Here is a 115343-nt window from a genome sequence, read left to right as displayed (position 1 = left end):
GTCGCGAAGATAGGTTCGATGGCTGCAATAGGAGCCGGCAAGATAGCTGCTGAACTCGGCAAGGTCGGTGGACACCATCGCGACCCGCGAAGAAAGGGGCAATTGCGTGGAAATCATGCGGTTCCTCCTTTCCCTTTCCAGTTCGATGAGCGAGCGTGTAGTGAAAAGCTCAACTGTTCAAGTCTAAAATATCACCCTTGCCGACTAGAACAGATGCCACGGCTTCAACTGTTCGTAGCCTTTCAAATAACGCTCCGCCATCCTCTTGTATCGGGACGCTTTTTGTCGATCGGGCGTGAACTCCCGCTCGATCCTGACCAGCGCAATCGAGCCGTCCGCAATCGAGGCATAGCGGCCGACGCCCAGCCCGGCGACGATCGCTGCGCCCACCGCGCCGGTGTCGAGGCATTCGACGCGGTTCAGCGTCACGCCGAGGACGTCGGCGCGAATCTGTGCCCAGAGGTCGGATCGATTGCCAGCACCGCCGATGAACAGCGACGGCGGGCGAACCCCGGCCGCTTCCACCGCGCCTTCGAAGATCAGCCTCGCCGACAGCGCGACCCCCTCCAGCGCCGCCAGCGCGAGCTGCGGCGCGCCGTCATGCGAACTCATGCCCAGGAAAGCGCCACGAGCATGCGCATCCCACAAGGGCGCGCGCTCCCCTTCGAGATGGGGGAGGAACAGCACGCCATCCCCTGCCCCGCCCCGATCCGCCTGCGCGGCCCGGTCGAGGACACCCTGATGATCGGTGCCCAGCAGCTGGGCCATCCATCGCAGCGTGTCGCCGCCGCTCTGGGTCGGCCCGGCCTGCACATACCAGTCCTCGATCGGCGGAAAGCTGACGATACCCGGCCGACCGCCCGGCCGACCGCCGATCAGTGCCACGATCTCGCTCGTTCCGCTGATATAGCAGCCTTCGCCAGCGCCGGCCGCGCCCGAACCGAACAGACAGGCAAAGGCATCCATCGTGCCGTTGACGATCCGCGCCGAGCAGTCGGGCCAATGCGCGTGGCGGAATGGGCCGACCACGTCGCGGAAGGATCGCAGCGGGGCAACCCGCTCGGCGGCGCCCGGCACCATGGCGAGATATTCGTCGATATAGGACCCCGACGCATCGACCGCGTCGAAACAGGCGAACGGATCGGCCGTCCACAGGCCGGTCAGCTGGCGCAGCAGGAAATCCTTGGGCGACAGCAGCTTGGCCGTACGCTTCCAGATGTCCGGTCGATGGCGTGCGACATGGGCCATTTGCGGCACCATGTGGCTGGCGCTTATCGCCATGCCCGACGGCCACCAGCCCAAGCGGCGTTCCTCGCCGACCATCTGGTTGAGCCGCTCGGCTTCCTCCTCGGCACGGACGTCCTGCCAGACGACGGCCGGCGCGAGCGGCGTGCCTTCCGCGTCGACGCAGACATAGGTGTTGACCTGGCTGCAGATCGCGATCGCGGAGAGGTCGGCCGGGGACCGCCCGTCCATCAGCTGGTCGGCGACCTTCCACAGCGCGATCATCCAGTCCCAGGCGTCCTGTTCGACGCGCCCCTCGGCGGGTCTGTAGGTCGGGTAGGTCGTGCCGCAGGTTCCCAGCAATTCGCCGTCGCGGTCGTAGAGCACGCCCTTGAGCGACGTGGTGCCGAGATCGATCCCGAGAATATAGCCGCCGTCAGGCATCGAGCGCGCTCCTGACGTCGCGGAGGAACTGGCGGATCGCGGCGGTGCCCTGCCGGACGCTGCGGACGCACATCGATCCGATCACGACGCCGTCGGCCCCCGCATCGATCGCTTGCCGCGCCTGCGCCGGCGTGCCGATGCCGAAACCTGCCAGGATCGGCCGGACGATCCCGGCTTCCCTGGCGGCGGCGATGGTCTCGGCGAGCCTCGGGTCGAGTGCTTCACGCGGGCCGGTCTTGCCGTCGGCGGACTGGACCATGACATAGCCGTCCCAGCTTCGGGCATCATGGATGTCCCAGAGCGTCCGATCGAGCGGCAGCAGACCGCAACGCGGCGCGCCCGGCACATCGATCGCCGGACCGTTGCCGCCGATGATGAGCGCCCCATCGAGCGGGATATTCGCCAACCGCCGGAGATCGAGGTCGGCATAGGCCATGCACACCCCGGCCGGTGCGGACGGCCGCGACGCGAACCATTCGGCCAGTTCTGCCATACGCGCATAGCCGTCGTCGCCATCGGCGATCACCCGCGCCATCGCCGCCGATATGTCCGTGCCGTCCAGATAAGGATCGGCCGAGGGGATGCCGAGTTCGAAGATATCGACCCCCTCCTCCACATAGAGGTCGCGCATGGCATCGTCGAATTGCGCGTCCCCCAGGACGAAATAGCAGGCGAGGATCGGCCGGCCGCGTGCGGCCAGCCGATCGAGTTTGGCGGTCCCGTTCAAGGATGGCCTTTCTTGAAGGTTCGAGAGCATGTCCAGCATCGGCGACGGTTGCGGGTGGCCGTTGCCGATCAGAAGGACCTGCGGACCGACAGGCTCCATTCGCGCGGCCGGGCAAACACGCCCTCGACATAACCGAAGCCGCCGAACTCGTTGTTGCCGGTCAGCAAATAGCGCTTGTCGGTGATGTTGCGGATGCCGGCGGCGACCTGCCACAGCTTGTCGGGCGTGTCGTAGAGCAGCGTCGCGTTGAACAGATGATAGCCGCTCTGGGCGATATTCTCGCTGTTCGCGGCATCGCTGTAGGTCTTCGAGCGATAACTCCAGTCGCCCCGCACCGTCAGGTCGCCAACCTCGCCGAGCGGCACGACATAGCTGGCCGAACCGGCGAGCGACCATTTGGGCGAATTGACGAAGCGGTCGCCCTTGTCGATCCCCTGCGACGGATCGAAATCGGCGGCGAATTTGGTGTAGCCCGTATCGAGATAGCCGGCCGAGAATTGCAGCGTCAGCGGCTTGACCGGGCGCAGGGTCAGTTCCGCCTCGGCGCCATAGACGCGCCCGGCAGCGGCGTTACCGGTCCCCGGTGCGATCACGTCGAGCACGCGCACCTGGATATCACGGTAGCGGGTATAGAAGCCGGCGAGATCGAACCGCACCGTGCCCGCAGCGTTCGACGTCTTCAGACCCGCCTCATAAACGTCGGCGGTTTCGGGTTCGAACGAGCCGGGAACCGCACGCGGCGGGAAGACGCGCTGGTTGAACCCGCCCGACTTGAAACCCTGCGAGAAGGACACATAGGTCATCAGGCGATCGGTCCACTGATAGTCGGCACCGAGCAGCATCGAGAAATCGTTGAACTTCCGCTTGGACTGGACCTTGGGCAGGATCCGCTGGCCATCGGTGAAGCCCGCCCCGCCGAACAGCGACTGGGTATAGTCGTAGAAGATGACCTGCTGATCCGGCGTGAAGCGCTTGGTTTCGTCGGTGTAGCGCGCGCCGGCGGTCAGGCGTAACTTATCGGTTGCCTTGAAGGTGAGATGGGCGAAGCTGGCGAGGCTGTCATTCTTCACCGCACCACCGCTCTTGATCAGGATGACCGAGGTATAGACGTTGTTGAGGTTGTCGCCCTTCTCGGTGAAATAATAGCCGCCGACGAGCCAGTCGAGGCGGTCGTCGATCAGCGAGCCGTAAAGCTGGAGCTCCTGGCTGAACTGCTGCTGGCTGATGTCGTCATAGGTTTCGACGATGGTGAAAGGCGAATTGTCGGTATCGCGCCCGAACTGGCTGTCGAACTTGCGGAAGGCGGTGATCGACTTGAGCGTCACGTCGCCCATGTCATAGGCGACGGTGCCGCCGACGCCCCACAGGTCGAGGTCGGAGATCGCGTTCGGATTGCGACCCTGGAAGGTCTGGTAAGGGCCCCCCGCGGTGAAACGCGCGTCGAACTGCGGCAGGCCGAGCGCCGGGGCGATCACGCCATTAAAGGGTCCGAAGGTCGGCGCGCCGGCATTGGGGTTGAAGTCGAGCAGCTTCTGCGCCTGCGCCTGCTCGCGCCGACGCGTACCGTCGGCCGCAAGGTCGATCGTCAGCGCATCGGTCGGCGTCCACCGCAGCGCGATGCGGCCGAGCAGCGCCTTGGTGTTGCCCAGCTTGGGTCCGCCGACATTCTTGACGAAACCATCCTGATTGAGTGTCGCCGCCGAGACGCGCAGCGCCAGCGTGTCGTTCACCGGAAGGTCGACCACCGCCTTGCCGTCGATACGGTTCCGGCTGCCGGTGCGCAGCTCGACCGTGCCGCCGAACTCATCCCTGGGAGGCTGCGAGGTGATGTTGATCGCGCCGCCGATCGTGTTCTTGCCGAACAGCGTGCCCTGAGGGCCGCGCAGCACCTCGACCCGCTGCACGTCGACCAGGTCGAGCACGCCACCGACCGAGCGGGCGATGTAGACGCCGTCGAGATAGAGGCCGACGCCCGGATCGGTGACGAGGGTGAAGTCGGTCTGGCCGATGCCACGGATATAGATCGACGCGGCGGTGTTGCTGCCTGAGATCGGCGCAGACGAGTTGAAGACGAGGTTGGGCGTCGACTGCGCGATCTGAGAGACATTGTCGACCTGGCGTGCCTGGAGATCGGCGGCGGTGAAGGCGGTGATCGACACCGGCACCTTCTGTAGCGTTTCCTCGCGGCGGCGGGCGGTGACGACGATGTCGCCGATCTCGGTCGCCTCGCTGACGCCGGCGGCGCCTTCGGTCTGACCCGCGAACAGCGGCGCGCCGGTGGCCAGGGCGCTGGCCGAGAGCAAGGTCGTGATGAGGCTTTTGCCAAGGTTGGACGACATCGATTTCCCCTTTTCGTCTCTTTCTACCGATTGACGGCGAATAAGAGGTCGGGGTGCGCTTTCCGTCTATCCAACCTTGGCGGTGTTTATCCGCTTATTGACTGGCGCTCTCCATATCAGTGCGTCGTCGGCTGCGGCAGAAAGCCCTGCAGTTGGTCCTTGACCGCCAGGCGCAGCTTCTTGAGCCTCGACAGACGGACATCGTCGGGCACCGCCTTCTGCATTTCGCGGCTGATCTCCTTCTCCAGCCGACGATGGGCGAGCGACAAACGGTAGATCAAGGCGTGCATGACCACTCTCTCCTTTTGACTATGCTGAGGGTTGGATGGGCCTGCAGGCCATTGGTCTGACGACGCGCCGCCGCTTCGGCAACAGGGAGACAGGGCGGCGCGTCGTCAGTGACCGTCGGATCGGTGGGGTTGCTTGGGGGAAACCGACCCGACGGCAATCTGGAAACCTCTGGCTAGAGGCAGTACTGGTCCAACTTCTCGGCGGTCCGGGGAGGCTTGGACGGTCGATCGAACGAAACTTTTCGCCCCGCTTACCGTCTTATGGCCTCCCGGCCCGTGACCGAAGAGATGCCGATAAGGCCGCTCAAAAGCCAATTGAAAGGACAGCCAAAAAACGATAGAAAAAATCTATCGGCCTTCTTCATCCTTTTTTAAGATTTATGCCGCCGCACAAGACAGGGCTTCAGTCTGCGGACAGGATTGCCCGGGCTGTCAGCTGAATGCGGCGCGCTATGGATCGATAGCTGTCCTCATTCGCGGCGCGCGCGCGCCAGGCCGCTGCGATCGAACGGGTGCTGGTCCAGTCCACCGGCTCGACCCGCCGCACCAGCGCATCGCCGCCGACCTCGGACCGCAGGTAAAGCTCGGGCAGGACGGCGAGGCCGATGCCCGAGCCGACCATCTGCTGGATGCTGTCCAGGCTGGTGCCTTCATAATCGCGCAGGATGACCGCTCGCAGTTCGTCGCAGATGCGCTCCACCATCCTATGATAATGATGGCGGGGGTCGAGCGAGAGAAAGCGCTCACCCGCCAGATCTTCGCGCTTCACTACCTCTCGGCTGGCAAGCGGATGATTGGGTGGTACCACGATTATCATCCGTTCGCGGAACAGCGGTTCAAGTTCGATCCCCTCGGCGCTGAGCGGCAACGGCCCGACCATCATGTCGAGGCGCCCGCGTGACAGCTCCAGCGCCTGCTCCGAGGGAATGCCCTCGCGGATGTAGAGGCGCAGATCGGGCTCCTCCCGGTTCAGCGCTCCGACGATGGAGGGCATCAGATAAGGACCCAGCGTCGGCGTCACGCCGAAGCGGATAATGCCGACCATGTTCTCGCGAGCGCGCCGCGCAACGCTGCGGATCTCGCCGACCTCGACGAGCACGCGCCGCGCCCGTTCGACGATCTGGCGCCCCAGCGGGGTCAGCTCGACCGTCCAGCCGCTGCGTTCGACCAACCTGCCGCCCAGCCGCTTCTCGAGCGCGGTCAGCTGATGGCTGAGGGTCGGCTGCGACACGCCGCACTGGTCCGCCGCCTTGCCGAAGTGCAGCAGATCGGCGACGGCGACGAGATATTCGAGCTGACGAACGGTGGGCATGACACGGATGATAGAGATTATCTATCGATAGGGCGAGCTTATTTCGATTGGATCGGAAGCGTAACACCGGGCACAAGGGCGATGCGCATCGGCGGCGGCATGGCAAGGCCCCCCTCCACCGAAGCGCGACCCGCCCCCCACCCCGCTGGCAAGCCCGGGGGGCAGAAGAGGTCGGCGGCGCGCCCAGCCCCCCTTACTCGGCGCGCCGCACACCTCATAGTCCGGCTGTCAGTCGAGCATGGCCTTGCGCAGCCCGACAATATCGGCCTCGGTAAAGCCCAGCACCTTGCGCATATAGGCTTCCGACCCGCCATATTCGGCATCGATATAAGTGAAGAACTGAGCGAGGTGGGATGCGCCGCTCTTGGTGTAGAGCGGCTCCGGCACGGCCCGCACCTTTTCATCCTTGCCGAAATAATAGCTGAGCAATGGGTTGTTCGGATAATCGGCGGGATTGACCTGCGGCATTTCATAGGCCGGGCGCCGCAGCGCCGTCGACATATGATAGTCCTTCAGGATCACCGCGCGATCGACGCCGAGCATGTCGTAGAGCAGCGCGGTGGCTATGCCGGTCCGATCCTGGCCCGCCGAGCAATGATAGACGACCGCGCCCTTGTCTGAGGCGAGGTGGCGGTAGAGCGACCGGAACTGCGGCGCGAGCAGCTTCTCCATGCCCCGATAGACATTCTCGCCATTCGCCTGGGAAAAGCCCGCCATGAGCGGCTTCAGCGAATAGTCGTTCGAGATGAACTCCGCGCCGGTGCGATCATCGAGCTGGTCGGGCGCCACTTCGCGCTCCTCGATCGACCGCAGATCGACGACCGTCGCGATCATCAACTGACCGGCCAGCGCATAGTCCGCCTCGGTCAGCAGCGGCATCGCTCCCGAGCGGAAGGCCCGGCCCCAGCGGACCGACCGGCCGTCCTTGGTAATATAGCCGCCGACATCGCGAAAATTGCTGCCTTTCTCCATCGGCAGCACGCGCTCGGCCAGCGTCGTCACCGCGCCCCTCTCGTCCCGGATCAGCAGGTAGCGCCGCTCCGTCGCCGGCACATCCAGCGTCAAGCGTCCGGTGGTGCGCACCGCCTCGATCCCGGACGCAGGGACGCGGCTGTCGCTGTCGTCGATCGCCTGGTCGGCGCTTATCCAGACGCCCGACGGAGCCGCGCCGCTCCAGACGAGTTCGACCGTGCGGGGATCGATGCGGTTGAGGCTCGGCAGATCTGCCGCCGATGCGGAGGCTACGAAGGACAGGGCCAGTAGCGCAGCCAGCGAAGCTTTTTCGATAGACATGGTCATCCTCTCAGAAAGCGAAGCGGACGCCAAACATGTAGCGCGCACCGATCTGCTCGACCTCGGTCGGCGTCGCGGGCGTGCCCTGATAGGCGATGTATTTCTCGTCGGTCAGGTTTGCGAGATCGGCGAACAGGGTCAGATTCTCGTTGAGCGCGTAGCGCAGCGAGACGTCGAGATTTTCGTAGCCCTTGCGAAATTCGCCGCTACCGAAGCCGCCGAGCGTGTCGAGCCAGGACGAACGCCACTGATAGCTGACGCGTGCCGATACTCCGTATTTCTCGAAGAACAGCGAGGCGTTGGCGATCCTCTTCGACATGCCCTGGAAGGCGATGTTCTTCTCCGTGGGCGTGTCGAAATCGCCATCGAGCAACGTGACATTGCCCTGGAACCCGAAGCCGCCCAGCGCGCCGGGCAGAAAGTCAAACTGCTTGAGCAGGTTGAACTCGACGCCGTAGAGCTTGCCGCTCTGGCCGTTATAGGTACCGCTGAGCAGATAGGACGAGCGGTCGACGCCGCCGAAATCATAGAAGTCGCTGCCGACGACGGCCTGGCTCTGGTAGAGGACATCCTCTACCCAACGGTGGAAGCCCGCGACCGAGATCATGCCGTTGCCGGGCAGATAATATTCAACGCTGGCATCGAGGCCCCAGGTATATTCGGGACGCAGCGCCGGGTTGCCGCCGGTGATCCGGCCTGGGCTCGCCGTGTCGTCGATGGACGCGCCGACGCGGATCGCGCCATAGGCCGGTCGCGACACGCTGCGCTGCCCGGCGAGCCGGAGCGCGACACGCTCGCTGACCGCATATTTCAGGTTCAGGCTCGGGAAGAAATCGGTCTTGCTCGACTCGAGACCCAGCGGGGTGCCCACCCCGCCCGCTACGACCGTGCCGCTGTTGTTCATCAGATAGCGTTCGACGCGCACGCCGCCGACCGCCGTCAGCGGGCCGGTCTCGACCTTTGCCATGACATAAGCGGCGAGGATCTGCTCCTGCTGCGCGTAGCGATCGGCCGCCGGAATATCGAGCGCCGGATTGTAGCGACCTGCTGCCTGAAGCCGTCCGAGCAGCGAATCGATGTCGCGCCGCATGGCGACATTGTCGACATAGTTGAGCGTGACGCCGAGCGGGAAGCCAGTGTCCCACGGCCGGTCGGTGACATAGCTGTTGATGTTGAAAGGCTGGCCGACCAACGCGCCGAGCGCCCCTACGGCGGCGATGTTCGCTGTGGAGAAGTTGTTGCCGCTGATGTCGCGGTCCGAATAGAGCCCGCCGGCCGAGAGCGTCAGATCGCCGATCGTCTTAGCCAGATCGAGCTTGACGGTGTAGGTGTCCGACACGGTCTTCTGGCGGGCTGCGATCATGATCGCGCTGCCCGCCGCCAGGGTCGCCTGATTGAAGGTGCCGGCAACCGACACGATCGGGAAGTTCGGATTGCTGTTGTCGTAGCTCAGCGACAGATTGTTCGCGCCGCTGGTCGAGGCCTGGACGAGCGGCAGGTAGCTGCTGTTCTCCGTCCGCGCATAGTTGAACTTGAACGAGGCGGCCAAGCCGTCGTCCGTCTCGTAGTCGCCCCCCACCGTGCCGAGATAGTTGCGGTTGCGATACTCGCCGAAGTTGAAGGTGCCGCGCAGCGGAACGCCGGTCAGATTGCCGCTTGCCAGGCTGCGCGTGCCGCCCGTCGCGCGGTCGAGGCGGAACTCGTACTGGTTGCGCTGCTCATTGTCGTTGAACTCGCTGAAGATCGCCTTGGCATAGATGCGCTGACCATCCTCGGGGCTGAACTCGAGGCCACCGAACAGCCCGTTGTTCCAGCGTTCGAGCTTGTACTGGCGAACATCGAACTCGGTCGGGCCTTTCGCGTCATAGGCACCCACTTCGCGATTGTCGGTCAGCTGCTTGCGGCGATAATGCGATCCGCCGACGACGAAGCCGACGACGTCGTTCGACCAGGACAGGCGCAGCGATCCCTGCCGCTGCTCGCCGCCACCAAGGCCCATATAGCCATAACCGAGGTCGCCCGAGACATGCAGCCCCTTGCGCTCCATCGGCGAATAGGTGCGCAGGTCGATCGTGGCGACCACGGCGTCGGCCTGCAGATCGCTGGTGAGCGACTTGTTGATCACCATCTGCGACAGCAGCACCGCCGGGATCGCGTCGAACCGGAAAGCGCGCGTGTCGCCGCCCTCGTCCACACCCACCATCGGGATGCCGTCGATGCTCACCGAGGTCCAGCGGTTGGGGGCGCCCCGGACCTGGATATAGCGCTCCTGCCCCTGATCGCGCTGCACCGCGACTGCCGGCAGACGCGACAGCGCCGCCGCCGCATTCTGATCGGGGAAGCGGCCGACGGCATCGGAAGCGGCGACATCGGTAAGGTTGACCGCGACGCGCTTCAGTTCGATCGAATCTTCCTGCGCCGAGAGGATCGAACCCGACACCACGATCTCCGCCTCTTCGGCCTCCTCGGCGGCGGGGATCGGCGCCGACTGCGCGAGGGCGACGCCCGGCAGGGCAAAAAGGAGCGCACCACCCAGGGCTGTCGTACGCAAGAGCTTCGCGGCAGAAATGGTCATGTCGGTACCTCCCATGTTCATCTGCAGCGGGCAGCTAGAACACCTGTATGTACCTTATATGACGATTCTGCGTGAGATTAAGGAAAGGCTAACGCCAGTTTCCGCCTCGCCTTGGACTGTGTATCTTGCTAGCCTCACCTCAACGGCAACACAGAAGACAAAGTCCCGAATGTCGGAAATTCTAGAAAAATCGTCCTTCGACAGATTGATAACGGCTGTGATGGACAGCTGGATGGATCAGGGGGGTGAAGCGATATCGGCACGGCAGATCTGCGGCAGAGCTGGAACGCCTGTATCGTCGCTCTACCATCACTTCGGCTCTCTGGAACGGTTGTTGGCCTGTTCGCACGAAGCAGCGCAGGCGCAGACCCGGCTATGGTGCGGGCGGTGGATCGAAGAACTGAGCGGCTTCGACGCTCCCCCCTCCGCGCTGGGCCCCTTCTTCGCCGCCGTGGTGGACGACTGGACCAATGTCCAGCGCCGCCACGCCTTCGCCTGGCGGGAGGGGCAGCTGTGGCGCACCGAATCGGACGTTGCTGCGGGCGTACGCGACGGATGGCGCACGATATGGACCGACTTCTGGAAGGCGGCCTGTGCCCGCTTCGGCCTCGGCGAGCGCGCCTGGCTGATCGAGCGTTTTCACGACGCGGAATCCTTCAATCACATGATCCGCTGGCGCCGCCCGATCGACCGCGCGGGACTGGACGAGTTCGCGCGAGGCGCTGCCGCCTGGGCCGCCGGGGAAAGGCCGCCCGCCTCCCCCTGGCGCGACCTCGCGCGCAACGAGGCGGTCGCCAATGCACCCGTTTCGCCGGAACTCGACGGAACGACAATGCGCGTGGCCGCAGCGGCCGCCGCGTTGATCGAAGAATCCGGCCCGGCGGCGATCACGCATCGCGCGGTGGCCGAGCACGCCGGCCTCACTCTCGGTGTCGTGTCCCACAAGCTGCGGACAAAGGCCGAATTGCTGCAGGCGGGCTTCGAGTCGATCTATCTCGATGCGGTTGCGCGGTTTCGCGAACGGCAACCCTCGATCCCCACCGGCAACAGGGGGGCAGCGCTCGATGCCATCGCTGACCTGCTGGCGGCCTCGCTCGGCGGGCGCGGCATGGATGCTCTATGTCTCGCAGTGGCGCGCGACCCCGCACTGGAAGCGTTCGGCCTGCAGTTGCGCTACATGCGCGGCACGACTTCCCGCGGTCTGCTTGCGCTGCTCCGGCCGGAACTGCCGACGCCATCGCATCTTGAGGCTGCGCTGCTCTCGGCCTTTCTGACCGCCGTCAGCCGCCGGCTCGCATATGCCAGCCCCGAAGATGCAGCCCCCGCAATCAGGCTGGAGGTGGAAGCGCTGATCGATCTGCTCCCCTGCTAGGGCGGCGGTCATCACGGCGTAATCCCCCGGCGCTAGGCACCTCCCCATGCGCGGAACGGATCTCAACTATGGTCGGACCCGGCCCTATGGCCCGGGCCAAAGGGTATCGCGCACCGCGCTGGCGGCGTTCACCCTGCCGGTCGTGACCTTCCAGGCCATCGAGATGACCTGGCGATCCTATCTGCCGCGATTCCTCGAGCAGGATGTCGGTATCGCCCTCGGTTCGATCGCGGCGCTGATGTTGTGCGTACGCCTGTTCGACGCGGCGGCGGACCCCCTGATCGGTTGGATGAGCGACAGCTGCCGAACGCGGTTCGGGCGACGAAAACCCTGGATGATCTCGGGCGCTTTACTCGTGTCGCTGGCGGTGCTTCCGCTCTATCTCGCGCCCTCCGGGGCCGGCATGGCATGGATTGTGGGGGCCAGCCTGCTCTTCCACCTCGGCTACTCGCTGATCATCACGCCGCATGGCGGATGGGGCCTCGAGCTGTCCGTGGACAGCCACCAGCGGACGCGCATCATGGGCGCCAAGGTCTGGTTCGCGATCGCCGGGTCGCTCGCCCTGCTGGCTTTTCTCTCGATCCTCGAACGCCGGTTCGCAACACCCCTGCGCGTCGAAATGGCGCTGTTCGGATGGGCGATCGCCCTGCTCGCGCCGCTGACGGTGATCGTTCCGATCCTGCTGTTCGCAGAGCCCGAGCCCGAGCGGATACCGACCGTCGGCCGGGCGGGGCTGCTCGAACAGTTCCGCGACATAATCGGCAACCGTACACTCGCGCTCGTGCTGTTGCTCTACACGCTGACCGGCATCGCCGATGCTGCGGCGATGACCTGTTTTCTGTTCCTTGCGGAGGACGTGTTCGGCCTGGATCGATGGGGCGCCTCGCTGCTCCTGATCCAGCCGGTCGCTGCCCTGCTCGCCCTGCCGTTCTGGAGCCGCCTGAGCGCGCGCCTCGGCAGACCCGCGACGTTGGTCCTGTCCTATAGCTGGCAGGCCGCCGCCTGCTGCGCGCTTCTGCTGGTACCCGCAGGGGCGCCATTCCTGCTGGGCGCCGTGCTGACCGCCAAGGGGCTTGGCTGGGGCGTCGATTACATGCTCCTGCGGGCGATGGTCGCCGACATCGCTAGCGACTGCCGATTCCCCAGCGCGGGGGCCGCCAGCCATTATGCCGTCAGCAGCATCACCCTGAAGATCGCGATGGGCCTGGGCAGCGGCGGCGCGCTATGGGCCATCAGCCTCGGCAGCGGGGCCGAGCGTCTCGCGCTGATCCAGGCCGCCTTCGTCCTTCCCTCCGTGCTTGCGGCCGCAGCCGCATGGTCGCTCCTCTGTCGGCGTGCACCTATCGGACGTATGGCTGTCTTGGCCTGATATCAGAGACGCCAGATTATCGCGTCCCTCCGTCAGTCGGCAGTGACGACCGGGTGGCGCGTGCGGATATCGTCGAGCAAGCGCTCGATCTTGGCGTTCTGGCCTGCGCTGCCCGAGGGAGCGACGCTCCAATTGCAATGCGGGTGGGTCTCGATGTCGTGGAGGCGAAGGGCACCGAGCGCACTGCGCCAGCGCCTGCGTTCGCCGCCATGCTGGCGAACGAGGGTGTCGAGCAGCAGATCCTGGAGTTGATAGGCCTTCATGTCCGGCCTTTTGACGGGTTTCGCAGCGCCTTGCCAGAGTCCCGATGGGGCTGGATCGCCGGGAGAGCCTTCTACCGCTCTCCCGGCGATCGCTCCGATCAGTCGATCGCGGCGGTCGCCTCGATCTCGATCAGGAAGTCCGGCAAAGCGAGCGCCTGGACACCCAGAAAGGTGTTGGGCGGGGGCGTGACGTCGCCGAAGAAGGCGCCCACCTCGGGCAGCACCACGCCGAGCTTGTCGGGCGAATGATTGACGACGTAGATGCGCAGGCGGACGATGTCGGCGATGGTGCCGCCGGCCGCCTCGACAACGGTCTTGATATTGGCCAGCGTCTGACGGGTCTGCGCCGCCAGATCGTCGCCGCCGACGATGGCGCAGTCCTTGTCCCAGGCGACCTGCCCCGCGAGATGGACGGTCTTGCCACTGGTCTGAACGGCCGCGTGCGAGAAGCCGTAGACGAGCGAATTATACATCGAGTCCGGATTGATACGGTTGTTCGCCATGCTGTGTCTCCCGCTCTGGCTTTAGTCGACGATTTCGAGGCTGTGACCGAAGGGGTCGGTCATATAGACATTCTTCTTGCCCGCCAGCGGGCCGTCGGTGATGTGGATGATCTCCATCGCCGTGCAGCCATGGGCGACGAGATAGGCGATCGCCTTGTCGACATCGTCGACCTTCAGGCCCAGATGATGGCCGCCCCGATCGCAGTTGCGCGGCAGCTCCTGCCGACGGTCGTCGGGCTTGTCATATTGAACGAGCTGGAAGTTCATATTGTCGGTGAGCTTCATCATGACGAGGGTCAGCCGAGCGCCCGGCACGTTGACGTGGGTCGCCATCCAGTCGCGGCCCTGATCGTCGAGCGGAATGTCGGCGGCGTCGAGCGGCCCCAGGCGGAACAACTCCTCCGCGCCGATGACGTCGCGATAGAAGGCGACCGCCGCCTCCAGATCGGGAACCGTCCAGGAAATATGATCGACCGAGAGGAATTGCGGCTTTTCGGGCGTCGCGCTCATTGATGGTCTCCGGCTAATAGTGCGACCGAATGTGTCGTGCCGGGGACCGCTCGGCAATCGGGGAAAAGCGCTTCGATCGTTGCTCTAGTCGCAACGAAGCGGCGGTGCGGCCAGATCGGCGATCGTCACGGGACGCGCCGGGAAGCGCGCGGCGAAACCGGGCTCGTCCGAATTGCCGATGAGACGGAGCAAGGTCGGCTCGCAATTGCGGCCCTGGCAGGCGCCCATGCCGCAGCGCGTGGAAAGCTTGATCGCATTGGCCGAGCGTCCGTCCAGCAGCGGTGCGATCCGACCGAGCGGGACATCCTCGCACCGGCAGACCAGCGTATCGGCCTCCAACGCTGGAAAATAGGGGCGCGGATCGGCGATGCGGTCGAGCAGCGCGGCGAACCGCAGCAATTCCTCGCGGCGCGAGCGCGCGGCCGATGCCATGCGGTCGGCGCCGGCCTCGTCGAGCCCCCCCAGATCGAGCGCGATGCCCGCACCGGCGACCTCGCCCGCTGCCATCGCAGCCGGGGCGCCGGCCACGCCGGTCGTCTCGCCCGCGACGAACAGCCCCGGCACGGTAGAGCGCATCCAGCGATCATGCTGCGCCGCCCAGCCCCCCGCCGGACCTGCCGGACGCATCCGCGCGCCGATCATGCGCGGCAGCGCCGACTGCGGCACGAAGCCGAAGCAGAGACCGACCGCATCGCACGTCCAATGCCGACCACCAGCCTCGACGGCTTCGACGCTGCGCTCGCCCAGGATGTGCTGGATCGGCACGCCATAATGGACGGGAACACCATGCCGCCGCAGCGTGCGCATGGCGCCTGCCGCCGCAAGGAGATTACCGAGATGGGCAGCGGCGGTGAACGGAGCGCCCGCCACCGCCCTGACCATCGACAGCTGCGGTTGGGCGAACAGCACCGCCTCCACGCTGCCGCCGGCCTCGACCACCTGCGCCGCGATCACCATCTGCAACGGGTGGGTGCCTGCGAACAGCAGCCGCTCGCCCGGGATCAGGCGTTGGCTCTTGAGAAAGGCCTGCACGCCGCCCGCCGCATAGACACCCGGCAGGGTCCAGCCGGGCAAAGGCACGGCCAGATCCTGACAACCGACGGCCACGAGCACGCGGCCCGCCTCGATCGTCTCGACCCCGGCTGCGGACGACAGGGTGATCGAGAAATCCTCCACCCCGCTCCGCGCAATGCCCAGAACCGATCGCCCGCCGCGCCAGTCAACCCCGTCCAGCGCCTCGAAGCGCGCCAGCTGGCGGCGGAGATCGGCATAGAGCCCGCCGTCCATCCAGTTGGAGACGCGAAAGGCCTTGGGCGGCTGGCGCAATATCTGCCCACCGGGACGAAGCTGCTCGTCGATCACGGTCGCGGCGATGCCCAGGTCCGCGAGAGTCAGCGCTGCCGCCTGACCCGCCGGACCACCGCCGATGATCGCGACGTCGACACGATCAGCCATCGGTCCGCACCTCCATGCCGTCGCTCACGGGCGTGACGCAGGCGCGGGCGCGCCGTCCCGACGGGAGCAGCGTGACCATGCATTCGGAACAGCTGCCCATATTGCAGAACAGGCTGCGATCCATCCCGCGCGTGTCCCGTCGGAAAGCTACACCGTTCTGGAGCATCGCAGCCGCCAGCGTCTCGCCGTCGAAGGCGGTCAGGCTGTGCCCGTCTACGGTCAGGGTCAGCGGGCGTCCCCGCTCGGTGTCGCGTTCGATCCGCATCCCTACCCCATGAAGCTGTTCAAATGCTCGAACCGCGCCGGCGAAACGAAGTCGAGTTCGGGCGTCTGGGTTCCACCGATGGCCTGGGCGACGAGCCGCGCGAAGGTCGGTCCCAACGTGAAGGCCGATCCGCCACCCGCGATCCAGAAGCCGGGCATGCGCGGCACCTCGCCCACCACCGGAAGCTGGTCGGCGCTGACAGCGGTGACGCCGGTCCAGCTGCGGATCAGGTTGAGCCCTGCGACGGCGGGGACGGTGTCGATCGCCGCGCGCAGATTGCCGGCGAGCGAGTCCGCGATCAGTTCGGGCCGTGCGCCGGGGTCGAAACCGCCATCCCCGGTTCGCGCCAGGCGCGAGGGCCAGCCGCCGCCGATCAGGATATTGCCCGCGCCGGTCTGCTTCATCGACAGGCGGCGGCCGACATGCTGCACCAGATGCGGCACTTCGAGCGTGCGGCTGCGCTCGGTCACGTTCATCAGCAGCGCGACCGGGTAGAGCGGCGCATGGAGATTGGCGAGCGCGCAGATCTGGGGCGTCCAGGCCCCGGCGGCGGCCAGAACCTGACCCGCATGGATCGACAGATCGCCCGCGCCTGCCTCGAAGCCGCCTGCAACGCGCTGGAGACGGTCGAGCCGCGTGCGGCTGATTAGCCTGGCCCCCGCGCGCCGTGCCGCAGCGGCATAGGCCGGGACGATCGCGCGCGAGTCCGCATGGCCTTCGTCGGGGGCATAGCCGGCCGCCAGGATCGACCGCGACAGATAGGGCGCGATCGCGCGCGCCTCGTCGCCGTCGAGCAGGCGCATCCGCAACCCCTCGCGCATCTCGCGCTCGACCTTGCGTTCGAGCATGGCGACCTGTTCGGGGGTTTCGGCGACCATGAAGCCGCCGTCCATCACGACATGGAGGTCCGCGTCGAGCGCAGCTTCGAGCCCCTTCCAGTCTTCGATCGCCATGCGGCTGAGGGCTATGGTCTGTTCGGCCTGCCGGGCGAGCGCATCACCCTGTTCGAGGAAGCGGCGCTCGATCTGGAAGTGGAGCGATCCGGCATTCTGCCCGGATGCGCCCAGCCCGAAATCCGCCGCGTCGACCACCGTGACGCTCGCACCGGCGACGGCGAGATGCCATGCGGCGGCGCAGCCGACGAGGCCGCCTCCCACCACCAGGACATCGCACCGCTCCATCGGCTAGAGCCGCCCGGCGGCGACCAGAGTCTCCCGGATCGTGGCGATATGCTCTTCGGCGACATCGCGCAGAGGACGCCGGACAAAACCGCCCGGCAGACCCTGCACGTTGAGCCCCGCCTTGAGCACGGCAGGACCGGAGCCGAAGCGGCCGACCAGTTCGCGGGTATACCAGTGATCGAGGATCATGCGGTCCTTTACGCCGCAAGCGCGGGCCGCGTCTATCTCCCCTGCCCAAAGGTGATTGTAGAAGTCCGGATGAACGCGGCCGAGAACCGCGCCGGCCCCCATCGTCCCGTCGCCGCCGCGTGCCTGCAGCAGCGCCAGGCCGTGTTCGTCCATCGAATGGCCGAACACACGAACCTTGTCGTTCAGCGCGAAGAATGTGTCGGTAAAACTCCGCAAACTGCTGGTCGACTGCTTGATGGCCACGACATTCTCGATGTCCGCAAGCCGCTCCAGCAATTCGACCGGCATGTCGATCGCGGTGCCCGGCGGCCAGTTGTACACGCAGATCGGCAGCGGCGTATGCTTGGAAATCTCGCTGTAGAAGTCGACGATCTCGTCGGCGTTCGGGCGCAGATAAGGCGGCGGCGTCACCAGCACGCCCTCGAAATGATGCGCGGCGGCAGCTTCGGCGAAGTCGATGACCTCGGGCGCGGTGAAGGCGCTGCACCCGGCGATCAGCGGCAGCCGCTTGCCCATCTGGTCGCCGGCAGCCGCGAACAGCTGCTTGCGCTCGGCCGGTCTCAGGCTGGTCCACTCACCGGTGGTCCCGGCAAGGACGAGGCCATGCATGCCCTCTGCCTCGAGCCACTCGAGCAGCCGCCCCAGACCGGCCAGGTCGAGCTGCCGATCGGCGTCGAAAGGTGTCGTGATCGCAGGGATATAGCCCCGCCAGTTGACGCGAGATCGCTTGCTCAAACCATGGCCCCCTTTGGCGCTCGTAACGGCTTTGCCAAACCGTCTCTAGCTGTTGCGACGAAGCCGCCTTCGCAGCAATAGCAATGAATCCCCACATTCGTTGCGCTACGTGCAAAGTTTTCAGTTGCGTTACGCGCCGCTTTCCTGTTGCATCGCGTCACAAAAAACGGAGCGGGGACATGTGGGACAACGCTTTCCATTATTTTTATGAGGCCGCGTCGCTCGGATCGATGCGCCTCGCGAGCGAGAAGATCGGCGTCGCGGTATCGTCGATCAGCCGCCAGATCAGCCAGCTGGAAAGCGCGATGGGGGTGTCCCTGATCGAGCGAGGCCGGCGCTCCATCCGGCTGACCGACGCAGGCCGGCTGGTGTTCGACTTTCACCGTGAACAGCTGGCCGACCGCGAGGGGCTGATGAACCGGCTCCAGGAGCTGCGCGAGGTGAAGGCCGGGCATATCGTGCTGGCGATCGGCGAGGGCTTCATCGGCAACGCCTTTGCCAAGACGATCGACCAGTTCCAGCGCCGCAACCCCGGCATCGCCATAACCGTCCACAGCTGCGCCAGTTCAGAAATCGTCCGCATGGTGCTCGAGGACGAGGTTCATATCGGCATGATCCTGCACGTGCCCGACGAACCCAAGATCCGGACGCGCCTGTCGGTCAGCCAGCCGCTGACTGTCCTGTGTGCCCCCAGCCATCCGGCCGCAGCGCTGAGCGCGATCACGCTCGAGGATCTGAACCGCTTCGACCTGTGCCTGCCGCCCAAGGGCTTCCGCATCCGATCCAGCCTGCTCCACGCCGAACGACGCGCACGGATCATGCTCGAACCGATGCTGGTGACGACCTCGATCCAGATGATGCGCGACGTCGCCAAGGCCGGGCGCGCGGTGACGGTCCTGCCGCGCATCTCGGCACTGACCGAACTGGCCGAGGGCAGCCTGGTCGCGCGGCCGCTGCTCGACCCCGAGCTCGAACATAGCTCGGTCAGTCTGATCCACCGGCTCGGTCGCCAGCTCGACGGCGCTCCGGCCCGGCTGCTGTCGCAGCTGGAGAACAGCCTTAAGAACTGGGCGCCGGCGCAGGCGATGACGCCCCATGCCGAGAATGACCTAGTCCCGGCGACGTGACGGGACCGCGATCGAGACCAGCGCCGCCACGGCGGCGTTGACGATCATCGCGACCAGGCCGGTATCCCAATGCGGCAGCAGGCCGTTCCAGAAGGGCTGCATCTGCGACAGAAGCGCCGCATAGCCGACGACGATGCCAGCCATGATGCCGACCGCATTGGCCCGCTTCCAGGTGAAGGCGAAATAGACGCCGGGCGCGAGCATGCCGATTGCGGCATAGGCCGACAGGCCGATCTCGACCAGCGAGCGCGACGCGCCGAGCGTCAGCCATACCGCCGTGCCGGCGAACAGCAGCATCGACAGGCGCGACGCGAGCAGCGCAGCGCGATCGGTCATCGAGGGCAGCATCGGCTTCAGGACGTTGCGGCTGAACAGCGATCCCGCCGTCAGCAACAGCACCGATCCGGGTACGAGTGCCAGCAGGCAGGCCGTCCCCGCGAACAGGCCCACGGCCCAGGGCGGGTAATGGCCCGCGACGAAGGTGATCAGCGCCGCATTGCTGTCGCCTTCGGGCGGCTGGGTGCCCGCCAGCAACGCCGCGAAACCGAGCAGGATGATGAAGAAATAGGACAGCGAATAGATCGGCTGGAGCACTGCGTTGCGCCGGATCGTCTTGCGGCTGCCGGCCGAAAAGCACAGCTGAAACAGATGCGGCAGGATCCAGTTGCCGATCGCGACATTGAGCGCCGAGGTCATCAGCCAGACGCTGTCGAGCCCAGCTTCGGGCTTCAGACCGGGGAAACTGCCGACGGCGGGAAAGCTGTCCTGCACCCGGGTGTAGATGTCGAGCATCGACGACGCCCCGACCGCCGTCGCCGCGCTGCCGCACAGCACCACGACCACGACGAGCATCAGGATGTCCTTCACACCCGCCGCAAAGGCCGCCGAGCGCAGCCCGGCCAGAAAGACGAAGGCGACCATCACGACCGCCGCAAGGCTCGCCGCCAGCGCGGGCGACACATCCTGCCCCAGGGTCAGGCGCAGGATCAGGCCCAGCGCGGTAATCTGGATCTGCACATAGACGATCAGCGCGGCGATGCCGGCCAGGCCGACCACGACGCCGAGCCAGGTCGCGCAATAATGGGCGGCGAAGAAATCGGCCTGGGTGACCAGATTGTCCTTGTGGCCCGCCGCCCAGATGCGCGGCATGAGCCAATAGCCGATCACCGCCGCCAGCGAGACCGACGTCAGCGCGAGATAGGCGGGCGCACCATAGGCCCAGGCGAAGCCGGAGATGCCGAGCACCGCGAAGGTGGTGTAGATCTCGCCCGCGTTCAGAAACCAGAAGATGAGGATGCCGAAGCGCCGCCCGCCGACGGCCCATTCGGCCATCGTCTTCGCACGCGCCTGCCGGCGGCTGTAGAGAACCGCACCGATCACGGTGCCCAGCACGATCGCCAGAGTGAGCGCGAGGATCATGCGTGATGGTCCCCGCCCTCAAGCCCTTCGCCGTCAGCCCCCTCCTCGTCGCCGTCGATACGCTCGTCGAGACGGAAGACGATGGCGATGATGATCGTCGTCAGGACGATGCCGACCATCTGCCACGCCATCGGAAAGGGCAGCGACAGCGGCCGCCACGCGACGTCGTTGACCAGCGGGACTGCCGCGACCTGCCAGAGGAAAGGGATCAGGAACAGCCAGCGGTGCCCATAGCGTCCGGTCGTCATGCCTTCGTCTTTCCCCCGCCCGCGGCGATCCAGCCATCGACCTTCGCTTCGAGCACATCCATGGGCAGGCTGCCCGTCTCCAGCGCCTGCTGGTGATAGTCGCGGATATCGAAGCGGCTGCCAAGCTTGGCGGTCGCGCGGTTGCGCAGCTCGCGGAACTTGAGTTCACCGATCTTGTAGGCGCAGGCCTGGCCCGGATAGGCGATGTAGCGATCGATCTCGACCGCGACGTCACGTGGCGCCATCGAGGTGTTGTCGAGCATATAGTCGATCGCCTTCTGCCGATCCCAGCGCCTGGCGTGGATTCCGGTATCGACCACGAGCCGCACGGCGCGCAGCATCTCCATGTCGAGATGCCCGAACAGCTGCATCGGATCGCCGAACATGCCGAGTTCCGGCCCGAGCGATTCCGCATAGAGCCCCCAGCCCTCGCTATAGGCGGTCGAGGAGCCATAGCGGAGCAGCGGCGGCAAGGCCTCGTTCTCGCGCACCAGGGTGATCTGGAAATGGTGGCCCGGGATGCCCTCGTGCAGCGTCAGCGTCTCCAGCGTCGGGATCGGCCGGGTGTTGAGCATCGACATGTTGAAGAACAATATGCCGGGGCTCTTCCCGTCCGGCGGGCCCGGCCGATAATAGCCGGTGCCGCGCTGATCGCCGAGTGCGGGCAGCGGCGCAACCTTGAACGGCGCCTTGGGGCGGCTGTGGAACAGCTCCGGAATGCGCAGCCAGATGCGGTCCTCGATCGCCTTGAAACGGCCAAGCAGTTCGTCGGGCGTCTTGCAGTAGAATTTAGGATCCGTCCGAACATATTCGAAGAATGCCTTGAGATCGCCGGAAAACCCGACCGTCTCGCGGACGCGGTCCATCTCGGCACGGATGCGCGCCACCTCGGACAGGCCGAGGGCGTGGATCTCGTCGGGCGTCCGGCGCGTCGTCGTGTGGCGGGCGAGCTCCCAGGCATAGAGGCGGTCGCCGTCCTTCATCGCCCAGCGCCCCGGCTCGGGCGTCGCGACCGGAAGATAGGTGTCGCGCAGGAAGCTCTGCCACAGACGATAGCCCGGATAGACCTTCTCCTCGATCGCCTTGCGATAGGCGGCGGCAAGGCGCGCCTTGTCTGCTGCCGGGAAGCCGGCGGGGAGACGATCGATCGCCGACCAGAAGGGGCTCTTTTCGACCGGCGTCGCGAGCATCGCGTCGACCTGCTTCAGCAGATTGTCGACGACGATGCGGGGCTGCTTATACCCCTCGGCGAGGCCGCGCTTCGCCTGGGCGACCGAATTGCCGAGATAGCCGACGAAGCCATCGAGCCGCTCGAGCCCGGCTTCATAATCCTGCACCGTCGCGAAGGGCGCCGGGCCGCCGGACACGAAGTCGGGAAACTCGACCTGCAAGCCGAAGGACGGATTGAACGGCGCCTTGCGCTGCACCTCGAACAGGCCGCTCTCGAACAGATCGAGAGTCTGGCGCGTCTTGTAAGCGAACACGTCATAGGCGATGCGGTCAACCGGCGAGAGCGCGGCGCGCTCGATCGCCTGCAGTTCCTGCCATTCGGCCAGCTTGTTCGCCTTCGTCTTCGTTGCAAAAAAATCGCCCAGCGGGTCGACGAAGACCGGCCCGGTGATTGCCTTGGCCTTGCGCGATTCCGAAATGGGGTCGAGCTGCGCTTCCGCTTCGTCGCTCTGTTCGAGCAGCGCGCGCAACCGGCGTACGGCATCGTTCTCGCCAGCAGCCCAACCAGGCATTGCTGCAATGGCAGCGCCCGCGCCAAGCAGGCCGAGCACTCCCCGGCGCGACGCTTCTATTGTCTCGAAAGCGGTCATTTTCTTCCCCCCGTGCAGGATGCGGTCGGAACCCTGCGCGCAGAATGCAAATCCCCGCCAGCACGGCAAGCGGCGGGCCCGTCTGCCCGATGACCGAAATATGCCGGATTTCCTTGTCTTCCGTGGCATTGCGGCATGCAATTTGCGGATACCGCAACGAACAATCGCAGTTCGATGCATTGTTTGCACAGTTACATCACGCATGCTGCCAGCGGGTGGAGGCGGCTCCCGGATGGCGCCTCCGGAACAGAGGGAAGCAAGACCGATGAAGCCACGCATGGGAGCGATCTGCCTTATCGCCAGCCTCGGGCTCGCCACGCCCGCTATCGCAGAGACGGTCGCGCTGACCGGTGCCAATGTCGTCGACCTCGACGGCAAGCCGGCGGTCCGCAACGCCGTGGTGCTGATCGACGGCGAGCGGATCAAGGCGATCGGGCCCGCCGTGACGACGCCCGTTCCAGCCGGAGCACGCACCATTCCGCTGGATGGCAAATGGCTGATCCCCGGCCTGATGAACATGCATGTCCACCTGGCGCTCAATCTGCCGGGGGCCGCACGCATCCATAATGAGGGCAAGGATTCGATCGCGCTCCGGATGCTCGACAATGCGCAGAAGTCGCTGCGCTCGGGCGTGACCACGATCCGCCTGACGGGTGCGCAGGATGGCGTCGACTTCACCGTCAAGAATATGATCGACGGCGGCACCTTCGACGGTCCCCGCATTCACACCGCCGGCTCGTCGATCGTCGCCACCGGCGGACATGGCTCGACCGAGGTCAATGGCCCGGCCGAATTCTCGCGCGCGGTGCGCGAGCAGGTCAAGCGGGGCGCGACCTGGATCAAGCTCGGCATTTCGGGCGGCATCTCCGACACCCATGGCGACATCGCAGCCTCCCCGTTCACCGACGACGAACTCAAGACCGCGATCGAGGTTGCCCATCGCAACGGGGTTAAGGTCACCGGCCATAATGGTTCGCCTCTGGCGGCCGAGGCGGCGATCGACGCCGGGATCGACGGTTTCGAGCATGGCTATTTCCTGACGCCGCCCGTGCTGACGAAGATGAAGCAGAAGGGCGTCTGGCTGGTCCCCACCATTGTCGTGAGCCAGCAGGGCGCCAAGGAATTCTACCGCAAGATCGGTTCGCCCGACTGGTATCTGGCGCGCGTGGATTCGGTCGGCAAGGCGCACTGGGAAACGCTGCGCAACGCGATCCGGATCGGCACGCCGATCGCGCTCGGCAGCGATCAATATCCGTGGGAACCGAACGAAGGCACCACGGCGACGATCCGAGAGGCCGAGCTTTATGTCGATGCCGGCATGACCCCGCTGCAGTCGCTCCGCGCCGCGACGATCGAACCCGCGCGCATGCTCGGCATCGACAAGGAGGTCGGCGTGCTCAAGCCAGGCTATCTTGCCGATATCGTTGCGGTCGACAGCGATCCGACCGGCGATATTCGCGCGCTGCGAACGATCAGTTTCGTGATGAAGGGCGGCAAGCCGGTGACTGGAGTGTCCGCAAAGGATTGAGAATGTCTAATTTGCACCTGCCGCAACAAACGAGCCTATTCGGTGCCATTGCAACAACTTTGTAACTGACGGACAACTCAACCAGCAGGTCGGTCAGGTATCGGCTGCCGAAGGGGGAAACAGGTGAAGAGCAGGACGATCCTCGGATCTCTGACGGCACTGCTGGTCGCCGCTGCTACGCCGCTCGCGGCAGCGGCTCCGACGACCGACAAGCTGTCTCAGATGTTCGTCTGGTGGAATCAGGCCTTCACCACGCCCGGCGCCTACACTGCCGAAAACTTCGCCCGCTACTTCACGATCGACGCCACCCTGACGCTGAACGGCGAAACGGTGATCCACGGCCTCGACGACTGGGCAAAGCATTTCCAGGCGATCCAGGCGAGCGGTGCGCTGGTCGAGATCGTCGTGCCGTTCAAGGACGCGTTCGAGAAAGACGGGCGGATCTACACCTATCATGTCATCCGCTCGCGCCGGAACGGCAAGGTCGGCTGCATGCTCGCAGCCGGACATGCCGACCTGCGCGGGGACAAGATCGCCGCCATCACCTTGGTGCGCGTACCGGTCGACACGACGAAGCCATCGGTCGACCCGCAATGCTGGACGAGTTGAACTGAGCTTTAGCCGGGCGTGGGGCCCGGTCAGAGGGGATTTCTACCAAGGATCGGAGCACCGTAGATCAAAGATCGCGGGCTCATCAAAAAGGGGTAAGATGATGGACGCTTCTTTCTACTCGAAGATCAATCGACGCATTTGCGGCTGCACCGCTTTGGTGTCGGTCGCCATGGCGATGGGTGCCGCACCGGCCTATGCGCAGGCCGCCGCGGACGCTGCTGCGTCCGAAGGCGACATCATCGTGACGGCGCAGCGTCGCGCGGAATCGATCCAGAGCGTTCCGATCTCGATCACCGCCGTCACCGCCGAGCAGCTGAAGAGTCAGAATGTCCAGGGCGTCGAAGATTTCTTCGCGATGACCCCGAACGTCTCCTTCCAGAGCAACGGTTCGCGCGACCGCAAGGACCTCTCGATCCGCGGCATCTCGAACCAGCTCAATCCCTATGCCGACGTTCGCCAGTCGAGCTACGCCTTCTACATCGACGATTTCAACGTCGTCGCCGGCACCAGCAACCCGCAGATCGTCGACCTTGAGCGCATCGAAGTGCTGCGCGGTCCGCAGGGCACCTATTTCGGTCGCAACGCCGTGGGCGGCGCCATCAACGTCACCACCAAGAAGCCGGTCGACCGCTGGGAAGGCGAAGTGGAGGTCGGCTATTCGAGCTTCGACACCAAGCGCGCGCAGGCCGTGATCAACGTGCCGATCTCGCCGGGTCTGTTCGCGATCCGCGCCGCCGGCCAGTATGAGAAGTCGGACGGCTATATCAAGAATATCAACCCGATCGGCGGCGGCAACGACAGCAAATATTATACCGGTCGTATCCAGGGCCGCTTCACGCCCAGCGAGAACTTCACCTGGGACCTGATGTACAGCTATTCGAACGAGGCGACCGGCATGCGCAACGGCGTGCCGACCGGCTTCGTCACGCGCACCTGGGCATCGGTCTATTATCGCACGACCGCAGGCGTCATCGGCAATCCGGATGGCGTCGGCTTCTACCCGAACAACATCAACCGCGTGAACTTCAACCGTCCGCAGAAGGTCGGCACCAAGTTCGACTATATCAGCTCGCGCGCGGTTTGGGACATGGGCCCGGTTTCGCTGACCAGCGTCCTCGGCCACCTCAAGTCGTCGCTGTTCAACTATGGCGATGTCGACGGCGGCAGCCCCGACTTCTTCTACGAAGACCTGAAGGTTACCCGCAAGTCGACCAGCGGCGAGCTTCGCCTCGCCTCGAACGGCAAGCAGGCACTCGAGTGGAGCGTCGGCACCGTTGTCGGCAAGGATACGGGTCTCAGCGACCAGTCGACCTTCCACGGCGCTCAGAGCCCGCTCTGCCCGGCCTCGACCGGTGGCCGCTGCAACGGCCTCGAAGTAACGGGTGCCGACGGCTACAGCACGTCCAAATATTTCGCGCTGTTCGCCCAGGGCACCTGGAACATCTCTGACCAGTGGGCCGCGACCGCCGGCGTCCGCTATTCGAAAGAGAAGGTCACCAACGACTCGCAAACCCGCTCGAACACCATCCTGACCGGCATCAACGACCGCTCGGCCAGCTTCGACGACGTCTCGCCGAAGTTCACGATCAGCTACAAGCCGCAGACCGACTGGATGATCTTCGCGACCGCCTCGCGCGGCTTCAAGGCGGGTGGCACGCAAACGGCAAATACGGCGCAGCTGCGCAACGAGTTCGATCCGGAAACGCTGTGGAACTATGAACTCGGCACCAAATTCGACCTGTTCGACAAGCGCGTCCGTGTCGACATCACCGGTTTCTACATGGACTGGAAAAAGATCCAGCAGACGATCCGTTTCCAGTTCATCGATCCGGTCACCGGGCTGCTCCGGGGCGTCAGCGGTATCGACAACGCCGCAGCTGCTGAGAGCTACGGCATCGAAGCCAGCTTCGACGCCAAGCTGACCGACTTCTGGATGCTGAGCGGCCAGGTCGGTTACAACAAGTCGAAGTATAAGGATTGGAAGAACGCGCTGATCGATGGCAACGTGATCGACGTCAGCGGCCAGGAGCTGACCAACGCTCCCGAATGGACGCTGGGTGCGCAGACTCAGTACACTGTTCCGATCACCGACGAGCTCGAATCCTTCGCCCGCGTCGAATGGAACTATCGCGCCAAGATGGTCTCCAATCCCTTCTATTATCTCTACAAGAACGTCGCGGGTGAGCCGTTCCTCAGCCCGAGCTACCACAATGTGAACGTCCGTCTCGGCGTCGAGACCGAGAAGTTCCGCGCCGTCGTGTTCGTGGAGAATCTCTTCAAGGAGAAGTTCTACGCGAACGCCTATGAGAAGGCCTTCTACAGCGGCGTTCAGGTGGAGCCGTCCTTCCGCCAGTTCGGCGTGAACGTCGGCTACAAGTTCTGACAATGAAAAAAGGGCGGCGGCCATCGGGTCGCCGCCCTTCTTTATCGACCCCGCAAACATGATCCTCGTGGGGGCGGGGATGACGATATGGGAAAGAGGCCGATGCGGCACTGGCTGATGACCATCCTGCTCGCCTGCCTGGCCTTTGGCGCCTCCCCCGCGAGCGCCGCCGAAACCGATAGCGCGACCGCCTGCGCGCAGCTCTCCAGCATCACGCTCGATCTTCCGCCGGAAATGCCGGCGCATATTCTGTCCTCGGACATGATCGCCACAAGCGGATCGACGCCGGCCCTGTGCCGCGTGCGCGGCTATGTATCACCCAACACCCATTTCCAGATCACCCTCCCCGCCTCCGGCTGGAACGGGAAGTTCTTCTACGCCGGCTGCACCGGTTCCTGCGGGATGGCCGGGGAGTCGCTGTGGGCGCGCGAATGCGACTATCCCGTCGCGCGCGGCTATGCCTGCATCTTGTCCGACATGGGCCACCGCTCCGGGCCCGGCGACGGGCTGTGGGCCTGGCGCGACCTGGAGGCGAAGATCGACTTCGCCTATCGCGCCACCCACCGGACAGCCCTCGTCGGCAAGGCCATCGTCAGCGCCTTCTACGCGCAGCCCGCCAAGCGTTCCTATTTCATGGGCTGTTCGACCGGCGGGCGCCAGGGCCTCGTCTCCGCCCAGCGCTTCCCCGAGGATTTCGACGGCATCATCGCCGGCGCCCCCGTCGTCAGCGAAGCCGGAACCTCGATGAGCTTCGTCTGGACGCTCAACAGCCTCGCGCGTGCCGACGGCAGCCCGATCTTCGACGACCGCAGCCTCGCCATCCTCCATCGCGGCGCAGTCGCGGCGCTGGACGCCGCCGACGGGCGCAAGGACGGCGTCATCGGCAATCCCCGCGCGCGCTTCGATCCCGGCACCCTCGCCTGCAACGGCATGACCGGCGACTGCCTGACCGCCGAGCAGATCGAAGCCGCGCGAAAAATCTATGCCGGCCCGGTGAACGCAAAGGGGCAGCCCGTCTATCAGGGCGGCGGTTTCCTGCCGGGATCCGAGATGGGCTGGCGCGCCTTCCTTTCGATCGGCGGCCCGGCGTCGGCGACGCGCTCCGGTACCGACACCACGCGCTACATCCAGTCCGACTTCGGCCCCGGCTGGGAAGCGAAGGCGTTCGACTTCGACCGCGACCCCGATCGGCTGCGCGAATATGAAGTGCTGTACTCCGCTTCCAATCCGGATCTGCGCGCCTACAGGCATGGCGGCGGCAAGCTGCTGATCTACCATGGCTGGGCCGATGCGCGGGTCGCGCCCCTCAACAGCGTCGACTATTATGGCGCCGTCACCCGCGCCATGGGCGGTCAGGCGGCGACCGAGAGCTTCGCGCGGCTCATCATGGTCCCCGGCATGGAGCATTGCTGGGGCGGCGACGGCCCCTTCGCGATCGACTATATCGCCGCGATGGAAGCCTGGGTGGAGCGCGACGTTGCGCCCGCCGCCTTGCGCGCCGCGCATCGCTCCCCCGCAATGTCTGCGGACGGCGCCACCTTCATCCAGAGCTTCCCAGCACCTGCCGGCAGCGAGCGCGCGGTGGAGATGCTTCCGACCTACAAGGTCCAATAAGATAAACCCGTCTTCCGTTTCCCGAGGAGTAGTCCCGTGTTGATCGATCGTCGCCGCTTCCTTCATGCCGCCGCCGGCACCACCGCCCTCAGCCTCGCCGGGCCGATGCAGGGCGTCTGGGCGGCCGCGACCGGCTCGGGCGATGCGGCGCTCCAGGCGCTGCTGCAACGCCACACCGAAGCCTTTCTGCGTCGCTCGCCGGAAGAGGCCACCGGCAACGACTATGACAAGGGCGCCAATGCCTATCTGCGTGCGCGGCTCGACGACCGTTCGCTCGCCGCGCGCGAAAGCGACCGGGCGGCGGTGAAGCAGGGGCTGCGCCAGCTGCGCGCGATCTCCGCCGACACGCTGTCCCCGCGCTCGGCTCTGGACCGCGATGTCGCGCTGTACGTCTATGAGACGCTCGACGACATGCTCGGCCGCTACGGCTATATGGACATGAACCTGCGGCCGAGCCCCTATGTGGTCAGCCAGATGAACGGCGCTTATTACTGGCTGCCCGACTTCATCGGCGGGCGTCACCCGATCAAGGACGCAGCCGATGCCGACGCCTGGTATGGTCGCCTGGGGGCACTCGCGACCGCGCTCGACCAGGAGAGCGAGCGCATCCGCCACGACGCCGCGATAGGGGTCATTCCACCGAGCTTCGTGATCGCCAAGACGATCGCCCAGATCAAGGGCCTGCGCGACGGCAAGCCGCTCGAATCCGCGCTCCTCGCCCCCGCGCTCAAGAAGCTCGCCGCGCTCGGCCGACAGGGCGACGACGCCCGCGCCGAAAAGATCTTCCGCGACCGGATCGTCCCCGCGCTCGACCGGCAGATCGCCGCGCTTCAGGCGATCGCGCCCAAGGCGGTCGACGTCGCCGGCGTCTGGCGCCTGCCCGACGGCGATGCCTATTATGCGGCGGCGGTCCGCTCCAACACGACCGCCGACATCGCGCCCGGCGACCTCCACAAGCTGGGGCTCGAGCAATGCCGCCAGCTGATCGAGCAGATCGACACGCTGTTGAAGGCGCAAGGCCTGTCGCAGGGTTCGGTCGGCGCGCGCATCGGGGCGCTCAACCAGGACGCCCGCTTCAAGGTCAGCGACGACGATGCCGGCCGCGAGAAGCTGCTCGCGCTCGCCACCGGCTATATCAAGGACATCACCGCGCGGCTGCCGCAGGCCTTCGGCATCTCGACGGTCGACCCCGTCATCGTCCGCCGTATCCCGCCCGCGATAGAGGCCGGCGCACCCGGCGCCTTCTATGGCGAGGGCGCTCCCGGCGAGCCCGGCGTCTATTCGCTCAACCTCCAGCATCCGAGCGAACATGCGACCTGGCGCCTGCCGACCCTCACCCATCATGAAGCGGTCCCGGGCCACCATTTCCAGTATAGCGTGCTCAATCATGCCCCGGCCCTGCCGCTGTTCCGCAAGGTCGTGCGCTTTTCCGCCTATACCGAAGGCTGGGCGCTCTACGCGCAGCAGGTCGCGGCGGAACTGGGCATCTATGAGAATGATCCTTTCGGCCGGATCGGCGAGCTTCAGTCGCAGCTGTTCCGCGCGGCGCGGATCGTGGTCGACACCGGCATCCATCACGAGCGCTGGACCAAGGACCAGGCGGTCGCCTGGATGGTCGACAATGCCGGCGAACAGCCGCTGGCGACCGAACGCGAAGTAACCCGCTACGCGGTCTATCCGGGCCAGGCATGCAGCTTCAAGGTCGGCGCCAACCGCATCGTCGCCGCGCGCGAGGCGGCGCGCGCGAAGATGGGCGACCGCTTCGACGTGCGGGGCTTCCACGACCTCATCCTGACCTCCGGCCCGATGCCGATGGCGGTTCTCGAAAAGGCCGTCGCGCAATGGGCCGCAGCCTGACACTCCACAGGGGAATGATCACATCATGAAGACCAAGAGCTTCCGAATTGCGATACTGGCCTTGCTGGCGGGCATCGCCATGCCCGCCGTCGCGCACGCGGCGGCGAGTGCCGAGCCGGTCAAGGCACAGGCAAGCAGCAAGACGATCGCGCTGACCGACGCCAATATCGTGTCGATCGAGGGCGGCGCGCCGATCCGCAACGGCGTGCTGATCGTGCGCGACGGCAGGATTCTCGCCGCCGGCCCCGCCGCCTCGGTCAAGATCCCAGAGGGTGCCGAGATCGTGTCGATGGGTGGCAAGTGGCTCGCCCCCGGCCTGATGAACATGCACGTTCATCTGGGCCTGAAGCTGCCGGGTGCGGAGGGCGCCGCGCTGGCGAACGAGACCGACCCGCAGATGGCGCTGCGCATGGCGGCCAATGCCCGCAAGTCGCTGCTCGCAGGCGTGACCACGCTCCGCCTGGTCGGCGAGGATCATGGCGTCGACTTCGCCGTCCGCCGGGCGATCGAGAAGGGCGAGATCATCGGACCCCGGATCAAGACTGCGGGCGAGGTCATCGTCCCCACCGGCGGCCATGGTTCGCTCGAGGCCGACGGCCCCTATGCGCTCGCCCATGCCGTGCGCGAGCAGATCAAGCAGGGCGCCGATTGGATCAAGATCGCCATTTCGGGCGGCATCGCCGACACCCATGGCAGCATCTCTGCCGCGCCGATGACCGACGAGGAGCTCAGGACCCTGATCGAGGTCGCGCATCGCAACGGCATCAAGGTCACCGCGCATAACGGTTCGGCCGAGGCGGCCAAGCAGTCGCTCGCTATGGGCATCAACTGCTTCGAGCATGGCTATCATCTGAGCGACGAGAATCTGAAGGAGATGAAGGCGAAGGGCGTCTGGCTGGTGCCCACCGCCGTCGTCACCCAGGAAGGCGCCAAGGAATTCTACAAGAAGATCGGCTCGCCCGACTGGTATCTCGACCGGGTGGATTCGACCGGCAAGGACCATTGGGCGATGCTCCAGAAGGCGATCCGCCTGGGCGTCAACATCGGCCTCGGCACCGACCAGTTCCCGTTCGAGCCCAATGGCGGCACCACCGCCACGGTGGCGGAGGCGGAACTCTATGTGAAGGCGGGCATGACCCCGCTGCAGGCGCTGCAGTCGGGCACGACCCAGACCGCGAAGCTGCTGGGCATCGAGGACCAGGTCGGCCGCCTTGCGCCGGGCATGGCCGCCGACATCATCGCGGTCGACAGCGACCCGACCGCCGACATCTCGGCGCTGCGCACGATCAGCTTCGTGATGAAGGGTGGCCGCATCTACCGCGACGACGCCCACGGCACGCTGGCGGACTGAGGAACTGTGGCTGGATCCGTCGTTCAGGCGGGTCCGGCCGCGACCTTCAGCGCGCCTTCATGCCGGGTGCGAAGACCGGGATGCCGTCAGCCGTCGTAACCTGCCCCTGCCCGGACTGCGCAAGGCGGACGACATCGGCAGCGGGAACTCCGTCGGTGATCCACAGTGTATCGGCAGGCAAGCGCAGCGCCTTGAGCTCCGCCGCGCGCCGGCGGACCAGTGCATCGAATGATCCAGCATCGTAGCGGGCGAGATAGATGACGTCGGTCTTCAGGCCGTGCCGCAAGGCCCAGGCGTCGATATCGCGGTAAGCGGGGTAGCGGTTCCGGGGCAATATCATCCGGACCGCGCGATAACGGCCGGCCGCCTCGCTCCAAAAAGGCGAGGTCAGCGCGCTCGGCCAGACGTCGCCGCGCCGGGCATAGGCTTCGGCAGCCCCTCGCCAGCCGGCGCTGCTATCGACGATCTGCACGATCGCGGCTGCCCATAGAATAAGGGTTGCAGGGCGGCGTGCCGAGCCCCTGACGACGACCCAGAAGAGCGCAACCATCAGCCAATAGACCAGCGGCCAGGCGAAACGGCCGCTGCTGCGGAACATATGCCCCAGCGCTTCCAGCGGCGCCGGCCAGGGGACATGGACGACGTGAGAGCCGAGGGCGACATAGGGCGTGACCGCAAGCAGGCCGAGCAGGGCGAGCGCGAGACCGAGGCCGAGATGCGGCAGCCATCGCGGCCACGCCGGGACGCGGCGGGCGACGACCAGCGCCGCGACGAGCAGGGCGAGAACCCCTGCGCCGAGATAGGCGAAGCCCTCCACCTCTTCCGCCGTCGTCGCCTGAGCAGGCAGCAGCCAGGACCAGCCGCGCGGATCGACCGGCGACAGCAGGTTCGCCTTGTAGATGCCGAAGCCCCATTCGATCGAGATCGCATGAACGCTGCCGTCGCCGGTCTTCGCGAGCCAGAGCACGCCCGTCAGCCAGGCGGTTGCAGCCATCGCGGCGAGGCCGGCTGCCGCTCCTAACAGCAGGCGCCGCAGCGCCGGCCCGCTGGCCCCCACTGTCCCCCGCCAAAGCTCGGCACCCCAGATCGCCGCGACCATCGCCAGCAAATAGGGATGGATCAGGATCGTCAGCGTGAGCAGCGCCCCCCACAGCCAGGCCCTGCGATGCATGTCCGGCGACAGATAGAGCCAGATCGCCGCAAGGATGAGCCATTGGCCGCATAGGGTCAGGTGGAAGATGGCGGGCATGATCGCCCGTGCCAGGAAGCACGGGGCGAAGAGGAAGAGCAGCACGATAGCGGGGCGCTGCCAGTCGTCGGCGCCGATCCGGACAGCGATCGCGCGAGCGAACAGCGCCTGCAGCAGGAAGCAGCCGAGCAGCCACCAGCCGAAATATTGAAAGGGCTCCGGCAGGATCGGGCCGAGCAGCTTGAAGACCATCGCCAGCAGCGGATTGGCATCCGCCATCATCACGCTGCCCGCTATGTCCATGCCATAATCGGGGTTCGCGGCGATCGGCCAGGACCAGGGCGACGCCCGATAAAAGGCCCAGCCGAGATAATTGGTGGCCGCATCGTGGTCCGCCAGCCAGGCGATATTGGTCGGATCGAGTGGTGCGGGGCCGATGACAAAGACAAAGGCAATGATCGCGAGCGCGAGGCTCACCACAATGTCCCGGTCGGGAAGGCCCGCCGGCAGAATCCCCACGCGGCGCGTCGTGGCTATCGTGTCCTGCCCCACGGCGTATTCTGGCCCCCCTTGCGCGGCGCCCCCGGCCGGTTCGGTCACCTTCTAGGGCTGCGGCGCGGCTCCCTCAAGCGGCCATCATTCTCGCTGGAGATGGACCAGCGGCGCCTCGAACCAGCCGCGATAGCCCTCCGGACCGTAGCTCTCCCGGACGGCGCCGCCACCGCCCAGCCCCATCGCGATCAGCTTGGCCCCAAAACTGCGCTGCGTCGGCGTCACGGCCGGGGGGCCGCCCGCTTCGGCCCAGCCGAGCGACAACAGCGCGTCTTCGCCCTCGCCCGACAGGCTCCACTCGACCGCGATCGACCCGCCGGGAACCGACAGCGCGCCATATTTGACGGCATTGCTGCCGAGTTCGTGCAGCAACATCGCGGTGCTGATCGCCCCCTTGGGTGCAAGCTGCACGGCCGGCCCCGCTGCCGTGAAACGCTCTGGCGGGGCGTGCCGGACAAGGCTGTTAGCAACCACCGTGCGCATGTCCGTTTCCGTCCATTTCTTGCGCTGGAGCAGTTCATGCGCCTCGGTCAGGGCATCGAGCCGGCTCTGAAAGGATTCGACCGGTCCCCGGCTCGGCACAGCACGCAGCGTCTGGCTCGCCAGCCCGTTGATCATCGCCAACGTCTGGTTCAGCCGCTCGGACAGAAGATCGTTGAGTTGGCGCCGTTCGATATCTTCTTCCATCTGCCGCAACATCGCCCGGCGCAGCTCGAGCTGTGCGATCACCTGCCGCGCGAGCGTGGTCAGCATGCCCTGCTGTACGGGGGTCAGGCCTTCGGGCCGGGGTTCATGATCAATCACGCAGAGCATACCGAGGACCTCGCCGCGCGGTGCGACCAGCGGCGCCCCGGCGTAGAAGCGGATGCCATCCGCAATACTGACAAGACTGTTCTCAGCAGTGCGGGGATCTGCGGTCAGGTCGGGAATGATCAGCATTTCACTGCTGCCGAGGCCGAGCCTGCACACCGACTGATCGATCGGCGTCTCCTCCTGCTCCAGCCCGACGCGCGCCTTAAACCATTGCCTGTCGGTTTCCACCAGGCTCACAAGCGAGATGGGCGTACCGCACAGCTGTGCCGCCAGTTGCACGATATCGTCGAAATCGGCTTCGGGGGGCGTGTCGAGAATTTCATATTCGGACAGCGCCGCCAAACGCGCCCGGTCATGAAATTGGGGTTCCACTAAGCTACGCATCGCGCCACTCCACCTGGCTGCTGGGGTCGGTCCGCCGACAGATTCGATCTTCAACATAGTCCGACGACATGATGGTTCAACGTCGCGAAAATGCGGGGGTTTCCCGCAACGCAGGTTTACCCCGGCCCAGCATCGAAGCGAAGGGCTACCTCTCGTCGCCTAGGTGCGGCATGGTGGGCGGCATGCTGGATGCGGCGTCGAGGGCCGTGCCGACCGGGAGAGAGACGATCGTGACCACTGCCCCCCAGACCCAGTCCCTGTCCGTCATGCTCCGGCGGTCGGCTGCGCGCCATGGCACCAAGCCTGCGCTGGTTTTCGGAGGTGCCAGCTGGAGCTATGCCGAGTTCGACGCCATCGTCGACGAACTGGCCGCCGGTCTCGATGACCTGGGCGTGGTCAAGGGCGATCGCATCGCCATCCTCGCGCGCAACAGCCACAGCTTCATGGCGATCCGGTTTGCGGTCGCGCGGATCGGCGCCGTGCTCGTTCCGATCAACGTCATGCTCGGCGCGCCCGACATCGCCTATATCCTCGACCATTCTGGCGCCCGCTTCCTGTTCGTCGATGCGACTCTGGTCGACCTTGCCCGCGATGCGGCCGCTGCCGTCGCCTCAGCCATCGAGGCAAGCTTCCTCGTCGAAGGCACCTGTGCCTCCGACATCCGTCGCTGGACCGACCTGCGCATCTCGGGCGCCACGATCGACGACCGGGCCGAAGCGAACGACCTGCTGCAGATCATCTACACCAGCGGGACCGAAAGCCGCCCCAAGGGCGCGATGCTCAGCCATGCTGCGGTCCTGTGGCAATATCAGAGTTGCCTGTTCGACTGCGGCTGGACTTCGGACACCGTCATCCTTCACGCCCTGCCGCTGTTCCACTGTGCGGCCCTCGACGCGATGGCGGGCCCGGCTCTCCAGGCAGGTGCGACCAGCGTCATCAGCCCCTCCGCCGCGCCCGATCAGGTGATCCCGCTTATCGAGCACCATCGCGTCACTGCCTTCTTCGCACCGCCTACGGTCTGGATATCGCTGCTGCGGTCCCCGCTGTTCGAGGCGCACGATATCTCCAGCCTCGCCAAGGGCTATTATGGCGCGTCGATCATGCCGGTGGCGGTGATCGAGGAGCTCAGCGAGCGTATTCCGGGCCTGCGGCTGTGGAACCTCTATGGCCAGACCGAAATAGCGCCGGTCGCGACTGTGCTGCAGCCCGAAGATCATGCGACGCGGCGGGGCTCGGCGGGCCGCCCTGCCCTCCATGTCCAGACCCGCGTGGTCGACGACGAGATGCGCGACGTCGCACCCGGCGAAATCGGCGAGATCGTTCACCGCTCCCCGCAGCTGCTGTCGGGCTATTGGCGCCAGCCGGAACTGTCCGAGACCGTTTTCGCCGGCGGCTGGTTCCACAGCGGCGACCTGGCGACAATCGACGCCGACGGCTTCATCACCGTCGTCGATCGCAAGAAGGACATGATCAAGACCGGCGGCGAGAATGTCTCCTCGCGCGAAGTCGAGGAGGCGATCTATGCCCATCCGCATGTATCGGAGGTTGCGGTGATCGGCCTGCCCGATCCCCACTGGATCGAGGCGGTGACCGCCTTCGTGGTGAAGCGGGCCGGAACCGCGCCAAGCGCCGAAGATCTGGAAGCGCATTGCGCGGCTCGCCTTTCGGGGTTCAAGCGGCCCAAGCGCTTCGTCTTCGTCGACGATCTGCCGCGCAATGCCAGCGGCAAGATATTGAAGCGCGATCTGCGTCAGATGGCGCCCGGCTGAGGCGCGTGGCCGATCAGCAAGAATTTGAAAAGAACCAAAGCGATCCGTCGACGTTGTTCCTGTCATGGCCGTGCCCCCCGGTCGCCAAGAAGGAGTTTCAAGATGATCGCCCTGTCCAGGTCCCGCATTCTGCTCTGCACCCTGCCCGCGATGCTTGCGCTGTCAGCCTGCCAGTCGAGCAACCCGTCCGAACGCGGCCTTGCCCGCGGCGCGGCGATCGGCGCAGCCGGTGGTGCGGCGCTCGGCGCGGTCGTCGGTGGCGTGGGCGTCGGTGAGGGCGCTGCGATCGGCGCGGCGGCCGGCGGTGCGATCGGCGCGCTGACCGCCAAGAACCGCCGCTATTATCGCGACCGGCGCGGCGACTGCTATTACAAGGACAATGGCCGTCGCTATTATGTGGACCGCAACCGCTGCTGATCCGTCAGCCGCTTTGATCAGTCGCCCCGGAGGCCATCTCCACCCCGAGTTCGGCCTCCAGGGCGGCGAGCATCGCCTGCACCTTCGGCAGCGCGTGCCGACGGTGCAGGCAGACCGCCCAGATCGGTTCCGGCGCATCCAGAAACCCGTCGAGCAACCGCACCAGTCGCCCCGCCGCGAGATGATCGCGCACGTAAAATTCCGGCAACTGGCATATGCCGAGCCCATCGATGGCGGCAGCCACCAGCGCGGTGCCGCTGTTGCAGCGCAGGCGACCGCTCGGCACCAGCGTCCGCCTCGTACCCTTCTCGCTGAAATGCCAGACCCCGCTTGTTCCGATCAGGCAGTCATGCGCTTCCAGCTCGGCGGGCGCCCTCGGCAAACCGCGCCCTACCAGATAGGCGGGTGACGCGCACAGCACGAGCGAGCGAGCCCCGATCTGGCGGGCGTCGAGCCGCTGGTCGACGGGATGGCCGGTCCGGATGCCGATGTCGAAACCCTCGGCAACCAGATCGACGACGCGGTTGGTCAGCTCCAGCGACACCGAGATGCGCGGGTGCATGCGAATGAAACGGCCGACGATAGGGGCCACGAAGCGTTCGCCGAGCGTGGTCGAGCAGGTGAGCCGCAGCGCGCCCTGCATCTCGCTTTCGCCGCGCGCCATCGACAGCGCCTCGTCACGCTCGTCGATGATCCGCCGGCTCTGGTCGACGAGCATGCGACCCAGTTCGGTCGGTCGGACCGAGCGGGTCGTCCGCTCGAACAGTTCGGCGTTCAACCGCGCCTCCAGCCGCTGAACGATGCGGCTGACCTGCGACGGCGATATGTTCAGCCGCCGGGCAGCGCCGACGAAGCTGCCGGTATCGGCGATCGCGACGATCTCCTCCAGCCCGTCCCAGTCGGACATGATTGTTGCTCCCTGGAATTAATGCCTTGCAGAATTAGCTATTTCGTCGCGAATTGCACCAATATATGTCGGCCTGAGATCAGGAGATTCCGCCATGAAGACCCGTGCCGCCGTCGCGTTCGAAGCCAAGAAGCCGTTGGAAATCGTCGAGGTCGACCTCGAAGGTCCCAAGGCGGGCGAGGTGCTCGTCGAAATCATGGCGACGGGCATCTGCCACACCGATGCCTATACGCTCGACGGCTTCGACAGCGAGGGCATCTTTCCGTCGATCCTGGGCCACGAAGGCGCTGGCGTCGTGCGCGAAGTCGGCCCCGGCGTGACCAGCGTGAAGCCCGGCGACCATGTGATCCCGCTCTACACCCCCGAATGCCGCCAGTGCAAAAGCTGCCTCAGCGGCAAGACCAACCTCTGCACGGCGATCCGGGCGACGCAGGGCAAGGGCCTGATGCCCGACGGCACCAGCCGCTTCAGCTACAAGGGCCAGCCGATCTTCCATTATATGGGCTGCTCGACCTTCTCCAACTTCACCGTCCTGCCCGAGATCGCGGTGGCGAAGATCCGCGAGGACGCCCCCTTCAAGACCAGCTGCTATATCGGCTGCGGCGTGACAACGGGTGTCGGAGCGGTGATCAACACCGCCAAGGTACAGGTCGGCGACAATGTCGTGGTCTTCGGCCTGGGCGGCATCGGGCTGAACGTGATCCAGGGCGCGAAGCTGGCCGGCGCGGGCAAGATCATCGGCGTCGACATCAACCCCGACCGCGAGGAATGGGGCCGCCGCTTCGGCATGACCGCCTTCCTCAACAGCAAGGGCATGAGCCGCGAGGACGTCGTCGCCAAGGTCGTCGAGATGACCGACGGCGGCGCCGACTATACGTTCGACGCGACCGGCAACACCGAGGTGATGCGCACCGCGCTCGAGGCCTGCCATCGCGGCTGGGGCACTTCGATCATCATCGGCGTCGCGGAAGCCGGCAAGGAGATCGCGACGCGTCCCTTCCAGCTGGTGACCGGCCGCAACTGGCGCGGCACGGCCTTCGGTGGCGCCAAGGGTCGCACCGACGTGCCGAAGATCGTCGACATGTACATGACCGGCAAGATCGAGATCGACCCGATGATCACCCATGTCATGGGGCTGGAGGAGATCAACACCGCGTTCGATCTTATGCACGCAGGCAAGTCGATCCGCTCGGTCGTCGTTTTCTGATCGGATCGGCCATGGGCATCGAGACCGTTTCGACCAACCGGGCGTTCGGCGGCGTGCAGGGAGTCTATCGCCACGCGTCCGCCGTCACCGGCACCGACATGACCTTCTCGGTCTATGTCCCGCCGCACGAGCCGGGCGCGCGCCTGCCGGTCGTCTGGTATCTGTCGGGCCTCACCTGCACCCATGCCAATGTGACCGAAAAAGGCGAGTATCGGCGGGCCTGCGCCGAACTCGGCCTGATCTTCGTCGCGCCGGACACCAGCCCGCGCGGCGAAGGCGTGGCCGACGATCCGGCCGGCGCCTATGATTTCGGGCTGGGCGCAGGCTTCTATGTGGATGCGACCGAACAACCCTTCGCGCCGCATTATCGCATGTGGAGCTATGTCACCGAGGAGCTGCCGACGCTCATCGCCGAGCATTTCCCGGCCGACATGGACCGGCAGGCGATCACCGGCCATTCGATGGGCGGCCATGGCGCACTGACCATTGGCCTGACCTTCCCCGAACGCTTCCGCTCGGTATCGGCCTTCGCGCCGATCGTGGCGCCGTCGCAGGTGCCCTGGGGTCAGAAGGCCCTCCCCGGCTATCTGGGCGAGGACCGGGCGGTGTGGCGTAGGCACGACGCGGTCGCGTTGATCGAGGACGGCGCGCGGGTGAAGGATCTGCTCGTCGATCAGGGCGAGGCGGACGGTTTCCTGGCCGACCAGCTCAAGCCCCAGCTGCTTGCGGACGCCTGCGCCGATGCCGGGATAGACCTCACGCTGCGGCTCCAGCCCGGCTATGACCATAGCTATTATTTCATCTCGACCTTCATGGACGATCATCTGCGCTGGCACGCAGCCCGCCTGACCTGATCCGGCGGCCCGAGGCCCGGCACGAGATATTGAAATTGCGCCTTTATCCGACGAGGTTTTGGCGTCACTAGAAAGCCATGACGTCGCGCCGCGCCCTTTGCCGCATCCGCTGCGGGCATCGCCGATGAGCGATCCTACGCACGCGCTGCTGCTGCTCGACCTGATTGCGATCGAGCGGCCCGTCGATATGGCCCGTTACGCTGCGCTCGATGCCACCGCCTGGGACGACCTTATCCGGATGGCGCGGCAGCATCGGCTGGAACCGCTGCTCGGGCAGAGGCTGGCGCAGGACCCCGGCTGTTTTCCCGGCCCGATCGCAGTCCAGTTGGTCGAGCGGCGGCGCGCCCAGGCCATGGCGGGACTGCGCGCGGCCGCCGAACTGGAGCGACTGCGCGCTCTTTTCTCCAAAGCTGGCATATCCTTCGCCGCCTTGAAGGGCGCCTATCTCGGCCGCACCGCCTATCCACGCCCGGAACTCCGCCCTCTGCGCGACATCGACATCCTCGTCCCGCGCGACCGCGCGGTGGAGGCGTGGCGCCTGCTGGAGGCCGAAGGCTATGGCCAGATCGAGCTGAGCCAGGGCAGTCCGGAATCCGCGCTCGACTTCCTGCACCAGATGCCGCCGGCACGCTCGCCCGCGACGGGCATGGCGGTCGAGGTTCATTTCCGTCTCTTCCACGATCGCGAGCGCGGCGACGGCTATGAGCCGAGCGAAGACTCCGCCTTCTGGGAGCGGCTGGTGCGGCTTGGGGAGCCTGGCCGCGAGATTGCCTTTCCTTCGCCAACCGACACGCTGCTCCATCTGATCGAGCACGCCGCTTACGGGCACGCCTTCGACAACGGCCCTTTGCTGCTCAGCGACATCGCCTGGCTGGTCCGGGGCGGCAGCGTCGACTGGCCGCTCTTCTGGTCGCTCGCCGACCGGGCGCATTGCCGTCACGGCGCGCTGCTGAGCTTCGCCCTCACCCGGCGCTACTGGCCGAGCGTAGCGATCCCCGAACCGGAGGGCGGCCCCGGATCCTGTTCGGTGCCCTCGGCCCTGGTCGATGCGACCGCGCTGATCATGCTGCAGGACGCCAGCCAGCGCAAAGACCTCAAGCTGTCGCTGCAGACCCGCCTGCGCCGCCGCAGCGGGGACCTGTCGTCCTTCCTCTTCGGGCGGCTGTTTCCGTCGCGGCTGGAGATGGCGAACATGTATCCGGTCGATCCCCGATCGCCACGCATGCCCCTCTTCTACGCGCGCAGGCTGTGGGAGATCGGCACCAGGCGCAGGCCCGCCCTGATCGGCCGCAGCGGCGCCCGTGCGGAGAGCGCCTCCAGCCACGCCGATATGGCGATCGTCGATCATATGCTCGCCGTTCACGACTGGCTCGAACGGCATGATGGAGCGGTCGCGGCGCACTAAGCCCGCCGCATATTCCGGGTCGCGAATCCATCTGTGCGCGATGCTGGCCACACCCGATCCCCGGCCAGCGGACGACTGTCTCGACCACCCGATTCGGACATAGCGGCCCTCCTTTCGTCGCGCGATACACTCTCGTCAGCGGCAAGTTCTCGACCGTCAGGTCCGGCGTTAATCTGGCAGACAGCTAGTCAACGACACCCAAAGCAGACGGGGAAAGACAAAGGAGTCGCTTCATGCGTGTCAATTCCAAGGACCGGAGAGTTCGTTTCATGATGGCTATGCTGGCCCTGTCGGCTTCAGCCAGCCTTTCGGCCCAACAACAGCGCTCATCCGACTCGAATATTGTCGTTGACGGCGTTCCTCTTCCGGATCCTTCGACGATGACTGAAGGTCCTGAAATAAAAGGCGTTATCTCGGCTCGCACGGGCAACCGGCTAAAGGTCAGGCAGGCCGATGGCACGAGCACTGTGATCGCGGTCGGCGATGCCACGCGGGTCAAGGCCGCGTCCGGCCTGTTCGGCAGCAACAAGAAGCTCGGGCTCGATGCGCTGCTGAACGGTCTCCCAGTGACGGTGAAGACGCTTCAGCCTGCCGGCGGCGCGGGCAGCGAGCTCTATGCGAGCCAGGTCAATTTCCGGAACGGCGATTTCAAGACCGCCTCGATGATCCGCAACGCCACCGACCAGCGCTTCGATGAGCAAATCGCCGCGACGGAGGCGCTGCGCGGGCGCCTCGGCGATATCGACAAGTACAACATCAAGAACACGATCAATGTCCATTTCGACACCGGCAAGGCGGAGCTGTCGCCCGAGGACAAGGCCCAACTCTGCCAGACGGCGAGCACGGCCGAGGCGACCGAGAATGCGCTCATGCTGGTGGTCGGCTACACGGATTCTACCGGCCCCGAAGAGGTCAACCAGCAGCTGAGCGAGAAGCGCGCGGCGCGGGTGATCAACTATCTGCAGCAGGCCTGCGGCTGGAAGCCTTACCGGATGCTGACCCCGACCGGCATGGCCACCGCCGATCCGCTGGCGCCGAACGACACGCCCGAAGGCAAGGCGCAGAACCGCCGCGTCGCGGTCAACATCCTCGTCAGCAAGAGCGTGGACGACCTCTAAGCCAGTTGGTGCAGCATGCGCTGCAAGGCATGACCAAGGAGCCGGAGGTCGCACGATCTCCGGCTCTTTCTTTGTCTGCGTGAGCGGTCAGTCGCTCCCGCCCAGCGCCAGCACCACGCCGGCTATGCCGATGGCCCCGGTCACGACCGTCAGTCCCAGCCAGCCGCTATGCTCCCAGAACCAGCCGGCGCCCCAGCCGGTCAAGGTCACCCCGGCATAATAGAAGAACAGGTAAAGCGAGGCCGCATGGGCCTTGGCCGGCCCCGCCTGCCGCCCGACCTCGCCGCTGGCGATCGCATGCGAGGCGAAGAACCCCATCGTCACGAGGATGATGCCGAGGATGAACGCCCAGAGCGGCTCGGCAAGACTGATGACCATGCCCGATGTCATCACGGCGATGCTGGCCGCGAGCGCACGTCTGGGCCCTATACGGGCGATCAGGCTGCCCGCCTGCGCGGATGACGCGATGCCGAAGACATAGGTCAGGAAGATGAGGCTGCTCGCCGCCTGCCCGAGATCATAGGGCGGATGGCTCAGCCGAAAACCAGCATAGTTGAACGGCACGACGAAGACGCTGGTCAGGGCGAAACCGACCGCAAACAGACGGCGCAGCGCGGGTGAACGGAACTGGTCGCGCCAGTGCCCGATATGCGCGCCGATATCGAAGCCGCGCGAGGGCGCGAAGTTGCGCGACGCCGGTAGCAGCAGCAGGAAGCCGATCGCCGCTGCGACGTCGACCACCCCGACGACCGCCATGGCGCCGCGCCAGTCCAGCAGGTCGGCAATCCCCCCGACCGCCACCCGCCCCATCATCGCCCCGAAGGCCGTGCCCGCTACGTAGAGACCGATCGCGCGAGGCAGGTCGCGACCGTCCATCTCCTCGGCCAGATAGGCCATCGCGACCACCGGCACCCCGCCCAGCGCCGCCCCCTGGAGAAAACGAGCAAATAGCAGCGCCGACCAGTTCGGCGCGAAGGCGACGGCCAGGTTGAGAAGCGCGGCGACCAGCATCACCGTGAACATCAGCCGGCGGCGCGTGAAGAGGTGCGACAGCGCGGCGGCGACCATGCTCGTCCCGGCAATGGCGCCGGCCGTCATTGACTGGGCCAGCGCGCTGGTCGGCGCGCTCAATCCGAAATGGGCGGCGAAGGCGGGCAGCAGCGGCTGGGTGCACCAGAGCAGGGAAAAGGTCGCGAAGCCCGCGAGAAAGAGCGCCGCGCGGGCGCGGCCATGGTCGACCTGCCCCCGGCGCATCGGGTCTTCCCCTCCGCCGGTGCGAGCATTCTGCTCGGGCGCACTGTTGTTGCTGTCAGGGCGGCTGGTGCGTCGGGTCACGGTGCCGCCATGACCGCTAATGACGGATGGGGCAATCCTGCGCGCGGATCAGCGTTGCGAAAGGACGGAGCAGCTTATCCTGCAGCAACGAAGTTGCAGAGCAAAGCCGCCCTCACATAAAACACCTCAGCTGAGAATACCTGAGTCTGACGAGCCAGCCCCCATCGCCAAGGTTGAATCCGACAGATCGACTATCGTCAGTGAAGGCGTGCTCCAAATGCCCTTGGCCGAAGCTGATGGCTGCGCGCACTCTGCCTCGAGCACGTCCATATCTTTTCTGTCCGACTGCGCCATTGCAAAAACCCCTCGCCTGAATTCCGATGTCTCCGCCCCCCAATACTATGGTTGCCTCTTAGATCCAAGAAGATGCTAGGCAGCGATCCGGTTAGGCTCAGCTGGCCGAGAAAGGGTTGCAAATTGAGTTTGCCGGCTTCGCCACTGACCGACTGGTTGTCAGCTACCACCCTCGACACCGATTCCTGCCATGTTGCCGCTCGCCGCTTCGCAGAGGATGACGCCCGCATGGTGGTCATCGACGACGTACTGCTGCCGGCGCGATATCGTCGGATAGCCGATGCCCTGAAATCGGATGTCGCTTGGGGCCCGCGTCATGGACTGATGCCCTCTGCCGGCGAGGACGGTACCGTTGGGCAGAATGCCGTAAAATGGGTCGACGCGGCCGACTTCGCCGAGGCGGCCCCTGCGGAGCGCTTCTTCCAGCATCAAGCGTTCGAACGTGTGAGGCGCGGACGCGAGCTTTCCCCGGGCATAGTCGATCTCGTCCGTTTCAAGACGCTGTTGACGAGCCCTGCCTTTATGGACCTGCTGGGCGTCATCGCCGGTCGACGCCCTGATGCTCTGCAGGAATTGCTCATCCGCCGCATGGTCTTCGGTGACCTTGCGCGGCGCCATGACGATGCGATCGGCGGCCGGACGATCTGCGCACTGCTCTATTTCAGCGATGGCTGGACCCCCGCCATGGGCGGCCAGTTCGTCATGCATGCGCGCGATGGCGACCGGATTGTCGATCCCCTGCCGAACCGGATGATCCTGTTCGACGTCAACTCCGGGCTCGACCACAGCGTATTGCCGCTGTCCCAGGCGGCGGCCGATTTCCAGCGGTTCAATTTTTCGATCTGGTTTCGCTAGAGCAGAAGTTGACCGAACTCGGTCAATGGCTCGGAGAATGCGGTTTCGAAAGGCAAGAGCGCGTTCACTCATCGTGAACACGCTCCAGGCGGTGTCGGAAGCGCCGGCTGCTAAATAGCAAGAGGGCGCTTCCGATTGCTATCAGCCCTTCGGTACGACCTTGAAGCTGCGGCCGTCGGCCAGGGTGAAGGTCTTGCCGTCGAAACTCGCCTTGATCGTGCCATCCTTGCGGTTGACGGCCTTGGCGGGGGTCGCTTCCGACCAGCGGATGATCTCCAGCCTATAGCCATCGCCCTGCTTGACGGCCTTGCCATAGCCGGTCACCACGCCCTTCTCGTCCCCCGAGACCAGCACGAAATGGCCGTCGACGAGCGCCAGAACGCCCTGTTCGAGCTTGTAGATGTCGCCATCGGCCGGGCCGATCTGGCGGAACTTCTGTACGGTCCCGGATCCGAAAACGAGCGTCAGGGCATCGCCATCGCGCGTCACCGAGATGTCGTGCTGGGTGTCCTTGCGGAAGCTTAGTGCCGGCTGCTTGGCCGGATCGATGCCGATCGTCTGTTCGGCCACCATGTGAATGCCGCTCGGACCGGGACCGAAGGTTCCTGCATGCGCCATCGCGCCACGCGTCTCGAACGGCTCACCGTCGAAGATCGCCTGCTGCGCGAACAGACCATCCTTGTAGAGGATGATGCCGGTGAGGGGCATTTCCTCCCCGCTGCGTCCCGCCTTCAGCAGCGTATAGGCCCAAAGGCCCTGCGCGTCGCGGACCGCCTTGGCCTCTTCCGCATGGCCGGCTGTCGTGGCTATCGCGCCCAGAACGGCAAGGCCGAGGGTGACGGAACGCGCAAAGGATCGAAACATGATAGGCCCCTCTTCGTCTTGGGCGACGCCAGGATGCGTGCGGGACGGAGGATGAGCCAAGGGGCGGGCCGGTTCAATTCCGCGCACTGCACCCGTTCATTGTCCGGGCTGCAACATCCGCAAGCGGATGGAGGCGATCAAAAGAAAAGGCCCTCCCCCGCCAGGCGGAGAAGGGCCTCTATAATGGCAGGAATGAGCGCTTAGTGCGCCATCGCCTTGACGATCTCCTCGACCATCTTCTTGGCGTCGCCGAGCAGCATCATCGTGTTGTCCATGTAGAAGACGTCGTTGTCCACACCGGCATAGCCGACACCGCCCATCGAGCGCTTCACGAACAGCACGGTCTTGGCCTTCTCGACGTCGAGGATCGGCATGCCGTAGATCGGCGAGCTCTTGTCCGTCTTCGCCGCCGGGTTGGTCACGTCGTTGGCCCCGATGACGAAAGCGACGTCGGTCTGCGAGAACTCGCTGTTGATGTCCTCGAGCTCGAACACCTCGTCATAGGGCACATTGGCTTCCGCCAGCAGCACGTTCATGTGGCCGGGCATACGGCCGGCGACCGGATGGATCGCATATTTCACGCGAACGCCGGCTTCCTTGAGGACATCGCCCATTTCGCGGAGCACATGCTGCGCCTGGCTGACCGCCATGCCATAGCCGGGAACGATGATGACCTGCTCGGCCTGACCCATCAGGAAGGCGGCATCGTCGGCCGAGCCGCGCTTCCACGGGCGATCGACCTTCGCCGCGCCACCCGATGCCTCGGGAGCCGCACCGAAGCCGCCCGCGATGACGCTGATGAAGCTGCGGTTCATCGCCTTGCACATGATGTAGCTGAGGATCGCGCCCGACGAGCCGACGAGCGCGCCGGTGACGATCATCGCCGTGTTGTGCAGGGTGAAGCCCATCGCTGCGGCCGCCCAGCCCGAATAGCTGTTCAGCATCGACACGACGACCGGCATGTCGGCGCCACCGATCGGGATGATCAGCAGGAAGCCGATGACGAAGCTGAGCGCGGTGATCGTGAAGAACACCCACTGCGCGTCATCGGTCAGGAAATAGCCGATCAGGCCCAGGATCGCCGCAAGGGTACCCAGGTTGATGACATGGCGTCCCGGCAGCATGATCGGAGAGCCCGACATATTGCCGTTGAGCTTGAGGAAGGCGATGACCGAACCCGAGAAGGTGATCGCACCGATCGCGACGCCGAGGCCCATTTCGATCCGGCTGACCTGCAGGATGTGGCCGGTGGCCTGATCCACGATCCCGAAATCGCCGGGATTGAGGAAGGCCGCCCCTGCGACCAGCACGGCCGCGAGACCGACCAGCGAGTGGAAGGCGGCGACGAGCTGCGGCATCGCCGTCATCGCGATCCGCTGTGCGGTCACGTAACCGATGACACCGCCGATCGCGATGGCGATGCCGATCTCGACGAGACCGGTATTGTGCAGGATCAGCGTGGTCGCGACGGCGATCAGCATACCGATCATGCCGAAGCGGTTGCCCCGGCGCGAGGTAGCCGGGCTCGAAAGCCCGCGCAGCGCGAGGATGAACAACACCCCCGAGATCAGATAGGCGAGCGATGCCCAGGCGGGCGTGGCAGCGAGTTCATGCATGTCTATATCCCCCTGCCCGGCTCAGCCCTTGCGGTCTTTTTTCTTGTACATCGCCAGCATGCGTTCGGTGACCGCAAAGCCGCCGAAGATGTTGATGCTCGCGAAGACGACGGCCACGAGGCCCAGATATTTGCCCAGGGCGCCGCCCGAAGCCGTCGCGCTGGCGATCAGCGCACCGACGATGATGACCGACGAGATGGCGTTGGTAACCGCCATGAGCGGCGTGTGCAGCGCGGGCGTGACCGACCAGACGACATAATAGCCCACGAAGCAGGCCATGACGAAGATCGACAGGATCGAGATGAAGTCCATATGTTCCCCCTTCCCCGATCAGCCGAGCAGCCGGGCGTTGACGACCTTGCCGCCCTGCGTCAGTCGGATCGCGTCGCCGATTTCCTCGTCGAGGATCGGCTTGTTGGCTTCCTTGTCCCAGAAGGCGCTGAGGAAGTTGAACAGGTTGCGCGAGAAGAGCGCCGACGAGTCCGCCGCGAGCGTGCCCGCCATGTTCTTCGCGCCGACGATCTTGACGCCGTGGCGCACGACCGTCTCGCCGGCGACACAGCCTTCGACATTGCCGCCGCTCTCGGCCGCGAGATCGACGATCACCGAGCCCGACCGCATCGTCGCGATCTGCGCATCCGAGATCAGCCGAGGCGCCGCGCGTCCCGGGATCAGGGCGGTCGTGATGACGATGTCCTGCTTGGCGATATGGGCGGAGACCAGTTCGGCCTGGGCCTTCTGATATTCCTCAGACATCTCGGTCGCATAGCCACCGGCGCCTTCGCCCTCGATGCCCGCGACCTTCTCGACGAAGATCGGCTTGGCGCCGAGCGACATGATCTGCTCACGGGTCGCCGAGCGCACGTCGGTCGCGGAAACCTGTGCGCCGAGGCGGCGCGCGGTCGCGATCGCCTGAAGGCCGGCGACGCCGACACCCATGATGAAGGCGCGAGCGGCAGAAACCGTGCCCGCTGCCGTCATCATCATCGGGAAGGCGCGGCCATATTCGTTGGCAGCGACCAGCACCGCCTTGTAGCCGGCGAGGTTCGACTGCGACGACAATATGTCCATCGACTGCGCGCGGGTAATGCGCGGCATGAACTCCATCGCCAGCGCCTCGAAGCCCTTGGCCGCATAGGCGTCGACCCGCGCCCGCTCTCCGAACGGGTTGAGCCCCGCCACGATCCAGGCGCCCGGCTTCGTCCCGCCAAGGGAGTCGGGGTCCGGCCCCTGAATGCCCAGCACGATGTCGGCGCCGGCCAGCGTCGCCGTGCGATCGCCGACCACGGCACCGGCCGCGGCATAATCATTGTCGGCAATGGAAGCGGTGACTCCGGCCCCGGCCTCGACTGCGACTTCGGCCCCGAGCGCAATGAATTTCTTCACAGTCTCGGGGGTGGCGGCCACCCGGGTTTCCCCGGCTGCCGACTCCTTCAGCACCGCTATCCTCAAGGGATCAGCCCTTGGGCGCGATCAGGAAGATGACGAGGAGGCCGGTCGCCGCACTGAGGATGGTGCCCCACTTGAGCAGCCCCAGAAAACCGGAATAGGTGTTGTTGTGAGCCTTGTAATCCATCGGCGCACCCTGTTCGTCGGACATATTACACCCCTCGCAATGACGGTATTTTCGGCGTCCTTCTAGTCGTAGGCCAACAGCGCCTCAAGAACAAATGCCGTCGCGGCGCCCGCCCTTTGTACCAGTTTAATTTTGCTTAGCATTTCTTTGCTAGGGCCAGTCGCGAAGGAGTAGCGGATGCGTCGCGACGGCCCCCCGGGGCTCTTGCTGGTCGATGCCGAGCCAGCCCAGGCCGGCCTGATGAGTGCCGTCGCACAGCGTGCGGGATGGCGGGTCTTCCGTGCCGTCGATGCCGTGTCCGCCACCAAGGCTTCCGAAAGCGCCAAAGCGGCCGGCCATCGCATCGATGCCATATTGGCGGACCTCTGGTCGCCCGACGCCGATGCCATGGCGAGCGTCACCGCATTGCGTCAGGCATTGCCGTCGCTTCCGTTGATCATCATCACCGCACAGGACAGCGCCGATCTGGCGGTCCGGGCCATGCGGGAGGGTGCGCACGATGTGCTGGTCAAGCCGCTCGGCCCGGTCAAACTGATGGCCGCGCTCGACGCCGCCATATCGACGGGCCCCGAACAGCAGGGCGAACTGCGCCCGATGGCTGAGAAATGGCCCGAACCGCTCGACTTCGAAGGCGTGGTGGGCAACGCCGCCGGTTTCCGGCGCGCGGTCGAGACCGCGATGCGCGCCGCAGCCACCCCGGCCACGATCCTGATCGAAGGCGAAAGCGGTGTCGGCAAGGAAGTGCTGGCCCAGGCGATCCATCGCGCGTCCTCCCTGCGCGACGGGCCGCTGGTGACGGTGAACTGCGGCGCGATCCCGGCCAATCTGGTCGAGTCCGAACTGTTCGGCCATGAGCGCGGCGCCTTCACCGGCGCGTTCGAACGGCGGCGCGGCCTGTTCGCGCAGGCCGATGGCGGCACAATCTTCCTCGATGAGATCGGCGAACTGCCGGCCGATGCGCAGGCCAAGCTGCTGCGCGTTCTCCAGTCGGGCGAGATCCGGCCGATTGGTGCCACCGTGGCGACCCGGATCAGCGTCCGGGTCGTGGCGGCCACCAATCGGCGCCTGTCCGACGACGTCGTGGCGGGGCGGTTTCGCGAGGATCTGTTCTACCGGCTGGCCGTGGTCCCGGTCCTGCTGCCGCCGCTGCGCGAACGGCGCGAGGATATCGGCGTGCTGGCGGCGCATCTGCTGGACCGGATCGGGCGGCAACTCGACTTGCCGGCCCTCTCGCTCGACGGAGAGGCGCTGGCGCTGCTGCGGGACCATGACTGGCCCGGCAATGTCCGGCAATTGCACAACGCCTTGTTCCGCGCCGCGATCTTCTGCCAGGACGGGCTGCTGCGCGAGCGCGACTTCCCGCAGATCCGGCAAGCGCGGGCAGCCCCGCCAACGCCCCCCGCGAATGACGACATGCCGGTGGCCGCCGCTTCTCTGGCGTCATCGGTGCCCCTGCCGGTCCCGACCAGTCTGCCGCTGTTCGGGCCCGACGGCCATGTCCGACCGATCGAGGAGATCGAGGCAGACCTGATTCGCCTGGCGATCGGCCATTATCGCGGGCGCATGACCGAGGTCGCGCGACGGCTGCGCATCGGGCGCTCGACCCTGTACCGCAAGCTCGGCGAACTGGGGATCGAACAGGCCAGCTGAGCGCCGCCCCTTCGGTCAGGACATAGTGCTGGCGCTTGTATCGGGCCGGGCGACGTGGGACATAGCGGCCATGCCGTGCGTTGCCTTTCCATGACCGCCCATATCCACGCCATCGGCACCGCCGTCCCACCGCACGCCATCCACCAGACCTTCGTCGACTGGGCGGCAGGTCGGCTCGAGGGCCGCGACCGGGCGCTCTTCCGCCGCATGGCCTCGCGATCCGCGATCGAGGAACGCTATACCGTCCTGCCGCCCTCGCCGCTCGGCGGGTCCCAGGTCGATCCCGGCGGCTTCTATGGTGCCGCCATGCCCTCCACCGCCGACCGCATGGCCTGCTATGCACGTGAAGCGCCCGCGCTGGCGCTGCGGGCGATCGACGACCTGTCATCGCGCGTGGACCTCGGCGATATCACCCATCTCGTGGTCGCAAGCTGCACCGGCTTCGTCGCACCCGGAATCGACCAGATCATTTCGCGGCGGCTGGGCCTGTCGGGCTCGATCGAGCGGACGCTGGTCGGCTTCATGGGCTGCTATGCGGCGGTCGCAGCATTGCGCGTCGCGCACCACATCGCACGGTCGGATGAAAAGGCGCGGGTTCTGGTCGTGACGGTCGAGCTCTGCTCGCTGCATATGCAGGACAGCGCGGATGTGGGGTCGCTGATGGCCCAGCTCCAGTTCGCCGACGGCGCCGCCGCAGCGATCGTCTCGGCCGAGCCGGCGGGCATTGCGGTCGACCGCTTCTTTGCGGCAACCCTGCCCGACAGCGACGAACTGATCCGCTGGGACATCGGTAATGAGGGCTTCGTCATGCACCTGTCGGGCGAGGTTCCGGTGCGGATCGCAGCGGCGCTGGCAGACCCGGCGCTGCGCCAGGCCATCCTCGGCGATCGCACACCCGGCACCCCCACCGACTGGGCGGTCCATGCCGGCGGCCGGTCGATCCTTGATGCGGTCCAGACGGGGTTCGATCTCCCCTCCGATGCACTGACTGTCTCGCGGGACATATTGCGCCGCTGGGGCAATATGTCGTCTTCCACGCTGATGTTCGTGCTCGCCGCCATGCTGGCCAAGGGAAAGCCCCTCGACGGACTGGCGGTCGCCTTCGGCCCCGGCCTCGCCGCCGAGGGCTTCGCATTGCGCAGCGCCTGATGCGCTTGCTTGCCAGCCCGGCGCGTGAAAGCGAGCAGATGGACGATGCCGATCTCGATCCGGCGACCTATGCCCGCGTCCTGACCGATCTCGCACGGGTCAACCGCTGGACCCTGGCGGCGCGCCCCACGCTCGATTTCGTCGCCCGCGTCGTTGGGGACCGGGACCGGTTCACGCTGCTCGATGTCGGCTATGGCGATGGCGACCTGCTGCGCAAGATCGCACGCTGGGCGGAAAAACGGGGGAAGACGGGGGTGCTGACCGGTATCGACCTCAACCCGAAAAGCGCGCAGATCGCCTGGTCGGCCACGCCTGACCGCCATGACATCGAATTTCTGACCGGCGACTATAGCGAGCTTCTGGAGTCGGCCGAAGCGCGCGGCGGCTATGATCTGATCGTCAGCAGCCTTGTCGCCCACCATATGAGCCACGAACAGCTCGTCCATTTCCTGCGCGCGATGGAGCGCCATGCGCGGCTGGGCTGGCACATCAACGACCTTCACCGCCACCTTTTCGCCTATCTCGGCTATCCCCTGCTCGCGCGGGCGATGGGCTGGCACCGGATCGTGCGCGAGGACGGCCAGTTGTCGATCGCGCGCGCCTTCCGCCCGTCCGAATGGCCGCCGCTCCTGGCCGAGGCCGGGCTTCCGCCGGCGAGCGCCACCGTCCACACCCGCTTCCCCTTCCGGCTATGCGTCGACCGGACGCGCTGATAGCGGGCGGCGGCCCGGCCGGGGCGGCCGTCGCGCTGCAGCTCGCCCGCGCGGGGCGACGCCCGCTGCTCGTCGACCGCCAGCGCGAACGGGGCGATCCCGTCTGCGGGGGCTTCATGGGCGGGGATGCGATCGCCTCGCTCGCTGCGCTCGGCATCGACGTGCAGGCGCTCGGCGCGCATCCGATCGGCCGCGCCCGCATCTTCGCCGGCCGCCGCGTGGCCGAGGCCCCGCTTCCCTTTCAGGCGGCGGGCCTGTCGCGCGCCTGCCTCGACGAACATCTACTGACCCTCGCCGCCGCAGCCGGAGCCGGTATCGAACGCGGGGTGACGATCCGCCAGGCTGCGCCCGACCGGCTGACCCTCGATCTGGCGGACGGCGCATCGCTCTCGACCGATGCGCTGTTTCTGGCGACCGGCAAGCACGAGCTGCGCGGCGCCGCCCGGCCGGTGACGATGGGCAGCGACCCAGCTTTGGGCCTGCGCAGCCGCCTCGAACCGGGCGAAGGCCTGCGCCGCAAGCTGGACGGCGTGATCGAGCTGCACCTGTTCCGCCATGGCTATGCCGGGCTGCTGCTGCAGGAGGATGGCGGGGTGAATCTCTGCCTGTCGGTCGCTCAGTCGCGGCTCAAGGCAGCCGGGGGCGATCCGGCGAGCCTCATCGCGGAGATCGCGCGCGAGGCTCCGATCCTCGGCGAGCGCTTTGCCGGTGCCAGCTCGGTCGGCGCCTGGGTCAGCATCGCGCGCGTGCCCTATGGCTGGCGGGCGCAAAGCACCACGCCAGGGCTGTTCCGTCTGGGGGACCAGTCGGCGGTCATCGCCAGCCTCGCCGGAGACGGCGTCGCCATCGCGCTCGCCAGCGCTACGCGCGCCGCGCGCGACTATCTGCGGGAAGGACCGGCGGGCGCCGTCGCCTATCAGCCCGGCTTCGCCCGCCAGACCGCCCGGCCAGTGCTGCTCGCCGAAAGCCTGCGCCGCACGGGCGAACGGCCGATGCTGGCGAACGCCCTGCTGGCGCTGCTCAGCAAGGCCCCCGGCCTGATCACCCGCGCCGCCGCGCTAACGCGCACCGACCTCGAATAGACCGGTTGGACGGAAGCGGCCGGCTCAGTCCCCGATCAGCGTGGCGACGAGCGCCTTGACCTTCTTCTGACGCCATTGCGGCGTCGGGGCGACCAGCCAATAGGCGCGCGGCGACGGGATTGGGTCGCCCTGCGCGCGGACCCGGCCTTCGAGGATGTCGCGCTCGACCAGCAACGCGGGCACATGCGCCGTCCCGAAGCCGGCAGCCGCGGCATCGATGGCGAGCCCGGCATCGGCCACCGCCAGCGTCGCGTCGCGGTCCTGAGGCGGGCAGCCAGGCCAGGCGATCGGCGCACCCTGTGCGAGACCGACCCGCACCAGCGATCCATCGGCCAGCCGCACGCCCTCGTGATCCCCCGGTCCTTCGGCATAGACGATCGCGAGGTCGAGATTGGCCTGGGTGAAATCGAGGCCTTCGTCCGCAGAGAGCAGGACGAAGCGCAATTCGGGGTCGTCGCGCCCGAAATCCGCGAGGCGCGGCGCGAGCCATTTGGCGGTGAAGTCGCGCGGCGCGGCGATGGTCAGCGTCTTGGACGACTGGCCCGCCTGCATCGCGCGCACCGCTTCCTCAAACTGGAGGAAACCGGCACGCAGAGCGTCGAGCCCGGCCTCGCCCTCGGGTGTCAGCTCAAGGCCCTTGGCGGTGCGGCGGAACAGCACGACGCCCAGCGTATCCTCGAGCGCACGAATCTGCTGGCCGACCGCTGCCGGGGTCACCGCCAGTTCGTCAGCCGCCCGGGTGAAGGACAGATGCCGCGCCGCCGCGTCGAGAACGCGCAGGCCGTTCAGGGGAAGATGAGTCCGTTTCACCGCGCCCCACCCGTCAGATCGCGACAGCCGGGCCGATCAACGGGAAGCGCGGGATCGCCGCCTCGAAGGTCGAACCGTCCTCCGACACCATATGATAGCTGCCCTCCATCGATCCCGTCGGGGTCTGGAGCGGGCAGCCGGAGACATAGTCGAACGACTGGCCCGGCTCGATCACCGGCTGCTCGCCGACGACACCCTCGCCGCGCACGTCATGCTTCACGCCGCGCCCGTCGGTGATGAGCCAGTGGCGGGTCAGCAACTGAACCGCCTGGCTGCCCTCATTCTCGATCCGGATATGGTAGGACCAGAACCAGCGGCCACGCCCCGGCTCCGACTGTTCGGGCATGAATGACACGGCCACCCGCACCACGACGCCGCGGGTCTGCGCGACATGCGGGAACAGCGCCTTCATGATCATAGGCCGACGGCCTTCAAAGCCCGGTCGAGATCGTCGATCAGGTCGAGCGGGTCTTCCAGTCCGACATTGAGTCTCAGCATGCCTTCCTCGACTCCCATGGCCGCCCGCACCTCGGCGGACAGACCGGCATGGGTGGTAGACGACGGATGCGTCATGAGCGAGCGGGAATCGCCGATATTGTTCGAAATGTCGATCAGTTCGAGCGCATCGAGCAGGCCGTGCGCCTGTGTCCGCCCGCCGTCGAGATAGACGGCGATGATGGTACCGCCGGCCGACATCTGCTGCATCGCCAGCGCATGCTGGGGATGGCTGGCGAGCCCCGGATAGAGCGCGCGCGGCACCCGCTTTTCCAGGAACTCCGCCACCTGCAGCGCATTCTCGCTCTGCCGGCGGATGCGCAGGTCGAGCGTCTCCATCCCCTTCAGCACCACCCAGGCGTTGAAGGCGGACAGGGTCGGTCCGGTGTTGCGGGTGAAGCTGAGCAGCGTGTTGTTGATGAACTCGTTCGTGCCGCAGACCGCGCCTGCAAGCACCCGCCCCTGCCCGTCCATCATCTTGGTCGCCGAATAGGCGACGATGTCGGCGCCATAATCGAGCGGCCGCTGAAGCAGCGGGGTAGCGAAGGCATTGTCGACGACCGTAAGCACGCCCGCATCCTTCGCGATCCGGCAGACCGCCTCCAGGTCGACGATGTCGAGCGTGGGGTTGGCCGGGGTCTCGAAGAAGAACAGCTTGGTGTTGGGCCGGATCGCCGCCTTCCACGCATCATTGTCGGTGCCGTCGACGATGGTCGATTCGATTCCGAAACGGGGCAGCAGCGTGTCGGTCAGCCAGCGGCACGAGCCGAAGGCGGCGCGTCCGGCGACGACATGGTCGCCCGCCGACAGCTGGCAGAGCAGAGCGGCGGTCATCGCCGCCATGCCCGACGCCATGCAGCGCGCGGCCTCCGCACCCTCCATCAGGGCGATCCGCTCCTCCAGCATCTCCACCGTCGGGTTCTGCAGGCGCGAATAGGTCATCCCCTGCTGCTCGCCGGCGAAGCGCGCGGCGGCGTCGCCGGCGCAGTCATAGGTGAAGCCGGAGGTGAGGAAGATCGCCTCGCTCGTCTCGCCATAATGCGAGCGCGCGGTGCCGCCCCGGACCGCCTGGGTCGCGGGGCGCCATGTGGTGGTGATCGAGCGGTCCTGGCCGGTAAGCTTCTTCATGCCGCCGCTTTGCCGCCCCTGCCCCGCCCCGTCAACGGCGGCATTGTCATGGTGCGACGCGAACATGCGCGGATTTCGGCCACAGGGTGCTTGCGTCGGGCAGCGGCAAAATGGATACCGCTCCGGTTCAAAATGCAGGAGAGTCGATGATGGCGACCGAAATCCAGGAAATCCCGCTGAAGACGATCAAGGGCGACGACGCCAAGCTGGGCGACTATGCCGGCAAGGTGCTGCTCGCGGTCAACGTCGCGTCGAAATGCGGCCTGACGCCGCAATATACCGCGCTCGAGCAGCTCTACGCCCAGTATAAGGACAAGGGCCTCGTCGTGCTCGGATTCCCCGCCAATAATTTCGGCGCGCAGGAGCCCGGCACAGAGGCGGAGATCCAGGAATTCTGCACGACCAATTACGGCGTCGACTTCCCGATGTTCTCGAAGATCTCGGTCAAGGGCGACGACCAGCACCCGCTCTATGCCAAGCTGGTCGAAGCGAAACCCGACAAGACTTTCAAGGACCAGAGCTTCAAGGAGCGCCTGGCGGGCTATGGCATCGTGCCCGAGAACGACACCGACGTGCTCTGGAATTTCGAGAAGTTCCTGATCGCCAAGGACGGCACCGTCGCCGCCCGCTTCGCCCCCGACATCGCCCCCGACGATGCGATCATCGTCGACGCGATCGAGGCCGAACTGGCGAAATAATCTCCCGGACGCCTTTCCCGTGCTGGTCGCGGGAAAGGCGTCCGCCCGACCGGCAATAGGGGCAGTATATTGGGCCGCCCCTATTCTTACAGCTAGCTGTAAGAAGATTGACGGCCTCGCCCGCATCTGGCTTGCTGACCGCTCACCGCAGGAACAGGCGGGGCGAGGATGGGATGCGAGGCCGGCGGTCGAAAGAACCGCCCGCGGGCCCGTGTTACGGCCGCCTGTCCTGCGCGACGGAGGGGCGAGACAATGGGCGACGGCGTGGCGATATCCGACAGGCATGAGGATTCGGCACGGCCCGAGATCGCCTGGCTCCCCTTCGTCCTGCTCGGCATCGGCGCGGGGTGCATCTCCGCGCTCCAGCCGCTGCTGCTCGAACTGCTGCGCGCGGCGGGCAAGCTCGACATGGCGCAGATCGGCCTGGCTGCGACTGCGGAAGCGGCCGGGATGGCGATCGCCAGCACGCTCGCCGCGCTTTGCCTGCCGCTGACCCGCCTGCGACTGAAGGCGGGCCTCGCCATCGCGGCAATGCTCATCGCCAATGGCGGAACGACCATCACCGTGGGCGGCGTCATCGTCGCGCTGCGCTTCGTCAACGGTGCGGGAGCGGGTGTGCTGCTGTGGGCGCTGATCGGGGTCTTCTCCCGCTCGGCCCAGCCGGCGCGGCTATTCGCCATCTATGTCACCGCGCAGTCGGTGCTGGCGCTGACCCTATCGCAGGCGATCGGCGAGGTCGTCGCCCCCGCTTTCGGCCATGGCGGCGCCTATGGGCTGCTCGTCGCGATGAACCTGGCGATGCTGGTCGCCCTGCTTTGGCTGACCGATGCGCTGCCGGGCGCAGGCCATGCGGCGCGCGGCCTGCCCGGCGGGCGGGCGATCGTCGCGCTGTTCGCTATCGCCGCCTTCCTGGCTGGCATCATGTCGCTGTGGGTCTATCTGCTGCCGGCGCTGCGCGATGCCGGCTTCGCCGCGCGGACGGCGGGCCATGCGGTCTCCGTCGGCATCGCCGCGCAGATCGCGGGCGGGCTGCTCGCTGCGATCCTGGCGCCGCGCCTGGGCGCCATGGCCGCCTGGATCGCCGGCATCGCCATCGCCGGGGCGGCGGTGCTTCTCCTCACCCAGGGCGGATCGAGCATCGTCATGCTCGCCGCAGCGGCAGCCTTCGGGTTCGTCTGGATCTTCGTGCCGCCTTTCCAGATGCCCGCCGTGCTGGCGGTCGACCCGAGCGGGCGCGGCGCGATGCTGGTCGGCACGGCGCAACTCGGCGGCACGGTGATCGGCCCGCTCGCGGCGGCGCCGCTGGTCGCGCGCCATGGCGCGGGTATAGCGGCGACGGCGGCGCTCGGCTGGCTAGCGCTGTCGCTGCTGCTGCTGGTCGCCTCGCGACTGGGATCCTCGCGGCCGGCCGTGGCGGTAGCCTGAGGGAGGGCCCCGGCTCTATTCGCCGTCGCTGGTCATCGCCATCACGTCGATGAAGCGGCCGCGCGCGTCGAAGCGGCAGCGGAAGCGCTTGATGCCATCGACGCCCTTGTCGACGCTGCCGTCGATCGCGCTGCCTTCACCCGGCACCGGGACGATCGGCCCGGAGCGGACCTCGGCGGCGCGTACCGCGTACATGCCCGACACCTCACCTCGACAGAAAGCCGGGCGTACCGCCCGCTGGATCGTCCCGCCGCGCCCGGGCGGCCACAGCCCGCCGGTCGCGACCGGGCCGGCCCCAGCCAGTCCGATGCTGAGGGTGTAGCGTGCCACTTCGTTGCGGCGGGCGGCGTTGCGCATCAGATAGACACGCACCGCATAGCTGCCATTGGCCGCCAGCACCGAGGAAAAGCGATTGCCCGAGGTCGCGCCGTTGAACAGCGCCTCGGGCGCGCCCTGCACCCCGACGTTGAAATAGCTCGAGCCGTTGCTGGTGGTGAAGACGACGCTCAGCTTCTGCCCGGCGGCCGCGCGCAGGCTGTAGTCGATGACGTCATAGCCGCGGATCGAGCCATGGATGACCTGCCGCGTGGTGCCGCCCGAAAAGATCACCGGGACCGTCCGGATGCCCGGCTCTGCCTGTGCCGGCCCCGCCGCCAGCGCCAGCACGCCCATCAGCGCCCTAACGACCATCGAGCCACCATGACGTCACCATCGCGCTACCATCTCCCAGATACGCGGAATCAGCAGCCCACCTCCGCCAGCATAATCAAGGACCGGCGCGTTTGTCCGCACGATTCTGCACCGGCGTAACGACAGGCCGGCTTGCCCACTGTATTATCATCGCATAACAGTCGATCCAGTCCTTCCAGAGGGTAATCGCATGAAGAATCTCCTCGCCGCCGTCGCCTTGACCGCCCTGTCTTTTCCGCTCGCCCAGGCCGTTATGGCGGCCCCGGCGGTCCACGCTGACGCCGCTGTCCCGCGCGGTATCCTGGCCGACGCCGCGACGCCGACCGCCTATCGGCTCGACCTGACCATATTGCCTGACCAGGAGCGCTTCTCCGGCCATGCCGAGATCGACGTCATGCTCAAGGCGCCGTCGAGCTTCCTCTACCTCCACGCCCGCGACATGAAGATCGGCAAGGCAGTCGCCAGCAGCGGCGGCAAGACCATCGCCGCGCGCCATGCCGAGGTCGATCCGTCCGGCGTGCTGCGCCTCGACTTCGCCAGTCCCCTGCCAGCCGGCAAGGCGGTGCTGAGCTTCGACTATGACGCCCCGTTCGGCAACGGCCCGGCGGGGCTCTACCGCATCAAGGTCGGCGACCAGTGGTATGCCTGGACCCAGTTCCAGTCGATCGACGCACGCGCCGCCTTCCCCGGCTTCGATCAGCCGGGTTACAAAACGCCCTTCACCGTCTCGATCACCACCAAGCCCGGCCTGACCGCGCTCAGCAACGCGCCGATCGCGCGCAGCGTCAAGGCGGGCGACCTCGTCCGCCACGAGTTCGCCGCCACCCGGCCGCTGCCGACCTATTTGATGGCGTTCGTCGTCGGGCCCTTCGCGACCGCATCGAGCGAGGTGCCCGCGACCGCGCAGCGCAAGGAGCCGCTGCCGATCCGCATCGTCGGGACCCAGCCCTATAAGGACAAGCTCGACTTCGCGCTCGAGAACACCAAGCCGATCGTCTCGCTGCTCGAAAAATATTTCGACACCGGCTTCCCCTTTCCCAAGCTCGACCAGATCGGATCGCCGGTGATGCCGGGGGCGATGGAGAATGCGGGCGCCGACATCTATGGCGACACCATATTGCTGCTCGATCGCGGCGCCTCGACCGACCAGAAGAAGACCTTCGGCATGGTCGTCGCCCATGAACTGGCGCACCAGTGGTTCGGCGACCTCGTCACCCCGGCCTGGTGGGACGATCTGTGGCTGAACGAGAGCTTCGCCAACTGGATGGGCTATCGCATCGGCGACGAATGGCGCCCCGACCTGAAGATCGGCGCGGGCGCGATCGACGAGGCCTTCGCCGCGATGAACACCGACGCGCTGAAGGCGGGCCGCCCCATCCACCAGCCGATCCCGACCAATGGCGACATCGACAGCGCGTTCGACCAGGTCACCTATGGCAAGGGCGGGCAGGTCGTCGCGATGATCGCCGCCTATCTGGGCGACGAGAAATTCCGCGACGGCGTGCGCCTCCACCTGAAGCGCTATGCCTATGGCACCGCGAACACCGATCAGTTCTTCGGCTCGCTCGCCGATGCCGCGCACGACCCGCGCGTGCTGGCGTCGCTCAAAAGCTTCGTCGACCAGCAGGGCGTGCCCGTGGTCCGCGTCGAGCGCACGAGCGGCGGCCTCGCGGTCAGCCAGAAGCGCTATGCGCTGCTCGGCACCGAGCTTCCGGCGCAGAGCTGGATCATCCCGCTGTGCGTGCGCGTCGGCGAGACGCGGCAATGCTCGCTGCTCGACAAACCCTCGGCGGTGGTGCCTATCACCGGGTCGGGGATGATCATCCCCAATGCGGGCGGCACCGGCTATTACCGCTTCTCGCTGCCGGAGGCAGAATGGAAGACGATGATCGCAGGCGCAGGCACGCTGCCGCCGGGCGAGGCGCTGGCGCTGACCGACAGCCTGTGGGCCGGCTTCCGGGCGGGCGAGCTGCCACCGTCGCTGCTTCTCGACGCGGCGCGGGCGATGGCGGCCAATGGCTATTCGGTGGCGGCGGTCGACGGCGGCCTGCGGCTCGCCGGTCTGCGCCAGCGCGGATTGATCGCGGGCGACGCCCTGCCCGGCTATCGCCGCTTCCTGACCGATGTCTATGGCCCCAGGCTGGCCGCAATCGGCTTCGATCCCACGACCGGCGCCCATGCCGGCGACGATGGCGATCTGCAGAAGCTGCGCTCGGATCTGGTGGGGCTGCTTGCGGGCGAGGCAGAGGATCCGGCGCTCCAGACGCGCCTCGCCAAGGCCGCGACCGACTGGATGGCAGGCGACGCCAAGGCGCTCGACCAGTCCTATCTGGGCGCGGCGTTGGGCGCCTATCTCGCCAAGGGTGGGCTGCCGGCAGCGGAAGCCCTGTTCGAGCGGGCGGCCAAGACCGACGACACGCTGTTCCGAGACAGCGCGATCGGTGCGCTGGCCTCAACCGGCAGGGCGGAAACGGGCCGCTGGCTGCTCGGCAAGCTGGACGACGAGCGGCTGCGCAACCCCGACCGTCTGTCGATCCTGCAATATCTGGCGTTGGAGCCCGAGACGGTCGAGATGAGCTATGCTTATGTGACCGCCCATTATGACGATCTGGTCAAGAATGCCGGGCTGTTTGCGGCCGGGCGCCTGCCCAGCCTGCCGATCCGCTATTGCTCGGTCGACCAGGCAGGGAAAGTCGAGAAGGACTTCCGTCCGCAGGTCGAAAAGCACCAGCGCGGGGCGCTCAGCCTCGACCGCACGGTCGAGCAGATCCGCAGCTGCGGCATATTGCGCGGCAAGCGCGGGGCGGAAATCCTGGCCGCCTTCCGCTGAACGATCGGGCGGCGGCCGTCAGGAAAAGACGACGGTCGTCGCCCCGTTCATCAGCACCCGGTCCTCGAGGAAAGCGCGGACCGCGCTGGCCAGCACTCGCCGCTCAATGTCGCGCCCCTTGCGGACGAGGTCGTCGGGCGTGTCGCGGTGGCTGACGCGCTCGGTATCCTGATCGATGATCGGTCCCTCATCGAGGTCGGCGGTGACATAATGGGCGGTCGCGCCGATCAGCTTCACCCCGCGCGCATGCGCCTGATGATAAGGCTTGGCGCCCTTGAAGCCGGGCAGGAAGCTGTGGTGGATGTTGATGCAGCGTCCCGCCAGGAAGGACGCGAGGTCGTCGCTCAATATCTGCATGTAGCGCGCCAGCACCACCAGGTCGGCGCCGGTCTCCTCGACGATCGCCTTGATCCGCGCTTCCTGCTGCGGCTTGGCATCCTTCGCGACCGGCAGATGATGGAAGGGGATCGTCCCGAAATCGAGATGGGCATAGGTATCGCGCGGGTGGTTCGAGATGATTCCGACCGGCTCCATCTCCAACTCGCCGATCTTCCAGCGATAGAGAAGATCAGCCAGGCAATGGTCGAACTTGCTCACCAGCAGCAGTACGCGCTTGCGCGCGGAAGAAGCGCGAAAACGATAATCCAGGCCATGATCGGCGCCGACCGATGCGAAGCCCGCTTCGACCTGAGCCAGATCGGCGCCCCCGACCAGTGCGAACTCGACTCGCATGAAGAAGCGGCCGGTCATCAGGTCGTCGAACTGCTGCGCCTCGATGATGTTGGCGCCGTGACGCGCGAGCGAGGTCGAGACTGCGGCGACGATGCCGGGATGATCGACGCAGGACAGGGTCAGGATATAGGTCTCGGACATCAGGGCTTCCCAGCGAAACGACGTGGCGCGCCCGCCGCTTGGCCTCGACGGCGGCGTCGGTCAAGCCCGGCCTAGGTGGCGCCCGCCTCGCGGAGCGCCTCCACCGTGATCGCGCGCGCCGCAGGCCAGAGCCGCGCGTCGCGCTGCAGCCCCAGCCAGGCCGCCGACAGCAGCGGCAGGCCCAGCATTCCCGCCATGCCGCCCAGCCGATGGCCGATCGGCGCCATATCCGCTCCGCCCTCGATCGCCGCGACGCCCTCAGCCAGCCCCATATGGAAGCGGACGACCATGTCGGCTGCCACCTCCTTGCCGAGCAGCACGCCGAGACGATCGATCGCACTGCCGTCGTCGGCGCGCAGTTGTGAGGCCAATTCGGGTGGCAGAATGCCGCGTAGCGAGGCGAGATCGATTGCCGGACCGATGACGGGAAAGGTCCGCCCATGATCGGTGGACAGGTCCGCTGCATCGCGCGCGATTCGCACCACCCTGCTTCCGGTCGCCGCCGCCGCGTCGAGCGCCTTTCTCCAGCCATCCTCGATCCGCCCGACGACCAGCACGGCTGGCACCTGGCATGGCTCCCAATCGTCGGAATCGGTTTCCGCAATCGTTCGCAAGATCGACGGTGAATTACCGAGGCAGGCAGACAGAAGCGGCGCGAAGAGCGCTTCACGGTCGATTAGGAGAATCACCTAAAAATGCCTTCTTCCCCCATGGCGTTGATGGTTATACTAAAGTCTTACAAGCTTTTCTCCAGCTTCGTTCAAGCTGAGAGGGGAGGCGCAAGGGAGTGGATCGCCGGCTCCTTGTTCGGCGGTTTTGCGTATCGGGGACTGACGGTGCTTAACGGGCGGATTTTGGTGGCGGACGATCATCCGCTCATCCGGGAAGCCATCCAGCTTTCTATGAGCGCACGGCATGCGGGGATGGTCGTCGATACGGCCGGCTCGATCGCGGAAGCCGAGGAGCTGATCCAGCGTAACGGCCATTACCGGCTGCTGATCCTCGATTATGAACTGCCGGATTCCAACGGCTTCGGGGGCTTCTTCCGGCTGCAGCATCTGCTCGAACGCACGCCGATCGCGATCATCTCCTCACACGACGGCGAACAGATGGTGTCGACCGCGCAGGCGGTGGGCGCTTCGGCCTTCCTGTCGAAGCGGCTGCCGCTCGAACGTACGCTCGCTTCGATCGAGATGATCCTGAACGGCGGCCGCGTCTTCCCGCAGAGCAGCCCCGTGGAACCCGGCGTCGACGATCTCCGCAAGCGGTTCGAATCACTCTCGGGCGCGCAGCGCCGAGTGCTGCTGGCGCTCGCGAGCGGCGATCTGAACAAGCAGATCGCCGGCGATCTCGGTGTGTCCGAGGCCACGATCAAGGCCCATCTGTCAGCCATTTTCCGCAAATTGGGGGTTACCAACCGGACCCAGGCCATCCTGGCGATGCGGCCGCTGCTGCAGCCTGAATGACGCGGACCAAGGCGCGCCGTTCCGACCTCAAGCCCAGCTGGCTGTCGATCGCGCTGGTTGCGGCGATAGCGCCGCTGACCCTCGCAGGCTTCAGCCTGTGGGTAGAGCAGGAAGCACGTCACGACATTCACACGCGCTTGGCCATCTATGACGCGCAGTCGCATCAGCGCGAGCTGACCGAGCTGCTGTCGCTGCTCAAGGATGCCGAAACCGGGCAGCGCGGCTATCTGATCAGCGGTGATCGCGCCTTCCTGCAGCCCTATCTCGACGCGCGAACGCAGTTGCCGCGCCAGATCGAGGAGGTCCGCCGGCTGACCCGTTCGTCCCGCGACGCCGAAGACCTGACCACGCTGGCCCAGTTGAGCGCGGCGAAGCTCGATGAACTGCAACGATTGATCGCGTTGCGCGACAGCTCGGGTTTGTCCGCCGCCACCCAGGCGCTCCGCACTGGCGAAGGCAGGCTGTTGATGGACCGGATTCGCAGCCTCGTCGACACGATGACGCGGCGGACAACCGCGAACCTGGCGCAGGAAATGGCCAGCGAGGAACGTCGCTATGACGAAATTCGCGTGCAGGTTTTCGCATCGATCCTGATCAGCGCCCTGCTCGCCGCCAGCGTCGGTGTGTGGATCGGGCGGGACCGGCGGATGCGCCACCTGCTCTACCGCGAGCGCGCCGACATTGCCGCGCGCCAGCGGGCGATCTTCGAAAGCGCCACCGACGCGATCATCCTGATCAACCCCAGCGGCAGCATCGAAACGATCAATCCCGCAGCCGAACGCATGTTCCTCTACAATGCGGCCGAATTGCTGCGCCGGGACATCGCCACGCTGATCGATATCGCTCCCGGCGAAGGCTCCTTCCTGTCACGGCTGGGGATGCGCGATGGACGGCTGACAAAGACCGAGCTGATAGATGTCACCGGACGGACGAGCGCCGGCGAAGCGATCGCCCTCGACGTCGTGCTCGGGACGATGGAACTGCCGGACGGGGTCCACATCGTCGCCGCGCTGCGCGACGCGACGAGCCGCAAGGAGGTCGACCAGCTCAAGGACGACTTCATCTCGACCGTCAGCCACGAACTGCGCACCCCGCTGACCTCGATCGTCGGCTCATTGGGCCTGTTGCGCAGCGGAGCGGCAGGCGCCCTGCCCGAAGATGCGCAGCGCCTGGCGCAGATCGCCGAGACCAATAGTCAGCGGCTGATCCGCCTGATCAACGATATCCTCGACATAGACCAGATCCGCAAAGGACGGATGGCGTTCGACTATGCGGTCGTCGACCTGCGCGACGTCATGCAGAAGGCGGTCGAGACGATGCAGGGGCTCGCCCAGCGCAAGTCGGTCACGATCGACTGCGCCATCCCGCCACACCCGGTGATGGCCTGCGCCGATCAGGACCGGCTGGTGCAGGTGGCCGGAAACCTCCTTTCCAACGCGCTGAAATTCTCGCCCGAGGGCTCAGCCATCCGGTTCGAACTTTTCCCCGGCGAGGAGGATCATGTCGTCCAGGTGACCGACAATGGCCCGGGCATCGCGCCCGAATTCGCCGGATCGATCTTCAACCGCTTCGCCCGCGCCGATCGCCCCGCCAACCGCAAGGTGGGCGGCACGGGACTGGGCCTCGCCATCTCGCGGGAGATCGTGCGCAGCCATGGCGGGGACATCTCGTTCGAAAATCGGGCCGAGGGCGGTGCGATCTTCGCCTTCAGCATTCCCTGCGACACCGCGAGCCTGACCGAATCCGACAATGCCGTACGCCTGCTGGTGTGCGAGCAGGAACCAGAGCATGGGCGCTCGATCCAGTCGATGCTCAACGCCCAGGGCTATGCCAGCGACCTCGTGATGACGGTGCGCGACGGGATCGCTCATGCGCGGTCGCAGCCCTATGAGGCGGTGATCGTTAACCCCGCCATGGGCGAGGTGGAGGGTATCGACGCCGTGCGCCGCTTCAGCCTCGCGCGGAACCGGGCGAAGCAGCCGACGCCGATCATCGTCGTGAGCGATCGCGCCCCACCCACCGACGGGAGCGACCGGCTGCTGGCCGGCTGGCTCCAACGCCCGGTCGATCCGCGCACGATGGTGCAGATCGTCCAGCGCGCGCTCCGCCGGGCGGATCACCGCAAGGCCGTCATCCTCCACGTCGACGACGACGACGATACGCGCGAGCTGTTCTCGGCGGCGCTGGCCGGGCGCGGTCTGTTGCTCAATGCGACCAGCCTGCGGTCCGCCGACAAGATCCTGGCCGAGCGACTGCCCGACGCGATCGTCCTCGATCTCGGCCTGCCCGACGGCTCCGGCAAGCGGCTGCTGACCGACGTCAAACGCTGGAAGCGGCCGCTGCCGATCATCGTCTATTCCGCACAGGAAATCGACGAGGAGACGCGCCGGCTGGCCGATGCGGTGATCGTCAAGTCGCGGCGCGCATTGTCGCGCCTTGCCACGACCGTACTCGACATCGTCGATCGCCATGGAGGCCCGCAATGAGTGACCCCACGCGCATTCTCTATGTCGATGATGAGAGCGACATCCGCCTGATCGTGAAGATGGCGTTGAAGCTCGATCCGAGTTTCGACGTGCGCACCGCCGAATCCGGGGACGCCGCGCTCAAGCTGCTCACGGCAGACGCGTGGCGCCCCGATCTCGCGATGATCGACGTCATGATGCCGGGCATGAGCGGCCCGGATTTGCTGAAGACCCTGCGCGCCGATGCGCGCACCGCCTCGATCCCGGTGGTGTTCGTCACCGCTCGCGCGCGGCCCGAAGATGTAGACGAGTATCTCGCAGCGGGGGCTGTGGGGGTCATCACAAAACCTTTCGACCCGCTTCAACTCGCCCCGCAGGTCAGGGAAATGCTGAGCGACTGAGCCTCATACGGCAGAAAATTGCACATTTCCGCCAAAGCGCGGGAAAAAGCGCGCGCTCCTTCGCAGCCCCCGCATGGAGTTTGCATTTTCCGTAACAATCGCAACCATGTCTTGAGACTGTTCGGATAGGGGACCATATCCGGGAGAGTTTTCCCGTTCGTGATCTGGCCGAGACCAGACGCGGCGAGCAGGAGCGGACCAGATGGACATCGAAGCGGCTGATCTTTCCAAGTCGGACAGCCAGGATTTCCCCGCAATCTTCACCAAGGCCCTGACAAGCGGCGCCCTGCCCGGTGAACTGGCCGGCATGGACGAAGCCCAACTGGAGGCCGCCGCCCGCTTTCTTGCGGACGTGGCACACAAGCGCCAGCCGGGCCACCCCGCGATCACGGTCCAGAGCGTCGGTGGGACGAGCGACGGCCGCCGCCTGATGCGGATCGCCATCGTCAACGACGACATGCCCTTTCTGGTGGACTCGGTTTCGGCCGCCATGGCGCACCACAATATAGAGGTCCGCCGGCTGCTCCACCCTGTGGCGGCAGTACGGCGCGACGAGGATGGCGTGCTGACCGCACTGCTTGCCAAAGCAAGCGTCGGAGAACGTCGTGAATCCTTCATCTATCTCGAAGCCGACCGCGTCGACGCCCGCGAGCGGCAGGCGCTCGCGCAGACGATCGCATCGGTGCTGGCCGACGTGCGCGGTGCCGTGCGCGACTGGCAGGCGATGCAGGTCGCGATGCGTGACGACGCCGAGTTGCTCCCCGACGGCGAAGGCGCGGCGCTGCTGCGCTGGCTTCTCGACGGCAATCTGACCCTGCTGGGCCACCGCATCGAGGGAACGTCGGATGCCGCAGCGCCCCTCGGGATCATGCGTGTCGGTGCGCCTGAACTGTGGCGCAAGAATACCGCCAAGGCCGCGCTCGCCTGGTTCGAGGAAGGCGGCAGCGCTCCGCTGGTCCTGAAATCCGACTGCCGTTCGACCGTTCACCGTCGCGCGCCGCTCGACCTGATCGTCAGCCCGGTCCGCGAGGGCAAGACAATCAAGGGGCTGTCGGTCCACGCCGGCCTGTGGACGAGCGCTGCACTGCGCACCCCGGTGGACGAGATTCCCGTATTGCGCACGCGGCTCGCCGCGCTTGAAGAGAAGCTGGGCTTCGACCCGCGCGGGCATGCGGGCAAGGCGCTGCACCACGCCCTGTCGGAACTGCCGCCCGATCTCGTCCTGGCCCTCCCCGCCGATGCGCTCGAGCGGGTCGTGCTCAGCGCCATGTCGCTGGTCGATCGGCCGCGCCCGCGCCTCGAGCTGGTCCGCACCACGCTCGGCGAGCATCTCGTCGCCATCGTCTGGCTCCCCCGCGAGCTTCTGACCACCGGCAGCCGCACCGCTATTGCCGATATGCTGGGGGAAGCCACGGGCGCGACGCTGGCCAACTGGTCCCTGCAGCTGGGCGAAGGCGACATCGCGCAAATCCGCTACATGTTCGATTTGCCCCCGCATGCCGCAGTGCCCGACAGCGAGCCGCTCGACCGTCGCCTGACCGAAATGCTGCGCGGCTGGGAGCCGGCGGTCGAAGCGCAGCTGGCGGAGATGGAGCCGGCCACCCGGGCGGCGCGTCTGGCGATCGACTATGCGGCAGCCTTCCCCGGCACTTATCGCACCCATTCGACCCCGGGCGAAGCCGCGATCGATATCCTCCGCATGAACGCCCTGCCCGACGGACAGGCACGCGGTTGCCGCCTGTATCGCAAGGAGCGTGACCCGGACGGGCGCCTCCGGCTCAAGATCTACCGCAAGGGGGCATTGATCCCTCTGTCCGAAGCCGTGCCGGTGCTGGAGAATTTCGGCTTCCGGGTGCTGGAGGAGATACCGACCCCGCTCAACGGCGGCGAAATCGGTTATATCCACGACTTCCTGCTGGATGTCGCCAATCCGGAGGGGATCGCACAACTTCTCGAGAACGCGGCCATTGCCGAGGGCGCAATCGCAGCGACGCTCGAGGGGCGCGCCGAGAATGACCTGTTCAACGAACTGATCGTGACGGTGGGCCTGCAGCCCGAAGAGACGGTGCTGTTCCGGGCCTGGTTCCGCTATCTGCGCCAGACCGGCTTCTCCTATGGCCTCGCCACTGCGGTCGAGGCGCTGAAGAAGGCCCCCGGCGTCGCGCGCGACATCATCGCCTATTTCCGTGCGCTGCATCAGCCGGGGCAGCGCGACGACAAGCGCGCCGAGGCGCTGCACGCGGCGATCGAAACGGGATTGAAGCAGGTCAGCGCGATCGATGACGACCGCATGCTCCGTCGCTTCCGCGCGGTGGTGCGCGCAACCCTGCGGACCAACGCCTTCTCACCCGCTGCCAAGGAAGCGCTGGCGTTCAAGATCGATTCAAGCGGCATACCCGGACTGCCCGCGCCGGTTCCGTGGCGGGAAATCTGGGTCTACAGCCCGCGCGTCGAGGGCATACATCTGCGCGGCGGGCCGATCGCGCGCGGCGGGTTGCGCTGGTCCGACCGGCGCGACGATTTCCGCACCGAGATTCTCGGCCTGATGAAGGCGCAGGTCGTCAAGAATGCCGTCATCGTGCCGACCGGTGCGAAGGGTGGTTTCTATGCCAAGCAGTTGCCCGCGCCGTCCGATCGCGATGCCTGGCTCGCCGAGGGCACCGAAAGCTATCGTATCTTCATCCGCTCGCTGCTGTCGGTCACCGACAATATCGTGGACGGCAAGGTGGTCCACCCGGCCAAGGTCGTGGTCCGTGATGGCGAGGATCCCTATTTCGTCGTCGCCGCCGACAAGGGCACGGCAACCTTCTCCGACGTCGCCAATGCGATCGCGGTCGAACGCGGCTTCTGGCTGGGCGACGCTTTCGCCAGCGGCGGCAGCCATGGCTACGACCACAAGGCGATGGGCATCACCGCGCGCGGCGCCTGGGTGTCGGTGCAGCGTCACTTCGCGGAGATGGGCGTCGACGTCCAGAAGGACCCCATCCGCGTCGTCGGCTGCGGGGACATGTCGGGCGACGTATTCGGCAATGGCATGCTGCTGTCGGAAACGATCCGGCTGATCGCAGCCTTCGACCATCGCCACATCTTTCTCGATCCCGATCCCGACGCGGCGCGCTCTTTTGCGGAACGCCAGCGCCTGTTCGCCCTGCCCCGCTCAAGCTGGATGGACTATGACGCCAAGCTGATCTCAAAGGGCGGCGGCATCTTCCCGCGCGACCAGAAGGAGATTCCGATCTCGGCCCAAATCAAGGCCGCGCTCGACATCCAGGACGACGTGCTCGACCCGTCCGCGCTGATCGCAGCGATCCTGAAGAGCCCGGTCGATCTTCTCTGGTTCGGCGGAATCGGCACCTATGTGAAGGCGCGCTCCGAAACCAATGCCGAAGTCGGCGACCGCTCGAACGAGGCACACCGCGTCAACGGCGGGGAGGTGCGTGCGCGCGTCGTCGGCGAAGGCGCGAACCTTGGCGTCACCCAGGCTGGGCGCATCGAGTTCGCGCTCAAGGGCGGCCGGATCAACACCGACTTCATCGACAATTCAGCCGGCGTCGACTGCTCGGACAATGAGGTGAACATCAAGATCGCGCTCAACCGCGAGATGAACGAAGGCCGGCTGCCGTTCGACAAGCGCAACGCGCTGCTCGGGCGCATGACCGACGACGTCTCCCGGATCGTGCTCGAGGATAATCGCCTGCAGACGCTGGCGCTGTCGCTGGCCGAGCGCGGCGGGGCGGACGCCCTGCCGTCGCAGCTGCGCGTGATCGAAATCCTCGAGGATGCCGGGCGCATCAACCGCGCCGTCGACGGGCTCGACGGCAACGACATGCTCCTGCGCCGCGTCCAGGATGGACAGGGGCTGACCCGGTCAGAACTGGCAATCCTGCTGTCGCATGGCAAGCTGGCGCTGCAGGACGCGATCGAGAACAGCGACGCCACCGCCGATCCGGCGCTGGAGCCCTTGCTGCTGGCGAGCTTCCCCGAGGCGATGCGCAAGACGTTCGCCGACGCGATTCGCGAGCATCGCCTGCGCCCGCAGATATTGGCGACGAAGATGTCGAACCGCGTAATCAACCGGCTGGGCATCGTCGCGCCGTTCGAGATTGCCGAGGAGGAAGGCGTCGCGCTGGCGCAGGTCGCGACCGCCTATTTCACCGCCGACGCGCTGTTCGGGCTGGAGGCGATCTTCGCAAGCATCGAGACCGTCGAGGTCGAGGAGCAATTGCGCCTGACCCTGTTGACCACCCTCGCCGATTCCGCCCGTTCGCACGTCGCCGACCTGCTGCGCAGCGTCGCGCCGGGGACCGATATCGGGGCCGTCGTCGAGATGTTGCAGCCGGGACTGCAGCGCCTCGATGCGTCGCGCGGCGAATTGCTGAAGGCTGAAGCCCGGCAGCAGTCCGATCAGCTCCGCCAGCGGATCGACGCCGACCGGGTCGATCCCGCCGTCATCGACGGGCTGATGCGCGTCGCCGAGATGGATGGCGCGATCGGTACTGCCGCGCTCGCAAGCACATTGTCCGCCGACGAGGTCGAGGTCACCCGCGCTTATGTGCTGCTCGGCGAGCAGCTGGGGCTCGATTGGGCCAAGGTGGCGGCCGCGCGCTTCCGCAGCGCCGATCCCTGGGAACGCCTGCTGGTCGCCGGCCTGACGCGCGAGTTCGGCCAGATCCGGCTGGACTTCCTGTCGCGCCACGGCCGCCGTGGGCCGGCCGAAGCCGTCACGCAATGGATCGCCACGCATGGCGACCGCGTCGAGCAGTTCCGCAGGACGATTGCCCGGGCGCGCGTTGCGGCAGCCCCCAGCGCGGCGATGCTGGCCCAGCTCGCCACCCAGACTCGCGCGCTGCTCGCTCGCTGATGTCAGACGCCGGCGTGCGATGCCGGCGATTGGCTGAAATGCAGGACGCTTGCGCCTTCCCCCGCCGGTCCTTACGGTTTGGCGGATAGTTGCGGAGCGTAGCCCCGACATTGTCCTGCAAGCAGAGAGCGCATTGACCGGTTTCAATCTGATCCTGCTGATACCGGCGGCCCTGGCGGTCCTTCTGTTCGCTTTCATCACCTTTGCCGTGCTGCGCCGCACGCACGGGTCCGGGCTCGAGCCGCCCGATCCGCGCCCTGCCGCCATCGAAGGCAAGCCCGCCTCTCGCCGCCCCGACATCGCGCCCGCCGAGCCTCTGCTGGACAGGGAGGCCTTTCGCTCCTGGCGGTTAGCCGAACGCCTGCTTGCCAATCCGGACTCGGCCGGCGGGCCCCTGTATCGGCTGCGCTTCACCGCGACCGCCACCGACACCTCGTGGCGTGCCGGAGCGGTCGCCCGTGTCTATTGCGGGCCGCCCGCCGCCCTCGATGATCCGGAGACTTCCGCCGGTGCGCCTGTCGGCTGCTACATGATCGGCTCGCTGCCCGATGATGGGATGCTCGAACTGGTGGTGCGGCTGGTGCCGGTCCTGGCCGCTCAAGGGGGCCAAAGATCGCGCTGGCTATGCGAGACGATCCAGCCGGGCGACGAGGTTCGGATCGCCATCAGCGACAATAGCGACTTGCTGCCCCCACCGGCGGACATCCCGCTGATCCTTATCGGCAACGCGACCGGAATTGCCGGCCTCCACGCCCAGATCAAGGCTCGCCCGGCGGGTTCGCGCAACTGGCTGATCTTCGGCGATCGCAACAGTGCCGACGATCAGGTGCTGGCAGCGGAAATCACCCAATGGGTATCGGTCGGCCATCTCGAACGCTGCGATCTCGTCTTCCCCGGCGACGGCGAGGAGCAGCGGCTCGTCACCGACCAGATCGAGGATGCGCGGATGACCGTGATCGACTGGGCACTGGCCGGATGTGCCATCTATGTCTGCGGCAGCCGCTTGATGGGCGACGACGTTCACGCGACGCTGACGGCGATCCTGGGTGGAGACGTACTCGATGCCATGGCCGAAGCCGGGCTGTATCGACAGTCGGTCTATTGAACGGCCCCGCATCGGACCGCCCTCCCCGATATGATCAGAACTGCGCGATGATCGCGTCAGCGAACCGGCGCATGTCGTCCAGCTTGTCCTGCAGCGGCTGGCTGTCCTCCTCGACCGCATAGAGATTGCGGAAGGCCACCGCGAGGTCGGTCACGCCGAGGTCGGCATAGCGCTTGATCATATCGAGCGATATATTGCCCATGTCGGTCGCAAAGACCTTGTGCGGTGCGGAGGTCCGGCCCGCCTGCTCTCGGAAGGCGTGATATTTCTCGATCAGCGGGATCAGAGCGTCGATGCCGCCGCCCGCATACATCCAGCCGTCATTTCTTGCCGCGCGCTTCAGCGCCGCATCGCTATGCCCGCCGATCAGCACGTCGATCGGTTTGCTCGGCACCGGGTTCAGCTTGATCGGCGGCAGATCATAATGCTGGCCGTGAAATTCGAAATAGCCGCCTGCGGTAAGGCCCCGGAAGATGGCGATGCACTCGTCGAACCGCTCGCCACGCTTCTCCCATGGCACGCCCATCACCGCATAGTCCTCCGGCCATACGCTCAGCCCTGCACCGAGGCTGAAGCGGTTGCGCGTGACCGCTGCGATGGAGGAGGCGAGCTTGGCCGAATAGACCGGAGGGCGGACCGGCAGCTTCAGCACATTGGTGGTGAAGTGCAGCGTCTGGGTCGCAGCACCCATTGCGGTCGCGGCGACGAAGGACTCGAGGAAGGGCTTGTTCTCCAGAAACTCGCGTCCGCCATCCGAGGTATAGGCATAAGCGGTGTCCGAAGCCTTGGGATAGATCAGGCTGTCGGGGATGACGAAGCCGAAATAGCCGGCCGCCTCGGCCGCCTGGGCCAGCGGAATATAATATTCCGGATTGGTCATGGACTCGGCAAAATGGAAACGCATCCGATCGCTCTCCCGCTGGCTCGACGGCGCTATGCGACCTGTCGGCCTTTTCCCTTTACGCGTTTGTCGAGAGCCTCTGCGGGATAGTCAAGACCGGGCTCGGGGCATTGCCGGTGATGGTCGATGAAACGCAGGCGGCGGGATCAGTCAGCGATGCGGGCCGTCGCTCGCCGGAACAGCCAGACCCTGATGGCGCTGGCGAGATTGGGCAGGTCGTCGTCCTGGACCCGTTCGGCGTCGATGCGCGCGACCAGGGCATTGAGCGGCAGCGCATCGTCCTTTGCCGCTGCAAGCAGCGCGTCCCAGAAGATCGGCTCCAGCGTGATCGAGGTGGCGTGCCCGGCGATGTTCACCGAACGCTTGACCGGGCCCGCCACCGTCGGTCGATCAATACATATGCTGGCCACCGTTGATCGACAGCGTCGATCCGGTGACGAAGCCGGCCTCCTCGGCGCAGAGGAAGGCCACGCCGCGCGCGATTTCCTCGGCATGGCCGAGACGGCCGACAGGAATCTTGTTGACGATCTTCGCGAGCACGTCCTGCGGCACCGCCGCGACCATGTCGGTATCGATATAGCCGGGGGCGATCGCGTTCACGGTCACGCCCGACTTGGCACCTTCCTGCGCCAGCGCCTTGGTGAAGCCGTGGATGCCGGACTTGGCGGCGGCATAGTTGACCTGCCCATATTGCCCGGCCTGGCCGTTGATCGAGCCGATGTTGACGATACGGCCCCAGCCGCGGGCGCGCATGCCGGGGAAGGTCGCCTTGGCCATGTTGAAGCAACCGCCCAGATTGGTGTCCATAACCTCCTTCCAATCCTGGTAGGTCATCTTGAGCAGAGTGCCGTCGCGGGTGATGCCGGCATTGTTGACGACGATGTCGACCGGGCCGAGCTCGGCCTCGATCTGCTCGACGCCGCGATGGCAGGCGTCGAAGTCGGCAACGTCCCACTTGTAGCTCTTGATCCCTGTCCGCTCGGTAAAGGCACGGGCGCGCTCGTCATTGCCGGCATAATTTGCCGCGACGACGGCGCCTGAATCCCTGAGCGCGAGGCTGATCGCTTCGCCGATGCCCCTGGTTCCTCCGGTAACGATCGCAACACGCGCCATATATCTTCTCCCAACAGATTCGCGACCGATGCTAGAGGGTGAAGATGACGAGCGGAAGCGCGCAAAGACAAGAAAATTAACCCCTTTCAGGGGTAAATCAAATTGTCGACTACGATAGCCACCCGAGCAGTTCATTACGCACGAGGCGTTCGAGCATCGCCATTCCGACCGGCGTGTCGTTCAGGCAGGGCAGATAGGCGAAGCGCTGGCCACCCGCTGCCTCGAACTGCTCCTTGCCCCGAATGGCGAGTTCCTCGAGCGTCTCCAGACAATCCGCCGAAAAGCCCGGAGCGATCAGGGCGATCCTGCGCTTGCCATCCTTGGCCAGGCGCTCGAGCATGTCCTCGGTCGACGGCTCCAGCCATTTGCCGCCTCCGAAACGCGACTGGAACGACACGGTCAGCTCGCGGCCCAGCGCATCGCCGAGAAGGCGCGCCGTCTTCCGGCACTGGCAATGATAGGGATCGCCGAGGTGCAGCGTCCGCTCCGGCATGCCGTGAAAGGTCGCCAGGATGGCGTCGGGTTCGAAATCGAGCGCGGCTATGCTTTCCCGCGCCGAGGCGGCCAGCGCCTCGATATGCACGGGCTGATCGTAATAGGGCGGCAGCGTCCGCATCGCGGGTTGCCAGCGCATCGCGGCGAGCGCTTCGAACGCCTTGTCGGCAACGCTCCCCGTAGTGGCCCCGCTATATTGCGGATAGAGCGGCGCGAGCAATATTCGGTCGCAGCCTTGCGCCTTCATGGCGTCGAGGCGCGACGCGATCGATGGGCTGCCGTAGCGCATCGCGTAATCGACCAGCACCCCGTCTCCCAATCTCTCGGCAAGCGCCGCAGCCTGAAGACGGGTGATCGACGCGAGCGGCGAGCCGTCCTCGGTCCACACCTGCGCATAGGCATGCGCCGACTTACGCGGCCGGACGTTGAGCACGATCCCGCGCAGAATCGGTTGCCACAGCAAAGGCGGTATCTCCACCACCCGGCGGTCCGACAGAAACTCGGCCAGATAGCGCTTGACCGCCGCCGGCGTCGGCGCGTCGGGCGTTCCCAGATTGACGAGAAGGACACCGACGCGGCGGGGCGGCACGGGGGGATGGTCTGCGGGAAGATGGCTCATGCGTCGGACAGACTCAATGGAAGGTGGCGGAGGCGCTTGCCGGTGGCAGCGAAAACGGCGTTGGCGATGGCGGGCGCAACCGGAGGCACGGCGACCTCGCCGGCACCCCCGACGCGCTCTTCGGACGGAAGGATCTCGACCCGCATCTCGGGCATGGTGGCGAGGGTCGGCAGATTCAGTCCGTCGAAATTCTGTGCCGTAACCATGGCTTCCGCCAATGAGATCGGCGCGCCGAAGGCATTGGCCAGTCCCCATGTTGCACCGCCCTCCAACTGCTGGCGGACGATATCGGGATGGATCACCTTACCCACATCGGCGACGATGGTCAGGCTGGTGACGCGGATGTCGCGCCCCTCGGCGCGGACCTCGGCCATGACCGCAACATGACTTCCGAAGCAGCTGTGGAGCGCGAAACCCTGGCCGGTTCCGGCCTCTCCGCCCTGCCAGCCGCCGAGCGCGGCAGCGGTCTGCAGGCAGCGGGCGAGACGGGGCTGCTTCGTCAGGGCCTGCATGCGGAAGGAGAGCGGATCGAGCCCGGCCGACAGCGCGAGTTCGTCGACGAAGCTTTCGGTGAAGAAGGCGGTGTAGCTGTTGGCGACCGACCGCCAGGCGCCGGTTCCGACACCGATGTCGACCGGCGCATGTTCGACCGCCAGCGCCGCGATCGAATAGACCGGCACGGCGCCTTCGACCGCGCCCTGATCCGGATCGAAGGAACTGGCGCGCGGCTTGCCGCCGAGACGGTCCATCATCTCCATATTGGACGAAGGCGCCGCGATGGTCGCCGACCAGCCGGCAATCGACGCCGCAGGCCCCAGCTTGGCACGCAACCGGCCAAGCGCGGGCGGACGGAAGCGGCTGTGCTGGATATCCTCACGCCGGGGCCAGACAAGTTGCACCGGCTTGCGCAGTTTCGACGCGATGATCGCAGCCTCGACCGCTGCATCGACCTCGATCTTCCGACCGAAGCCACCGCCGACGAGCGTCGGATAGACGGTCACGCTGGCCTCGTCGCGGCCGAGCGCCTTGGCCACGGCGGTACGGGTGAAGGGCAGCGATTGGGTCGGCGCCCACACTTCCACGCCGCTGTCGCCGACCCGCGCCGTCGCGGTCAGCGTCTCCAGAGGCGCCTGCGGGAGCATCGGCACCGAATAGGTGGCGGTCACCACCCCCGCGCCGGTCAGGACGTCATCGGGCTTTTCACGCTCGGTGAAGCGCTTGCGCTCCTTCCCGTCGAGCGCCGCGGCGAGCGCCTTGCGGATCGAGGCGTCGTCGGGCTTCGGCCCGGCAGACTCCCATTCTATCGCGAGCGCCTGGAGCCCACGGTCCGCCGCCCACCAGTTGTTCGCGACCACCGCGACCCAGCCCGGATTGGTGAGCACCGCCGACACGCCGGGAACCGCATCGGCATCGCCGGTGACCATCTTCGCCGGCCGCGTGGCGCCGTAAGGCCCATGCGCGATCGAGGCGTAGAGCATGCCGGGCAAGCGGATGTCCGCCCCCATCTGCGCACTGCCGTCGACCTTCGAGGGCAGGTCGAGCCGGGGAACGTCCTTGCCGACCAGCGTCCGTTCGTCCGGCTCGCGCAGCCGCAGTTCCTTCGGCGGTTCGAGCAGTGCTGCCGCTGCGGCGAGTTCGCCGAAGCGCAGCCGGTCATTGCCGCGCACGACGAAGCCGGCTTCGGTATCGCAGGCCTTCCAGTCGATCTTCCACCGCTCGGCGGCCGCCTTGCACAAAAGGCTGCGCGCCGCCGCCCCTGCCTCGCGCAGGCGCGGCTCGAAACTGCGGATCGACGAGGATCCTGCGGTCATCGTCAGATTGGCGCGCATCGCGATCTCGCGCGCGGCGAAACCCGTCACGCCATGCAGCCAGCCCGGCAAAATGTGCTCCATCCCCTCACGAACCGCACCGATATTGGCGTAGATCGGATTGATCGGGGCAGGCTCGACCGCCACGGTGCGCCAATCGGCGCCGAGTTCGTCGGCCAGGATCTGCGGCAGCGCCGTGTAGACGCCCTGCCCCATTTCGGCCTGAGGCACGACGACCGTCACGCGGCCGTCGGCGCCGATCTTGAGAAAGGCATCGAAGATCGTCTCGCCGGGTGCCGCGCTAAGATTGGGCGCATAGTTGCGCGGCCAGATCGCCCAGCCGACCACCAGCCCCGCCGCGACGCCCCCGCCGATCAGAAGCTTCCGGCGGGTTATCCCCGGTCGCGCTTTCACCGCTTCGCCTTCGCGGTCCATCCTTCCATGCATCGCGCCACGATAGGCGGGCCGCCGTCGCTATGCCAGCTTCATGAAGGGGTAGGCAGGCAAGCCCCGCATGCTTTTCCCCTTGGGACTGCTTGATCCGGCGATGGTGCTGGCGCATGGGGCCCGCATGTCGATGCTTTCGCGCCCCGCCTCGTCCCATCCGCAGCCGCGCGCCCTGGGTGCCTGGCTGCTCGTCGTCGCGACCCTCGTCTTCCTGATCGTGGTCGTGGGCGGGATCACGCGCATCACCGAATCCGGCCTGTCGATCACCGAGTGGAAGCCGATCAGCGGGATATTGCCGCCCCTCGACGACGCGCAATGGGCGGCCGAATTCGACAATTACAAGCAGATCCCGCAATATACCGCCTTCAACCTCCATATGACGCTGGACGGCTTCAAGGAGATATTCTTCTGGGAATATGTCCACCGGCTGCTCGCGCGCGGCATTGGTGCGGTGCTCGCGGTAGTGATGCTGGTGGCCTGGTGGCGGCGCGCTATCCCCGCCGGCTATGGCTGGCGCATGATCGGCATCTTCGCGCTGGGCGGCATGCAAGGCGCGATCGGCTGGTGGATGGTCTATTCGGGCCTGTCCGAACGCACCGAGGTCAGCCACATCCGGCTGGCGGTGCACCTGCTGGCGGCCCTCACCATCTTCTCGGCCCTGGTGTGGACGGCGCTCGACCTGTTCCGGCTGGCGCGCAATCCCGCCGCCCGCCCCGCGCGACCGGCGGCCATCGGCCTGGTCGCGCTCGGCATCCTCGCGGTGCAGATCATGCTCGGCGCCTTCGTCGCGGGCCTGCGCGCCGGCTATGCTTTCTCGACCTGGCCGAAGATGGGCGAGGAGTGGTTTCCGCAGGGGGGCTGGAACGCGGTGCTCGGCCTCGCCAATCTCTGGGACAATCCGGTCGTCGTCCAGTTCATCCACCGCTGGTGGGCCTGGATCGCCGCGATCGCCGCGCTGCTGCTCGCCCGGCGTGCCAAGGCTGCAGGCGTCAAGGGCCCGGTTCACGCGGTCGCCACCTTCCTGGTGCTGCAGATTCTGCTGGGCGTCGCCACCCTGCTGACCGGCGTCGACATCGCCGTGGCAGTAGCGCACCAGGGCGTCGCGGTGCTGCTGCTGGCCAGCTTGCTATGGGCAACGCACGGCCTCGACAAGATCAAGGTATCATAGTACCACTTTAATTCAGGCCCATTTTGCTTGACTCAATTGGCCTCTCCGCGCATTAGCGCTCCGTCAACGCCGCCTCCCCGAGGGGCGGCGTCGTTCATTTCGGAACGAACGAAACAGAAGGTCCCAGGCCCATGAAGGCGCTCATGAAGACCACCAAGATGGCGACCCCCGCCACGGTGGAAAAGAAGTGGCATCTGATCGATGCGGAAGGGCTGGTCGTCGGCCGCGTCGCCTCGATCATCGCCAACATCCTGCGCGGCAAGAACAAGCCGAGCTACACCCCGTTCCTCGATTGCGGCGACAACGTCGTCGTGATCAACGCGGACAAGGTCCGCTTCACGGGCCGCAAGCTGACGCAGAAGGTCTATTATCGCCACACCGGCTATGCCGGCGGCATCAAGGAAGCCCGCGCCGACAAGATCCTGGGCGGCCGCTTCCCTGAGCGCGTCCTGGAAAAGGCCGTCGAGCGGATGATCCCGCGCGGCCCGCTGGGTCGCCAGCAGATGCGCAACCTGCGCATCTTCGCCGGCACCGAGCATCCGCATGGCGCACAGAATCCCGAGGTTCTCGACATCGCTTCGATGAACCGCAAGAACAAGGTGGGCGCATAATGTCCGATAACCGCCAGTCGCTTTCCGACCTCGCCGCGCTGACCGGCGCGGCCGCCGCCCCGGCTGCTCCGGCTGCCGCTGCTCCCGCCACCGAAGCCGGTGACGTCGCCGAAGTCGCCGCTCCGGTCTCGCACCAGCCGACCACGCCGCTGCGTGCGCAGGAACTGGACGCCTATGGCCGCGCCTATGCGACCGGCCGTCGTAAGGACGCCGTCGCCCGCGTGTGGCTGAAGCCGGGCACCGGCAAGGTCATCGTCAATGGCCGCGACCAGGAAGTCTATTTCGCACGCCCGACGCTGCGTCTCGTCATCAACCAGCCTTTCTCGGTCGCCGGCCGCGAAGGTCAGTATGACGTCATCGCCACCGTCAAGGGCGGCGGCCTCTCCGGCCAGGCCGGTGCGGTCAAGCATGGCATCAGCCAGGCGCTCACCAAGTATGAGCCGATCCTGCGCGCGCCCGTCAAGGCCGCCGGCTTCCTGACCCGCGACAGCCGCGCGGTCGAGCGTAAGAAGTACGGCAAGGCGAAGGCTCGCCGCAGCTTCCAGTTCTCGAAGCGCTGATCCGGATCTTTTCGGAACCGAACAAGGGGGTCGCCGGCAACGGCGGCCCCCTTTTTGTTCGGCCAGATCGCTGCAACCGCGCCGGTTCGTGAACAGTTGTAAAATCGATCAGAGTTACGACCTTTGGTCATTTCCCCGATGATATCCTTTGCGGTAGAGAGGCTGCACGCCGGGTGTTGATCGGCGCTTATGTGGAGTGAAGGCGATGAAGCGGTTCGTGGCTCTGATGATAGCGGTATCGACGGCGACCTCGGCCTTTGCGCAGGTCGATGGGAGCGCGGCCGTCAATCCGTCCACGGCCGTCGAGCTCGGCAAGGCCGCCCCGCACCAGATGGCGGGCCCGGTCCATATCCGCTTCCGCAAGGCGAGCGACATCAAGCTGGTCGCCGGAACCGACGAGACCGAGGTTCGCCGCGAACTCGCCTATCACGCCGCGCAGGGCTCCGAGCGCGCCGACGACTGATCCCATCGGGCGGGGGCCGGGATCTGCCCCCGACCCAGCCCTCCCATCAGGATTTGGGCCCATCAGGATTTCGGCCCATCAGGATTTGGGCTTGGTGTAGGGCACGAAATTGCCCAGCCCGATGGTACCGCTCTGGAATCGCGTCCCCGGATCGAGCAGGCGGACGATATCGACGTTGCACAGGTCGGGGCTGCGCGTGTCGGTCACCAGCACGTCGTTGCGATCGAGAAAATTGGCGCCGTTGACCGGGCGGTTGACGTACCAGGTCCGCCCCGCCTTGTAGACGATCGCGGTCCGCTCGAAGATTTCGGTGGACTGGATCTGCCGCTGCGGGATGCAGTTGACCGGCTTGCCCGCAACACGACCTTCCAGCGTCTTCGCCAGCCGCGCTTCGGGAGCGGGCCGCGCCGCCAAGGCCGGCATGGTCGAACCCATCAACAGAACGCCGATAAGGCACAGTTTAACGCGCATCGAAACACCTCCATGACTGCGGTCAATATGCGGTTCAGCAAATGAACCTTCAATGAGCAGACGCACACGGCGATCTGTTTCCTTGACCCCAAATGAACGGGGGAACCGGCCAGTAATTCGTCCGTTGGCGCCTTGAATCGAAGGAAGGAGTACTGCCATGAACAGGTTCGCGATTATTGGCAGCGCCGCTTTGCTCTCGCTCGGTGTCGCTGCCCCTGCCTCGGCGCAAAGCGCCAATCATATCCTGCGCGGTGCCGGCATCGGCGCGGCGGGCGGCGTGATCGCCGGCGCGATCATCCCGGGTCTCTCGGTCGGCGAAGGTGCGCTTGTCGGCGGTGCCGGCGGCGTGCTTTATAACACGCTGATAAACAAGGAGCGCCGGACCTATCGCAGCCGCAGCTATCGTTCGCCGCGCAGCAGCACGAGCCGGGCTTACAGCGCGGCGCCTGCTGCGCCCGCCTACCGATCGTACCGCGCCAACTGACGCGAAGCCGCTTATGAGGCCGATCGCCGCCGCCGCGTTTCTCGCGGTCGTGGCGGCGGCCCTTTCGCCCATACAGGCCATGGCGGCGCAGAAGCCGCCTCTGTCCGGCGAATTGCGGCTCGATATGGACGCGCCGATCATCACCCTTTCGATCGGCGACGTCCCGCTCCGATTGCGCGTCTCGTTCAACCAGAAACGGCTGATCGAATTGAACCCCGACGCCGTCCGCCGCATCGAGGCCGACCCTCCCAGGAGCGGCTTCGCCTTCCAGAGCGGCTTCGACGCCCTGGTAGGCCGCGAAAGACTGCGCGGGGTGCAGGCTGCAGCCAAGGTCAGGATCAACGGACGCAAGATGATCGTCACCCTCGCCTCCCATGGCCGCGACTGCTGCAAGGGCGTCGATGGCGAGATCGGCCTGGGGCTGCTTCCCTATGAGACCATCATCATGGACAGGAAGGTCGGTATCTCCGCCGAGACACGCACCCTGCGCTACGACCTCGACGACCACCCCGCTCACGGCCCCCAGGCGCGCCAGACGGTCGGCGCCGACGCGATCTTCGTGCAATTCTCGCTGGAGCAGCATCGCACCGTCGCCACCGGGTCGGCCGGCGCGATTCTTGCGCGCGCGCACGACGGGCGGCTCGACGATGCGGGCGAGGTGGAGGCGGCGTTCGGCATCAAGCGCCCGGCCTCGACGCTCAGCTTCGCGACACCCGCCAATGTCGGAGGTTTCGCCTATGACGCGCTGATCGTCCGCACCGCCGATTTCGGGGGCGCCGAACAATATCCGCGCGACCCGGACAAGGCGGGCGACATCCTGGTCGAGCGCCGCGTGCCGCAGCAGGAGGCCTGGCCCGCCGTCTTGATCGGCCGCGACCGGCTCGACAACTGCGACCGGGCGGAGATCGACCGGCGCATCAACCAGCTCAGCCTGCGCTGCGCCGCGAACTGATCCGATGACCAGCTGATCCGATGAAGAACCGCCTGTCCCGCCTCGCCCTCGCGCTCTGCTGCCTCGTCAGCGCCTCGACGCCGGTGCTCGGGCGCGGGACCGACCTCAACGCCCGCGTCTTCGACCGCGCCTGGTCGATCGTCGCCGACCGCTATTGGGACCGCGCGATGGGCGGCAATGACTGGGACGCGATCCGCGACCGCTTCTACCCTCAGGCCCTGGCCGCAAAGGACGAGCGGCAGCTTTATGCCGTCGTCAACCGCATGCTCGACCAGCTCGACGACAGCCATGTCTATGCGACCAGCCCCGGCCAGATCCGCTGGGAAAAGGAGCCGCCCGAGGAGCGCGACCTGCCCCCCGCCCGCGCCGCGACGAGGATCGAGGGCGGGATATTGCTGATCACGCTCAACCAGTTCGATGGCGGCGACGACACATGGCTGCGCGATGAGATCGCCCGGGCCCCTGCCCTGCGCGGCGTCATCCTCGACCTGCGCGACAATCTGGGCGGGCGCGACGACATTCTCGACAAGATCGCCGGCCTGTTCACCGACCGCAGGCAGCTGCTGATCCGGTTGTACGGCCGCCGCGAGATCGAGGAATATACGCGCGGCGCCGGCTCGCGCTCCTATCTCGGCCCGCTCGCCGTGATCGTCGGCCCCGACACCGCCAGCGCCGCCGAAATCCTCGCCTTCTTCCTCACCGAAAGCGGCCGCGCGATCTCGGTCGGGCAGAAGACCGCGGGGGCGGTGACCGGCGGGGTCGAACATGGCCTGCCCGGCGGCGGCATGCTGACCGTCGCCGAATATGACATCCGCACCGCCAACGGCACGAGGCTCGAGGGGCGCGGCTTCACCCCGCGCCACATCGTCCCCGTCGCTCGCAAGCCGGTGGACGCCGCGCTGAGGAAGGCCATCGCCCTGCTCTCGGCCGCACCGCCACGCTGATCCGGCCCCACCCACCCGCCATCGGCGCTTGAACCGGCGGCGCGGCCGTGCTTGTGCGGGCCATGGCCATCCGATCCCTGTTCGTCACCCGCATCTATGACGCCCTTGTCGAGGACGAGAGTCTGCTCGCCGAGCTCGACCATTCGGTCCGCTCGCTCGCGGCCGACGACCGCGCTGGCAAGGCCTGGTCGAAGGAGAAGGGCTATCGCGGCTACACCTCCTATGCGTCGCTGGGCGATCTGCCCGCGCGCGACCCGGCCTTTGCCGACCTGGCGAAGATCCTGAACCGCCATGTCGCGCGCTTCGCCGAAGAGTTGCACCTCGATCTCGGCCGCAAGCTCCGCCTCGACAGCCTGTGGGTCAATCTGATGAAGCCCGGCGGCACCCATTCGGGGCATATCCACCCGCACAGCGCCATTTCCGGCACCTTCTACGTCGCCGTCCCCGAAGGATCGGGCGGGCTGAAGTTCGAGGATCCGCGCCTGCCGCTGATGATGGCCGCCCCGCCCCGCCGCCCCGACGCGCCCGAGGAGGACCGCGCCTTCGTCTATGCCGAGCCGAAGCCCGGCATGATCCTGCTGTGGGAAAGCTGGCTGCGCCACGAAGTGCCGCCCAATGGGGCGAAGGGCGACCGGATCAGCATCAGCTTCAACTATAGCTGAGGCCCCGCTGCCCCATAGCCACGCGCCCTGACGCGCCACTCGACAGCCCCGCCATTTTCGGCTTCGCTATCGGTGAAGGCAGCACGGCGAGCAGGGACAGCTTCATGGACATCGATCGACGGACGCTCTTGGGCAGTGGCCTCGCCCTGACGCTGGCGGGCTGCGCGCATGAGACGGGCCGGCCGGGGGCCGAGGCATCGGCGACGAGCGAGGCGCTGGCTGCGATCGAGCGCCGCGCGGGCGGGCGGCTGGGCGCCTATATCCTCGATCCGGTCAGCGGGCGCGGCGCCGGCTGGCGCGCCGACGACCGGTTCGCGCAGTGCAGCGCGTTCAAACTGTCGCTCGCCGCGATGATGTTGGCAGGCGCCGAGCGCGGGCAGATCGACCTGGCGGAGACGCTGCGCTGGACCGAGGCCGACCTCCTCTCGCACAGCCCGGTCACCCGCCCCGCCACCGCGACCGGCCTGACCGTCGAGGCGCTGGCGCGCGGCACGCTCGTCACCAGCGACAATCCGGCGGCCAATATCCTGCTGCGCCGCTTCGGCGGGCCCGAGGCACTGACCCGTTTCTGGCGCTCGATCGGCGACACCACGAGCCGCCTCGACCGCTACGAACCCGCGCTGAACGAGGTGCCCCCCGGCACCAGCCTCGACACCACCACCCCGCGCGCGATGGCGCAGACGGCAGCCGCCCTCCTCCTCGGCCCCACCCTCTCCCCCGCCGGCCGCGAAAAGCTCAAAGGCTGGATGCGCGAAACCGCCACCGGCCTCGACCGCCTCCGCGCCGGCTTCCCCACCGGCTGGGACGCCGGAGACAAGACCGGCACATGGACCGACCCCGAGCGGCGCATCTACGTCGACGTGGCGTTCGGGGGACCGGCGGGCGCGGTGCCGGTGATCGTGGCGGCCTATCATGAGACATGGGCGCCGTTTGCGGTGGGGAGTGGCGCGTCTGCGGGGGTGTTGGCGGAGGTGGGGCGGTTGGCGGTGGGGGTGGTTGGTCGGCGGTAAGGGGGCGGAAGGGATCTGATCGAATCCGGAGCGTCGGCAACGAGGAGAGGCGGAGTACCTATAATCGAGCCAATGACAAGGTCCCTGCCAATCTGGCATTGACAGACTTTGGTTGCGGAATGGCTGGATTTGGAACACTGGCCCGGAGTGAGTGGCGATCAGCGCCGCAGTACGCATCGCCGGCCCGCGTCTTCATCTCGAACGGTCCGCGCTAGGGTCGAACTTCTCGCTTACCGCGATTGGGTTGAAGGGCAAAGTCTTGGCAAGGCTTGGAGCGAACTACCCCCGCTATGAAGGATAGTGTATCGTTGCGTAGGGCAGTTCTGGATAATGTGATAAAATGAACCAGATCGATCCCGACCTTCTTGCAGCCGTCGACTGGTTGCGGTCCTTTATGCCTGCAGCCGATTGGTCCGATCGTCGCTCGGCGCTATTGGGCCGAATGGAGGGCGAGGCGCTGACGTCTTTTTGGATTCGCGATCCATCGGCGCTTCCCGAGGTCGGCGAAGATGTTTCGGGATTGATGCTCTTCATCGGTGAAGCGGCGTTGCAGCCGTCGGGCGGCGGTTGGTATGATCCAATGGCCGGCGCGCGCTATATCCCTCTACTGACCTCGATCGGACGCCGCCTCGGCTTGGCGCGTAGTATTGCCGGTATCGACGATCGCGCACGTCGAATGATGATCGAGGAGCGCTCGCAAGCGGATGCGGGCATGTTCGAGCTTCTTCTAGCGTTGTCCTATGCCGAGCAGGGATGGTCCGACATCAGCTTCATCCCTGAAACAAAGCGTCGGCGCTTGCCGGATTTCTCGGCCCGGCGATCGCGAAAGACCTGGTCGATCGAAGCGAAGCGCATGGGGGCGGGGCCGTATCGAGAAGCCGAGCGTGCGGCATTCCGCGCCCTATTCGAACCGGTCGCGCACATGGTCGCCGAGCGCCGGCGCTTTCTTGTCATCGACGTCGTCTTCGACAGCGAACTTCATGCCGTGCCGGCGAATTGGCTGGTCGAGACGATGGAACGCGCACTCAGGGTCGGTGGCCTACCGCTGGAGATGGCCGACGAATTCGGCCGGGTGAGCATCAGGCCGATCCTGACCCGGACGATCGACGAATTCCTTGAGCATGACTATCTCCTCTTCGGCGATGCGCGCTTCGTCGAACTGGCGCTCGGCGAATATGATTGGCATGTGAACCATCTCGTTGCCGGAGACTGCCCGCGTCACGAAAGATGGCCGCGCTATGCCGACGTCCTGGGCAGCTCGCTCCTCATCGGGCGGTGGATGTCGGTCGGCGAACGCGCGGTCGAGAAGCGCAGCCGCCACTTCCTCCGGCAGTTGAGCGATGCGACCGATCAGTTGCTCGACGATATGCCCGGTGCCGTGCATGTCGGCCTCGAAGCGCTCGACGGAGATTACACCGAGTTTCGCCGCGACGCGAAGATCCAGCAGCGGCTCGCAACATACGACGCGCGCGGCAAGCCGCTGGTGTGGATATATTGCCACCTTTTCCGGCCGCTCGTGCCGCCGGACGGCGGTTGGACATTCGACGAGACGACCTCCTTTTGGCGGCTGCGCCCGCACCGGTATCGCCACACGCTGCCGGCGCGTACAATCGTTCGCCCCCCCGGAGCACCGCTCCGCAAGGGCGGCCATTGGCGCCACGCGATAGACCGCGAGGATGACTGATGCGGCTTAGGCCGCCCTCTCAGATATCATGGACGAGGGTGGGGCATTGGACGCCGGCCAGCAATGCCTGGAGGCGCTCTGCCTTGCTCCTGGGAATTGCGATTGCCAATAATCGTTCGGCGCGGGAAGCGGCGACGTAGATCTTGCGTGCGTCTTCGTCGGCCGTCAGCGAGGACCCCTCAAGGCAGCCGAGAATATCTCCAGCCTTTTGATTGGTCAGAACGACGCAAACGGCCGGAAATTCGAGCCCCTTTGCCGAATGGATAGTGCGCGGCGGGCAGGCGGTGGCGGGCGCGCTGGCTAGGGCCGTGGAAAGGTCCGAGGTCGATCGCAGGCGCTGGGCGATCGATGACCCGCCGACCAGGCCGGGCGCGAGCACTCGCCGCGCTTGCTGGAGCCAGTCATCGGCGGTTTGCGGGGGCGTGAAGCGCAACGCATTTGCGATCGCGATGACGGCCGGCCGCCAACGCCCATCGTCGAGGCCGTTCGCGATGATATGCCGATGATAGTCGCCGGGCGCGCCGATATGCTGCTGCACCTGCAAGACCGTGCGATGGAGCGCCGCCAGCGCTTCGCGCCGGTTCCCCATGTTGAAAGCGAAATGATAGGCCATCGCGCTCTGGGCGAGCTGCAGGGTGAGGTGGCTCGTCTCCTGGAGGGTCGGGATACCGATCGCCTTGGCGGCGCTTGCCCGGCGCGATGAAAGGATCGGCGCACTGGCTGGGGCGATGCCGGCGGCCGCGATCAGCGAAACGAATTTGGGGCCGATCGCGGTGGAGACGCCGCTGCCGCGATAGGACAGGATATGGACGGGGGCGGTTTCCGACTTGTACCGGCCGAGCGCTATGTCGGCTGCCCCGCGCGATCGTGGCGGCCGGAGCGCCGCGATTGCCGCGCAGATCGCGGGAGAGGACCGGAAATTGCCCGTCATGGGAAGACGCTGTTCGGCGGTGAAGCGATCCTGGAATTTGACGAGCTCGCCGGTGACGCCACCGCGAAACTGGTAGATCGACTGATTAGGATCGCAGATGACCTTCACGCAGATCTTGTGATCGCGCAGCCATTGCACGACGTCGAGGTCGGCCGGATTGCAGTCCTGCGCCTCGTCGACGATGATCTCGCGGAAGCGTCCGGCCAGCGCCAGCCCGAGCCTGTCCGCGAAGATCTTATCCGCCATGCGATCGCGTACGCAGGCGCGGATGTCGTCGAAATCGACCTGGCCGCGTTTGAGAGCGTTGTTGAGCACCGAAAGGGCCGCACCCTCATAGGGCTTGGGACTTTTCCGGCTGGCATCGAAGCCATGCTTGCGGGCGAGCAGGGGATCGAGCTTCGCGGTCTTTCGGTCGAAGATGTTCAGCGGCAACGGGTGCATCGTCTGGTGAGGTTGGACGATCCAGTGCGCCTTGTCTGGAATGAGCTTGGGCGGGTCCTCGCATTCCGGCATCCCGAACGGTGCGATGAAAAATTGCCATAGAAAGCGATCGAAGGTGCCGATGAAGCTGGGGAAGAGCGGCGTCGGAAGCACGCCGAAGGTGCGTAGCCGCGCCTCCAGTTCCTCGACGGCGGCATTGGTGAAGGACAGGAAGGCGACCCCGCGCCGGTCGCTTTTTTCGCCAAGCAGGATACGCGCGCGCTCGACCATCGTCCGCGTCTTGCCGGCGCCTGGGCAAGCCGTCACGAAGGCTTCGCCGGGATGGAGAAAGATCGTCTTCTGCTCGTCGGTGGGCTCATAGGAGGATTTCACGAGGCGACCAGTTCCGTGATCGCGGTCCTCAGATAGACGGGCACGGTGAAGGTCGCGCCTTCCTCGATGCGCCGCGCAAGCAGTTGCGCGAAGTCGCCCTTGCGGACCGTCTTGAAGATGCCGTGGACCTTCCTGGCACGCTCGTCACCATCCAGCGCCATGGCGTTGCGCCACTTCTTCTTGGATTTGGGGTGCAGGGTCAGGAATACCTGTTCGAGGAGATCGCCATTGCCGGCCTCAATCAGCTCGGACTCGAGCGAATAGGTGCTCGCGATCGCGGTAAAATGCGCGCTCGCGCCAAGGTCTCGGACCAGCGCATCGAGCGCGGCCTTGCGCCGTGCTCCCGGGATGAGCCCGTCGACCGGTCCGGGGGGAGTTGAGGATCCAGGCGTATCGATCGCGTCCGCCGCGGGGGCCTCGCCCTGATCCTCGGCGTCTTCCTGTTCATCGTCTGCGTCGGCATCGTCCTTGTCCGAACTCACCTTGTCGCCATCGGTCACGACCACCACACGGTCGGCGATCCGGGCACCGTCCATCGCGGTCAGGAGGAGGGTGACATAGGGTGCGAAATCGACACCATCGATCGGCACGAATACCGCCGAGCGAAACAGGCGCAGCTTGTCCGCTTCATCCTTGAGTACATGATATTTGGCGATGACCGGCAGCAGCAGCGCTTCGGCGATTCCTTCGACGAGGAATGCGCGGCCGCCGAAGAGAAGAGCGGCCTTGGTGACGTCGAGATAGCGATCGACCTTGCGGCGCTCATATTCGTCGAGCGCCATCGAGGCGAGAGGGAGGCAGCGGGTCGATCGGCGCAGCGTTGCCGCCGCGATGGTGGTCGAGATCATATCGGCTCCAGCGGCACTGCCCTCGCTTTCTGGCTCGGCGTGCATCGTCTCGATGACCGCTATGTCGGCATCGGCCGGCTCGATCTTGTCATTCGACGTCTTCCTCCGATCGGCGGCGAGGACCGACTTGAACACGACGAGGTTGGAGCTGCTGACCCAAGCGGAAAGATTGGGCGAATGGGTGGCCACGACTACCTGAAGTTCGCCGGCGGGACCATCTTCGACAGCGGACGCGTGTCGCGATTGCTCGGCCTGGTCCTGCAGGAAGGATAGCACCGCGGCTTGAAGCTGCGGATGGAGATGGGCTTCCGGCTCTTCGACGAGGAACAGGGTGAGATCGGCGTTGCGGACCTTCTCCAGCTCGACCGCGATGATCGCCATGAACAGGAGATTGGCATAGCCATGCCCGGAATATCGCAAGTCCTGGGGATTGACGTCATGATCCGCGAGCCGGAAACGAAGGTCGCGGGCGATGTCGATGAGCGCCTCGTCGGAGGCGAAGCCCAGCGAGGCTGCCTGATGCCGCACGCCGGATGTAAGCGCTGACAGTCCTTTTTTTACGGCGTCGTCAACTTTACTAAGCACATCATGCTCGCGCGCGCGCGCTAGATCCTTGGCGAGGTCCGCTGCGGTGGTGCCGCCGAGAAAATGATTGAGCAGCGCCATTATCCGCGTCGGATTTCCGGACGCCAGCGAGCGCTTGGCGTCTCGAAGCGCGGGGAGATAGACATGCCGAACCATGTCGAGGCTGTTCGGTTCGGGCGCATTGCAATCGCGGCCGGCCCAAAAAAGCGGGCGGGCGCCAGGGCGTTCGCAATCGAACCGGAGCCCGAAACGCGCGGCGCTCATGTCATCGACGGCTGCGGATATCAGTCGGCCCTGCTGCCCGTGCGACAGCTCGGCGAGGTGGGCCTCGAGCTCGAAATGCCCCGCATCGCTCTGAAAGCGGCGATCGGCCTCCTCGCAATAGATTTCCCGCCTTCCGCTCAGGGGCGAGGTCAGCAGGCGCAGCGCATCGATCGCGTTGCTCTTTCCACCATTATTCTCGCCGACAAAGACCGTGAGATCTTTCTGAAGGTCGATGGTCCCGTGGTCGAATGACCGAAAACCCGCAAGCTTCAGCTGTTTCAGATACATGACTTCCCCCTCGCCGCAGTTTTCTAGCCTTCGTTTCGGTACCGACGATAGTTGATCTTTATCGGTTTTGATGTCCATCTCGCAAAAAACGAAGGCGAAGCGGCGTGGACAGGATGACGATCCAACATGTGTGGAACCAAGGGGATATTCCGGTAATCCTTCGCAGAACCGGATCGGGGCAGATGCTCAGAGTACGGATGCCTTTTGCGACGACGAACCGAGACTGGCTTCGAAATGGGCGGCGAGCGAAACCCAGTTGGATCGCGGGTGGAAAATATTGGGAGCTGCCCAAGGCTTGGTTCAACGACTTCGTCGAGCGTGCGCTCACCGACTTCGGCCAAGTCTATGTTGTCCAGCCCTATCGCGAGCAGGAAAAATGCTCTCCTTCCTGCCAGAATGCCGTCGGCCACGAATGCCAATGCTCCTGCATGGGGCGATATCATGGACAGGGCAATGACGGGTCTTGGTTCGAGGTGTCCGCCACGTTCTCGACGAGATGGAGCGAGCAAGACCTCGCCTGCCGCCTGATGACCGCAATTGGGGTGCAAAGCCGCCGCGACGATCTGAACCGCAAGGCGCTCCAACGCTTCACTTAAGTCAGCTTCCCCTCACCCCACACTCACCACCCGCCGCAGCTTCAACACCGCCTTCCCCTTATACTCCGCATTGCCGAACGCATGGAAACCGAGCTTCTCGGCCACGCGCAGCGATGCCGCATTATGCGGGTCGATGATGCACACCACCCGTTCGGGCGCGAAGGCGGTTTCCATCCAGCGGAGCATTGCGGTGGCGGCTTCGGTGGCGTAGCCGCGGCCGTGGACGTCGCTGGACATCATCCACGCCATTTCGGGGAAGGGGTCGAAATCGGGGCCGAGGCCGCGGTGGAAATCGGCGATGCCGACCTCGCCCACCACCTGGCCGGTCGCCTTCTCCTCGACCAGCAGCAGGCCATAGCCGAGCAGCGCCCAATGGCCGACGAAGCGCAGCATGCGGTGCCAGCTTTTCTCGGGCGTCAGCGGGTTCTGGAAGATCATCCGCACCGCCGCCGGGTCGCTCGTCAGGAAGCAGCAGGCCTCATAATCGTCGAGCCGGTGCGGGCGCAGGATCAGGCGCGGGGTTTCCAGGCGGGGGCCGAGATTCACTCGACCTCCTCGCCCGGATCGATGCCCCAGATATGATCGGTCTGGATATAGCCCTTCTTGCCGGCGACATCGAACAGGCACCAGCCGTCCTCGCACTTGCTGATCTGCCCCACCACGCCCGGCTCGGCGCGCCAGGCGATGCGTGCGCCGGCATCGGGGTCGGCGTGCATTTCGGCGGGGGTGTCGCCGGTCACGATCGCGGTGCGCTTGGCGCTCAGCAGCGTCGCCAGCATCCAGCCCTCGGTGCCGTCCTGCTCCTTGATGCGGCGCCAATTGCCATAGACCTTGATCACCTGCACCGGCAGGTCGCGGCGGCGATAGCGCCAGGTGGCGGGATAGGTGCGCTCCGGCCCCGTGCGCAGCAGGGCGTTGCCGGTGGCGATCGAGGCCCAATAGGGCGTCTTGCGCTCCTGCGCCTCCGCGCCGCCCGCGACGACCATGCCCGCCAGCAACAACCAGTGCAGCCTTTTCACCTGTTCCCCCTTTTGTCCGAGCGCCCTTAGTATAGCCCCGCCGACAGGGTTCAAGCGCCGTGACATGCGCTTGCGCTCGCCTGCCTGCGGGACTAGCGACGAAGCATGGCGGACCGTCCTCACAATCCCAAGCTCATCGTCACCCGGCGCCTGCCCGCGCAGGTCGAGGCGCGGATGCGCGAATTGTTCGACGTCGAGCTGAACGAGAGCGACCGGCCGCTGTCGCCGGCCGAGCTGGCCGCCGCCGCCGCGCGCTGTGACGTGCTGGTGCCGACGATCACCGACGAAATCGATGCTGCGGTGATCGCTGCAGGCAATGGCCGGCTGGGCCTGATCGCCAATTTCGGTAATGGCGTCGATCATATCGACCTGAAGGCGGCGCGCGCAGCGCGGGTGATCGTCACCAACACGCCCGGCGTGCTGACCGCCGACACCGCCGACATGACGATGGCGCTGATCCTGTCGGTGCCGCGCCGGCTGGCGGAAGGCGAGAAGCTGGTCCGCTCGGGCACGTGGACGGGGTGGAGCCCCGCCGCGATGCTGGGCCACCGGATCGACGGCAAAACGCTGGGCATCATCGGCATGGGGCGGATCGGCCGCGCGGTGGCGCGCCGCGCCCGCGCCTTCGACCTGTCGATCGTCTATCACAACCGGCATCGCCTGCCCGAGGCGGTCGAGCAGGAACTGGATGCGCGGTTCGAACCCGATCTGGACCGGCTGCTGCAGGACAGCGACATCGTCTCGATCCACTGCCCGCACACGCCCGAGACCGAAAATCTGATCGACGCGCGGCGGATCGGCCTGCTGTCGCCGCACGTCTATCTGATCAACACCGCGCGCGGATCGATCGTCGACGAGGCTGCGCTGATCGATCGGCTCGAGCGCGGCGAGATTGCGGGCGCGGGACTCGACGTCTTCACCCACGAACCCGCCGTCGATCCCCGGCTGCTGGCGCTCGACAATGTCGTGCTGCTCCCCCACATGGGCTCGGCCACCTATGAAGGCCGCGCCGAAACCGGCGAGCGCGTGATCGCCAATATCCGCCAATGGGCGGACGGCCAACGCCCCCGCGACCAGATCTTCGAGGGGTGGGTGTAGAGCATTTTCGAGTTGGCCCTATGGGGTCAACGGCTCGGAAAATGCGGCATGAAGAAGGTGAGCGTCTTCGTGCACGATGAAGACGCTCAAGCTTGTCCTAAGATGAACGGCGGCTTCACACCCCGTTCAGTCCCGATTTCCTAGAAGAGTCGCATCGGAAGACGAGGGAACCTGCACGGTTCTTCCGCGTTTTTCCGGCACGAGATTTCAGAAAGGGACCTAGTCATGAAGATGGTCAAGATCATTGCTGCGGCAACCGCGCTGTCGGTGGCCGGTGCCGGCGCCCCCGCCTTCGCGCAGGACGCCGAACATATCCTCCGTGGCGCCGGTATCGGTGCGGCCGGCGGTGTCGTGGCCGGCGCCGTGATCCCCGGCCTGTCGGTCGGCGAAGGCGCGCTGATCGGTGGTGCGGGCGGCGCCCTGCTCAACACGCTCAACAAGGAGCGTCGCTATTACCGCGATAGCCAGGGCCGGAAATACTACATCGATAAGAACGGCCGCCGCCGCTACAAGTAACTCCAGTTAGGGCGCAAGCCTGAGTACAGGGCCGTCCCGGCGTATCAGGGGCGGCCCATTTTCATGTCCGGCCTCAGCTCTTGATCTTCCAGCCGCGATCGAGCGCGGCATAGTTGGCCCAGCACAGCAGCAGGTTGAGCACGAGCAGCGCGATCGCGCCCACCAGCACCGGCGAGTCCGACCGCTCTAGGAAGCCATAGCGGAAGCCCGAAATGACGTAGAAGAAGGGGTTGGCGTGGCTGATCGCCTGGAAGGTCGGGTGCAGCACCTCGACCGAATAGAAGGTGCCCGACAGCAGAGAGAGCGGACCCACCACGAAATTCTGGACGGCAGCGGCATGATCGAACTTGTCGGCCCAGATCGAGGTCAGCACGCCCACGAGGCTGAGCAATATCGCGCCCATCAGGCCGAACCAGATCACCGCCGGCAAATGGCGGGGCATCACGTCGACGCCGGGCCAGAAGGCCATCGCCACCCACAATGCCAGCCCGACGAGAATTGCGCGGGTGACCGAGGCGCCGATCAGCGCGGCGAGCATTTCCGCCGTCGACAGCGGCGGCATCAGATAGTCGATGATCGTCCCCTGCATCTTGCCGACCAGCAGCGAGAAGCTGGAATTGGCGAAGGCGGCGTTCATCATGCCCATCACGATCAGGCCGGGCGCGACGAAGGTGGCGAAGGGATAGCCCATCACCATCCGGTCCTTGCCTCCCAGCGCGAGGGTGAAGATCAGCAGATAGAGCAGCGTCGTGAAGGCCGGCGCCCAGATAGTCTGAAGCTGGACCTTGAAGAAACGCTTCACCTCCTTCACATAGAGGGCGAGCATTCCCCCCCAGTTGACGAACGGGATCACCGGCTCGCCGGGCGGGGGCATCATGATGTTTTTGGGCTGGTCGCTCATGGGCATTTCGCCTATCGGCTCCCCGCCCCGCCCGCAAGAGCCGGAGACGTCCGGCAGCGGGGGCAGACGAGGTACAAGCATGTCCTGGACGGAAGAACGGATCGATCAACTCAAGCGGCTCTGGGGTCAGGGGATGACCGCCAGCCAGATCGCCGAAGAGCTGGGTGGCGTCAGCCGCAACGCCGTGATCGGCAAGGCGCACCGCCTGGGTCTCGAAGCGCGCCCCTCTCCCGTCAAGGGCGGCGGCGACTCGTCGACCGCAGCCGACAAGGACAAGGCTGCGGCGGCCCCGGCGGCCGAGAAGCCTGCCCCCGCGCCCAAGCCTGCGCCCGTCGCGGCGGCACCCGTCGCAGAGCCTGCGCCCGCACCGAAGCCGGCCCCCGCTCCCACCCCGGCGGCAGCCGCGCCTGCGGCTCCCGCCGCCGCCGCGCCGACCCCGGCACCGATGCCGCTCGTCCGTTCGATCGGCCCCGGCGGTTTCCAGCGCCAGGCCCCCGGGGAGCAGAGCGCGCCGATCCCGCCTGCTCCGCCCCGCCGTCTGGTTCCGGCCAAGCCGTCCGCCGAGATCGCCGGCAAGACGAGCCTGCTCGAGCTCAACGACCGCGTCTGCAAATGGCCGATCGGTCATCCGGGCGAGCCCGACTTTCATTTCTGCGGTGAGCCGATCAACCCCGGCTTTCCCTATTGCCTGGACCATTGCTCGATCGCCTATCAGGCGCAGCTGCCGCGTCGCGACCGCCGTCCGCCGCCGCCCCTGCCCTTCGGCGGCCCGCGCGTCCGCTGATTCCCATCCGGTGCGGCATGCGGGACTGATGCCGGCCTCCGTGGCCGGACTTCCCGCATGCGCACCGATGGAACTGTGGCCTGCCCCGCCCCCGCCGGACACCGGGAGCGGCCCGGCATGTGCGACGCCATCGTCGGGATCGCGTGCGGCTGAGTAGGTTGCAGCCGACCGACCGCGTCACGCCCCTTCCCTTCCTGCCCTCCCCGGCCCTATAGTCGGCGGCGATGTCAGACGACCTTTTCGCTTCGGCGCCTTCCACGAGTTCCGGCAACTACGACGCCTCGGCGATCGAGGTTCTGGAGGGTCTCGAACCCGTCCGGCGGCGGCCGGGCATGTATATCGGCGGGACCGACGAGCGCGCCTATCATCATCTTGCCGCCGAGGTGCTCGACAATGCGATGGATGAGGCGGTCGCCGGCCATGCCAGCCGCATCGAGGTTTCGCTGCAGCCGGGCAACCGCCTGACCATCACCGACAATGGCCGCGGCATCCCGGTCGATCCGCACCCGAAATTCCCCGGCAAGTCGGCGCTCGAGGTGATCCTGTCCACGCTCCACTCGGGCGGCAAGTTCAGCGACAAGGCCTATGCCACCAGCGGCGGCCTGCATGGCGTCGGCGTGTCGGTCGTCAATGCGCTGTCGACCGACACTGTGGTCGAGGTCGCGCGCAACAAGGAGCTGTACCGCCAGCGCTTCTCGCGCGGCGAGACGCTGGGCCCGATCGAGAAGCTCGGCGCCGCCCCCAACCGGCGCGGTACCAGCGTCAGCTTCACCCCCGATCCCGAAATCTTCGGCCCCGGCGCGCATTTCCGTCCGGCGCGGCTGATGCGGCTGGCCCGGTCGAAGGCCTATCTGTTCGCCGGTGTCGAAATACGCTGGAAATGCGATCCCTCGCTGATCGGCGACGACACCCCGTCGGAGGCGGTCTTCCAGTTTCCCGGTGGCCTCTCGGACCATCTACGCGAGCAGATCGGCAGCCGCGAATGCGCGACCGCGCAATTCTTCGCCGGCAAGCAGGCCTTCCCCGACAATCAGGGCTCGGTCGAATGGGCGGTGGCCTGGCCGCTCTGGTCCGAAGGCTCGTACAGCTATTATTGCAACACCATCCCCACGCCCGATGGCGGCACCCATGAAAACGGCCTGCGCGCCGCGCTGGTCAAGGGCATCCGCGCCTTTGCCGAACTGGTCGGCAACAAGAAGGCCAAGGACGTCACCGCCGACGACATCGTCACCGGGTCCGAACAGATGCTGTCGGTGTTCATCCGCGATCCCCAGTTCCAGAGCCAGACCAAGGACCGGCTGACCTCGCCCGATGCCGCGCGCCTCGTCGAAAACGCCGTGCGCGACCATTTCGACCATTTCCTCGCCGACAATATGGAGCGCGGCAAGGCGCTGCTCGCCTTCGTCCTCGACCGGATGGACGATCGCCTGCGCCGCAAGGCGGAGCGCGAAGTCAAGCGCAAGACCGCGACCGCCGGCCGCAAGCTGCGCCTGCCGGGCAAGCTGACCGACTGCGCGAACGACGCGCCCGAGGGGACCGAAATCTTCATCGTCGAGGGGGACAGCGCCGGCGGCTCGGCCAAGCAGGCGCGCGATCGCAAGACCCAGGCGATCCTGCCGATCCGCGGCAAGATCCTCAACGTCGCCTCGGCCAACAGCACCAAGATCGGCGCGAACCAGGAAATCGCCGACCTGATCCAGGCGCTCGGCTGCGGCACGCGCGAGCGCTGCAACGCCGAACTGCTGCGCTATGAGCGGGTCGTGATCATGACCGACGCCGATGTCGATGGCGCCCATATCGCGACCTTGCTGATGACCTTCTTCTTCCAAGAGATGCCCGACCTCGTCCGCGAGGGGCATCTCTACCTCGCCCAGCCGCCGCTCTACCGCCTGACCGCCGGCGCCAAGAGCGTCTATGCCCGCGACGACGAACATCGGCGCGAGATCGAGGCCAAGGAGTTCAAAGGCAAGAAGGTCGAGGTGTCGCGCTTCAAGGGCCTGGGCGAGATGAACCCCCAGCAGCTGCGCGAAACCACGATGGACCCGAAGACCCGCACATTGCTGCGCGTCACCCTGCCGCAGGAATATGAGGAGCGCGCCGGCATTCGCGACCTCGTCGACCGGCTGATGGGCAAGCATCCCGAACACCGCTTCGCCTTCATCCAGGCGAACGCCGCCAGCGTCGATGAAGAGGTGATAGACGCCTGATCGCGTCGCGCGTCCCGCGCTCAGAAGCGCGGCGTCAGCGCCTCGTCGCGCAGGCCTCGCCAGATGCGGACGGCCTGCACCGTCTCGGGCACGTCATGCACGCGCAGCAGCTGGACGCCGGCCTGTGCGCCGTGCAGCGCCAGCGCGATCGACCCGCCAAGCCGCTGATCGGTCGGTGCCTCGTCCGACAGCGCGCCGATGATCCGCTTGCGGCTGGCCCCGAGCAGGATCGGGCAGCCGAGACCGTGGAACAGCGCCAGACCGTTGAGCAGCTGCAGATTGTGCCGCAGCGTCTTGCCGAAGCCGATGCCCGGATCGACGATGATCCGCGACCGCGCGATGCCCGCCGCCTCGGCAAAGGCGATGCGTTCGGCCAGCCAGTCATAGACCTCGATCAGCGCATCCTCATAATGCGGGCTCTGCTGCATCGTCGCGGGGTCGCCCTGGTGGTGCATCAGGATGACCGGACAGTCGCGGCCTGCGAGCAGCGCCGCCGAGGCCGGATCATGGCACAAAGCGGAGACGTCGTTGACGATCGCTGCCCCTGCATCGAGCGCCGCTTCCATGACGCCCGCCTTGCGCGTGTCGATCGACACGGGGATGCCCTGCCCGGCCAGCGTGCGGACGACCGGCTCAACGCGGGCGATCTCCTCACGCAGCGCGACCGTCTCGGCGCCGGGCCGGGTCGACTCTCCCCCGACATCTACAATCGCCGCGCCGGCAGCAATCATGGCAGCAGCCGATGCCGCAGCGGCCTGCGGATCGCGCAGATGCCGCCCGCCATCGGAAAAGCTGTCGGGCGTCATGTTGAGGATCAGCATCACCTGCGGCTGATCGAGCATCAGCCGCCGATCGCCCAGAGTCAGCGGCGCGCGGGGTGCCGCGATCCGCGCGATAGTCTCCCGCGCCGCTTCGGCCTGATTCTGGGTCAGGCAGGCGAGGAACGCCTCCAACTCCGCCAGCGGCACCCAACGGGTGCCGGTCCTGCGGCCGCCATCGACCAGCAGCACCTCATAACCGGTAAACCAGAGCGCCCCCCCTGCGAGGCGCTCCACCACGCCGTCATGGCCGAAGGGCGAGGCGAGAAAGCCGCCCGGCTGAAAATAAAGGCGCGCATAGCGGGAGATGGTCTCGGTCGTCATGCCCCCTCGCTATCGCCGGGGGCGGCGGCTGACCAGCCTCATCAACGGGAAGCGGCAGGCCGTGCCCTGCGCGCCCGCGACCTCAGTCGCCCAACTGGGCGAGATGCTTCTGGCGCAGGCTGTCGATCGGCTGCAGGCCTTCGGGCGTCTCGATGTGCCAGAAGCTCCAGCCGTTGCACGAGGGGGCATCCTGAAGCAGCGCGCCCAGGCGGTGGATCGATCCGGTGGTGCCGCAGCTGCTGGCAAGCACGCCGTCGGCGCGCACCTGCGCGGTCCAGCGGCGGCGGGAGTCGCTCAGAACCGAGCCCGGCGGGATCAGGCCGCTTTCGACCAGCAGGCCGAAGGCCACCCGGGGGGCCGCCTTCTTCTCGGGGATCGACAGCATCGCGCTCTCGTCGAGCGGCAGCGTCGCCGCGATCCGCTGGTTGGCGACCTTGATATATTTGTCCTCGCGCTCGATGCCGATCCAGCGGCGGCCGAGGCGGCGCGCGACGGCACCGGTGGTGCCGGTGCCGAAGAAGGGATCGAGCACCAGATCGCCCGGTTCGGTGCAGGCGAGCATGACGCGGTAGAGCAGCGATTCCGGCTTCTGCGTCGGGTGGGCCTTGGCGCCGTCCTCGCCCTTCAGCCGCTCACCGCCCGAACAGATCGGCAGCGTCCAGTCGGACCGCATCTGGATGTCGTCGTTGAGCGCCTTCATCGTGCGGTAGTTGAAGGTATATTTCGCCTTCTCCGCCTTGGAGCACCAGATCAGCGTCTCATGCGCGTTGGTGAAGCGGGTGCCCTTGAAATTGGGCATCGGGTTCGCCTTGCGCCAGATGATGTCGTTGAGGATCCAGAAGCCCTGATCCTGCAGCGCGGTGCCGACGCGGAAGATGTTGTGATAGCTGCCGATGACCCAGATCGTGCCGTCATCCTTCAGGATGCGGTGCGCCTCACGCAGCCAATCGCGGGTGAAGCGGTCATAGGTCGCGAAGGTGTCGAACTTGTCCCAGTCGTCATTGACCGCATCGACCTGGCTGCCATCGGGCCGGTGGAGGTCGCCACCCAGCTGGAGATTATAGGGCGGGTCGGCGAAGATCATGTCGACGCAGCGATCGGGAAGCGCCCGCATCGTCTCGATGCAATCGCCCTTCAAAATCTCGTTCAGCGGCAGGCGCGCAGGAGCCTCGACGGCGCGGCGCGCGCGGCGCGTGGCCGGAATTTTCTCGAGAACACCCATCGAACTGACCCCCTTATTCTGTCGCCGCGCACGGTGATTCATCAGGACTCTTCGGTCAAGAACAATAGTTTGACAGCCGAATCGCAGATTCGACTCGAGCCAGAGGAACGAAAGGAGTCCGTCACTTCATATTGAGTCCGAAGAGGGGACCGGGACTCAATCCCTAGTGGTGTGGCTTCCAGGACTCACCCGATCGCCATTCGTCGATTTTTTTTGGAACGGCTGCTCCGCATCGCAGTTCAAGGCGGATGCTGTGGTCTTCGTGGCGATCTTCTTCGGCTCTCGCGCTGACCGCGGTCGCGGCGGTGCTCGGCGGCACGCTGGCAGGCGTAGCGACCGTCGACGGCTAGCGCAGCACCGGTACGGCCCGGCCGACGGCATTTCGCTGTTCGCCCCCGCCGAGGCCTCGACGATCAGTTCCGCGTCACCCAATGAAGGATCTGGGGAGGCTGGCTGTACCGAGTGTTCCGAGCGTGATCGCGGCTATCGCTGGGCGGTCCTCGCCGCGGTCCGTTCCCCGGATCAATGCCCGGTCGACAGCCGGAACTTCCGGCGCGGCTGTCTGGACTTCGTCGGCGGGATTTGACGCTCAGGCGGCGCTTTCGACCTGAAACAAAGAGAATTGAGCGATCGGCGCGAAACTGCGTCGATGATGCGGCGTCGGACCCATCCGGTCGAGCGCCACCATGTGTGCGCGAGTGCCATAGCCCTTGTTGCTCGCCCAGTCATAGCCGGGATGTGCCTGGTCGAGTTCGACCATCATCCGATCGCGCTCTTCCTTCGCTATGATCGAAGCCGCCGCGATCGACAGGCATCGGGCGTCGCCCCCGACCACGGCCAGCGAAGGGCGTGTCCATTTCGGGCAGCGATTGCCGTCGACCAGGACCATCGCCGGGTCGATGCCCAGCGCCGCGACGGCCCGCTCCATCGCCAGCATCGACGCCCATAATATGTTGAGGCTATCGATCTCCTCGACGCTGGCCACGCCGACGCCGACATGGGCCACCTTGCGCAGTTCGAGGCACAGAGCGGCGCGCGCACCGGCCTTCAGCTTCTTGGAATCGTCGATCCCCGCCGGGACACGGTCACGATCGAGAATGACCGCTGCCGCGACCACCGGCCCTGCCAATGGGCCCCTGCCCGCCTCGTCGACGCCCGCGAGCGGCATGGGATGGGGCAGTTCGAGCGTGAAACAGGGTCCGGCCATGGTCCGTCCATAGCGCGCCGATGGCGCGAAGCCCATGCTTCAGTCGGTCGGCATGACTTCGAGAAGGAAGGAGCCGACATAGGCCCTGGCGTCCTGCCAGAGCCCGATCGGGCGCAGGCCGGCACCCCGCACCAGCGCGCGGAAATCGTCGACTTCATATTTCCAGCTCCGCTCGACCAGCAGCGCCTCGCCTTGGGCGAAGCGGAAGACCGTTCCTGCGATGCGGACATCCTGCACTCCCAGGCTGACCAGATCCGCGGAAACGCAGCCGCGCTCCGGCTCATAACGCACACGATGCTCGAACAGGCGCGGGTCGAACGTGGCGCCCAACTGGCGATTGAGCCGATCGAGCACGCCAAGGATCAACGCCTGGTTGCAGCCATGCGGGTCATCATAGGCAGAGGAGACGATCAACGGGCTTTTGCGCAGATCGACCGTCACGAGGATCAGGCCACCTGCCCCCACGGCCGCTCCCAGCTGAGCGAGCAAGCCTATGGCACTGGCCGGATCGAAATTGCCGATGATGTTCCCCGGTATGAACGCGATCCTGCGCCCCCCGCCAGCATTGGGCGGCAGGGTCATCGGTGCGTGAAGATCGGCGCGCACGGCTTCTACCCACAAGCGCGGCCACTGTTGCTGGACGAAACGGGCGTCGGCAAGCAGCCCTTCGCGCTCGTCATCGACCGGGACATAGGCCCAGGGGTCGCGAAGGGCCGCGATCAGCAGGCAGACCTGATCGAGGCATCCGCCGCCGACCCCGATCAGCTGGGCGCCGGGCCCCACGGCCGCACCGATCGCCTCGCCATGGGTCCGCAGGATGTCGACCTCGCTCCTCTGGAGATAATATTCGGGCAGACCACAGAGTTGCCGGAGAGCGGCGGAGCGGCGATCGATCAGCGCGAGGCCGGCGAGGCTTTTCGGTTCCCGTCCCAGCGCGTCGAGCACCACACGCGCTAACTCAGGCGTCGGCGAGCCATGATCGTGAAAGGCGACGATTTCGCGCGCGGGCGGCGTGCGCCCCGGTCCCTCACCGATCAATTTCATGCTCCTTATATCCCGCAATCGCGGGATCGGATGACTGACCCGATCCTTACAATGTCACGAGATATTCAGCGATGTAAATAGTGGCCAGCCGGTCAAGCCGTGGCTGCGACCCAGAGGCATCAGGGTGGGGGGACGGGCGCGCCGGCAGCGATCCAGCGCCCCAGCGTCGCGCGCTCCGCGTCGGTGATCCGGGTCGCGTTATCGGGCGGCATGAATCGGCTGTCGACGGCGGTGGCGCCGATCATCCCGGCGAAGAGACGATAATCGGCCGGGGTGTCGAACTTTACCCCCCTCGGCGGCTGAGACGCGGCGTTGAGGCCATCTTCCTGAGGCACCTGCGTGTGGCAGAAGCGGCAGCGCGCCGACACGATACGGCGAACCTCTGCGAACTCAGGGACTTGGCTGCCATCCGGCATGGGTTCGGGCCGCACCTCGGCGGGGAGGCAAAACGCGGTCATCAGCAGAAGCAGGCGTCGTGCGCCTCGGCCAGCATCGCGCATTCGAGTCCCCCGATCATGAGCCTCCCTATGGGCAACGCGGGAGCTGCGGCGCCAATACGACATTCGCCGTATTCGGCCGCACGGACCACTCCCTACAGTCGAACATCCCATCCTGGGGCGAGGACAGCCAATATGACGACGCGACGCCAGTTCCTCGAAGCCGTCGGCAAGGTAGGAGGCTATGGCGCGACCTATGCCCTGATGCAGTCGCTTGGCATGTTGCCCGCTTATGCATCGGTCAAGCCGCTGGACCTTCCCAAGGGCTCGGGCAGCGGCATTCGGGTGGTGGTTCTCGGCGCCGGCCTGGCCGGGCTCGCCGCGACCGACGAATTGCTGAAGGCCGGTTATGATGTCGTCCTGCTCGAGGCGCGCGATCGCGTCGGCGGGCATAACTGGACCGTTCGCAACGGCGACCGGGTCGAATGGACCGACGGATCGGTGCAGACCTGCCGCTACGATGCAGGCGAATATTTCAATACCGGCCCCGCGCGCATTCCCAGCCACCATCAGGCGGTGCTCGACTATTGCCGTGACCTGGGGGTCGAGATGGAGGTCGAGGTCAACGCCAGCCGATCCGCCTTCCTGCGCAACGCGAACGCGCTCGACGGTAAGCCGATCCGTTTCCGCCGGGCCGTCAACGACACGCGCGGGGCCGTCTCGGAACTGCTCGCCAAGGCGATCAACGGCGGCGCGCTCGATCAGGAGATGACGCGGCTCGACAAGGAGCGAATGCTGGCCTTCCTCCGGCAATATGGCGATCTGAGCGAGGACCTCTTCTACAAGGGATCGAAGCGGTCCGGTTACAAGGTGGCGCCGGGACCGGCCGAGGCGAAGACGGTGCGCGAGGACCGGCTCGACATGGCGGCGCTGCTCGACCTCGATATGTGGAACACCCTGATCTTCGAGGACATGATCGACGATCAGGCGACGATGCTGCAACCGGTCGGCGGCATGGATGCCATCCCGAAGGCGATCGCGCGCAAATTCCCGGCCGGGGTCATCCGCCTGATGAGCGAGGTCACCGAGATCCGCCGGACGGGTGGGCCCGGAGACCGGGGCACCAGGATCGTCTACAAGGATCGCCGGACCGGCAAGAGCCAGGAGGTGCTGGCTGACTACTGCGTCTGCACCATCCCCCTGCCCGTCCTCGCGCGCATCCCGTCGGATTTCTCACCCGAGATCCGCGACCGGATCGGCGACGTCTTCTATGGCAATGCGGTCAAGATCGGTTTCGAATCCCCGCGTTTCTGGGAGCGGGACTTCCAGATCTATGGCGGGCTGTCCTTCACCAAGGACCCCGGCGCCACCATCTGGCACCCGTCCGGCGGGTTCAACCGGCCGAAGGGCATCACCGTCTATTATATCTACATGGGTGGCGAACGGGTGACGTCGATGCCAATGGCCGAGCAACACCGCTTCGCCCAGGCGGAGATCGACGCGATCTTCCCGGGCCATGGCAAATCGCTGTCCAAGCCGATCGTCGTCAACTGGGGCAAGATCCCCTACAACGAAGGCAATAAGGCGAACTTCGTCGGCGACGATCCGCTGTACCACGCCATGAACAAGGCGGACGGTCCCTTCTATTTCGCCGCCGACTGGCTGACCCATTCGGGCTGGCAAGAGGGCGCGATCCAGTCGGGACGCTATGTCGTCTCGTCGATCCACGCGCGGCAGATGGCCGCGCGCGCCTGAACGGCACCTACCGTCGACAGCGCCCGAGTCCGCCGCTCAATGGTTCGGCAGATGCGCCCCCAGATGCTTGCCGGCGATGTATCCGAAGGTCATGCCGGGACCGAGCGTGCCGCCCGCACCGCCATAGACATCGCCCAGCACAGCCGCCATCGCATTGCCAGCCGCGTAGAGGCCGGGGATCGCATTGCCCTGCCAGTCGACCACCTGCCCATCGGCATTGGTCTTGGGGCCTCCCGCCGTCCCCAGGGCACCCGCCTCCATCTTCACCGCATAGAAAGGCGGCTTGTCGATCACGCCCAATGTGCGGAAGGGCGGCTCGAACTCCATGTCGCCCCACATGTAGAAATTGTCATAGCTATTGTCGCCGCGATTGAACTCGTCGTCATGGCCGTTACGGACCATGGCGTTGAAGCGGTCGACCTGCGCACACAGCCCCTCGGCTTCTATGCCCGCGATCTGCGCCAGTTCCTCCAGCGTGTCGGCCTTCATCGCAAAGGCGGGCGCAGGCGCGCCGGGCGCGGCATTGAACAGATGATATTTGTCCTTGTAGCGCTGATCGAGGATCAACCAGTAGGGCAGGTTCGCATAGCTGTGCGTTCCCGCATCGAAGGCGTGCAGCGACTTGCCGAGCGCATTGTAGTTGGCGGCCTCGTTGACGAAGCGCTGCCCCTTGCGATTGACCAATATGGCGCCCGGCCGGGCACGCTCGTCGGAACCGAGCAGATAATTGGGCTTGGCCGCGCGGTGCTGCGGTTTGAACTCCAGCGTGCTCTGCATCCAGTAGGCGTTCTGCATATTGGCGACCTGCGCGCCGGCCTCGATCGCCATCAGCAGACCGTCGCCTTCATTTTCGGGAACGCTCACCGGACCGGTCAGCGGACCGCGCAGGAAGCTCTTCACCAGCGTCTCGTTCCACTCGAAGCCACCGGTGGCGATGACCACGCCCCGCCTCGCGCGAACATGGATGGTACGGCCATTCGCATCTTCGGCGATCACGCCGACGACCCGGTCGCCGTCCTTGACCAGGCGGCGGGCGCGCGTCTCGAACTCCACCGGTATGTTCCGCTCGATTACCGCCAGGAACAGCGATCCCGCCAGCGCCTGCCCCAGTCCGCGATAGTCGCCCGTCTCGCGCTCGGCGAGGGTTTCCTCATCGAGCGTCCCGCGCGTCGCCTCCATCAGGCTGCCGCGCAGCGGGTAGGCCATCTTGCTCGGATTGACGCGCGACGACCATTGGCCGAGCCGTGCGAAGGAAAAGGCCGCATTGTCGAGCGATCGCCCACCGTCGGGCTTCGCGCCCGGCGCATAAGGCTGATAGTCCGGGAAATCGGTAAAAGCGTGGAGCCGCACCGGCGTCTTCTCGTCGAGATAGCGGAGCATTTCGGGACCGTTCTGCATGAACGCCCACAAAGTCTCGGGATCGAGCGCTCCCGGCGCGAGCGAGTCGAGATAGGTGACGATCTCCTCGTCCGAATCCGCGATCCCGGCCGCCTGCTGGTGGTGATTGTTGGGGATCCACAACATCCCGCCCGACATGGCGGTGGTGCCGCCCACCATGCCCGAGCGTTCGAGGATCACGACATCCTTCGCCCCGAAATCATGGGCAGTGATCGCAGCGGTCATCGCTGCTCCGCCCGATCCCAGGACGACCACGTCCGCTTCCCGGTCCCACGCAACCGCTCCAGCCACGACCCTCTCCTCACCGATCTTGTCGGCGGGATTTTAATACAACCCGTGTTTTATAAAACTATGACCAGTATCAGGTCGCGTCGCGGCGGCAGGCGGTTAGCGAAGCGCCTTCACCTCTTCGGCGGTAACAGCATCGTTATAGCTGTTGCCGAAGTGGGTCCGGACATAGTTGACCACATCGGCCACCTGCTGGTCGCTCATCATCCGGCCCACGGCAGGCATGCCGTTCATCCCGTTGAGCAGGATGTACACCGGATAGCCGCTGGCCTCGAGCTTCGGATTGCCCGCGAGCGCCGGATAGAAACCTGCCCCGGTCGACACCCCCTCGCCCTTCGGCATATGGCAACCGGCACAGACCCGGCGGTACATTGCCTCGCCATTGGGTTCGCTAAATTTCGCGCCGGTGACGAAGGCGCCGTCGGCGTCGCCTGCCGGGCCGCTCTGCGCGACCGCCGCGACGGCGCCACCCGCCGCCAGCACCAGCGCCGCGAGACGAAGAACGGAAATGCTCTTGCTCATGCTCTGTCCCTTCACGCCGCCTGAACGCGCTGATGCAGCCGCCCGATCGCATCGAGCGCGGAGGTTATCCCGCCCTCCTGCCAGCCGCCGACATAGGAAGCATGCTCACCCGCCAGCACGATGCGCCCGTCGAGCTGGCACAGATTCTTGTAATGCTGGGCGCGACTTTCCTCGGTCCAGATGCCGAAACAGCCTTGCGTCCAGGGCACGCGGTGCCAGCCGACCGACACGCCGCTGACGAACTCCTCGCGATATTGCGGGTGGATCTGCGCGCCCCATTCGAGCGTGCGGCGCACCCGCTCCTCGGGCGGCAGGCTGGTATATTCATAGGCATAGGCGCCATAGGCATAGGCTGCGAGCAGCGTACCCGGCCCCTTCGAGCCGTAATTGTAACTGGGATAGCTGATCTGCCCGATCGGAAGATCGGTAGTGGTGATGCCGCCGTAGATCTGCTCGTCCTGCTCCCAGAAGCGCCGTTTGAACTCGATGCCGGTCTTGAGGCCCGGCAGGTAGGGCACGGCATGGATCGCCGCATTCAGATCCGGGCCGACGTTCATCTCGATCTGGCTGAGGATCGACAGCGGGATCGTGCAGATGCACCAGTCGGCCTTGGCCGTGAGCTTGTCGCCCTTGATCGTGTCGACATAGTCGACCGTCACGCCACTCTCGGACTGGCGGATCGCCTTCACCTTGCTGTTCAGCCGCACGAGATGACCGACGGCGCGCTCATAGCCCTTGGCGACCTGCTCCATGCCGCCCACCGGCTGGAAGATCGCATGTTGGTGGTCGTTGGTCAGATGCTGGCCGATACCGCGCCACAGGCCGGATTTCAGCACCGTCGACAGGTCGAGCGGATCAGACGGGATCGGCTCGGCCGTCAGCCCGCCACCGGGATTCTTCTTCCATCCGCGCCGGCCCGAAGATTCCGGGCCCTGTACATAGCGATAGCTGGAATCGAGCGCCCCCCAGCTCTTCAGCGCCTCCAGCAGGATCGCGCTGTCCTCGGCGCTGACCTCATCGGTCAGCGCGCTCTTCTTCACCGACTTGGCGAGCAGCTCGCCGACATGGCCGTAAAAGTCGGCCTGGATCGTGCTGTAGCGCTGCGGCTTGCCGCCGAAGGCCTTGGTCGAGTGGAGATAGGCGTTGTAGTTGAGCTGCTGGAACGGCTCGAGCGCGACGCCCAGCTGCTGGCAATAATGCATGATCCCGCGATGTTGCCAGGGGATGCGCCAGGGGCCCGGATTGATGTAATTGCCCGAGGCGAAAGTGCATTTCTGGGTAGCGCCGCCCAGCTCGGTGTAGGTGTCGCCGCCCTTGAGCGTCCAGCAGCGCCCGCCGATGCGGTCGTTATACTCGAGCACCTGAACCTTGTAGCCCGCACGGCTAAGCTCCAGCGCCGCCGTCATCCCGGCGACGCCCGCGCCGAGGATCAGAACCGACGCCCCTTTCGCGCCGCCGGCCAGATCGATCGGGCCCTTGAAGGGCGTCGGCGCGGCGTGGCCGAGGCTCGACATCGCCATATACATGGCGGACGCCCCGCCTGCCTTGCCGATCAGCGCCAGCAGGTCCCGCTTGGTCATGCCCCCGACTTGCTCTTCGGCCATTATTTTCCCCGTATCAGGCACCGGAAGGCGCTCTGTGGGGTCAGTCTCGGGAGGAAAGCCGAAGCTGTTGATACGCCATCATGCGTATTGCGAGCGGGCCGTCCGACGAGACCGTCGTTCAGCCCGCCCGTCCGCGTCGGGCACGCCAGCGTTCCACGAGTTGATGGACCAGAATGAAACCCAGCGGGATGTAGAAGATCGCGAGGATCGTGGCCGAGAGCATCCCGCCCAGGACCGACGTACCGATTGCGATGCGGCTGTTTGCGCCAGGCCCGGTCGCCACCACCAGCGGCAGCACGCCGAAAATGAAGGCCGAGCTGGTCATCAGGATCGGCCGCAGGCGGATGCGGGCGGCATCGAGCACCGCCTCGACCGCGCCACGCCCTTCGCGGACCGACCGCTCGGCAAACTCGATCATCAGGATGGCGTTCTTGGCGGCGAGCCCCATCGTCGTCACCAGCCCGATCTGCAGATAGACGTCGTTCTGCAATCCGCGGAAGGACACCGCCAGGATCGCACCGAGCAGCCCCAGCGGAATGACGAACAGCACGGCGACGGGCACCGACCAGCTTTCGTACAGGCCGGCGAGACATAGAAACACTACCAGCAGCGCGAGGGCGTAGAGGATGCCCGACTGCCCGCCCGCCAGCCGCTCCTGAAAGGACGCGCCCGCCCAGGCGAGCGAGACCCCCGGATATTTGGCGATGATCGCCTCGATCGCGGCCATCGCCTGCCCCGAACTGGAGCCCGGTGCCGCCTGGCCGTTGATCTCGAAATTGGGGATGCCGTTGAACCGGCTCAGCGAGGTCGGCGCCTGATTCCAGGAAATGGCGGCGAAGGCCGAGAAGGGCACCATCTGCCCCGCATTGCCGCGCACCTGCCACAGACCGACATCTTCGGGCCGCGAGCGGAAGGGTGCATCGGCCTGGACATAGACCCGCTTGACCCGTCCGCGGTCGACGAAATCATTGACGTAGCGGCCGCCCCACGCCGCGGCGAGGGTGGCGTTGGCGTCTGCGACCGACACGCCCAGCGCCGACAGCTTCTGGTTATCGGTCGTGATGCGCAGCGTCGGCTGGTCGGGCAAGGTGGTCAGCCGCACATTGGTCAGCAGCGGATCGGCGCGCGCCTCCGCCAGCACCTGGTCGCGAATGGCGACGAAGGCGTCGCGAGGCAGCCCACCACTGTTCTGCAATTCGGCGGTGAAGCCCGAAGACTGGCCGAGCCCGCGCACCACCGAAGGCACGATCGCGTAAAACTCCAGATCGCGATAGCCTCCCAGCGCACGGGTAGCGCGCGCGGCAATCGCGTTCGCGGTGCGCGCCGCGCCGGGGCGGTCGTCCCAGTTGACGAGCGACATGAAGCCGCGCCCGGCATTCTGGCCGCTGGCGCTGCCGCCGCTGCCGGCGCCCGCAACGGTCAGCAGCGTCTTGATGTTCTTGCTCTCCTGACCGAGCAGATAATCCTCGATCTGCCGCTGGGCGGCGCGGGTCCGCTCCAGCGTGGCGCCCGAGGGCAACGTATATTGCAGCTGTGCGAACCCCTGGTCCTCGCTCGGGAGAAAGCCGGTCGGCAGACGCACGAACAGCAGGGCGAGGATAAGGATCATGGCCCCGTATAGGACCATCGCACCGCGCCGGCGGCCGATCGTCCAGCTCAGCCGTGCATGATAGCGATCCGCCAGTCGGTTGAAGCGCGGCTCGAACCAGTGATGAAAGGCGAGGCTCCACCGTGCGAACCGGCCCGTGCCCTCGCCGCCATCTTCACGCGGCTTGAGGATGGTCGAGGTGAGCGCGGGACTGAGGATCAGCGCGACCAGCACCGACAGCGCCATCGCCGACACGATCGTAACCGAGAATTGGCGATAGATGACGCCGGTCGATCCCCCGAAGAAGGCCATCGGCAGAAACACCGCCGACAGGACCAACGCTATCGCCACCAGCGCGCCCTGTATCTCCTGCATCGACAGGATCGTAGCTTCGCGCGGGGACATGCCCGGATTTTCGTGCATCAGCCGCTCGACATTCTCGACCACCACGATCGCGTCGTCGACCAGCAGGCCGATCGCCAGCACCATGCCGAACAGGGTGAGCGTGTTGATCGAATAGCCGACCATGGCGAGAACCGCGAAGGTACCCAGCAGGACGACCGGAACCGCGATCGCCGGGATCAGCGTCGCGCGCCAGCTCTGCAGGAAGATGAAGATGACGAGAACGACCAGCACGACCGCCTCGAACAGCGTGTGCACCACATCCTCGACCGACTTCTCGAGAAAGGCGGTGGTGTCGTTGGCATAGGCATAGGAAAAGCCCGGCGGAAAATTCTTCACCTGCTTCTCGAACTCGGCCTTCACCAGCCGCGCGGTAACGAGTGCATCGGCACCGGGGGCGAGCGAGATGCCCATGCCGGCACCGGGGTGCCGGTTGACCCGGCTGACGACATTGTAGCTCTCGGCCCCCAGTTCGATCCGGGCGACATCCGACAGCAGCACCGATGCGCCGTCCGCCGACGACTTGACGACGATCCGCGCGAATTCCTCAGGCGAGGTCAGCCGCGACTGCGCCGTGATGGTGGCGTTGAGCAGTTGGCCGGCCGGGCTCGGCAAGCCGCCGACCACGCCCGCCGCCACCTCGACATTCTGCGACGCGACTGCCTGGATCACATCCCCCGGCATCAACGCATTGGCCGCCAGCTTGTTGGGATCCAGCCAGATGCGCATCGCATATTGGGTGCCGAAGACGGTCGTCTGGCCGACACCGGGGATGCGGCCGATCGGATCCTGCAGCCGTGAGACCATGAAGTCGGCCACGTCGATGTTGGTCGACCGGTCGGTGGTATCGAAGATGGTCGCGATCAACAGCTGATCGGGATTGGATTTGGTGACGGTGACGCCCTGTTCCTGCACCGCCTGGGGCAGCCGCCCCATCGCCTGCTGGACCTTGTTCTGGACCTGCACCTGAGCGATGTCGGGATTGGTGCCCTTTTCGAACACGACGGTAAGTTGGACCTGCCCCTGCGCGCTGGAGGTAGCGCTGAAATAGAGCAGCCCGTCGATACCGGTCAGTTGCTGCTCGATAACCTGCGTCACGCTGGTTTCCAGCGTGGTCGCCGACGCGCCCGGATAGGTCGCGTTGACGTTCACCTGGGGCGGAGCGATGTCCGGAAATTGCTCGATCGACATCGTCGTCAGCGCCACCACGCCGACGAGGATGGTGATGATCGCGACGACGCAGGCCAGGATCGGCCGGGCTATGAAAAAGCGGGACATGCCGTCAGCGCGCCGTCTTGTCCTTGGCCGGCTTCGGCCGTTGCGGCGTCGTGTCGGGCACCGGCTTCACGGGCTGATCGGGTCGCGCCTTGCCGAGCCCCTGAGTGATCAGCTTGTCGCCGGGTTTCAGGCCGGTGGTGACGACCCAGTCGCTGCCTACGGTGCGCTCTGCGGTGACCAACCTCTGTTCGGCCTTGTTCCCCTTGCCCACCAGCAGCACCTGCGCCCGCCCCTGCGCATCGCGGCCGAGCGCGCTCTGAGGCACCAGCATGACCTGCCGCTGGATGCCCTTCTCCAGCATCGCGCGGACGAACATTCCGGGCAGCAGCAGATTGTCGGAATTGGCAAAGCGCGCCCGCAAGGTCACAGTGCTGGTTCCCGTCGCCACCGATACCTCGGTGAACTGCAGCCGCCCGACAACGGGATAGACCTCGCCATCGTCGAGCTTCAGCCGCACGGCCACGCCCATGCCCTGCCCGCCGCGCAGCGCGAGCCGCCGAAGCCGGAAGAGATCGGTCGCATTTTGCTGGATGTCGACATTGATCGGATCGAGCACGCTGATCCGCGCCATCGGATCGACCTGGTTGACGCTTACCAGTGCGCCCTCGGTCAGCAGCGACCGGCCGATAATGCCGGATACCGGCGCCGGGACTGTGGTGAAGCGCAGATTGATGCGCGCGGTTTCCAGCGCGGCCCGGTTCTGTGCGACGGCTGCAGCCGCCTGCTGCGACGTCGCAACGGCATCATCGAAGTCCTGCTGCGAGACCGCCTGAACAGAGGCGAGCGGGGTCAGCCGGTCGGCGCGCTTGCGGCTCGCCTTCGCCAGCGCCTCGGCGGCGGCCAGGTTGGCCGACGCCTGCTGGACCGCAGCGCGGTAGAGGCTCGGATCGATCTCATAGAGCGGCTGCCCCGCGCGGACGAATTGCCCCTCCTCGAACAGGCGGCGCCGGACCACGCCGGTAATCTGCGGGCGGACCTCGGCCTCCCTGACGGCGGTCGTACGGCCGGGCAGTTCGGCCTCATAGGGCACGTCCTGAAATTGGAGCACCCGGTAGCCCACCTCGGGCGGCCCCTTGTCGCGCTGCTCACGTCCGCCGCAGCCGGCGAGCGACAGCAGGACGAACGCGACCAGCAGGGCCGGGCGGCGACGGTGCGACGGTTCAATAATCGGTGCGGGCTTCAAGGTTGGTCTCTACTTGCGCGCGCTCGGTCCAGAGCGTGCGGAGTTGCTTGCGGGAAATAAGGTCGATCTGATCGCCGCGATGGGACGAGCCGGGCTGGCTGCTGTTGCCGTAGCTCATCACGCCCATGGCGCGCGCCTTGGGGCCGAACTCGATCATGGCAACCCAGGTCTCGCCCGCGACCGGCGTCCGCCGGCCGTTACGGAGCGGGCCCCAGGTGATCGTGCGGAAAACCCCCAGATTGCCGAAACCGCCATTGCCTGGCCGGTCGACATCGCCGACCGCAAAGCGCGACACCTCGCCGAAGGGGCGATCGAGCGCGCCATGGTCGGCGATGGTCGTCTCGGCTGCCTGTTTCAGATGGCGCAGCGCCACGGCCATGTCGGCGATGCCGTCGGGGGTGTCTATCGGGGCCGCCGCGTCCCAACGCCTTGCGAAGGACGCATCGTCGGCAAGGCGCGTTCCCATGAACAGCCGCGCCCAATTCTCGAACAGCAGCGCCCCCCGGGACTCCGCCTCGAAGCGGCCATCCCAGGCGGCAAGCACCGCGCCTGCGTTGCGGATGAGCGGATCGGCCGAACCTAAAGCTGCCGGCAGCAGCGCAGGCAGCACCCGCCCTGCCAACAGCGCGGTCGTGTCATGCTTGCGCGCGACGAGATCGTCGAAGCTCAACCGGCCGGGGCCGCGCAACTGGCGGACCGACATCTGCGCGCGCATCGACATGGGCCCTGCCGGCGCGACATAGGCAGGGAAATCCGACGCGCGATAGGGCTGCGGCCAGGTCGGCGTCCAGGGGGGATCATTGGCGTTCTGGACGAAGCCCGACGGCGGGTCGATGACCTTGGGCAGATCGTCATAGCTGTGGATCGCGCTGACCAGCGTGTCGGAACGGTCGCCCGCCACAGGCTTGGACCACTGCGCGAAATCCCCCTGCCCCCGGCGCGGCAAGATGCCATTGTCCATGTATAATATGTGGCCGTCGCGGTCGGCATAGACGATGTTGAACATCGGTATCTGCATCCGCCGCAGGATCCCGACAAACTCGTCGAGGCCGGACGCCCGCGCCATATCGAAATATTGCTGGAGCATGCCCGGCCGGTCGAGCCCGGCGACATGGACCGCGACCATGCTGCCGTCGGCCAGCCTGAAGGCCGGCCCGTGGACGGTCGAGCGGATCGTCAGCTGCTCGGTTCGCAACCTGCCATCCGGCTCGCGCACCAGCAGGTCGCGCTCGCGCGTCTCGAAGGGGCGGATCTTGCCGTCGAACAGATAGCCGCCCTCGCGCAGGGTCAGGCGGTAGCTGGTCGATCCCTGAATCGTGTTGACCGTGTTGGTGAAGCCGATCTTGTCGGTGAAGGCGAAGCGGATGATCGGCAGGCCGACCTGCGTCGCGCCGTAAATTGAGAATCCGGGCGCGCTGACCTGCGCCTCATAATAGGTGTACTGGCCCGGCTCCCAGGGCAGATGCGGATTGGCGAGCAGCATCGCCCGCCCGCTGGCCGAGCGCGCCGGTGCCACCGCCCAGGCATTCGACCCGCCGGCCGGCTCCTCCCCCAATGTCCGCTGGGGGGACGCAATATAGACATAGTTCACCAGCCGCAGGGCGTGCGCGATCACGTCAGTGCCCGTGACCGGCAGCACGCGCCGTACTTCGCTATCGAGCGCCTCGGGATGGGCCGCCGCATAGGCGTTGATGCCGGCCGCGAAAGCGTCGAGATCGGCGCGGAAGCCGGGCGTCTGCAGCCTATACCACTCCGCCGCCCGCTCCGGGATGCCGTGCGACAGGGTCCAGCGATCCTCGGCGACATGCGCGGCGCCCCAATATTCGGCGCCACGGCCCCGGGCGAGGCCGTAGAGCCGCAGGATCACGTCGCCATGGCTGTGCGCCTGCGCCCATCCGAAACCGCGAAAGGCGTCAGCCTCGCTCTGCGCATAGATATGGGGCACGCCGTAGCGGTCCCAGAGGATTTCGCCGTGCCGGCCTGCGGCATGAGCAGTCCCACCGAGGGCCAGACAGACGATGATACTGATT

100 protein-coding genes (1 of these 100 only partly in view) are annotated in these 115343 nt (G+C 66.1%); 44 read left to right on the top strand and 56 right to left on the bottom strand.

The features are described from left to right. The 8 genes from ACNI3R_RS09115 to ACNI3R_RS09080 form a co-directional block, all read right to left on the bottom strand. A protein-coding gene (locus ACNI3R_RS09115; RefSeq protein WP_426182281.1) for an AraC family transcriptional regulator crosses the window boundary here: on the bottom strand, positions 1-117 show its beginning. Its footprint begins 861 nt before the window's first position; 117 of the gene's 978 nt are visible here — the first part of the coding sequence; its start codon is at positions 115-117; the stop codon falls past the left edge of the window. Positions 118-204: 87 nt separating this feature from the next. Continuing rightward, the gene (locus tag ACNI3R_RS09110; protein WP_426182278.1) at positions 205-1668 is read right to left on the bottom strand and encodes a xylulokinase; all 1464 of its coding nucleotides are present in this window, start codon (positions 1666-1668) and stop codon (positions 205-207) included. Further along, the gene (locus ACNI3R_RS09105) at positions 1661-2395 is read right to left on the bottom strand and encodes a tryptophan synthase subunit alpha (RefSeq protein WP_426182275.1); all 735 of its coding nucleotides are present in this window, start codon (positions 2393-2395) and stop codon (positions 1661-1663) included. The genes ACNI3R_RS09110 and ACNI3R_RS09105 overlap by 8 nt, the downstream gene beginning before the upstream one ends. Positions 2396-2463: 68 nt before the next feature. Continuing rightward, on the bottom strand, positions 2464-4734 hold the full coding sequence (locus ACNI3R_RS09100; protein ID WP_426182273.1) for a TonB-dependent receptor: 2271 nt from the start codon (positions 4732-4734) through the stop codon (positions 2464-2466). 116 nt (positions 4735-4850) lie between these two features. Continuing rightward, complete coding sequence (locus ACNI3R_RS09095) at positions 4851-5024, bottom strand: DUF465 domain-containing protein (protein WP_426182271.1); 174 nt, start codon at positions 5022-5024, stop codon at positions 4851-4853. A gap of 403 nt (positions 5025-5427) precedes the next feature. Then, positions 5428-6336 (bottom strand): hydrogen peroxide-inducible genes activator, encoded by a 909-nt coding sequence (locus ACNI3R_RS09090; protein WP_426182268.1) that lies wholly within the window; start codon positions 6334-6336, stop codon positions 5428-5430. Between the two features lie 228 nt (positions 6337-6564). Beyond that, positions 6565-7629 (bottom strand): tyrosine-protein phosphatase, encoded by a 1065-nt coding sequence (locus ACNI3R_RS09085; RefSeq protein ID WP_426182266.1) that lies wholly within the window; start codon positions 7627-7629, stop codon positions 6565-6567. A gap of 10 nt (positions 7630-7639) precedes the next feature. Beyond that, on the bottom strand, positions 7640-10204 hold the full coding sequence (locus ACNI3R_RS09080; RefSeq protein ID WP_426182263.1) for a TonB-dependent receptor: 2565 nt from the start codon (positions 10202-10204) through the stop codon (positions 7640-7642). Here ACNI3R_RS09080 and ACNI3R_RS09075 point away from each other — a divergent pair. Together ACNI3R_RS09075 and ACNI3R_RS09070 are read left to right on the top strand one after the other, a co-directional pair. Beyond that, a complete protein-coding gene (locus ACNI3R_RS09075; RefSeq protein WP_426182260.1) occupies positions 10203-11576 on the top strand; it encodes a TetR family transcriptional regulator in 1374 nt (457 codons plus the stop codon). The two genes, ACNI3R_RS09080 and ACNI3R_RS09075, sit on opposite strands and share 2 nt — an antisense overlap. Before the next feature lie 46 nt (positions 11577-11622). After that, positions 11623-12945 (top strand): MFS transporter, encoded by a 1323-nt coding sequence (locus tag ACNI3R_RS09070; protein WP_426182258.1) that lies wholly within the window; start codon positions 11623-11625, stop codon positions 12943-12945. Between the two features lie 32 nt (positions 12946-12977). Here ACNI3R_RS09070 and ACNI3R_RS09065 read toward each other — a convergent pair whose 3' ends face one another. The 7 genes from ACNI3R_RS09065 to ACNI3R_RS09035 all read right to left on the bottom strand — a co-directional run bounded on the left by ACNI3R_RS09065 (position 12978) and on the right by ACNI3R_RS09035 (position 18046). After that, positions 12978-13208, bottom strand: coding sequence for a hypothetical protein (locus ACNI3R_RS09065; RefSeq protein ID WP_426182255.1), 231 nt, complete (start codon positions 13206-13208; stop codon positions 12978-12980). 98 nt (positions 13209-13306) lie between these two features. Beyond that, positions 13307-13711 (bottom strand): RidA family protein, encoded by a 405-nt coding sequence (locus tag ACNI3R_RS09060; RefSeq protein ID WP_426182252.1) that lies wholly within the window; start codon positions 13709-13711, stop codon positions 13307-13309. A gap of 21 nt (positions 13712-13732) precedes the next feature. Then, positions 13733-14221 carry a VOC family protein gene (locus tag ACNI3R_RS09055; protein WP_426182249.1) on the bottom strand — a complete coding sequence of 163 codons (489 nt, stop codon included), beginning with the start codon at positions 14219-14221 and terminating at the stop codon, positions 13733-13735. Between the two features lie 84 nt (positions 14222-14305). Continuing rightward, complete coding sequence (locus ACNI3R_RS09050; RefSeq protein WP_426182247.1) at positions 14306-15676, bottom strand: FAD-dependent oxidoreductase; 1371 nt, start codon at positions 15674-15676, stop codon at positions 14306-14308. Next, positions 15669-15941 (bottom strand): (2Fe-2S)-binding protein, encoded by a 273-nt coding sequence (locus ACNI3R_RS09045; protein ID WP_426182244.1) that lies wholly within the window; start codon positions 15939-15941, stop codon positions 15669-15671. The genes ACNI3R_RS09050 and ACNI3R_RS09045 overlap by 8 nt, the downstream gene beginning before the upstream one ends. A gap of 2 nt (positions 15942-15943) precedes the next feature. Beyond that, complete coding sequence (locus tag ACNI3R_RS09040; protein WP_426182241.1) at positions 15944-17122, bottom strand: NAD(P)/FAD-dependent oxidoreductase; 1179 nt, start codon at positions 17120-17122, stop codon at positions 15944-15946. A gap of 3 nt (positions 17123-17125) precedes the next feature. Then, entirely contained in the window at positions 17126-18046 is a 921-nt protein-coding gene (locus ACNI3R_RS09035; RefSeq protein ID WP_426182238.1) for a dihydrodipicolinate synthase family protein, read from the bottom strand. 179 nt (positions 18047-18225) lie between these two features. Here ACNI3R_RS09035 and ACNI3R_RS09030 point away from each other — a divergent pair, with 179 nt between their 5' ends. Further along, on the top strand, positions 18226-19173 hold the full coding sequence (locus ACNI3R_RS09030) for a LysR family transcriptional regulator (protein WP_426182235.1): 948 nt from the start codon (positions 18226-18228) through the stop codon (positions 19171-19173). On the opposite strand, the gene ACNI3R_RS09025 is transcribed toward ACNI3R_RS09030, so the two are convergent. From ACNI3R_RS09025 to ACNI3R_RS09015, 3 genes are read right to left on the bottom strand one after another with little or no spacing between them, the layout of a single operon-like run. Beyond that, complete coding sequence (locus ACNI3R_RS09025) at positions 19156-20592, bottom strand: sodium:solute symporter family protein (protein ID WP_426182232.1); 1437 nt, start codon at positions 20590-20592, stop codon at positions 19156-19158. The genes ACNI3R_RS09030 and ACNI3R_RS09025 overlap by 18 nt on opposite strands. Continuing rightward, on the bottom strand, positions 20589-20840 hold the full coding sequence (locus ACNI3R_RS09020) for a DUF3311 domain-containing protein (RefSeq protein WP_426182229.1): 252 nt from the start codon (positions 20838-20840) through the stop codon (positions 20589-20591). Before ACNI3R_RS09020 ends, ACNI3R_RS09025 begins: the two co-directional genes overlap by 4 nt. Then, positions 20837-22660, bottom strand: coding sequence for a DUF885 domain-containing protein (locus ACNI3R_RS09015; protein ID WP_426182226.1), 1824 nt, complete (start codon positions 22658-22660; stop codon positions 20837-20839). The genes ACNI3R_RS09020 and ACNI3R_RS09015 overlap by 4 nt, the downstream gene beginning before the upstream one ends. Before the next feature lie 265 nt (positions 22661-22925). On the opposite strand from ACNI3R_RS09015, the gene ACNI3R_RS09010 reads away from it, so the two are divergent. The 6 genes from ACNI3R_RS09010 to ACNI3R_RS08985 all read left to right on the top strand — a co-directional run bounded on the left by ACNI3R_RS09010 (position 22926) and on the right by ACNI3R_RS08985 (position 32005). Then, a complete protein-coding gene (locus ACNI3R_RS09010) occupies positions 22926-24188 on the top strand; it encodes an amidohydrolase family protein (protein WP_426182223.1) in 1263 nt (420 codons plus the stop codon). 123 nt (positions 24189-24311) lie between these two features. Beyond that, positions 24312-24797, top strand: coding sequence for a hypothetical protein (locus ACNI3R_RS09005; RefSeq protein WP_426182221.1), 486 nt, complete (start codon positions 24312-24314; stop codon positions 24795-24797). Between the two features lie 100 nt (positions 24798-24897). After that, positions 24898-27183 carry a TonB-dependent receptor gene (locus tag ACNI3R_RS09000; RefSeq protein WP_426182218.1) on the top strand — a complete coding sequence of 762 codons (2286 nt, stop codon included), beginning with the start codon at positions 24898-24900 and terminating at the stop codon, positions 27181-27183. Between the two features lie 87 nt (positions 27184-27270). Beyond that, positions 27271-28797: a tannase/feruloyl esterase family alpha/beta hydrolase gene (locus ACNI3R_RS08995; protein WP_426182215.1), complete on the top strand. Its 1527-nt coding sequence runs from the start codon at positions 27271-27273 to the stop codon at positions 28795-28797. A gap of 36 nt (positions 28798-28833) precedes the next feature. Further along, positions 28834-30654, top strand: coding sequence for a DUF885 domain-containing protein (locus tag ACNI3R_RS08990; RefSeq protein WP_426182212.1), 1821 nt, complete (start codon positions 28834-28836; stop codon positions 30652-30654). A gap of 25 nt (positions 30655-30679) precedes the next feature. After that, positions 30680-32005: an amidohydrolase family protein gene (locus ACNI3R_RS08985; protein WP_426182209.1), complete on the top strand. Its 1326-nt coding sequence runs from the start codon at positions 30680-30682 to the stop codon at positions 32003-32005. 46 nt (positions 32006-32051) lie between these two features. Here ACNI3R_RS08985 and ACNI3R_RS08980 read toward each other — a convergent pair whose 3' ends face one another. After that, on the bottom strand, positions 32052-33671 hold the full coding sequence (locus ACNI3R_RS08980) for a DUF6311 domain-containing protein (protein WP_426182206.1): 1620 nt from the start codon (positions 33669-33671) through the stop codon (positions 32052-32054). 159 nt (positions 33672-33830) lie between these two features. Then, positions 33831-34943, bottom strand: a complete 1113-nt coding sequence (locus tag ACNI3R_RS08975; RefSeq protein ID WP_426182203.1) for a sensor histidine kinase — start codon at positions 34941-34943, stop codon at positions 33831-33833. A gap of 230 nt (positions 34944-35173) precedes the next feature. Between ACNI3R_RS08975 and ACNI3R_RS08970 the strand changes: the two genes are divergently transcribed. Both ACNI3R_RS08970 and ACNI3R_RS08965 read left to right on the top strand, forming a co-directional pair. Next, entirely contained in the window at positions 35174-36712 is a 1539-nt protein-coding gene (locus tag ACNI3R_RS08970; protein ID WP_426182200.1) for a fatty acyl-CoA synthetase, read from the top strand. 102 nt (positions 36713-36814) lie between these two features. Continuing rightward, on the top strand, positions 36815-37129 hold the full coding sequence (locus ACNI3R_RS08965; protein WP_426182197.1) for a hypothetical protein: 315 nt from the start codon (positions 36815-36817) through the stop codon (positions 37127-37129). Between the two features lie 4 nt (positions 37130-37133). Here the strand turns inward: ACNI3R_RS08965 and ACNI3R_RS08960 are convergent, their stop codons facing one another. Then, positions 37134-38036, bottom strand: a complete 903-nt coding sequence (locus ACNI3R_RS08960) for a LysR family transcriptional regulator (RefSeq protein WP_426182194.1) — start codon at positions 38034-38036, stop codon at positions 37134-37136. Between the two features lie 94 nt (positions 38037-38130). Here ACNI3R_RS08960 and ACNI3R_RS08955 point away from each other — a divergent pair, with 94 nt between their 5' ends. The 4 genes from ACNI3R_RS08955 to ACNI3R_RS08940 all read left to right on the top strand — a co-directional run bounded on the left by ACNI3R_RS08955 (position 38131) and on the right by ACNI3R_RS08940 (position 42620). Then, entirely contained in the window at positions 38131-39243 is a 1113-nt protein-coding gene (locus ACNI3R_RS08955) for an S-(hydroxymethyl)glutathione dehydrogenase/class III alcohol dehydrogenase (protein ID WP_426182191.1), read from the top strand. Between the two features lie 17 nt (positions 39244-39260). Further along, complete coding sequence (fghA, locus tag ACNI3R_RS08950; RefSeq protein ID WP_426182327.1) at positions 39261-40097, top strand: S-formylglutathione hydrolase; 837 nt, start codon at positions 39261-39263, stop codon at positions 40095-40097. A gap of 124 nt (positions 40098-40221) precedes the next feature. Beyond that, positions 40222-41502: a nucleotidyltransferase domain-containing protein gene (locus tag ACNI3R_RS08945; RefSeq protein WP_426182188.1), complete on the top strand. Its 1281-nt coding sequence runs from the start codon at positions 40222-40224 to the stop codon at positions 41500-41502. 233 nt (positions 41503-41735) lie between these two features. After that, positions 41736-42620 carry an OmpA family protein gene (locus ACNI3R_RS08940; protein WP_426182185.1) on the top strand — a complete coding sequence of 295 codons (885 nt, stop codon included), beginning with the start codon at positions 41736-41738 and terminating at the stop codon, positions 42618-42620. Between the two features lie 87 nt (positions 42621-42707). Here the strand turns inward: ACNI3R_RS08940 and ACNI3R_RS08935 are convergent, their stop codons facing one another. Further along, on the bottom strand, positions 42708-43955 hold the full coding sequence (locus ACNI3R_RS08935) for an MFS transporter (protein ID WP_426182182.1): 1248 nt from the start codon (positions 43953-43955) through the stop codon (positions 42708-42710). 453 nt (positions 43956-44408) lie between these two features. Next, positions 44409-44867, bottom strand: coding sequence for a hypothetical protein (locus ACNI3R_RS08930; protein ID WP_426182179.1), 459 nt, complete (start codon positions 44865-44867; stop codon positions 44409-44411). On the opposite strand from ACNI3R_RS08930, the gene ACNI3R_RS08925 reads away from it, so the two are divergent. After that, positions 44838-45104: a 2OG-Fe(II) oxygenase family protein gene (locus ACNI3R_RS08925; RefSeq protein ID WP_426182177.1), complete on the top strand. Its 267-nt coding sequence runs from the start codon at positions 44838-44840 to the stop codon at positions 45102-45104. The genes ACNI3R_RS08930 and ACNI3R_RS08925 overlap by 30 nt on opposite strands. A 141-nt stretch (positions 45105-45245) precedes the next feature. On the opposite strand, the gene ACNI3R_RS08920 is transcribed toward ACNI3R_RS08925, so the two are convergent. The 5 genes from ACNI3R_RS08920 to ACNI3R_RS08900 form a co-directional block, all read right to left on the bottom strand. After that, on the bottom strand, positions 45246-45968 hold the full coding sequence (locus tag ACNI3R_RS08920; protein WP_426182174.1) for a hypothetical protein: 723 nt from the start codon (positions 45966-45968) through the stop codon (positions 45246-45248). 200 nt (positions 45969-46168) lie between these two features. Further along, entirely contained in the window at positions 46169-47584 is a 1416-nt protein-coding gene (locus tag ACNI3R_RS08915) for an NAD(P)(+) transhydrogenase (Re/Si-specific) subunit beta (RefSeq protein WP_426182172.1), read from the bottom strand. Positions 47585-47605: 21 nt separating this feature from the next. Next, entirely contained in the window at positions 47606-47896 is a 291-nt protein-coding gene (locus ACNI3R_RS08910; RefSeq protein ID WP_165321942.1) for a proton-translocating transhydrogenase family protein, read from the bottom strand. Positions 47897-47914: 18 nt separating this feature from the next. Then, positions 47915-49036, bottom strand: a complete 1122-nt coding sequence (locus tag ACNI3R_RS08905; protein WP_298196715.1) for an NAD(P) transhydrogenase subunit alpha — start codon at positions 49034-49036, stop codon at positions 47915-47917. Between the two features lie 4 nt (positions 49037-49040). Further along, entirely contained in the window at positions 49041-49184 is a 144-nt protein-coding gene (locus tag ACNI3R_RS08900; RefSeq protein WP_296624472.1) for an aa3-type cytochrome c oxidase subunit IV, read from the bottom strand. 153 nt (positions 49185-49337) lie between these two features. Here ACNI3R_RS08900 and ACNI3R_RS08895 point away from each other — a divergent pair, with 153 nt between their 5' ends. The 4 genes from ACNI3R_RS08895 to ACNI3R_RS08880 all read left to right on the top strand — a co-directional run bounded on the left by ACNI3R_RS08895 (position 49338) and on the right by ACNI3R_RS08880 (position 53754). After that, complete coding sequence (locus ACNI3R_RS08895) at positions 49338-50810, top strand: sigma-54-dependent transcriptional regulator (RefSeq protein ID WP_426182167.1); 1473 nt, start codon at positions 49338-49340, stop codon at positions 50808-50810. A 90-nt stretch (positions 50811-50900) separates the two neighbouring features. After that, on the top strand, positions 50901-51959 hold the full coding sequence (locus ACNI3R_RS08890; protein WP_426182164.1) for a type III polyketide synthase: 1059 nt from the start codon (positions 50901-50903) through the stop codon (positions 51957-51959). Next, a complete protein-coding gene (locus tag ACNI3R_RS08885; RefSeq protein ID WP_426182161.1) occupies positions 51959-52672 on the top strand; it encodes a methyltransferase domain-containing protein in 714 nt (237 codons plus the stop codon). Before ACNI3R_RS08890 ends, ACNI3R_RS08885 begins: the two co-directional genes overlap by 1 nt. After that, positions 52651-53754, top strand: a complete 1104-nt coding sequence (locus ACNI3R_RS08880; protein ID WP_426182159.1) for an NAD(P)/FAD-dependent oxidoreductase — start codon at positions 52651-52653, stop codon at positions 53752-53754. Before ACNI3R_RS08885 ends, ACNI3R_RS08880 begins: the two co-directional genes overlap by 22 nt. Positions 53755-53778: 24 nt before the next feature. Here ACNI3R_RS08880 and ACNI3R_RS08875 read toward each other — a convergent pair whose 3' ends face one another. Genes ACNI3R_RS08875 through metZ form a run of 3 tightly spaced genes read right to left on the bottom strand, consistent with a single transcriptional unit; the run spans position 53779 to position 56187 of the window. Further along, positions 53779-54564, bottom strand: coding sequence for a LysR family transcriptional regulator (locus ACNI3R_RS08875; RefSeq protein WP_426182156.1), 786 nt, complete (start codon positions 54562-54564; stop codon positions 53779-53781). Positions 54565-54577: 13 nt separating this feature from the next. Then, positions 54578-54976, bottom strand: coding sequence for a Co2+/Mg2+ efflux protein ApaG (apaG, locus tag ACNI3R_RS08870; protein ID WP_426182153.1), 399 nt, complete (start codon positions 54974-54976; stop codon positions 54578-54580). Between the two features lie 2 nt (positions 54977-54978). Further along, a complete protein-coding gene (gene metZ, locus ACNI3R_RS08865) occupies positions 54979-56187 on the bottom strand; it encodes an O-succinylhomoserine sulfhydrylase (protein ID WP_426182150.1) in 1209 nt (402 codons plus the stop codon). Between the two features lie 149 nt (positions 56188-56336). On the opposite strand from metZ, the gene ACNI3R_RS08860 reads away from it, so the two are divergent. Both ACNI3R_RS08860 and ACNI3R_RS08855 read left to right on the top strand, forming a co-directional pair. Then, the gene (locus ACNI3R_RS08860) at positions 56337-56885 is read left to right on the top strand and encodes a glutathione peroxidase (protein ID WP_426182324.1); all 549 of its coding nucleotides are present in this window, start codon (positions 56337-56339) and stop codon (positions 56883-56885) included. A 264-nt stretch (positions 56886-57149) separates the two neighbouring features. After that, on the top strand, positions 57150-58310 hold the full coding sequence (locus ACNI3R_RS08855) for a hypothetical protein (RefSeq protein WP_426182148.1): 1161 nt from the start codon (positions 57150-57152) through the stop codon (positions 58308-58310). Between the two features lie 15 nt (positions 58311-58325). Here ACNI3R_RS08855 and ACNI3R_RS08850 read toward each other — a convergent pair whose 3' ends face one another. Further along, positions 58326-59000, bottom strand: coding sequence for a hypothetical protein (locus tag ACNI3R_RS08850; RefSeq protein WP_426182145.1), 675 nt, complete (start codon positions 58998-59000; stop codon positions 58326-58328). Between the two features lie 190 nt (positions 59001-59190). Here ACNI3R_RS08850 and ACNI3R_RS08845 point away from each other — a divergent pair, with 190 nt between their 5' ends. Next, positions 59191-61830, top strand: a complete 2640-nt coding sequence (locus ACNI3R_RS08845; RefSeq protein ID WP_426182142.1) for a M1 family metallopeptidase — start codon at positions 59191-59193, stop codon at positions 61828-61830. Between the two features lie 18 nt (positions 61831-61848). Here ACNI3R_RS08845 and purU read toward each other — a convergent pair whose 3' ends face one another. Together purU and ACNI3R_RS08835 are read right to left on the bottom strand one after the other, a co-directional pair. Further along, positions 61849-62703: a formyltetrahydrofolate deformylase gene (purU, locus tag ACNI3R_RS08840; protein ID WP_426182139.1), complete on the bottom strand. Its 855-nt coding sequence runs from the start codon at positions 62701-62703 to the stop codon at positions 61849-61851. Positions 62704-62774: 71 nt separating this feature from the next. Continuing rightward, positions 62775-63269 carry a hypothetical protein gene (locus ACNI3R_RS08835; protein ID WP_426182137.1) on the bottom strand — a complete coding sequence of 165 codons (495 nt, stop codon included), beginning with the start codon at positions 63267-63269 and terminating at the stop codon, positions 62775-62777. A gap of 270 nt (positions 63270-63539) precedes the next feature. Between ACNI3R_RS08835 and ACNI3R_RS08830 the strand changes: the two genes are divergently transcribed. From ACNI3R_RS08830 to ACNI3R_RS08810, 5 genes are all read left to right on the top strand, one after another. After that, a complete protein-coding gene (locus tag ACNI3R_RS08830) occupies positions 63540-64169 on the top strand; it encodes a response regulator transcription factor (protein WP_426182134.1) in 630 nt (209 codons plus the stop codon). Beyond that, a complete protein-coding gene (locus ACNI3R_RS08825) occupies positions 64166-66655 on the top strand; it encodes a CHASE3 domain-containing protein (RefSeq protein WP_426182131.1) in 2490 nt (829 codons plus the stop codon). The genes ACNI3R_RS08830 and ACNI3R_RS08825 overlap by 4 nt, the downstream gene beginning before the upstream one ends. Continuing rightward, the gene (locus ACNI3R_RS08820) at positions 66652-67035 is read left to right on the top strand and encodes a response regulator (protein WP_426182128.1); all 384 of its coding nucleotides are present in this window, start codon (positions 66652-66654) and stop codon (positions 67033-67035) included. The genes ACNI3R_RS08825 and ACNI3R_RS08820 overlap by 4 nt, the downstream gene beginning before the upstream one ends. Positions 67036-67237: 202 nt before the next feature. Beyond that, positions 67238-71896, top strand: a complete 4659-nt coding sequence (locus ACNI3R_RS08815; protein ID WP_426182125.1) for an NAD-glutamate dehydrogenase — start codon at positions 67238-67240, stop codon at positions 71894-71896. A gap of 133 nt (positions 71897-72029) precedes the next feature. Further along, positions 72030-73001 carry a ferredoxin reductase domain-containing protein gene (locus ACNI3R_RS08810; protein WP_426182122.1) on the top strand — a complete coding sequence of 324 codons (972 nt, stop codon included), beginning with the start codon at positions 72030-72032 and terminating at the stop codon, positions 72999-73001. Between the two features lie 34 nt (positions 73002-73035). Here ACNI3R_RS08810 and ACNI3R_RS08805 read toward each other — a convergent pair whose 3' ends face one another. The 5 genes from ACNI3R_RS08805 to ACNI3R_RS08785 form a co-directional block, all read right to left on the bottom strand. Then, positions 73036-73905, bottom strand: coding sequence for an LLM class flavin-dependent oxidoreductase (locus ACNI3R_RS08805; protein ID WP_426182119.1), 870 nt, complete (start codon positions 73903-73905; stop codon positions 73036-73038). A 143-nt stretch (positions 73906-74048) separates the two neighbouring features. Then, positions 74049-74282, bottom strand: coding sequence for a ribbon-helix-helix domain-containing protein (locus tag ACNI3R_RS08800; RefSeq protein WP_426182116.1), 234 nt, complete (start codon positions 74280-74282; stop codon positions 74049-74051). Between the two features lie 10 nt (positions 74283-74292). Beyond that, positions 74293-75015 carry an acetoacetyl-CoA reductase gene (gene phbB / locus ACNI3R_RS08795; protein WP_426182113.1) on the bottom strand — a complete coding sequence of 241 codons (723 nt, stop codon included), beginning with the start codon at positions 75013-75015 and terminating at the stop codon, positions 74293-74295. Between the two features lie 109 nt (positions 75016-75124). Continuing rightward, positions 75125-76129, bottom strand: coding sequence for a ferrochelatase (gene hemH / locus ACNI3R_RS08790; RefSeq protein ID WP_426182110.1), 1005 nt, complete (start codon positions 76127-76129; stop codon positions 75125-75127). Next, complete coding sequence (locus ACNI3R_RS08785; RefSeq protein ID WP_426182107.1) at positions 76126-78372, bottom strand: xanthine dehydrogenase family protein molybdopterin-binding subunit; 2247 nt, start codon at positions 78370-78372, stop codon at positions 76126-76128. The genes hemH and ACNI3R_RS08785 overlap by 4 nt, the downstream gene beginning before the upstream one ends. Positions 78373-78451: 79 nt before the next feature. Between ACNI3R_RS08785 and ACNI3R_RS08780 the strand changes: the two genes are divergently transcribed. From ACNI3R_RS08780 to ACNI3R_RS08765, 4 genes are all read left to right on the top strand, one after another. Beyond that, positions 78452-79552 (top strand): COX15/CtaA family protein, encoded by a 1101-nt coding sequence (locus tag ACNI3R_RS08780; protein WP_426182104.1) that lies wholly within the window; start codon positions 78452-78454, stop codon positions 79550-79552. 131 nt (positions 79553-79683) lie between these two features. Then, on the top strand, positions 79684-80163 hold the full coding sequence (rplM, locus tag ACNI3R_RS08775) for a 50S ribosomal protein L13 (protein WP_426182101.1): 480 nt from the start codon (positions 79684-79686) through the stop codon (positions 80161-80163). Beyond that, on the top strand, positions 80163-80723 hold the full coding sequence (rpsI, locus tag ACNI3R_RS08770; RefSeq protein ID WP_426182099.1) for a 30S ribosomal protein S9: 561 nt from the start codon (positions 80163-80165) through the stop codon (positions 80721-80723). The genes rplM and rpsI overlap by 1 nt, the downstream gene beginning before the upstream one ends. Positions 80724-80928: 205 nt before the next feature. Further along, on the top strand, positions 80929-81186 hold the full coding sequence (locus tag ACNI3R_RS08765; RefSeq protein WP_426182096.1) for a hypothetical protein: 258 nt from the start codon (positions 80929-80931) through the stop codon (positions 81184-81186). 78 nt (positions 81187-81264) lie between these two features. Here the strand turns inward: ACNI3R_RS08765 and ACNI3R_RS08760 are convergent, their stop codons facing one another. Next, positions 81265-81657 carry a hypothetical protein gene (locus ACNI3R_RS08760; RefSeq protein WP_426182093.1) on the bottom strand — a complete coding sequence of 131 codons (393 nt, stop codon included), beginning with the start codon at positions 81655-81657 and terminating at the stop codon, positions 81265-81267. A gap of 157 nt (positions 81658-81814) precedes the next feature. Here ACNI3R_RS08760 and ACNI3R_RS08755 point away from each other — a divergent pair, with 157 nt between their 5' ends. The 6 genes from ACNI3R_RS08755 to ACNI3R_RS08730 all read left to right on the top strand — a co-directional run bounded on the left by ACNI3R_RS08755 (position 81815) and on the right by ACNI3R_RS08730 (position 87393). Next, positions 81815-82141: a hypothetical protein gene (locus ACNI3R_RS08755; RefSeq protein ID WP_426182091.1), complete on the top strand. Its 327-nt coding sequence runs from the start codon at positions 81815-81817 to the stop codon at positions 82139-82141. 13 nt (positions 82142-82154) lie between these two features. Then, positions 82155-83093, top strand: coding sequence for a hypothetical protein (locus ACNI3R_RS08750; RefSeq protein WP_426182088.1), 939 nt, complete (start codon positions 82155-82157; stop codon positions 83091-83093). Between the two features lie 20 nt (positions 83094-83113). Further along, a complete protein-coding gene (locus tag ACNI3R_RS08745; protein WP_426182085.1) occupies positions 83114-84037 on the top strand; it encodes a S41 family peptidase in 924 nt (307 codons plus the stop codon). 62 nt (positions 84038-84099) lie between these two features. After that, complete coding sequence (locus tag ACNI3R_RS08740; RefSeq protein ID WP_426182082.1) at positions 84100-84699, top strand: TIGR02466 family protein; 600 nt, start codon at positions 84100-84102, stop codon at positions 84697-84699. Between the two features lie 104 nt (positions 84700-84803). Further along, the gene (gene bla, locus ACNI3R_RS08735) at positions 84804-85709 is read left to right on the top strand and encodes a class A beta-lactamase (protein ID WP_426182080.1); all 906 of its coding nucleotides are present in this window, start codon (positions 84804-84806) and stop codon (positions 85707-85709) included. A 340-nt stretch (positions 85710-86049) separates the two neighbouring features. Continuing rightward, positions 86050-87393: a hypothetical protein gene (locus ACNI3R_RS08730; RefSeq protein ID WP_426182077.1), complete on the top strand. Its 1344-nt coding sequence runs from the start codon at positions 86050-86052 to the stop codon at positions 87391-87393. Between the two features lie 19 nt (positions 87394-87412). Here ACNI3R_RS08730 and ACNI3R_RS08725 read toward each other — a convergent pair whose 3' ends face one another. Then, a complete protein-coding gene (locus ACNI3R_RS08725) occupies positions 87413-89137 on the bottom strand; it encodes a UvrD-helicase domain-containing protein (RefSeq protein WP_426182074.1) in 1725 nt (574 codons plus the stop codon). Then, positions 89134-91122, bottom strand: coding sequence for an ATP-dependent nuclease (locus tag ACNI3R_RS08720; RefSeq protein ID WP_426182071.1), 1989 nt, complete (start codon positions 91120-91122; stop codon positions 89134-89136). Before ACNI3R_RS08720 ends, ACNI3R_RS08725 begins: the two co-directional genes overlap by 4 nt. Before the next feature lie 113 nt (positions 91123-91235). On the opposite strand from ACNI3R_RS08720, the gene ACNI3R_RS08715 reads away from it, so the two are divergent. Beyond that, positions 91236-91718, top strand: coding sequence for a hypothetical protein (locus ACNI3R_RS08715; protein ID WP_426182321.1), 483 nt, complete (start codon positions 91236-91238; stop codon positions 91716-91718). Positions 91719-91730: 12 nt separating this feature from the next. On the opposite strand, the gene ACNI3R_RS08710 is transcribed toward ACNI3R_RS08715, so the two are convergent. Both ACNI3R_RS08710 and ACNI3R_RS08705 read right to left on the bottom strand, forming a co-directional pair. Further along, positions 91731-92264, bottom strand: a complete 534-nt coding sequence (locus ACNI3R_RS08710; RefSeq protein WP_426182068.1) for a GNAT family N-acetyltransferase — start codon at positions 92262-92264, stop codon at positions 91731-91733. Beyond that, positions 92261-92704, bottom strand: a complete 444-nt coding sequence (locus ACNI3R_RS08705; protein ID WP_426182318.1) for an SH3 domain-containing protein — start codon at positions 92702-92704, stop codon at positions 92261-92263. Before ACNI3R_RS08705 ends, ACNI3R_RS08710 begins: the two co-directional genes overlap by 4 nt. Before the next feature lie 138 nt (positions 92705-92842). On the opposite strand from ACNI3R_RS08705, the gene ACNI3R_RS08700 reads away from it, so the two are divergent. Beyond that, on the top strand, positions 92843-93835 hold the full coding sequence (locus ACNI3R_RS08700; RefSeq protein ID WP_426182065.1) for a 2-hydroxyacid dehydrogenase: 993 nt from the start codon (positions 92843-92845) through the stop codon (positions 93833-93835). Positions 93836-94060: 225 nt separating this feature from the next. Further along, positions 94061-94351 carry a hypothetical protein gene (locus ACNI3R_RS08695; RefSeq protein WP_426182063.1) on the top strand — a complete coding sequence of 97 codons (291 nt, stop codon included), beginning with the start codon at positions 94061-94063 and terminating at the stop codon, positions 94349-94351. 73 nt (positions 94352-94424) lie between these two features. On the opposite strand, the gene ACNI3R_RS08690 is transcribed toward ACNI3R_RS08695, so the two are convergent. Continuing rightward, complete coding sequence (locus ACNI3R_RS08690) at positions 94425-95252, bottom strand: ABC transporter permease (RefSeq protein WP_426182061.1); 828 nt, start codon at positions 95250-95252, stop codon at positions 94425-94427. A 79-nt stretch (positions 95253-95331) separates the two neighbouring features. Between ACNI3R_RS08690 and ACNI3R_RS08685 the strand changes: the two genes are divergently transcribed. Both ACNI3R_RS08685 and parE read left to right on the top strand, forming a co-directional pair. After that, positions 95332-96036 carry a GcrA family cell cycle regulator gene (locus tag ACNI3R_RS08685; RefSeq protein WP_426182059.1) on the top strand — a complete coding sequence of 235 codons (705 nt, stop codon included), beginning with the start codon at positions 95332-95334 and terminating at the stop codon, positions 96034-96036. 224 nt (positions 96037-96260) lie between these two features. Further along, positions 96261-98243: a DNA topoisomerase IV subunit B gene (parE, locus tag ACNI3R_RS08680; RefSeq protein WP_426182056.1), complete on the top strand. Its 1983-nt coding sequence runs from the start codon at positions 96261-96263 to the stop codon at positions 98241-98243. 20 nt (positions 98244-98263) lie between these two features. On the opposite strand, the gene folP is transcribed toward parE, so the two are convergent. The 5 genes from folP to ACNI3R_RS08655 form a co-directional block, all read right to left on the bottom strand. After that, complete coding sequence (folP, locus tag ACNI3R_RS08675; protein ID WP_426182054.1) at positions 98264-99385, bottom strand: dihydropteroate synthase; 1122 nt, start codon at positions 99383-99385, stop codon at positions 98264-98266. Between the two features lie 82 nt (positions 99386-99467). Continuing rightward, positions 99468-100607, bottom strand: a complete 1140-nt coding sequence (locus ACNI3R_RS08670) for a site-specific DNA-methyltransferase (RefSeq protein ID WP_426182051.1) — start codon at positions 100605-100607, stop codon at positions 99468-99470. A gap of 589 nt (positions 100608-101196) precedes the next feature. Further along, on the bottom strand, positions 101197-101814 hold the full coding sequence (locus ACNI3R_RS08665) for a ribonuclease HII (RefSeq protein ID WP_426182049.1): 618 nt from the start codon (positions 101812-101814) through the stop codon (positions 101197-101199). A 39-nt stretch (positions 101815-101853) separates the two neighbouring features. Beyond that, complete coding sequence (locus ACNI3R_RS08660; RefSeq protein ID WP_426182046.1) at positions 101854-102858, bottom strand: L-histidine N(alpha)-methyltransferase; 1005 nt, start codon at positions 102856-102858, stop codon at positions 101854-101856. Between the two features lie 119 nt (positions 102859-102977). Then, entirely contained in the window at positions 102978-103358 is a 381-nt protein-coding gene (locus tag ACNI3R_RS08655; protein WP_426182044.1) for a hypothetical protein, read from the bottom strand. A 132-nt stretch (positions 103359-103490) separates the two neighbouring features. Here ACNI3R_RS08655 and ACNI3R_RS08650 point away from each other — a divergent pair, with 132 nt between their 5' ends. Then, positions 103491-105050, top strand: coding sequence for a flavin monoamine oxidase family protein (locus tag ACNI3R_RS08650; protein WP_426182041.1), 1560 nt, complete (start codon positions 103491-103493; stop codon positions 105048-105050). Positions 105051-105086: 36 nt separating this feature from the next. On the opposite strand, the gene ACNI3R_RS08645 is transcribed toward ACNI3R_RS08650, so the two are convergent. The 6 genes from ACNI3R_RS08645 to ACNI3R_RS08620 form a co-directional block, all read right to left on the bottom strand. After that, the gene (locus ACNI3R_RS08645; RefSeq protein WP_426182038.1) at positions 105087-106739 is read right to left on the bottom strand and encodes an FAD-binding protein; all 1653 of its coding nucleotides are present in this window, start codon (positions 106737-106739) and stop codon (positions 105087-105089) included. A gap of 96 nt (positions 106740-106835) precedes the next feature. Further along, positions 106836-107258, bottom strand: a complete 423-nt coding sequence (locus tag ACNI3R_RS08640; RefSeq protein ID WP_426182036.1) for a c-type cytochrome — start codon at positions 107256-107258, stop codon at positions 106836-106838. 11 nt (positions 107259-107269) lie between these two features. Next, positions 107270-108838, bottom strand: coding sequence for a flavin monoamine oxidase family protein (locus ACNI3R_RS08635; protein ID WP_426182034.1), 1569 nt, complete (start codon positions 108836-108838; stop codon positions 107270-107272). Between the two features lie 142 nt (positions 108839-108980). After that, positions 108981-112130 carry an efflux RND transporter permease subunit gene (locus ACNI3R_RS08630; RefSeq protein WP_426182031.1) on the bottom strand — a complete coding sequence of 1050 codons (3150 nt, stop codon included), beginning with the start codon at positions 112128-112130 and terminating at the stop codon, positions 108981-108983. Between the two features lie 4 nt (positions 112131-112134). Beyond that, a complete protein-coding gene (locus ACNI3R_RS08625) occupies positions 112135-113313 on the bottom strand; it encodes an efflux RND transporter periplasmic adaptor subunit (protein WP_426182029.1) in 1179 nt (392 codons plus the stop codon). After that, on the bottom strand, positions 113291-115258 hold the full coding sequence (locus tag ACNI3R_RS08620) for a penicillin acylase family protein (protein ID WP_426182027.1): 1968 nt from the start codon (positions 115256-115258) through the stop codon (positions 113291-113293). Before ACNI3R_RS08620 ends, ACNI3R_RS08625 begins: the two co-directional genes overlap by 23 nt. Between the last annotated feature and the right edge of the window lie 85 nt (positions 115259-115343).

This window comes from Rhizorhabdus antheiae (assembly GCF_049889055.1).
Lineage (GTDB): Bacteria > Pseudomonadota > Alphaproteobacteria > Sphingomonadales > Sphingomonadaceae > Rhizorhabdus.
The sequence above is the reverse complement of the archived record's forward strand: the minus strand, read 5'-3'. Positions and strand labels throughout refer to the sequence as shown.

Excerpts from the sequence above, each read along its gene's own strand:
- ACNI3R_RS09110 (WP_426182278.1), bottom strand. The coding sequence starts at position 1,668 with ATGCCTGACGGCGGCTATATTCTCGGGATCGATCTCGGCACCACGTCG.
- ACNI3R_RS09100 (WP_426182273.1), bottom strand. The coding sequence starts at position 4,734 with ATGTCGTCCAACCTTGGCAAAAGCCTCATCACGACCTTGCTCTCGGCC.
- ACNI3R_RS09095 (WP_426182271.1), bottom strand. The coding sequence starts at position 5,024 with ATGCACGCCTTGATCTACCGTTTGTCGCTCGCCCATCGTCGGCTGGAG.
- ACNI3R_RS09090 (WP_426182268.1), bottom strand. The coding sequence starts at position 6,336 with ATGCCCACCGTTCGTCAGCTCGAATATCTCGTCGCCGTCGCCGATCTG.
- ACNI3R_RS09085 (WP_426182266.1), bottom strand. The coding sequence starts at position 7,629 with ATGTCTATCGAAAAAGCTTCGCTGGCTGCGCTACTGGCCCTGTCCTTC.
- ACNI3R_RS09075 (WP_426182260.1), top strand. The coding sequence starts at position 10,203 with ATGTCGGTACCTCCCATGTTCATCTGCAGCGGGCAGCTAGAACACCTG.
- ACNI3R_RS09080 (WP_426182263.1), bottom strand. The coding sequence starts at position 10,204 with ATGACCATTTCTGCCGCGAAGCTCTTGCGTACGACAGCCCTGGGTGGT.
- ACNI3R_RS09070 (WP_426182258.1), top strand. The coding sequence starts at position 11,623 with ATGCGCGGAACGGATCTCAACTATGGTCGGACCCGGCCCTATGGCCCG.
- ACNI3R_RS09065 (WP_426182255.1), bottom strand. The coding sequence starts at position 13,208 with ATGAAGGCCTATCAACTCCAGGATCTGCTGCTCGACACCCTCGTTCGC.
- ACNI3R_RS09060 (WP_426182252.1), bottom strand. The coding sequence starts at position 13,711 with ATGGCGAACAACCGTATCAATCCGGACTCGATGTATAATTCGCTCGTC.
- ACNI3R_RS09055 (WP_426182249.1), bottom strand. The coding sequence starts at position 14,221 with ATGAGCGCGACGCCCGAAAAGCCGCAATTCCTCTCGGTCGATCATATT.
- ACNI3R_RS09050 (WP_426182247.1), bottom strand. The coding sequence starts at position 15,676 with ATGGCTGATCGTGTCGACGTCGCGATCATCGGCGGTGGTCCGGCGGGT.
- ACNI3R_RS09045 (WP_426182244.1), bottom strand. The coding sequence starts at position 15,941 with ATGCGGATCGAACGCGACACCGAGCGGGGACGCCCGCTGACCCTGACC.
- ACNI3R_RS09040 (WP_426182241.1), bottom strand. The coding sequence starts at position 17,122 with ATGGAGCGGTGCGATGTCCTGGTGGTGGGAGGCGGCCTCGTCGGCTGC.
- ACNI3R_RS09030 (WP_426182235.1), top strand. The coding sequence starts at position 18,226 with ATGTGGGACAACGCTTTCCATTATTTTTATGAGGCCGCGTCGCTCGGA.
- ACNI3R_RS09025 (WP_426182232.1), bottom strand. The coding sequence starts at position 20,592 with ATGATCCTCGCGCTCACTCTGGCGATCGTGCTGGGCACCGTGATCGGT.
- ACNI3R_RS09020 (WP_426182229.1), bottom strand. The coding sequence starts at position 20,840 with ATGACGACCGGACGCTATGGGCACCGCTGGCTGTTCCTGATCCCTTTC.
- ACNI3R_RS09015 (WP_426182226.1), bottom strand. The coding sequence starts at position 22,660 with ATGACCGCTTTCGAGACAATAGAAGCGTCGCGCCGGGGAGTGCTCGGC.
- ACNI3R_RS09010 (WP_426182223.1), top strand. The coding sequence starts at position 22,926 with ATGAAGCCACGCATGGGAGCGATCTGCCTTATCGCCAGCCTCGGGCTC.
- ACNI3R_RS09000 (WP_426182218.1), top strand. The coding sequence starts at position 24,898 with ATGATGGACGCTTCTTTCTACTCGAAGATCAATCGACGCATTTGCGGC.
- ACNI3R_RS08995 (WP_426182215.1), top strand. The coding sequence starts at position 27,271 with ATGGGAAAGAGGCCGATGCGGCACTGGCTGATGACCATCCTGCTCGCC.
- ACNI3R_RS08985 (WP_426182209.1), top strand. The coding sequence starts at position 30,680 with ATGAAGACCAAGAGCTTCCGAATTGCGATACTGGCCTTGCTGGCGGGC.
- ACNI3R_RS08975 (WP_426182203.1), bottom strand. The coding sequence starts at position 34,943 with ATGCGTAGCTTAGTGGAACCCCAATTTCATGACCGGGCGCGTTTGGCG.
- ACNI3R_RS08965 (WP_426182197.1), top strand. The coding sequence starts at position 36,815 with ATGATCGCCCTGTCCAGGTCCCGCATTCTGCTCTGCACCCTGCCCGCG.
- ACNI3R_RS08960 (WP_426182194.1), bottom strand. The coding sequence starts at position 38,036 with ATGTCCGACTGGGACGGGCTGGAGGAGATCGTCGCGATCGCCGATACC.
- ACNI3R_RS08955 (WP_426182191.1), top strand. The coding sequence starts at position 38,131 with ATGAAGACCCGTGCCGCCGTCGCGTTCGAAGCCAAGAAGCCGTTGGAA.
- ACNI3R_RS08945 (WP_426182188.1), top strand. The coding sequence starts at position 40,222 with ATGAGCGATCCTACGCACGCGCTGCTGCTGCTCGACCTGATTGCGATC.
- ACNI3R_RS08940 (WP_426182185.1), top strand. The coding sequence starts at position 41,736 with ATGCGTGTCAATTCCAAGGACCGGAGAGTTCGTTTCATGATGGCTATG.
- ACNI3R_RS08925 (WP_426182177.1), top strand. The coding sequence starts at position 44,838 with ATGGTCTTCGGTGACCTTGCGCGGCGCCATGACGATGCGATCGGCGGC.
- ACNI3R_RS08930 (WP_426182179.1), bottom strand. The coding sequence starts at position 44,867 with ATGGCGCCGCGCAAGGTCACCGAAGACCATGCGGCGGATGAGCAATTC.
- ACNI3R_RS08920 (WP_426182174.1), bottom strand. The coding sequence starts at position 45,968 with ATGTTTCGATCCTTTGCGCGTTCCGTCACCCTCGGCCTTGCCGTTCTG.
- ACNI3R_RS08915 (WP_426182172.1), bottom strand. The coding sequence starts at position 47,584 with ATGCATGAACTCGCTGCCACGCCCGCCTGGGCATCGCTCGCCTATCTG.
- ACNI3R_RS08910 (WP_165321942.1), bottom strand. The coding sequence starts at position 47,896 with ATGGACTTCATCTCGATCCTGTCGATCTTCGTCATGGCCTGCTTCGTG.
- ACNI3R_RS08900 (WP_296624472.1), bottom strand. The coding sequence starts at position 49,184 with ATGTCCGACGAACAGGGTGCGCCGATGGATTACAAGGCTCACAACAAC.
- ACNI3R_RS08895 (WP_426182167.1), top strand. The coding sequence starts at position 49,338 with ATGCGTCGCGACGGCCCCCCGGGGCTCTTGCTGGTCGATGCCGAGCCA.
- ACNI3R_RS08890 (WP_426182164.1), top strand. The coding sequence starts at position 50,901 with ATGACCGCCCATATCCACGCCATCGGCACCGCCGTCCCACCGCACGCC.
- ACNI3R_RS08885 (WP_426182161.1), top strand. The coding sequence starts at position 51,959 with ATGCGCTTGCTTGCCAGCCCGGCGCGTGAAAGCGAGCAGATGGACGAT.
- ACNI3R_RS08880 (WP_426182159.1), top strand. The coding sequence starts at position 52,651 with ATGCGTCGACCGGACGCGCTGATAGCGGGCGGCGGCCCGGCCGGGGCG.
- apaG (WP_426182153.1), bottom strand. The coding sequence starts at position 54,976 with ATGAAGGCGCTGTTCCCGCATGTCGCGCAGACCCGCGGCGTCGTGGTG.
- metZ (WP_426182150.1), bottom strand. The coding sequence starts at position 56,187 with ATGAAGAAGCTTACCGGCCAGGACCGCTCGATCACCACCACATGGCGC.
- ACNI3R_RS08860 (WP_426182324.1), top strand. The coding sequence starts at position 56,337 with ATGGCGACCGAAATCCAGGAAATCCCGCTGAAGACGATCAAGGGCGAC.
- ACNI3R_RS08850 (WP_426182145.1), bottom strand. The coding sequence starts at position 59,000 with ATGGTCGTTAGGGCGCTGATGGGCGTGCTGGCGCTGGCGGCGGGGCCG.
- ACNI3R_RS08845 (WP_426182142.1), top strand. The coding sequence starts at position 59,191 with ATGAAGAATCTCCTCGCCGCCGTCGCCTTGACCGCCCTGTCTTTTCCG.
- purU (WP_426182139.1), bottom strand. The coding sequence starts at position 62,703 with ATGTCCGAGACCTATATCCTGACCCTGTCCTGCGTCGATCATCCCGGC.
- ACNI3R_RS08825 (WP_426182131.1), top strand. The coding sequence starts at position 64,166 with ATGACGCGGACCAAGGCGCGCCGTTCCGACCTCAAGCCCAGCTGGCTG.
- ACNI3R_RS08820 (WP_426182128.1), top strand. The coding sequence starts at position 66,652 with ATGAGTGACCCCACGCGCATTCTCTATGTCGATGATGAGAGCGACATC.
- ACNI3R_RS08815 (WP_426182125.1), top strand. The coding sequence starts at position 67,238 with ATGGACATCGAAGCGGCTGATCTTTCCAAGTCGGACAGCCAGGATTTC.
- ACNI3R_RS08805 (WP_426182119.1), bottom strand. The coding sequence starts at position 73,905 with ATGCGTTTCCATTTTGCCGAGTCCATGACCAATCCGGAATATTATATT.
- phbB (WP_426182113.1), bottom strand. The coding sequence starts at position 75,015 with ATGGCGCGTGTTGCGATCGTTACCGGAGGAACCAGGGGCATCGGCGAA.
- hemH (WP_426182110.1), bottom strand. The coding sequence starts at position 76,129 with ATGAGCCATCTTCCCGCAGACCATCCCCCCGTGCCGCCCCGCCGCGTC.
- ACNI3R_RS08785 (WP_426182107.1), bottom strand. The coding sequence starts at position 78,372 with ATGGACCGCGAAGGCGAAGCGGTGAAAGCGCGACCGGGGATAACCCGC.
- ACNI3R_RS08780 (WP_426182104.1), top strand. The coding sequence starts at position 78,452 with ATGCTTTTCCCCTTGGGACTGCTTGATCCGGCGATGGTGCTGGCGCAT.
- rplM (WP_426182101.1), top strand. The coding sequence starts at position 79,684 with ATGAAGGCGCTCATGAAGACCACCAAGATGGCGACCCCCGCCACGGTG.
- rpsI (WP_426182099.1), top strand. The coding sequence starts at position 80,163 with ATGTCCGATAACCGCCAGTCGCTTTCCGACCTCGCCGCGCTGACCGGC.
- ACNI3R_RS08765 (WP_426182096.1), top strand. The coding sequence starts at position 80,929 with ATGAAGCGGTTCGTGGCTCTGATGATAGCGGTATCGACGGCGACCTCG.
- ACNI3R_RS08760 (WP_426182093.1), bottom strand. The coding sequence starts at position 81,657 with ATGCGCGTTAAACTGTGCCTTATCGGCGTTCTGTTGATGGGTTCGACC.
- ACNI3R_RS08755 (WP_426182091.1), top strand. The coding sequence starts at position 81,815 with ATGAACAGGTTCGCGATTATTGGCAGCGCCGCTTTGCTCTCGCTCGGT.
- ACNI3R_RS08750 (WP_426182088.1), top strand. The coding sequence starts at position 82,155 with ATGAGGCCGATCGCCGCCGCCGCGTTTCTCGCGGTCGTGGCGGCGGCC.
- ACNI3R_RS08745 (WP_426182085.1), top strand. The coding sequence starts at position 83,114 with ATGAAGAACCGCCTGTCCCGCCTCGCCCTCGCGCTCTGCTGCCTCGTC.
- ACNI3R_RS08740 (WP_426182082.1), top strand. The coding sequence starts at position 84,100 with ATGGCCATCCGATCCCTGTTCGTCACCCGCATCTATGACGCCCTTGTC.
- bla (WP_426182080.1), top strand. The coding sequence starts at position 84,804 with ATGGACATCGATCGACGGACGCTCTTGGGCAGTGGCCTCGCCCTGACG.
- ACNI3R_RS08730 (WP_426182077.1), top strand. The coding sequence starts at position 86,050 with ATGAACCAGATCGATCCCGACCTTCTTGCAGCCGTCGACTGGTTGCGG.
- ACNI3R_RS08720 (WP_426182071.1), bottom strand. The coding sequence starts at position 91,122 with ATGTATCTGAAACAGCTGAAGCTTGCGGGTTTTCGGTCATTCGACCAC.
- ACNI3R_RS08715 (WP_426182321.1), top strand. The coding sequence starts at position 91,236 with ATGACGATCCAACATGTGTGGAACCAAGGGGATATTCCGGTAATCCTT.
- ACNI3R_RS08705 (WP_426182318.1), bottom strand. The coding sequence starts at position 92,704 with ATGGTCGTCGCGGGCGGCGCGGAGGCGCAGGAGCGCAAGACGCCCTAT.
- ACNI3R_RS08700 (WP_426182065.1), top strand. The coding sequence starts at position 92,843 with ATGGCGGACCGTCCTCACAATCCCAAGCTCATCGTCACCCGGCGCCTG.
- ACNI3R_RS08695 (WP_426182063.1), top strand. The coding sequence starts at position 94,061 with ATGAAGATGGTCAAGATCATTGCTGCGGCAACCGCGCTGTCGGTGGCC.
- ACNI3R_RS08690 (WP_426182061.1), bottom strand. The coding sequence starts at position 95,252 with ATGAGCGACCAGCCCAAAAACATCATGATGCCCCCGCCCGGCGAGCCG.
- ACNI3R_RS08685 (WP_426182059.1), top strand. The coding sequence starts at position 95,332 with ATGTCCTGGACGGAAGAACGGATCGATCAACTCAAGCGGCTCTGGGGT.
- parE (WP_426182056.1), top strand. The coding sequence starts at position 96,261 with ATGTCAGACGACCTTTTCGCTTCGGCGCCTTCCACGAGTTCCGGCAAC.
- folP (WP_426182054.1), bottom strand. The coding sequence starts at position 99,385 with ATGACGACCGAGACCATCTCCCGCTATGCGCGCCTTTATTTTCAGCCG.
- ACNI3R_RS08670 (WP_426182051.1), bottom strand. The coding sequence starts at position 100,607 with ATGGGTGTTCTCGAGAAAATTCCGGCCACGCGCCGCGCGCGCCGCGCC.
- ACNI3R_RS08665 (WP_426182049.1), bottom strand. The coding sequence starts at position 101,814 with ATGGCCGGACCCTGTTTCACGCTCGAACTGCCCCATCCCATGCCGCTC.
- ACNI3R_RS08660 (WP_426182046.1), bottom strand. The coding sequence starts at position 102,858 with ATGAAATTGATCGGTGAGGGACCGGGGCGCACGCCGCCCGCGCGCGAA.
- ACNI3R_RS08655 (WP_426182044.1), bottom strand. The coding sequence starts at position 103,358 with ATGCGCGATGCTGGCCGAGGCGCACGACGCCTGCTTCTGCTGATGACC.
- ACNI3R_RS08650 (WP_426182041.1), top strand. The coding sequence starts at position 103,491 with ATGACGACGCGACGCCAGTTCCTCGAAGCCGTCGGCAAGGTAGGAGGC.
- ACNI3R_RS08640 (WP_426182036.1), bottom strand. The coding sequence starts at position 107,258 with ATGAGCAAGAGCATTTCCGTTCTTCGTCTCGCGGCGCTGGTGCTGGCG.
- ACNI3R_RS08635 (WP_426182034.1), bottom strand. The coding sequence starts at position 108,838 with ATGACCAAGCGGGACCTGCTGGCGCTGATCGGCAAGGCAGGCGGGGCG.
- ACNI3R_RS08630 (WP_426182031.1), bottom strand. The coding sequence starts at position 112,130 with ATGTCCCGCTTTTTCATAGCCCGGCCGATCCTGGCCTGCGTCGTCGCG.